This is a genomic window from Aquirufa aurantiipilula, assembly GCF_019923745.1.
Lineage (GTDB): Bacteria > Bacteroidota > Bacteroidia > Cytophagales > Spirosomataceae > Aquirufa > Aquirufa aurantiipilula.
This window is the reverse complement of record NZ_JAANOG010000003.1, coordinates 57,474-172,816: the sequence shown is the minus strand read 5'-3', so window position 1 is coordinate 172,816 and position 115,343 is coordinate 57,474. Positions and strand designations below refer to the sequence as shown.

At 38.7% G+C, this 115,343-nt stretch carries 82 protein-coding genes and 1 riboswitch (2 of these 83 cut by a window edge); of the genes, 50 read left to right on the top strand and 32 right to left on the bottom strand.

Annotation, left to right across the window (positions count from 1 at the left end; genetic code table 11):
- Nucleotides 1-86 carry the 3' end of a sialate O-acetylesterase gene (locus G9H60_RS04345; RefSeq protein WP_223142884.1) on the top strand. Its footprint begins 2,047 nt before the window's first position, so 86 of the gene's 2,133 nt are visible here — the last part of the coding sequence; its start codon lies off the left edge, out of view; its stop codon occupies nucleotides 84-86.
- 70 nt (nucleotides 87-156) lie between these two features.
- Here G9H60_RS04345 and G9H60_RS04340 read toward each other — a convergent pair whose 3' ends face one another.
- Complete coding sequence (locus G9H60_RS04340) at nucleotides 157-1,389, bottom strand: isocitrate dehydrogenase (NADP(+)) (RefSeq protein WP_130924559.1); 1,233 nt, start codon at nucleotides 1,387-1,389, stop codon at nucleotides 157-159.
- 137 nt (nucleotides 1,390-1,526) lie between these two features.
- Here G9H60_RS04340 and purU point away from each other — a divergent pair, with 137 nt between their 5' ends.
- Together purU and ffh are read left to right on the top strand one after the other, a co-directional pair.
- Nucleotides 1,527-2,360, top strand: a complete 834-nt coding sequence (gene purU / locus G9H60_RS04335) for a formyltetrahydrofolate deformylase (RefSeq protein ID WP_223142883.1) — start codon at nucleotides 1,527-1,529, stop codon at nucleotides 2,358-2,360.
- Nucleotides 2,361-2,414: 54 nt separating this feature from the next.
- Complete coding sequence (gene ffh / locus G9H60_RS04330; protein WP_109322127.1) at nucleotides 2,415-3,749, top strand: signal recognition particle protein; 1,335 nt, start codon at nucleotides 2,415-2,417, stop codon at nucleotides 3,747-3,749.
- Nucleotides 3,750-3,802: 53 nt separating this feature from the next.
- Here the strand turns inward: ffh and G9H60_RS04325 are convergent, their stop codons facing one another.
- From G9H60_RS04325 to def, 3 genes are all read right to left on the bottom strand, one after another.
- Nucleotides 3,803-4,213, bottom strand: a complete 411-nt coding sequence (locus G9H60_RS04325) for a hypothetical protein (protein ID WP_223142882.1) — start codon at nucleotides 4,211-4,213, stop codon at nucleotides 3,803-3,805.
- 171 nt (nucleotides 4,214-4,384) lie between these two features.
- The gene (gene pheT, locus G9H60_RS04320; RefSeq protein WP_223142881.1) at nucleotides 4,385-6,820 is read right to left on the bottom strand and encodes a phenylalanine--tRNA ligase subunit beta; all 2,436 of its coding nucleotides are present in this window, start codon (nucleotides 6,818-6,820) and stop codon (nucleotides 4,385-4,387) included.
- 6 nt (nucleotides 6,821-6,826) lie between these two features.
- Nucleotides 6,827-7,399, bottom strand: a complete 573-nt coding sequence (gene def / locus G9H60_RS04315) for a peptide deformylase (RefSeq protein ID WP_223142880.1) — start codon at nucleotides 7,397-7,399, stop codon at nucleotides 6,827-6,829.
- Nucleotides 7,400-7,555: 156 nt separating this feature from the next.
- Here def and G9H60_RS04310 point away from each other — a divergent pair, with 156 nt between their 5' ends.
- The 3 genes from G9H60_RS04310 (at nucleotide 7,556) to bioB (ending at nucleotide 11,112) form a co-directional block, all read left to right on the top strand.
- Nucleotides 7,556-8,173, top strand: a complete 618-nt coding sequence (locus G9H60_RS04310; RefSeq protein WP_223142879.1) for an inorganic pyrophosphatase — start codon at nucleotides 7,556-7,558, stop codon at nucleotides 8,171-8,173.
- A gap of 94 nt (nucleotides 8,174-8,267) precedes the next feature.
- A complete protein-coding gene (gene sppA / locus G9H60_RS04305) occupies nucleotides 8,268-10,043 on the top strand; it encodes a signal peptide peptidase SppA (RefSeq protein ID WP_223142878.1) in 1,776 nt (591 codons plus the stop codon).
- Between the two features lie 49 nt (nucleotides 10,044-10,092).
- Entirely contained in the window at nucleotides 10,093-11,112 is a 1,020-nt protein-coding gene (gene bioB / locus G9H60_RS04300; protein WP_223142877.1) for a biotin synthase BioB, read from the top strand.
- Between the two features lie 49 nt (nucleotides 11,113-11,161).
- Here the strand turns inward: bioB and tnpA are convergent, their stop codons facing one another.
- From tnpA to G9H60_RS04260, 8 genes are all read right to left on the bottom strand, one after another.
- On the bottom strand, nucleotides 11,162-11,557 hold the full coding sequence (gene tnpA, locus G9H60_RS13620; RefSeq protein ID WP_223142876.1) for an IS200/IS605 family transposase: 396 nt from the start codon (nucleotides 11,555-11,557) through the stop codon (nucleotides 11,162-11,164).
- A 200-nt stretch (nucleotides 11,558-11,757) separates the two neighbouring features.
- Entirely contained in the window at nucleotides 11,758-12,186 is a 429-nt protein-coding gene (locus tag G9H60_RS04290; RefSeq protein ID WP_223142875.1) for a GNAT family N-acetyltransferase, read from the bottom strand.
- A gap of 135 nt (nucleotides 12,187-12,321) precedes the next feature.
- Nucleotides 12,322-13,899 (bottom strand): ribonuclease Y, encoded by a 1,578-nt coding sequence (gene rny / locus G9H60_RS04285; protein WP_223142874.1) that lies wholly within the window; start codon nucleotides 13,897-13,899, stop codon nucleotides 12,322-12,324.
- Nucleotides 13,900-13,960: 61 nt separating this feature from the next.
- Complete coding sequence (locus tag G9H60_RS04280) at nucleotides 13,961-14,251, bottom strand: cell division protein ZapA (RefSeq protein WP_223142873.1); 291 nt, start codon at nucleotides 14,249-14,251, stop codon at nucleotides 13,961-13,963.
- On the bottom strand, nucleotides 14,248-14,577 hold the full coding sequence (locus tag G9H60_RS04275; protein WP_223142872.1) for a hypothetical protein: 330 nt from the start codon (nucleotides 14,575-14,577) through the stop codon (nucleotides 14,248-14,250). The genes G9H60_RS04280 and G9H60_RS04275 overlap by 4 nt, the downstream gene beginning before the upstream one ends.
- Nucleotides 14,578-14,590: 13 nt before the next feature.
- Nucleotides 14,591-16,093, bottom strand: coding sequence for a lipopolysaccharide biosynthesis protein (locus tag G9H60_RS04270; RefSeq protein WP_223142871.1), 1,503 nt, complete (start codon nucleotides 16,091-16,093; stop codon nucleotides 14,591-14,593).
- A gap of 87 nt (nucleotides 16,094-16,180) precedes the next feature.
- Nucleotides 16,181-16,948, bottom strand: a complete 768-nt coding sequence (locus G9H60_RS04265; RefSeq protein WP_223142870.1) for a LytR/AlgR family response regulator transcription factor — start codon at nucleotides 16,946-16,948, stop codon at nucleotides 16,181-16,183.
- 2 nt (nucleotides 16,949-16,950) lie between these two features.
- Nucleotides 16,951-18,003: a sensor histidine kinase gene (locus tag G9H60_RS04260; protein ID WP_223142869.1), complete on the bottom strand. Its 1,053-nt coding sequence runs from the start codon at nucleotides 18,001-18,003 to the stop codon at nucleotides 16,951-16,953.
- Between the two features lie 157 nt (nucleotides 18,004-18,160).
- On the opposite strand from G9H60_RS04260, the gene G9H60_RS04255 reads away from it, so the two are divergent.
- Both G9H60_RS04255 and G9H60_RS04250 read left to right on the top strand, forming a co-directional pair.
- Entirely contained in the window at nucleotides 18,161-19,963 is a 1,803-nt protein-coding gene (locus tag G9H60_RS04255; RefSeq protein ID WP_223142868.1) for a family 16 glycoside hydrolase, read from the top strand.
- Nucleotides 19,964-19,976: 13 nt separating this feature from the next.
- Nucleotides 19,977-21,842, top strand: a complete 1,866-nt coding sequence (locus G9H60_RS04250; RefSeq protein ID WP_223142867.1) for a hypothetical protein — start codon at nucleotides 19,977-19,979, stop codon at nucleotides 21,840-21,842.
- A 57-nt stretch (nucleotides 21,843-21,899) separates the two neighbouring features.
- Here the strand turns inward: G9H60_RS04250 and G9H60_RS04245 are convergent, their stop codons facing one another.
- Nucleotides 21,900-22,277 (bottom strand): DUF1573 domain-containing protein, encoded by a 378-nt coding sequence (locus tag G9H60_RS04245; RefSeq protein WP_109322144.1) that lies wholly within the window; start codon nucleotides 22,275-22,277, stop codon nucleotides 21,900-21,902.
- Nucleotides 22,278-22,441: 164 nt separating this feature from the next.
- On the opposite strand from G9H60_RS04245, the gene G9H60_RS04240 reads away from it, so the two are divergent.
- From G9H60_RS04240 to nuoK, 4 genes are read left to right on the top strand one after another with little or no spacing between them, the layout of a single operon-like run.
- Complete coding sequence (locus G9H60_RS04240; RefSeq protein WP_262899943.1) at nucleotides 22,442-24,862, top strand: alpha-ketoacid dehydrogenase subunit alpha/beta; 2,421 nt, start codon at nucleotides 22,442-22,444, stop codon at nucleotides 24,860-24,862.
- Nucleotides 24,862-26,106 carry a 4Fe-4S binding protein gene (locus tag G9H60_RS04235; RefSeq protein ID WP_223142866.1) on the top strand — a complete coding sequence of 415 codons (1,245 nt, stop codon included), beginning with the start codon at nucleotides 24,862-24,864 and terminating at the stop codon, nucleotides 26,104-26,106. Before G9H60_RS04240 ends, G9H60_RS04235 begins: the two co-directional genes overlap by 1 nt.
- Nucleotides 26,103-26,624: an NADH-quinone oxidoreductase subunit J family protein gene (locus tag G9H60_RS04230; protein WP_223142865.1), complete on the top strand. Its 522-nt coding sequence runs from the start codon at nucleotides 26,103-26,105 to the stop codon at nucleotides 26,622-26,624. Before G9H60_RS04235 ends, G9H60_RS04230 begins: the two co-directional genes overlap by 4 nt.
- A complete protein-coding gene (nuoK, locus tag G9H60_RS04225) occupies nucleotides 26,617-26,922 on the top strand; it encodes an NADH-quinone oxidoreductase subunit NuoK (protein ID WP_262899942.1) in 306 nt (101 codons plus the stop codon). Before G9H60_RS04230 ends, nuoK begins: the two co-directional genes overlap by 8 nt.
- Here the strand turns inward: nuoK and uvrC are convergent.
- Nucleotides 26,919-28,727 (bottom strand): excinuclease ABC subunit UvrC, encoded by a 1,809-nt coding sequence (uvrC, locus tag G9H60_RS04220; protein ID WP_223142864.1) that lies wholly within the window; start codon nucleotides 28,725-28,727, stop codon nucleotides 26,919-26,921. The two genes, nuoK and uvrC, sit on opposite strands and share 4 nt — an antisense overlap.
- Nucleotides 28,728-29,247: 520 nt before the next feature.
- Here uvrC and G9H60_RS04215 point away from each other — a divergent pair.
- The 3 genes from G9H60_RS04215 (at nucleotide 29,248) to G9H60_RS04205 (ending at nucleotide 37,843) form a co-directional block, all read left to right on the top strand.
- Nucleotides 29,248-32,487 carry a SusC/RagA family TonB-linked outer membrane protein gene (locus G9H60_RS04215; protein ID WP_223142863.1) on the top strand — a complete coding sequence of 1,080 codons (3,240 nt, stop codon included), beginning with the start codon at nucleotides 29,248-29,250 and terminating at the stop codon, nucleotides 32,485-32,487.
- Nucleotides 32,488-32,517: 30 nt separating this feature from the next.
- Nucleotides 32,518-34,275 (top strand): RagB/SusD family nutrient uptake outer membrane protein, encoded by a 1,758-nt coding sequence (locus G9H60_RS04210; RefSeq protein ID WP_223142862.1) that lies wholly within the window; start codon nucleotides 32,518-32,520, stop codon nucleotides 34,273-34,275.
- Nucleotides 34,276-34,348: 73 nt separating this feature from the next.
- Nucleotides 34,349-37,843 carry a VCBS repeat-containing protein gene (locus G9H60_RS04205; protein WP_223142861.1) on the top strand — a complete coding sequence of 1,165 codons (3,495 nt, stop codon included), beginning with the start codon at nucleotides 34,349-34,351 and terminating at the stop codon, nucleotides 37,841-37,843.
- Here the strand turns inward: G9H60_RS04205 and G9H60_RS04200 are convergent.
- The 3 genes from G9H60_RS04200 to porW are packed head-to-tail and all read right to left on the bottom strand — an operon-like array spanning nucleotide 37,832 to nucleotide 43,740.
- Nucleotides 37,832-39,310: an FG-GAP repeat domain-containing protein gene (locus tag G9H60_RS04200; protein WP_223142860.1), complete on the bottom strand. Its 1,479-nt coding sequence runs from the start codon at nucleotides 39,308-39,310 to the stop codon at nucleotides 37,832-37,834. The two genes, G9H60_RS04205 and G9H60_RS04200, sit on opposite strands and share 12 nt — an antisense overlap.
- Before the next feature lies 1 nt (nucleotide 39,311).
- Complete coding sequence (locus G9H60_RS04195; protein WP_223142859.1) at nucleotides 39,312-41,624, bottom strand: penicillin-binding protein 1A; 2,313 nt, start codon at nucleotides 41,622-41,624, stop codon at nucleotides 39,312-39,314.
- Between the two features lies 1 nt (nucleotide 41,625).
- The gene (gene porW, locus G9H60_RS04190) at nucleotides 41,626-43,740 is read right to left on the bottom strand and encodes a type IX secretion system periplasmic lipoprotein PorW/SprE (RefSeq protein WP_223142858.1); all 2,115 of its coding nucleotides are present in this window, start codon (nucleotides 43,738-43,740) and stop codon (nucleotides 41,626-41,628) included.
- Nucleotides 43,741-43,831: 91 nt separating this feature from the next.
- Between porW and G9H60_RS04185 the strand changes: the two genes are divergently transcribed.
- The 5 genes from G9H60_RS04185 (at nucleotide 43,832) to G9H60_RS04165 (ending at nucleotide 49,518) form a co-directional block, all read left to right on the top strand.
- Entirely contained in the window at nucleotides 43,832-44,017 is a 186-nt protein-coding gene (locus G9H60_RS04185) for an AtpZ/AtpI family protein (protein ID WP_166230224.1), read from the top strand.
- 76 nt (nucleotides 44,018-44,093) lie between these two features.
- A complete protein-coding gene (locus tag G9H60_RS04180; protein WP_223142857.1) occupies nucleotides 44,094-45,929 on the top strand; it encodes a penicillin-binding transpeptidase domain-containing protein in 1,836 nt (611 codons plus the stop codon).
- A gap of 29 nt (nucleotides 45,930-45,958) precedes the next feature.
- Nucleotides 45,959-47,248: a rod shape-determining protein RodA gene (gene rodA, locus G9H60_RS04175; RefSeq protein ID WP_223142856.1), complete on the top strand. Its 1,290-nt coding sequence runs from the start codon at nucleotides 45,959-45,961 to the stop codon at nucleotides 47,246-47,248.
- A gap of 12 nt (nucleotides 47,249-47,260) precedes the next feature.
- A complete protein-coding gene (locus G9H60_RS04170; RefSeq protein WP_223142855.1) occupies nucleotides 47,261-48,496 on the top strand; it encodes an MFS transporter in 1,236 nt (411 codons plus the stop codon).
- Nucleotides 48,496-49,518, top strand: coding sequence for a hypothetical protein (locus G9H60_RS04165; RefSeq protein WP_223142854.1), 1,023 nt, complete (start codon nucleotides 48,496-48,498; stop codon nucleotides 49,516-49,518). The genes G9H60_RS04170 and G9H60_RS04165 overlap by 1 nt, the downstream gene beginning before the upstream one ends.
- Here the strand turns inward: G9H60_RS04165 and G9H60_RS04160 are convergent.
- The 6 genes from G9H60_RS04160 to G9H60_RS04135 form a co-directional block, all read right to left on the bottom strand.
- Complete coding sequence (locus G9H60_RS04160; protein ID WP_223142853.1) at nucleotides 49,515-49,889, bottom strand: DUF423 domain-containing protein; 375 nt, start codon at nucleotides 49,887-49,889, stop codon at nucleotides 49,515-49,517. The genes G9H60_RS04165 and G9H60_RS04160 overlap by 4 nt on opposite strands.
- A gap of 42 nt (nucleotides 49,890-49,931) precedes the next feature.
- Complete coding sequence (atpH, locus tag G9H60_RS04155; RefSeq protein ID WP_223142852.1) at nucleotides 49,932-50,468, bottom strand: ATP synthase F1 subunit delta; 537 nt, start codon at nucleotides 50,466-50,468, stop codon at nucleotides 49,932-49,934.
- Nucleotides 50,469-50,493: 25 nt separating this feature from the next.
- A complete protein-coding gene (gene atpF / locus G9H60_RS04150; RefSeq protein WP_223142851.1) occupies nucleotides 50,494-50,988 on the bottom strand; it encodes a F0F1 ATP synthase subunit B in 495 nt (164 codons plus the stop codon).
- Nucleotides 50,989-51,113: 125 nt separating this feature from the next.
- Complete coding sequence (atpE, locus tag G9H60_RS04145; protein WP_109322163.1) at nucleotides 51,114-51,359, bottom strand: ATP synthase F0 subunit C; 246 nt, start codon at nucleotides 51,357-51,359, stop codon at nucleotides 51,114-51,116.
- Between the two features lie 39 nt (nucleotides 51,360-51,398).
- Complete coding sequence (gene atpB, locus G9H60_RS04140; RefSeq protein ID WP_223142850.1) at nucleotides 51,399-52,460, bottom strand: F0F1 ATP synthase subunit A; 1,062 nt, start codon at nucleotides 52,458-52,460, stop codon at nucleotides 51,399-51,401.
- 102 nt (nucleotides 52,461-52,562) lie between these two features.
- Nucleotides 52,563-52,922 carry a hypothetical protein gene (locus G9H60_RS04135; RefSeq protein ID WP_223142849.1) on the bottom strand — a complete coding sequence of 120 codons (360 nt, stop codon included), beginning with the start codon at nucleotides 52,920-52,922 and terminating at the stop codon, nucleotides 52,563-52,565.
- A gap of 296 nt (nucleotides 52,923-53,218) precedes the next feature.
- A riboswitch (SAM riboswitch) is annotated at nucleotides 53,219-53,331 on the top strand.
- A gap of 9 nt (nucleotides 53,332-53,340) precedes the next feature.
- Here G9H60_RS04135 and G9H60_RS04130 point away from each other — a divergent pair.
- Both G9H60_RS04130 and G9H60_RS04125 read left to right on the top strand, forming a co-directional pair.
- Nucleotides 53,341-54,435: a homoserine O-acetyltransferase family protein gene (locus G9H60_RS04130; protein WP_223142848.1), complete on the top strand. Its 1,095-nt coding sequence runs from the start codon at nucleotides 53,341-53,343 to the stop codon at nucleotides 54,433-54,435.
- Between the two features lie 2 nt (nucleotides 54,436-54,437).
- Nucleotides 54,438-55,235 carry an SDR family oxidoreductase gene (locus G9H60_RS04125; RefSeq protein ID WP_262899941.1) on the top strand — a complete coding sequence of 266 codons (798 nt, stop codon included), beginning with the start codon at nucleotides 54,438-54,440 and terminating at the stop codon, nucleotides 55,233-55,235.
- Here the strand turns inward: G9H60_RS04125 and G9H60_RS04120 are convergent.
- Nucleotides 55,232-56,425, bottom strand: a complete 1,194-nt coding sequence (locus tag G9H60_RS04120) for a nucleoside permease (protein ID WP_223142847.1) — start codon at nucleotides 56,423-56,425, stop codon at nucleotides 55,232-55,234. The two genes, G9H60_RS04125 and G9H60_RS04120, sit on opposite strands and share 4 nt — an antisense overlap.
- Before the next feature lie 306 nt (nucleotides 56,426-56,731).
- Here G9H60_RS04120 and G9H60_RS04115 point away from each other — a divergent pair, with 306 nt between their 5' ends.
- Together G9H60_RS04115 and G9H60_RS04110 are read left to right on the top strand one after the other, a co-directional pair.
- The gene (locus G9H60_RS04115; RefSeq protein ID WP_223142846.1) at nucleotides 56,732-57,202 is read left to right on the top strand and encodes a DUF3592 domain-containing protein; all 471 of its coding nucleotides are present in this window, start codon (nucleotides 56,732-56,734) and stop codon (nucleotides 57,200-57,202) included.
- A gap of 55 nt (nucleotides 57,203-57,257) precedes the next feature.
- A complete protein-coding gene (locus G9H60_RS04110) occupies nucleotides 57,258-58,088 on the top strand; it encodes an inositol oxygenase (RefSeq protein ID WP_223142845.1) in 831 nt (276 codons plus the stop codon).
- Between the two features lie 70 nt (nucleotides 58,089-58,158).
- Here the strand turns inward: G9H60_RS04110 and G9H60_RS04105 are convergent, their stop codons facing one another.
- Together G9H60_RS04105 and G9H60_RS04100 are read right to left on the bottom strand one after the other, a co-directional pair.
- Nucleotides 58,159-58,668: a nuclear transport factor 2 family protein gene (locus G9H60_RS04105; protein WP_223142844.1), complete on the bottom strand. Its 510-nt coding sequence runs from the start codon at nucleotides 58,666-58,668 to the stop codon at nucleotides 58,159-58,161.
- Between the two features lie 17 nt (nucleotides 58,669-58,685).
- Nucleotides 58,686-59,915, bottom strand: coding sequence for a serine hydrolase domain-containing protein (locus G9H60_RS04100; RefSeq protein ID WP_223142843.1), 1,230 nt, complete (start codon nucleotides 59,913-59,915; stop codon nucleotides 58,686-58,688).
- A gap of 154 nt (nucleotides 59,916-60,069) precedes the next feature.
- On the opposite strand from G9H60_RS04100, the gene yidD reads away from it, so the two are divergent.
- From yidD to G9H60_RS04050, 10 genes are all read left to right on the top strand, one after another.
- Nucleotides 60,070-60,273 carry a membrane protein insertion efficiency factor YidD gene (gene yidD, locus G9H60_RS04095; RefSeq protein ID WP_317197219.1) on the top strand — a complete coding sequence of 68 codons (204 nt, stop codon included), beginning with the start codon at nucleotides 60,070-60,072 and terminating at the stop codon, nucleotides 60,271-60,273.
- 445 nt (nucleotides 60,274-60,718) lie between these two features.
- Nucleotides 60,719-63,718: a SusC/RagA family TonB-linked outer membrane protein gene (locus G9H60_RS04090; protein ID WP_223142841.1), complete on the top strand. Its 3,000-nt coding sequence runs from the start codon at nucleotides 60,719-60,721 to the stop codon at nucleotides 63,716-63,718.
- Between the two features lie 46 nt (nucleotides 63,719-63,764).
- Nucleotides 63,765-65,234: a RagB/SusD family nutrient uptake outer membrane protein gene (locus G9H60_RS04085; RefSeq protein ID WP_223142840.1), complete on the top strand. Its 1,470-nt coding sequence runs from the start codon at nucleotides 63,765-63,767 to the stop codon at nucleotides 65,232-65,234.
- 103 nt (nucleotides 65,235-65,337) lie between these two features.
- Nucleotides 65,338-68,640: a VCBS repeat-containing protein gene (locus G9H60_RS04080; RefSeq protein WP_223142839.1), complete on the top strand. Its 3,303-nt coding sequence runs from the start codon at nucleotides 65,338-65,340 to the stop codon at nucleotides 68,638-68,640.
- Between the two features lie 14 nt (nucleotides 68,641-68,654).
- Nucleotides 68,655-71,966 (top strand): VCBS repeat-containing protein, encoded by a 3,312-nt coding sequence (locus G9H60_RS04075; protein WP_223142838.1) that lies wholly within the window; start codon nucleotides 68,655-68,657, stop codon nucleotides 71,964-71,966.
- 3 nt (nucleotides 71,967-71,969) lie between these two features.
- Nucleotides 71,970-73,523 (top strand): FG-GAP-like repeat-containing protein, encoded by a 1,554-nt coding sequence (locus tag G9H60_RS04070; RefSeq protein ID WP_223142837.1) that lies wholly within the window; start codon nucleotides 71,970-71,972, stop codon nucleotides 73,521-73,523.
- On the top strand, nucleotides 73,520-76,009 hold the full coding sequence (locus G9H60_RS04065; protein WP_223142836.1) for a TonB-dependent receptor: 2,490 nt from the start codon (nucleotides 73,520-73,522) through the stop codon (nucleotides 76,007-76,009). Before G9H60_RS04070 ends, G9H60_RS04065 begins: the two co-directional genes overlap by 4 nt.
- Nucleotides 76,009-77,067, top strand: coding sequence for a DUF4249 domain-containing protein (locus G9H60_RS04060; RefSeq protein ID WP_223142835.1), 1,059 nt, complete (start codon nucleotides 76,009-76,011; stop codon nucleotides 77,065-77,067). The genes G9H60_RS04065 and G9H60_RS04060 overlap by 1 nt, the downstream gene beginning before the upstream one ends.
- Before the next feature lie 140 nt (nucleotides 77,068-77,207).
- Nucleotides 77,208-78,989 (top strand): acyl-CoA dehydrogenase, encoded by a 1,782-nt coding sequence (locus G9H60_RS04055; RefSeq protein WP_223142834.1) that lies wholly within the window; start codon nucleotides 77,208-77,210, stop codon nucleotides 78,987-78,989.
- 14 nt (nucleotides 78,990-79,003) lie between these two features.
- Nucleotides 79,004-80,962: a M1 family metallopeptidase gene (locus G9H60_RS04050; protein WP_223142833.1), complete on the top strand. Its 1,959-nt coding sequence runs from the start codon at nucleotides 79,004-79,006 to the stop codon at nucleotides 80,960-80,962.
- Between the two features lie 109 nt (nucleotides 80,963-81,071).
- Here G9H60_RS04050 and G9H60_RS04045 read toward each other — a convergent pair whose 3' ends face one another.
- Together G9H60_RS04045 and G9H60_RS04040 are read right to left on the bottom strand one after the other, a co-directional pair.
- The gene (locus G9H60_RS04045) at nucleotides 81,072-81,935 is read right to left on the bottom strand and encodes a prephenate dehydrogenase (protein WP_223142832.1); all 864 of its coding nucleotides are present in this window, start codon (nucleotides 81,933-81,935) and stop codon (nucleotides 81,072-81,074) included.
- Entirely contained in the window at nucleotides 81,925-83,100 is a 1,176-nt protein-coding gene (locus G9H60_RS04040) for a pyridoxal phosphate-dependent aminotransferase (protein ID WP_223142831.1), read from the bottom strand. The genes G9H60_RS04045 and G9H60_RS04040 overlap by 11 nt, the downstream gene beginning before the upstream one ends.
- Nucleotides 83,101-83,737: 637 nt before the next feature.
- On the opposite strand from G9H60_RS04040, the gene G9H60_RS04035 reads away from it, so the two are divergent.
- Entirely contained in the window at nucleotides 83,738-93,328 is a 9,591-nt protein-coding gene (locus G9H60_RS04035) for a T9SS type B sorting domain-containing protein (RefSeq protein WP_223142830.1), read from the top strand.
- A 16-nt stretch (nucleotides 93,329-93,344) separates the two neighbouring features.
- Here the strand turns inward: G9H60_RS04035 and G9H60_RS04030 are convergent, their stop codons facing one another.
- Together G9H60_RS04030 and hemA are read right to left on the bottom strand one after the other, a co-directional pair.
- Nucleotides 93,345-93,794 carry a regulatory protein RecX gene (locus G9H60_RS04030; RefSeq protein WP_223142829.1) on the bottom strand — a complete coding sequence of 150 codons (450 nt, stop codon included), beginning with the start codon at nucleotides 93,792-93,794 and terminating at the stop codon, nucleotides 93,345-93,347.
- 6 nt (nucleotides 93,795-93,800) lie between these two features.
- The gene (hemA, locus tag G9H60_RS04025) at nucleotides 93,801-95,087 is read right to left on the bottom strand and encodes a glutamyl-tRNA reductase (RefSeq protein ID WP_223142828.1); all 1,287 of its coding nucleotides are present in this window, start codon (nucleotides 95,085-95,087) and stop codon (nucleotides 93,801-93,803) included.
- 104 nt (nucleotides 95,088-95,191) lie between these two features.
- Between hemA and G9H60_RS04020 the strand changes: the two genes are divergently transcribed.
- The 7 genes from G9H60_RS04020 to G9H60_RS03990 are packed head-to-tail and all read left to right on the top strand — an operon-like array spanning nucleotide 95,192 to nucleotide 102,426.
- The gene (locus G9H60_RS04020) at nucleotides 95,192-96,016 is read left to right on the top strand and encodes an SDR family oxidoreductase (RefSeq protein ID WP_223142827.1); all 825 of its coding nucleotides are present in this window, start codon (nucleotides 95,192-95,194) and stop codon (nucleotides 96,014-96,016) included.
- Nucleotides 96,017-96,020: 4 nt separating this feature from the next.
- Entirely contained in the window at nucleotides 96,021-97,016 is a 996-nt protein-coding gene (locus G9H60_RS04015) for a YheT family hydrolase (protein WP_223142826.1), read from the top strand.
- Nucleotides 97,006-98,916: a phosphoglycerate dehydrogenase gene (serA, locus tag G9H60_RS04010; protein ID WP_223142825.1), complete on the top strand. Its 1,911-nt coding sequence runs from the start codon at nucleotides 97,006-97,008 to the stop codon at nucleotides 98,914-98,916. Before G9H60_RS04015 ends, serA begins: the two co-directional genes overlap by 11 nt.
- Nucleotides 98,917-98,924: 8 nt before the next feature.
- Nucleotides 98,925-100,007 (top strand): aminotransferase class V-fold PLP-dependent enzyme, encoded by a 1,083-nt coding sequence (locus tag G9H60_RS04005; protein WP_223143044.1) that lies wholly within the window; start codon nucleotides 98,925-98,927, stop codon nucleotides 100,005-100,007.
- A 9-nt stretch (nucleotides 100,008-100,016) separates the two neighbouring features.
- On the top strand, nucleotides 100,017-101,009 hold the full coding sequence (locus G9H60_RS04000) for a Gfo/Idh/MocA family protein (RefSeq protein WP_223142824.1): 993 nt from the start codon (nucleotides 100,017-100,019) through the stop codon (nucleotides 101,007-101,009).
- Between the two features lie 2 nt (nucleotides 101,010-101,011).
- Entirely contained in the window at nucleotides 101,012-101,668 is a 657-nt protein-coding gene (locus G9H60_RS03995) for a GDSL-type esterase/lipase family protein (protein WP_223142823.1), read from the top strand.
- An 11-nt stretch (nucleotides 101,669-101,679) separates the two neighbouring features.
- Nucleotides 101,680-102,426, top strand: coding sequence for an NUDIX hydrolase (locus G9H60_RS03990; protein ID WP_223142822.1), 747 nt, complete (start codon nucleotides 101,680-101,682; stop codon nucleotides 102,424-102,426).
- A gap of 17 nt (nucleotides 102,427-102,443) precedes the next feature.
- On the opposite strand, the gene G9H60_RS03985 is transcribed toward G9H60_RS03990, so the two are convergent.
- Together G9H60_RS03985 and G9H60_RS03980 are read right to left on the bottom strand one after the other, a co-directional pair.
- On the bottom strand, nucleotides 102,444-103,385 hold the full coding sequence (locus G9H60_RS03985; protein ID WP_223142821.1) for a hypothetical protein: 942 nt from the start codon (nucleotides 103,383-103,385) through the stop codon (nucleotides 102,444-102,446).
- Nucleotides 103,363-104,079 carry a YebC/PmpR family DNA-binding transcriptional regulator gene (locus tag G9H60_RS03980; RefSeq protein ID WP_223142820.1) on the bottom strand — a complete coding sequence of 239 codons (717 nt, stop codon included), beginning with the start codon at nucleotides 104,077-104,079 and terminating at the stop codon, nucleotides 103,363-103,365. Before G9H60_RS03980 ends, G9H60_RS03985 begins: the two co-directional genes overlap by 23 nt.
- 180 nt (nucleotides 104,080-104,259) lie before the next feature.
- Between G9H60_RS03980 and G9H60_RS03975 the strand changes: the two genes are divergently transcribed.
- The 8 genes from G9H60_RS03975 to G9H60_RS03940 form a co-directional block, all read left to right on the top strand.
- Nucleotides 104,260-106,503, top strand: a complete 2,244-nt coding sequence (locus G9H60_RS03975) for a DUF5916 domain-containing protein (RefSeq protein WP_223142819.1) — start codon at nucleotides 104,260-104,262, stop codon at nucleotides 106,501-106,503.
- Between the two features lie 24 nt (nucleotides 106,504-106,527).
- Nucleotides 106,528-107,034 (top strand): DUF2911 domain-containing protein, encoded by a 507-nt coding sequence (locus G9H60_RS03970; protein ID WP_223142818.1) that lies wholly within the window; start codon nucleotides 106,528-106,530, stop codon nucleotides 107,032-107,034.
- A gap of 139 nt (nucleotides 107,035-107,173) precedes the next feature.
- Nucleotides 107,174-107,542, top strand: a complete 369-nt coding sequence (locus G9H60_RS03965) for a response regulator (protein WP_223142817.1) — start codon at nucleotides 107,174-107,176, stop codon at nucleotides 107,540-107,542.
- A 13-nt stretch (nucleotides 107,543-107,555) separates the two neighbouring features.
- Nucleotides 107,556-108,317 carry an MBL fold metallo-hydrolase gene (locus tag G9H60_RS03960; RefSeq protein WP_223143043.1) on the top strand — a complete coding sequence of 254 codons (762 nt, stop codon included), beginning with the start codon at nucleotides 107,556-107,558 and terminating at the stop codon, nucleotides 108,315-108,317.
- A 2-nt stretch (nucleotides 108,318-108,319) separates the two neighbouring features.
- Nucleotides 108,320-108,970, top strand: coding sequence for an HAD family hydrolase (locus G9H60_RS03955; protein WP_223142816.1), 651 nt, complete (start codon nucleotides 108,320-108,322; stop codon nucleotides 108,968-108,970).
- A gap of 138 nt (nucleotides 108,971-109,108) precedes the next feature.
- Nucleotides 109,109-112,141: a SusC/RagA family TonB-linked outer membrane protein gene (locus G9H60_RS03950; RefSeq protein ID WP_223142815.1), complete on the top strand. Its 3,033-nt coding sequence runs from the start codon at nucleotides 109,109-109,111 to the stop codon at nucleotides 112,139-112,141.
- Nucleotides 112,142-112,152: 11 nt separating this feature from the next.
- Complete coding sequence (locus G9H60_RS03945) at nucleotides 112,153-113,577, top strand: RagB/SusD family nutrient uptake outer membrane protein (protein WP_223142814.1); 1,425 nt, start codon at nucleotides 112,153-112,155, stop codon at nucleotides 113,575-113,577.
- A gap of 101 nt (nucleotides 113,578-113,678) precedes the next feature.
- A protein-coding gene (locus tag G9H60_RS03940; protein ID WP_223142813.1) for a T9SS type A sorting domain-containing protein crosses the window boundary here: on the top strand, nucleotides 113,679-115,343 show its 5' portion. Its footprint extends 963 nt past the window's final position; the window shows 1,665 of its 2,628 coding nt (coding positions 1-1,665); its start codon is at nucleotides 113,679-113,681; the stop codon falls past the right edge of the window.

The window sequence follows — 115,343 nt, the reverse complement described above, 5'->3', positions numbered from 1 at the left end:
TGACGGGCATTCATTCAGGTAAATATCAATTGGTCTTAAAATCAGAAGGGCTGGTATTTACCAAAGGCCTGATTGTGGTTAAGTAATTTAATTGCTTCATAAAAAAAAGCCCCTCGAAATATCGAAGGGCTTTTGATTTGTCTTAAGCTAGCAGAATTATTTTCCTAAAGCCGCTTTTAAATTTTCATCTAAAGCAGTTAAGAATTCTTCTGTGTATAAGTAGTGTTCGCCATGTTGAACTTTGTTTCCATGGATACAAACCGCTAAATCTTTCGTCATTTTTCCAGACTCAACTGTTTCAACGCACACTTTTTCTAAAGTTTGGCAGAAATTAATCAAGGCTTGATTGTTATCCAATTTACCGCGGAATTCTAAACCACGAGTCCAAGCAAAGATCGATGCGATTGGGTTAGTAGAAGTTGGTTTTCCAGCTTGGTGATCACGATAGTGACGAGTCACTGTTCCGTGAGCAGCTTCTGCTTCCATGACTTTACCATCTGGAGTAATCAAAACAGAGGTCATTAATCCTAATGAACCAAAACCTTGAGCAACTGTGTCCGACTGAACGTCGCCATCGTAGTTTTTACATGCCCAAACAAAATTACCATTCCATTTTAAAGCAGAAGCTACCATGTCATCAATAAGACGGTGCTCGTATACGATACCTTTGGCATCGAATTGTGCTTTGTAATCTGCTTGGAAGATTTCTTCGAAGATATCTTTGAAACGGCCATCGTATTTTTTCAAAATGGTGTTTTTCGTAGATAAATATAGAGGCCATCCTTTGCTCAAAGCCATATTAAAGCATGAGTGTGCAAATCCACGGATAGACTCATCTGTATTGTACATAGTTAATGCTACACCATCACCTTTAAAGTTGTATACTTCAAAAGTCTGTGCATCACCGCCATCTTCTGGAGTGAATGTTACTGTTAATTTACCTTTTCCTTTGGTTACAAAGTCAGTTGCACGGTATTGATCTCCAAAAGCGTGACGACCAATCATGATAGGAGCAGTCCAGTTAGGTACTAAACGAGGTACGTTAGCACAAACGATAGGCTCTCTAAATACAGTTCCATCCAAGATATTGCGGATAGTACCATTTGGCGACTTCCACATTTGTTTTAAATCAAATTCCGTTACACGAGCTTCATCTGGAGTGATGGTCGCACATTTGATACCTACACCATATTTCTTGATTGCCTCAGCAGCCTCAATCGTTACTTGGTCATTGGTTTCATCACGGTATTCTACACCTAAGTCATAGTATTTAATATCTACATCTAAATAAGGTAAGATCAATTTATCCTTGATGAATTTCCAAATGATTCGGGTCATTTCATCGCCGTCCAATTCTACGACAGGGTTAGCTACTTTAATTTTTTCCATTGTTTAATACAAGTAAATGATGAGTACTTTCACAAAATTACCAGACCACGTCTTGATAATCCTGCAAAGGTAAAGACTAAATCTTTTTTACTCCATTATTTCAGCCTAAATTTGAAGAATTTACGAATAAATTTTTCATGGAGACGATTATTAAAATTGCGTGTAAGGATGAGAAGGGTTTGGTCCATAAAATCACGGGCATCTTATTCGAACAATTGGTCAATGTAACTCAAACCAATGAGTTTGTAGATGAGGAGTCGGATCGTTTTTTCATGCGTATTTCTTTTACGGGACCTTGTGATTTAAACTTGGTTCAAAACCAATTGCTTGCTTTGTTACCTGAACAAGCTGAAGTTGAAATAATTCCGCCCAAGCAAAAGCGGGTGCTTATTTTAGTGACCAAAGAACACCATTGTTTAGGGGAATTATTGATCAAGTATCAATACCAAGATCTGAATTTTAAAGTGGAAGCCGTCATTGGAAATCATGATGATTTAGGTTCATTATGCCAACAATTTCATGTACCATTTCATTGTATATCAGCCGAAGGTTTGGATAGGGAGGCACATGAAGTATTGTTGAATCAGCAAATTGCTCATTACCAACCTGATTTGATAGTTTTGGCCAAATACATGCGCATTTTAACTCCTCAGTTTTCGTTGAAGTATATCGGGAAACTGATTAACATTCATCATTCCTTTTTACCCGCTTTTATTGGGGCTCGACCATACCAACAGGCATTTAATCGAGGTGTGAAGATCATTGGAGCAACTGCCCATTTTGTGACGGATGATTTAGATGAGGGCCCAATTATTTGCCAGGAAATTGTCCCTGTAAATCATACTTATTCGGCCAAGGATATGTCCAAGGCAGGGAAAGATGTAGAAAAAATTGTCTTAGCCAAGGCTTTGCGTTTAGTTTTGGAAGACAGAGTGTTTATTCATCAAAACAAGACTATACTTTTTGAATAATTTTTGCTTGAAAAAGCGTAAATTGCATTCCCTTTTTTTAATCGATTCAAAATTATGTTTGAGAATTTAAGTTCGAAGTTAAACTCTGCCATGCGTACCCTAAAGGGGAATGGTCGAATTACGGATGTTAATGTAGCGGCAACAGTTAAGGAAATTAGAAGAGCCTTGATGGATGCCGACGTGAACTATAAAGTTGCCAAGGAAATTACTGATCGAATTAAAGAGCAGGCTTTGGGGCAAAAGATTTTGATTTCGGTAGAACCGGGTCAATTGTTGGTGAAGATTGTGCACGAGGAGTTGACTCAATTGATGGGTGGGCAAAAACAAGAAATCAATCTAAAGGGTGATCCTTCAGTAGTATTGATTGCTGGTCTTCAAGGTTCAGGAAAAACGACTTTCTCTGGAAAATTAGCACAATACATTAAAAAAGGAGGTCGTCAAGTTTTATTAGTTGCCTGTGATATTTACCGTCCTGCGGCGATTGATCAATTGAAAGTGTTGGGTGAGCAGGTTGGGGTTGAGGTATATGCAGAACCTGAGAATAAAAATGCTGTTAGCATCGCAGAGAATGCTTTGTCATATGCCCGTAAGATGGGTAAGAAAGTCGTGATAGTAGATACCGCCGGTCGTTTGGCCGTGGATGAAGCCATGATGAATGAAATTGCAGCGGTAAAAGCAGCGATTAAGCCAACGGAGATTTTGTTTGTGGTAGATTCCATGACGGGTCAAGATGCGGTCAATACAGCTAAAACCTTCAATGATCGTTTGGATTTTGATGGGGTAGTGTTGACCAAATTGGATGGTGATTCCCGAGGTGGTGCGGCCTTGTCTATTCGTCAAGTCGTAGAAAAGCCAATCAAGTTTATCTCTACCGGAGAAAAGATGGAAGCCTTGGATCAGTTTTATCCTGATCGTATGGCTAACCGTATTTTGGGTATGGGTGACGTACTTTCCTTGGTAGAAAGAGCACAGCAGGCATTTGATGAGGATGAAGCTGCTCGATTGAACAAGAAGATTCGTCAAAATAATTTCTCGTTTGAAGATTTTTATGCGCAGTTGCAACAAATCAAGAAGATGGGAAATATCAAGGATTTGATGGGCATGGTACCGGGCATGGGACAAGCAGTGAAGGATGTCGATATTTCCAATGATTCATTCAAGCCTATTGAAGCTATTATTCAATCCATGACTTTGAAAGAGCGTCAAAACCCAGATATTTTGAACCCTTCACGTAAAAATCGTATTGCGGTGGGTTCAGGAACTTCGATTCAACAAGTGAATAATCTGTTGAAGCAATTTGAAGATATGCGTAAGATGATGCGTATGATGAACAAGGTGCAGGATGGCAAGATGAAAATGCCGAATATGGCTAATATGATGAAGCGTTAAGCTTTACTATGATGATATAGAGAAAGGGAGCTTAGGCTCCCTTTTTTGTTGGTTTATCTTGAAGGTGGATTAGTTTCTTTGATTTCGACAAGATGTGTTAATGCATCCAACATGTAGGTAATAGGTGAAATAATTAGAAAAGCGTAGGCCATGACTTTGGAATTGATTTTATAAACTAATGGAAAACATACGGCCATCATACTTAATGTAAAACGAGGAATTTTATACCGAATTAATACCACTTTCAAGTGTATGAAAGGTTTATTTGCTGATATAATTAAAGCTTTTGATTTAATTAGTCCAAAGAAAACCAATCGAAATTTGTAGTGGCCATAGCCTTTGGATATGCTCCACAAGGAAATCTCATCTCTTAGCGGAAAAATAACACCGTCAACTTCCAATTTGGTTGGAATGATATGGGTAAAGTAGGCAGGTACTTTGTGTAAATAAAGAATCGTATTCAAAGTATTAATGGTTTTTGTCAGCATGAGAGAATACCCTAGCAAAAAGGGACATTCATACATACTGCCAAAATATGGATTTTATTATTGGAAGAACAGGGGATATCATAATTATAAGTTTACTGATAAATTTTTATCAGTAAACTTATAATCTAATACAAACTAAATTTAGAATTACTTCCGAATGATGGCTCCTAATTCCTTTTCAAAACGCTGAATGAATCGCTCCATGGTGGAGTCAATCACTTTGTCGGTCAAGGTTTGGTTATCATCTTGCAAGATGAAACTTATGGAATAGGATTTCTTGCCTTCGCCTAGATTTTTGCCCTCATAGACATCAAATAAGGCGACTTGTTTCAAGATATTTTTTTCCGTTTGCTCGGCTACTCGTTGGATCGCTTGAAAACTCACCTCTTTGTTAATCACCAAAGAAAGATCACGGCGAACTTCTGGGAACTTAGCAATTTCTTGGTAGACAAAATCTGTCTTCTCTTGTTTTACCCAATAATCCCAATCAAAATCTGCCATGAAAACATCTTGTTTGACGTCAAATTTCTCGGCTAAATTCGGATGAATCATACCCAATTCTAGGCAAGCTTTCTTTTGAACGGAGATGCGTAATCCATAGGCAAAAACGGATGATCCTTCAATGACTTCAGTATCAAATGGTTTGTTGCCTAAGTGTTGCATCACAGCCTTACACACTTGAAATAAATGATATAACTGTGTTTTTTGAGGAGCTTGATCCCATGTTTCTCCTTGCCATAAACCTGTGGTATAAAGTGCAGCATGTCGCTTTTCAATGTATTTGGTTCCTTTTTTATGGTAGGTTTTGCCAAACTCTACTAATTTCAAATCCTTCTGGCGGCGGTTGATATTATGTGCCAGGGCTTCTAATCCATGGAATACCATGTGCTGGCGCATTACACCTAAATCCTCAGAAAGTTTATTTAATATCTCTACAGACTCAAAACTTAAATCTTTTTCAATCCAAGTGTGAAACTCTGCTTTGGTTAAGGAATTGCTTATGATCTCTTGGAATCCTTTGGCAGCCAATTGATGTCCAATGGTTTGCTGGACTTTCTCTTTATCCAGTGCTGGAAATTCGGATATGAAATGAGCACTCAAATGCTCTGACAATGGAATATTGTCTAAGCCGTGAATTCTCAAAATCTCTTCAATAACATCCGCTTCTCTCGTTACATCTACTCGATAAGCAGGAGCTATTGCGGTGAAACCAGTGGAACTGATATTTTTTAATTCAAAATCCAAAGCAACCAAAATCTCTTGGATACGTTCAGGCGCTAATTCAATCCCCATAATGGAATGAATACGCTCATAAGTCATCTCGATATGGGCTAAATCTGGTTTGTTGGGATAGTAATCCAGCAACTGAGAAGCAACTTCCCCGCCGGCCAATTCTTGAATCAAGATAGCGGCATATTGTAAAGCCAATAATTTAGCTTCAATGTCGGTCCCACGTTCAAAACGGAATGAGGCATCTGTTTTTAAGCCATGAACTTGGGAGGATTTACGGATGCGCTCGGGTCTAAAATGTGCTACTTCCAAAAACACACGAGTGGTGCTATCTTGTATGCTGGAGTTAGCTCCACCCATGATTCCGGCTAAGCCAATTGGTCCAGAAGCATCACAAATCATGATTTCTTCTCCATCTAGTTTACGCTCAATACCATCTAAAGTAGTGAAGGACGTTCCTGCCGCTAAAGACTTTACAATTAATTGTTGACCTTTAATTTGTTCCCAATCATAGGCATGCATAGGTTGTCCTAAGCCATGACAAATGAAATTGGTGATGTCGACAATGTTATTGATAGGGCGCAAACCGATTGCCAACAAGCGATCTTTCAACCATTCTGGAGATGGACCAACCTTGACTTGATCCAAACTAATACCACAAAAACGGGTACAACCTTCGTCTTCAATTTGAACATGAATAGGAAAAGTATTTGCCCCTTCCTTAAATTTGCTAACATCGGGTAATTGGATGTCAAGTCCACTGACGGCACGAATATCTCTGGCTACACCCCAGTGCGAAGCGGCATCTGCACGGTTAGGAGTAAGTCCAATTTCTAACACTAAATCTGATTGAATATTGAAATAGGTAGTAGCAGGTGTACCATTGGCTAGTTGAGTTTCTAAAACCAAAATACCATCATGCGAATCGCCAATACCGATTTCATCTTCGGCACAAATCATCCCCTCGGAAACTTGTCCGTATACTTTTCTTTTTTCAATGGTAAAAACAGGCTTACCTTCTTTATCAAACAAAGTAGTACCAGGTGTAGCAACAATTACTTTTTGGCCTTGGGCCACGTTGGCAGCACCGCAAACAATTTGAAGTAATTCAACTTGACCTACATCTACGGTAGTAGCACTTAATGTTTTTTCTTTGACTTGGAATTTTTCACAGCTGATTACTTCACCCACTACAAAGCCTTTTAGTCCACCAGGGATTTGATCATGCGCTTCAATGCCTTCAACTTCTAATCCTGTATTGGTCAATAGAACATCCAATTCTTCTGGACTACCTTGCTGAGGAAGTTTAGTTAAGTCTATAAAATCGTTAAGCCAAGTTGTTGAAATCTTCATATTTAATTACCTAGGGAATTTCATTTTATAATCCACAGAAACTTTTCCGCGGGTGATATCCGTTAATTTATTTTTGATAAGGCGCTTTTTGACCACATTTAAATGGTCTGTAAAAAGTATGCCTTCGATATGGTCATATTCATGTTGAATGATTCGGGCGGCTAAGCCTTCAAATACTTCCTCTTTTTCCTCCCAATGTTCGGTGTAATAATGAATTTTGACATATTCTGGTCGCCATACTTCTCCTCGAATGCCTGGAATAGAAAGGCAACCTTCTTCGAAACCCCATTCCTCCCCAGTTTCATCGATGATTGTTGGATTGACAAATACTTTTTTGAAATCAATTAATGAGGTATCAATATCCTCCTCCTCTTCGCCTTCATTCATAGGGCGACCATCCACCACAAATAAGCGGATATCTTTGCCAATTTGAGGAGCAGCTAATCCTACGCCACTAGCTGCATACATGGTTTCAAACATGTCTTCGGCTAGAGTGATTAAATCAATACTGCTTGGTTCAATGTCTTTGGCTATCTTCCTTAAGACAGGGTCACCGTAAGGTATGATGGGGTATATCATGGTCAATGGAATTCAAACTACGAATTTAACTAAATTAAATGGAATGCCCGCTAAACCTTTGTGCTTTGGAATGTCTAAACAAGACTGATTTCAGCATATTTTTTGTAATTTTGCAGGAATAAAACCTGAGTAGCAATTTAACCCAGAAAAAATACCATGAATAGAAACTTCTTTAAAGCACACCCTTGGCACGGAATTCAAATTGGTGATCAAATGCCTGAATTGGTGACGGCTTTTATTGAAATCGTGCCGACGGACACCGTTAAATATGAAATTGACAAGCAAACAGGCTATTTGAAGATTGATCGTCCTCAAAAGTTTTCTAATATAGTGCCAGCCTTATATGGCTTTTTACCTCAAACTTATTGTGCAGAAGGAATTGCGGAGTTGGCCCGAAAATACTCTGGAAAAGAAATTTTACAAGGAGACGGTGATCCATTAGATATATGTGTGTTATCTGAAAGAGCTATCACCCACGGTGATATTTTATGTCAAGCAATTCCCATTGGAGGAATTCGGATGATTGATAAAGGAGAGGCAGATGATAAAATCATTGCCGTTTTAAAGGACGACCCTATTTATGGTAAATGGAGGGATATTTCTGATGCACCCAAAGATATCGTTCAGCGTTTGAGACATTATTTTTGGACCTATAAAATGTTACCAGGTGAGACGAGTTCTTTAGCGGTTGACATTGATGATGTATATGGTAGAGAGGTAGCACATGAGGTGATTCGTCAATCAAGAGAAGATTATCGAAAAAACTTCGGATAGTCATTTCTCCGTTGTTTGTTTGATTTTTCCTTTGAACATATTTTGTGATGGATTGTTATGTATTGACATCAAATTCGCAAAAAAATAAATAGATATGTGGCAATTTGTTAAATACACACTGGCGACTATAGTAGGAATGTTTTTGTTTCTACTGGTAAGTATTATTCTAGTGGCAGGGATTGGTTCGGCCATGAGTTCATCCGACTCAGAATATGAGCTAAAGGAAAACTCCATATTGAAATTGGACTTAAATCGTCCGATGGGGGAGAATGCTTCGAATGAGGATAATCCATTTTCTGATTTTCCCAATCCATTTTTTTCTAGTACAGAAAAAATTGGGCTTATTCAGATTATTTCTGCTTTAGAAAGAGCTCGTGTCGATGATAAAATCAAAGGAGTCTACTTAGATGTTAGTTTTCCAATAGCGGGATATGCTCAGTTGTCGGAAATACGTGATGCCCTAGAAAAATTCAAGAAGTCGGGCAAATTTGTTTATGCTTATTCAAATTCCTACTCTGAAAAGGCCTATTATTTAGCTTCTGTATCCAACCAATTGTATTTAAATCCAGCCGGTTTATTGGATTTTAATGGAATTTCGGTTCAATATATGTTCTACAAAAAGGCTTTCGATAAGTTGGAAATAGAACCGATGGTATTTCGAGTTGGAACCTATAAATCAGCCGTTGAGCCATTTATTCGGGAAGATATGAGTCCAGAAAATAAGGAGCAAAGCTTGTCGTTTATACGTTCCATCAATCAAGTAATTTTCAATAAGATTTCTCAAAGTAAAGGTATTTCTGTACCTCGTTTGGATCGAATTGCGGATAGTTTGCAAGCCATGAATCCTCACAATGCAGAGAAGTTGGGTATGTTGAAGTTGAGCTATTGGGACCAATTTGAGTCACTTTTAAAGAAAGCAGTAAAAATTGGGGAAAAAGATAAGTTGACCATGGTGAAATTGTCGGACTATTTGCATGCTAAAAACCCAATTCCAGAAGTAGAAGGCACGAAGAAAATAGCCATATTAGTGGCAGAGGGGGAGATAGTAGGAACCCGTGGTGGTGAAGGTTCCATTGGGTCAGATGATTTTGTCAAGGAGCTTCGCAAATTGAGAGATAATTCATCGGTGAAAGCCATCGTTTTACGCATTGACTCTCCCGGAGGATCTTCATTAGCTTCCGATATCATGTGGAGGGAAATTTTGTTGGCTAAAAAGGTAAAACCTGTGATTGCGTCTATGTCGAATTATGCCGCATCTGGTGGATATTATATGGCCATGGGTGCAGATGCGATTGTGGCTCAACCAACAACCATAACTGGATCTATCGGAATATTTGCACAATGGTTGAATTTGGACAATTTCTTTAAGAATAAGTTGGGAATAACTCAAGATCATGTGAATACCCATGAACATTCTCATTTCTTAAATTCTGCTGGTAGATTAACTGATTTTGAAAAATCCATTATTCAAAATATGGTGAATGAAGGATATGAAAGCTTTACGAGCAAAGCTGCTGCAGGTAGAAAAATGTCTTTGGAAAAATTGAAATCTATTGCAGGTGGTCGTGTTTGGACAGGAGAACAGGCCAAGAAAATAGGTTTAGTGGACGAGTTGGGTGGATTGGATAAGGCGATTGAATTAGCTGCCCAAAAATCAAAATTAAAGTCAGGAGAATATAAGGTGGCAGTTTATCCCAAAGCGAAATCGTTTTTTGATACTTTGTTAGAGTCAGCAACTTCAGCGGAGACAATGGAAATGCGTTGGGCAAAATCCAATTTACCTTGGGCAAAATCGGTATTTGAATTAGATCGATTGAAGAAGCGTGAAGGATTTTTGGCGATGATGCCTTATATGATGGAATTGGAATAGAGTTTCGTGTTAAAAGATTTTCAAAGTATCTTTGAGTAAAATTTGAATTATGATTCGTAATAATTGGACCCGTGCCGAAGTGGAGGCCATTTTTAATCAGCCATTTTTAGACTTGGTATATCAAGCGGCAACGGTGCATCGTCAATTTCATGACCCGAATGAAGTACAAATAAGTACTTTGTTATCCATTAAAACAGGTGGTTGCCCGGAAGATTGTTCCTATTGTTCACAGGCAGCTCGTTACCATACCAATGTCAAAGTACATAAGTTGTTGCCTTATAATGAGGTGATTGAAGCTGCTTTACGTGCCAAAGAAAATGGAAGTTCACGTTTTTGTATGGGTGCAGCATGGAGAGAAGTGAGAGATAATTCTGATTTTGATAAAGTGATAGACATGGTGAAGGGAGTAAATTCCCTGGGAATGGAAGTTTGTTGCACCTTAGGCATGTTGAGCGAACAACAAGCTGAGCGATTGAAAGAGGCTGGTTTATATGCTTATAACCATAATATAGATACGAGTGAGGAGTATTATGATGATGTGATTTCTACAAGAACTTATGATGATCGTTTAGAAACCTTAGGAAATGTTCGTAAAGCGAAAATATCAGTTTGTTCAGGGGGAATTATTGGTATGGGTGAAAGTGTTGATGATCGTATTGGTATGTTGTTGACCTTAGCGAATTTGCCAGAGCATCCTGAATCTGTCCCTGTAAATAATTTAGTACCTGTAGAAGGTACTCCATTTGAAAACCAAAAGACAGCATCGGTTTGGGAATTAGTTCGCGTTATTGCGACCGCTAGAATCATGATGCCTCGTTCGGCAGTTCGTTTATCTGCTGGTCGATTGGAATTGAATTATGAAGGTCAGGCATTTTGTTTCATGGCTGGGGCGAATTCTATATTTTCAGGAGATGTATTATTGACTACCCCTAATCCTGATGCAAAGTCAGATGCTGAATTATTCCAGATATTGAATATTAAACCAAAGGAGGCCTTTAAGGATGCGAAGAAACAGGGTATTGAATTTAATCAGATACCAAGTGCTCAAGGTTTGGAACATTCTCATTGAGACTAGGAAATTGTTTTTGGAGGGCCGGGATTTAAATCCCGGCCTTTTTTTATGAGTCTACCATGGATTTAAATCCATGGTTTTCATGTATAAACTTGATATAATTATAGACCTTTTTTAAAGCCAATTTTGAGACTGAAAATGCAGCATATCCAATTTGCCATTCAAGTTTATTGGGAAGAGAATGCGCTAAATTTATATACCTTGAACTGCTCCCTTTAATCTGTTTGATAATGAATGATATCGATTTTGTCGAACAAATTGAAATTAAACAATGAATGCGATCTGGCATGGAATTGATGATGATAAGTCGACAATCCATTTTTTCCAACTCTTGTTCTATGTGTTTAAAAAGAGGGGCTTTTATCTCGGGTGAAATGAATGGTTTCCTATTTCTAGTTGTCCATATTACATGTAAATTTATTTGTACCAATGAGTGTGCCATATTCTAGAAATTGAAGGAATTCAAATTCTAGAATTTCCGGAAGTGATACAATCTACTTTTTGATAAAGTGATATAGTAAAGAAATTATACTACCAAATTATCAACTTGCTGAAGTGGTTAACCGATGTTGATCTTGGTAAAAAGGAGAGAAAATATAATGGATTAATTCAATGCAAATGAGTTAGATAAAGTAACTTATTTTACAAGATCTTCTTCATGGTATAGTGCTGAATTTCCCCAAATAAGAGATATGATTCTTTTTCTATAATATAACCTAAATTGGTGTAGAAGGGAACAGCATTCTCTCTAGCCTCCAGTATAATTTCGTGCCAATGATTTTCTTTTCCTACCTTTTCAAGGTATTCCATAATAAGTTTACCTATTCCTTTTCCTTGATGAGCATGATCTACTGCCACGCATCTAACTTGTCCTTGTAGGGGATTAGATTCATGCATTCTAGCTACTCCTATTACTTGATTGTTTTCAATGGCAAAAACATGGATGGCAGCTTGATCATCTGGAAGATGTTCGGATCCAGGAGATTGATTCCAAGGTTCACGTAAAACCTTGAAGCGAAGCTGAAAATAAGCTTCCCATTCTTCCGGATTTTGTGGACTTCGAATTTCCATGTTCAAAAATGGGATAAAAATTGAACGCTGTCAAGGTTTTAAACCTTGACAGCGTTGGGTAAAACTACTCGAATCCAGTTAATAAATCAATCACCAAATTGATATTATAATGAAATAATCAATCCTTTGATATTATTACTTTGCAAAATTGACGGCACGCATTTCACGTATAACCGTTACCTTTATTTGTCCTGGATATTGCATTTCCTTTTCTATTTTTTGAGAGATATCAAAAGATAAATTAGATGCTTTCTCATCACTTACATTTTCTGAGTCTACCATAATACGTAATTCACGTCCGGCTTGAATGGCATAGCATTTCTGAACCCCATCAAAGGAAGTGGCCAATGCCTCTAAGTCACGTAAACGCTTCATGTAAGACTCCATCATTTCCCGACGAGCTCCTGGTCTAGAACCTGATATGGCGTCGCAAACTTGTATGATAGGCGATATCATCGAAGTCATTTCAATCTCATCGTGGTGGGCACCTATGGCATTGCAAACTTCTGGATGCTCCTTGTATTTCTGAGCTAACTCCATACCCAACAAGGCGTGAGGCAATTCAGGTTCTTCATGCCAAACTTTACCAATATCGTGCAGTAAACCTGCGCGCTTAGCCAACTTCGCATTTAAGCCTAATTCAGCAGCCATAGTAGCACATAATTTGGCTACTTCACGAGAGTGTTGCAATAGGTTTTGACCATAAGAGGAACGGAAACGCATACGACCAATCATTTTGATTAACTCTGGATGCAATCCATGTATTCCCAAATCAATCACTGTTTTTTCTCCAATCTCAATGATTTCATCTTCAATATTCTTTTTGGTCTTATTGACTACTTCTTCAATACGTGCAGGGTGAATACGACCATCTTGTACCAAACGGTGTAAAGATAAACGCGCAATCTCTCTACGTACAGGATCAAAGCCCGAAATGATAATCGCCTCAGGGGTATCATCAACAATGAACTCCACTCCAGTGGCTGCTTCTAAAGCTCGGATATTTCTACCCTCACGACCAATGATTTTTCCTTTTACATCATCCGACTCAATATTGAAAACAGAGACACAGTTTTCAATGGCATTTTCAGCTGCTGTACGTTGAATGGTTTCAATTACAACCTTTTTGGCTTCTTTCGTAGCAGTTAGTTTAGCTTCTTCAATGGCTTGTTTTACTAAAGAACTTGCCTTGCTTTCTGCCTCCGCTTTTAAAGCATCCATGATTTGTTGACGCGCCTCATCTGCTGATAAACCAGCAATTTTTTCCAATTGACTAATCTGATTCGCCAACATAGCCTCCGCTTCAACCCGCTTTCTTTCTACATCTTCTAATTTCTTGCGGTAATTTTCTTCTTTTGATTGCAAGCTCTGTTTCTGAGATTGTAACTCCTGATCAGCCTGTCTTTGTTGTTCTTGTTGCTGAGCTAATTGACGCTCTTTCTCGCGTAATTTTTGATCGTTTTCAACCAAAATACCTTTTTTGTTTTGAGTGTCTTCTTCAAATTCAGCACGCAAGCGAAGGAAGTTTTCCTTAGCTTCTAACATACGGTCTTTCTTGAGGTTTTCAGCAGAGATTTCTGCATTTTTAAGGATATCGTCTGCCTTTCTTTTAGCATCCTCCTCTATGTTTTTATTTACCTTGGAAAAGAAAAATTTTCCAGTAAATACACCACCTGCTAAACAAACGATGGCTATTACTATTTCTATTATCATGGAACCTGTGGGTTTATTTACGTTGGTTCCGGCTTTACTGAATCAAGAAAAAGGGGATTAATTATATGGCGTAAATTTCAGTCAATTCTAACAATTGCTTGTTTTCATTCAGTATGTTGGATTCTAATGAACGATGCTGTTCATCAAATTTAATGCCACACATGGCTAAATCCAATGCGACCAATGCCATCACAGCACTTGGATCTGAACTATTTGTCTGTTGTTCATAGTATTTAACCAATTTGTTAACCAAATTAGCGGCATTCCTAACACATGCTTCCTCTTGTGGATCAACCTTCATTGCGATGGTCTGAATGCCCAATATTAGGTTACATGGTAGGTTTTGGCTCATGGTTGACGCAATTGCTCAATACACTGATCTATTTTTACGATATATTCGTCTAACTTTTCCTTCAGTTCAGCAGTCGGTACCGCTGTGTTATCTGTATTAACTACAATTTTAACAATTTTATCTGATTTTTTAAAGTTTTTCTCCAATTCTTTTAAACGCCTCTGCGACTTGTTCAGCTCTTCTATTTTGAGTTCTAACTTGTCCTGAGCGAATTGTAATTGCTCGCTCAATTCACGAATCGTGCCTTCATTTTCTTGCAAACGAGTAACCATCTGACTAAGTTTTAGTCGTAGGCTCAAGTATTGCATTTTAATGTCTTGCTTCATGAATCAAAGAAAATTAGCTCTGTTTTATCTTAGGTTTCCCGCCTTTCCACTGAAACTCTTTTACCAAGAGAAATACTAAAAGTACAAATAATCCTGCATTTTGGGTAAAGAACTTGGGTAGTGGGATTTGGCTTAAATAATTGCCTGAATAAATAGCCAATATCCCCAATCCAAGGTAGATTAAAGCCTCTTTCCATCGGTACGGTGTCGGGTCAAAATATTGTCCCCCTACATAACACATCAATGTCATCACTACACTGGAAAGTAAAAAGGACCAAGCACATGCCATATAGCCATAGCTCGGTATCCAATAAATATTGCCAGCAATTGTAACCGCTAAACCTACCAAAGTAATAATCGTTCCCATGTAAGTTTTATTCGTCTGCTTGAACCAAACCGATTGGGTATAATAGATTCCCAAAAATAGATTGGCTAACAATAAAATAGGAACCACTCCAATACCTTCCCAATAAATGGCCTTTTTCAAAAATAGCTGCTGTATCCAAAAGAGGTTAGAAGACACCCCCACCCACAAAAAAGTACAAACTATTACAAACCAATGGGTTACTAATGCTAAATTCTCTTTGTTGTTGGCATTATTTTTCTTTCCTAAGAAAAAGGGTTCAGCAGAATATTTAAACGCTTGAATAGCTAAACTCATAAAAACCGAAAGCTTATAGCAATTGCCATAAATACCCAAGGCCTCTTGCGACGTTTGTCCTGGATAAAAACCTTCGGGTAAATATTCTTCCAATAATAATCGGTCAAACATCACATTAAACATTGCCGCTAAACTCATGAACATGATCGGGTAAGAATAGATCCACAATGAGGTGAATTCTTTCCAATCCCACTCCCAACGATACGCCTTGAATTCATCTCCCAACCAATAAAACAAACTAGCATTTGCTATTAAATTGGCCATGAATATATATCCTGCTCCAATAGATGGATCATATAAATCGCGTAAAAAATGTGGCCCCATATCTCCCCAAATTCCTTCATGCAGTGGTTTTAATCCTACTAAGAAAATCAGGTTTAAGCCTACATTAATTAAAATTGAAATGATTTTGGCTAGGACAAATTTCTTGATCTTTTGTTCTAATCGTAATTTGGCAAATGGTATTGCTGTAATGGCATCAATGGCCAATATTAAAGCCAACCACTTTAAAAATACCCCTTTCCCTGCATAGCCTAATTGGGCCATCAATGGATCAGAAAATAAAAATAGAACCAGCGTAAATAATCCCGAAGTGACAATAATCGCCGATAAAATGAGGTTGTAATATTTTTGAGGAGCTTCTTTGGCAAAACGGAAATAAGCCGTTTCCATGCCATACATGTAGACAATGTTGGCTATGGCCATGTATCCATACAGCTTGACGTTAATCCCTAATTCAGCGGGTAGAAATGCCCAAGTATGTACAAATACGAGCAAAAAATTAAGTGAACGACCTAGAATGGTACTGAATCCGTAAGAAAGGGTTTCGCCAGCTAATTTTTTGAGTATAGACATAGGTTGATGTTACCAAAAACCAAAGTTACATTTTTTGCTGAGGAATGCAGGATGCCTACTAGAGAATTAAGCGCTAATGTATCCCACTTATTGTTTTTGATATCCAATGGTTTGGTAGAAATGTTCCGCATAATTTTCACTAAGCGGAATGTGATTTTCTCCAATCTTAATTTTTTGGTTTCGAATGGATTCTACTTTTTTCAAAGAGACAATAAACGATTTATGAATCCGAAGAAAATCGGAAGAAGGAAGTTTCTCTTCGATTGACTTCATGGTCATTCGGCAAACCACTGGAAATTTCTGAGTTTTTAAATGAATCTTGATATAGTCTTTCAAGCCTTCAATATATAAAATATCATCCAGCATGATTTTCATTAATGAATAATCAGCATGGATAAAGATGTATTCTAATTTGGTGGTTTCATTTGCCTGGAGACCCGTTGATTTCTTACTCTTGTAGAAATCCAAAGCTTTGTTGGTTGCTTTTAAAAAGCGTTCAAATGAAATGGGTTTCAAAACGTAATCCACCACATCCAAATTAAAGCCTTCAATGGCATACTGTTGGTATGCCGTAACAAAGATGACCATGGGCTTTTGCGTCAAACCTTCCAAAAATTGTACGCCCGTAAGTCCTGGCATTTGAATATCCAAAAAGATCAAATCTACGGGAGATTTTTGCAGGTATTCCATAGCCTCAAAGGCATTTCGGCAACGAGCCTCTAATTTCAGAAATGGAATTTTAGCGATATTGTCTTCCAATAAATCCAATGCCAAACTCTCATCATCTACCGCAATACAACGCAAAACGGTGGAAGAAACTTCCGTAAATTTTTCGTTTGATTCCTCTTCTGACATATTTAAACGTGTTGAATTTCTAATTCAATTTGGTAGTATTCTCCGTCCTCTGTAATTTTTAATTGATGTTCGTTTGGATAAAGTAATTCCAATCTACGTTTTACATTCGTTAATCCAATACCCGAGCTGTCATCTTTTTTCTCACTAATTTGAGAACTCACTTTATTTTTAACGCCAAAATACAATTTTTCACGGTCATCTAATAAGGTAATCTCAATGATGGGATCCATGACCATTCCTACCCCATGTTTGAAAGCGTTTTCTACAAAGGGAATTAATAACATTGGTTCAATGGAATTAGGCGTATCAGCTAATTTATGATTGAATGTAATCTCGATGTCATTGCCAAAACGGATTTTTTGCAATTCAATGTAGTTTTCCAAATAAACCATTTCTTTGCTTATCGCCACCTTAGCATCCGTAGTTTCATAAATCATATACCGCATTAACTCCGATAATTTGATCACGACGGACTCCACCATTTCTGGTTTTCTTCTTGACAATGAAACTATACTATTCAATACATTGAACATGAAATGAGGGCTAATCTGTGATCTTAAAAAAGATAATTCAGATTTTAAACGCTCGTTTTCTTCTTCTTTTTGAATTTCTTTTTCTTTTAAATTGTCCGACAAGAATCGATAAGAAACGCCAATAGCAATGATGAATAATAATTGGAAAATGGTACCCATGAACGGTCCACGTCTAAATCCACCTCCTCGTCCTTTGACATGATCTGAAATAATAATGAACTCTTGCAATTCATAATAAACCCAGATCATACCCGGTATGGCAATCGAAAGTAAAATCAAGTAAAGGACAATTCCCTTTTTCTTTAAAATTTTTGGAATTAAAATTTCAGTATTTAAATAGAAAAATGGGATATTACTGAATGCAAAGGCAACAAAAAAGTAAGTCCAAGAATTATAACGTTGTAATGCCTGAGGATCAGTGGTATTAGGACTCGGCCGCATCCAATAAGGCAAGGCCAAGAAACATGCCCAGAATATGACATGCAGTAAAATGGGTTTAAATCTAAAAATTTTATTTGGCATCGTTTTTAGGGTACATGGAATCCAAATTAACTTAATAATTCTTATATTTCTCATAAATTTTCTACCATATTCCCAATTGTGCCGATGAAGTTGGCAATTGATTTTTCGGTAGAATGAAAAATTAAACCAAAGATTACCCAAACCTACATTTAAAAAAATGAAAAAACTTTTCCTCCTACTGTTAATGCCTTGTGTATCATGGGCTCAACAGGAGATTCCTCTCAATGACCTACGGGCATTTGATCAACCAAGTACCAATTGGACCATCGAGCAAGCGGTAAAGGCGAATTATACCGATACATCCTTTCAAGTTAGTTCGGGTAAAGGGATCTTAGTTAATACCTTAAGAAATGGCAAATACAAACGTTCAGATGACTTAAAGTTTAAGTTAAACCATGGAGATATTCGCTTGATTCTCGATTTTATGTTGCCCAAAGGTGCCAATTCAGGTATTTACTTACAGGGTCGATATGAAGTTCAATTGTTGGATTCTTATGGAAAAAAACAACGCATGAAATTTGGCGATTGTGGAGGTATTTATGAAAGATGGGATGATGCTAGAGGGAAAGGAAACGAAGGCTATGAAGGTTATGCTCCGCGACAAAATGCTTGTAAAGCGCCCGGACTTTGGCAAACCATTGAAATCGATTTTCAAGCTCCTCGCTTTGATGCCAGTGGCAAAAAAATCAAAAATGCCATTTTTAAGAAAGTAATTTTGAATGGCATTTTAGTGCAAGAAAACATTGAAGTATCCGGAATGACTCGTGGAGCTCTGTTTGACAAAGAAGCAGCTATGGGCCCAATCACCATCCAAGGAGACCATGGTCCTATCGCCTTTAAAAACTTACGGTATGAAACATACGAAAAGCCAACCATTAGTTTGGGCGACATGAATTATACCTATTATGAAGGAGCATTCACCAATTTGCAAGCAAATAATGCAAGTCCTTTGTTAAAGGGTAAAGCCACAGAAATTAACGGAAAGACCATCAAAGTTCAAAAGGACTTTTTGTTAGTGTATGAAGGAGAATTGAATGTTCCAGAATCTGATTCTTATGAATTTATTACTCATTGGACAGGAAAAGGTCGATTGGAAGTAGATGGTCAAGTACTTAATCAAGGCGATTATTGGTATTCAGATCGCGTCACTCATTCCAAAGAATTAAGTGCAGGAAAGCACCAATTTAAGTTAAGTTTTAGTAAAGATTTCTCTTGGGGAAATAGAGCTTTGGGCTTATTTGTAAAACGAATTGGTTCTCACCTAGTGGCATTGCACGCTCGCACCTCCTTACCTGACCCAGAAGCCGTTGGTCTAATTGAAGTTAAGGCCGATGCTGAACCTGTTTATCAGCGTTCTTTTGCATTCCATCAAGGTGTAAAAAAGACCCATGTTATTCATGTAGGAGATCCTTCTGGAGTACATTATTCTTATGATTTAAATCAAGGTGCTGTCCTGCAAATGTGGCGAGGGAAATTCCTTAATGCTACCCAAATGTGGGAGAACAGAGGAGAGCCTCAAACATCCGAGCCATTGGGCTTAAATCAGGTGATGGACGGTAAATTCCCATTGGTAGTAAGTGGTCAAGCTCAGCCAGATTCTGTCAATTCTGGTCAATGGATGTATAAAGGATACCGAATTCAACATGGTCGCCCCGTTTATATGTACCAATGGAATAATGTTATGTTAGAAGATCATTTGGTCCCTAATTCAGCTGGAACAGGATGGACAAGAACTCTCAATTGGAAAACCGCTCAGGGAGCGAATCCATCCATTGATTTGGTCTTAGGAACTAGTTCATCTGTAGTGAAAGTACAATCGGGTTTGATTAGTCTTGATGGAAACCAATATTTCGTTCAATGGAATGGAGGACCTGAGTCTATTCAAAGTCTCGCTAATGGGAAACAACAAGTTCGTATTCCGGTAACAGGAAACAGTATTTCATATCAAGTGATTTGGTAAACCTTAATTTAACATGAAACATACAGTTAGCATCTTATTTTTATTCATTTCGTGTTTTGCTTGGGCTCAAAATCCTACAGCAAAAACAGAAAAGGATTTTTATGAAATTAAAACCTTACCCATTCCTCAAGATATTTACTTAGAAATTGGAGGTATAGCGACCATGCCAGATGGTCGATTAGGAGTAAGTACCCGTCGTGGTGAAATTTGGATCATCGAGAACCCATATCAAAAAGAAAGCCATCAAACCTATTACAGGCGATTTGCCAGTGGAATGCATGAAATATTGGGTTTGGCTTATAAAGATGGGGCATTTTATTGTTCTCAACGAGGAGAATTAACTAAAGTAACCGATACAGATCGAGATGGAGTAGCAGATCGCTATGAACCCATTTATCAATTCCAACTTTCAGGAAACTACCACGAATACACGTATGGGCCGGTTTTCGATAAAAATGGGGATATGTTGGTAACGCTGAATTTAGCCTGGGTTGGATTTGGAGAAGGGAAGTTTGCCAAATGGAGAGGTTGGTTGGTGAAGATTAGTCCAGATGGGAAATTAGAGCCTTTGGCAGCAGGATTACGCTCTCCAGCAGGCTATAGTATCAACCAAGATGGAGATATTTTTTATGGAGAGAATCAGGGCGACTGGGTAGGGTCAGGTCGAGTAACTCATTTAGCCAAAGGAGATTTTGCAGGAAATCCAGGCGGTTTAAAATGGGCTAAAGAACCCAATAGTCCTTTTAAATTGACTTTAGAGGAAATCCCAGATAATGGTTCCCCTATGTTTGAAGCGGCTAAAAAAGTAAAAAACCTAAAGCTTCCGGCAGTTTGGTTTCCGCATGCTATCATGGGTATTTCAACTTCGGATATATTACAAGATACCACTAGTGGGAAATTTAGCCCATTTCCAGGGCAATATTTTGTGGCTGACCAAGGACAATCCAAAGTAATGCGTATGGGTTTAGAAAAAGTAAATGGAGTTTATCAAGGTTTTTGTATCAATTACCGGGAAGGATTTCAGTCTGGTATTTTAAGAGAACGTTTTGGATTGGATGGAAGTATGTTTGTTGGAATGACTTCCAGAGGTTGGGGCTCAACAGGAAAAGATAATTTTGGCTTGCAGCGTTTGGTTTGGAATGGATTAACTCCTTTTGAAATTAACATGATAGAAGCTCGTCCAGATGGTTTTGAAATTAGCTTTACACAAGCGGTAGATGTGAATTCGGTAAAGAAAGCAGCATCTTATGCCCTACGATCTTATATCTACAAATACCATCACCAATATGGTAGTCCTATCATCGATGTGAAAGATTTAACGATAAAAGGTATTGTTGTTTCTTCCGACAAAAAGAAAGTTCGTATCGTATTGGATCAAGTGCGTCAATATTTCATCCACGAGTTTAAACTAGCAGGTATCAAAAATGAGGCAGGGGATTTATTATTGCATGAAACAGCCTATTATACCCTAAACCAAATTCCATCAGGTGAAAAAGTAGCATTAAATGCAAACACAAGTCCTATTATAGAAAAAGTGCTTGTTGAGAAAAAAGTAGCCAAAGTAGAAAATGCCAAGGCGACTACTGTTATTTCCGACAATGAGGCTATGGCCTTGTTGAAGAAACATACTTGCGTAGCTTGCCATGCCAGAGAAGAGAAATTAATTGGACCTTCCTTTACCGATATTTCCAAACGTAAGTATAGTGATAAGCAGATTTTGGCATTAGTCTACAAGCCTAATCCTAAAAACTGGCCAGACTTTGCTACGGAAATGGCGCCAATGTCGCATGTTCCAGCCAAAGATGTACTCAAAATAGCGTCTTGGATTAATGGCCTAACGCAGAAGAAAGCCAACGATGCCCTGATTAATAGAGATTAAAGCATAAAAAAAGTCTCCTTGAAAAAGGAGACTTTTTTGTTTGAGATAAAACAAGCTTTAAGCTTTTGGTTTCACTGAACCTGAAATCATTAAAATGATTTGGGAAGTAGAGCCATTGTTTATCACAGTAATCGTTTTACTAAAGTTTCCTGGTCTTCCTGTTGAATTGTAAGACGCAGTTACTTTTCCCGTTTTGCCAGGCATAATAGGTTCTCTTGTCCAATCTGGAGTTGTACATCCACAAGAAGGCTGAACATTTGAAATGACTACAGGGGCATTACCCGTGTTTGTGAATTCAAAGCTATAAGTTGCTTGAACTCCTTCGGCAATAGTACCGAAATCGTGCTTTTCTTTTTTGAATTTAAGAGCTCCTTGGGCGTTGGATTGAAATGCAAAACCTACTAGCAAAGCCAAAATACCAATTAATTTTTTCATGCTTTTTCGTTTGAAATTTTTCAATGTATGTAGAGCAAAGCTATAACAAAGCAAAGATTCAGCAAAAGAATTCCCTTATTTTTTATCGAAGAATTGAATGACATCTTATTTGGCTCACGATTATTTTATCGTATTTTTACCTCGTAAATTTTAACAAATCTCCTTTGATTCTACCAAAGCCAACCCAGTTTTCACGTGTTGAGATTGAATTCAATCCAGACAAAGTGTTGGAAGATTACCGTTTGGCAGTCATCAGCAGGCAATGTAGCCTACTCGTTCGAAAAGAAGTTTTTTCTGGTCGCGCTAAATTTGGTATCTATGGAGATGGTAAAGAATTATGTCAAATTGCCCTAGCGCGTTCCATGCGACTAGGTGATTATATTTCAGGTTATTATCGGGATCAAACCATTGGTGTGGCGATTGGGGATTTAACATGGCCTCAATATTTTGCTCAGCTTTATGGTCATCCTGATCGTCAATTTGATCCGCATTCGGCTGGTCGTCAGATGAATAATCACCATGCTACACGTTGGTTGGATGAGAAAGGAGAATGGCTAGATCAAACGAATCAATACAATTCTGTTGCTGGAGTTTCATCTACGGCTATGCAAATCCCTCGTTCTTTAGGAATCGCATATGCCTCTAAAATGTACCAGTTTAGAGAGGATTTAGCGGAATTGAAAGAGAATTTTTCCAAAGATGGTAAGGAAGTTTGTTATACGACCATCGGAGATGCCTCTACTTCAGAAGGGATGTTTTTTGAATGTATTAATGCGGCAGGTGTATTGCAAATTCCTATCGTGTTTTCTGTTTGGGATGATGGATACGGTATATCTGTACCTATTGAATATCAAACGACGAAATCGTCTATATCTAAAGTTTTAGCTGGTTTTCAGCGGAATGAACAAGAAAAGGGACTGGAGATTATCCAAGTGAAAGCATGGGATTATCCTGGTTTGATACAAGCATATCAAAAAGCGGCCCGTTTAGCCCGTGAAGAATTTGTGCCTTGCCTGGTACATGTAATTGAATGTACTCAGCCTCAAGGTCACTCTGCTTCAGGTTCACATGAACGTTATAAGTCAGCTGAACGATTAGCCTGGGAGCATGAAGTGGACTGTAATGTATTGTTTCGCCAATGGGTTCTGGATCAAGGTTTTGCTAGTGAAGAAACCTTAAAATCAATAGAAGAAGCCGCGGTTTTAGAAGCTAGAAAGTATCAGAAAGAAGCTTTTGCGGCCTACATGGCTTCTATAGAGCCAGATAAAAAAGCCTTTTTACGAGTAGCTCAAAATTTGATGGAATCCACCAATGAAGGGAGTTTATTATCCCCGATTTTGGATGAATTAAAACAGCTGCCTTATCCTATTTTCAGTGATTTAGTCCGTGCTGGAAGAAAAACCTTGAGAGCATTTCGTGTCTACCAAGGACCAGCCGTTAAATTGTTAAGGAAATGGCTAAGTGAATTGGAAGAAAGAAATCGTAGGAGATTTAGTTCTCACCAGATTAGTGAATCGGCACATTCTCCCTTGCTTGTCAATGCTGTGAAACCCATTTATAAAAAAGAGGCGACATTCGTTGATGGCCGTGAGATTTTAAACAAAAGTTTCGCCCATTTTTTAGAAGACCCTCGTGTTTTTATTTTAGGTGAAGACGTAGGTAAAATAGGAGATGTTAATCAAACCCTAGCGGGGTTGCAAGAAGTCTTTGGCGATTTAAAAATTACGGATACTGGAATTCGCGAAATTAGCATTGTGGGGCAAGGAATAGGTGCTTCCATGAGAGGATTGAGGCCAATTGTTGAAATACAATATTTGGACTATATATTTTATCCATTCCCGATCTTATCGGATGATTTAGCTTGTTTACATTATCGCACAGCTGGAGGCCAAAAGGCCCCTATGATTTTACGTACTCGAGGTCATCGATTGGAAGGAATATGGCATTCTGGCAGCCCGATGGCTGTACTAATCAATGGATTGAGAGGCATACATTTTTGTGTACCTAGAAACATGACCCAAGCAGCGGGAATGTATAGAACACTTTTACAAGGGGATGATCCAGGTATTGTGGTAGAGTGCCTCAATGGGTATCGATTGAAGGAAGCCTTACCAGAAAATTTAGATGAAATTACTGTCCCATTGGGTATCCCAGAAGTATTACGCGAGGGGAATGATATTACGATTGTGACCTATGGTTCGATGTGTCGAATTGTGATGGAAGCTTCAGAAACCTTATCTACCATGGGTATTTCGGTCGAAGTGATTGACGTTCAAACCCTACTGCCCTTTGATCGAACACAAAGTATTGCCGCTTCGATTCAAAAGACACATCGGGTACTTTTTGCTGATGAAGATATGCCAGGAGGAACTACGGCTTACATGATGCAGGAAGTGTTGGATAAACAAGGGGCTTTTGCCTGGTTGGACACACCAGCTCGTTGTTTAGCTGCTCCACCACATCGCCCAGCTTACAGTTCAGATGGCGATTATTTCTCAAAACCCAATGTGGAGAATGTGGTAGATACGATATATGAAATGATGCGAGAGTCTGATCCAGGGCTTTTCCCAGCAATTTATTTCTAATGAAATCATCCCTAGCCCTTTATTTCCAAAACATTAAATCCGCTATTTCAAGTACGCGGAAGGGCTTGGCATTAACCTGGAAACATGCTTGGAATGCCAGAAAACAAAGAACGATTCAAAATGTCCAAAATCCGGATTATTTTAAATCGAATGACGGCGTTTTTACTTTACAATATCCCCACCAAGAAATACCAGCGCCCGTTAATGGACGATATCAATTGCACAATGAAATGGACGATTGTATTGTCTGTGATAAATGTGTCAAAGTTTGTCCTGTGGATTGCATTGAAATAGAACCCATCAAAGCCACTGGATTGGTTGGCTATACTTCCGACGGCTCCCCCATTCGTTTGTATGCAGCTAAATTCGATATTGATATGTCGAAGTGCTGTTTTTGTGGACTTTGTACCACGGTTTGTCCAACCGAATGTTTAACCATGACATCGGAATATGATTTCTCCGTATTTGATGTAAAGGAGCACAATTTTTCTTTTGCCAATTTAAGTCCTGAACAGGCGGCTGAAAAGAAACAGTTGTATGAGCAGTTTGTTGCAGAAAAAGAAGCAATGAAACAAGCAGCTAGTCAGGTAGAATCAAAGATTGAAGAAGTTAAACCTGTAGCTAAACCAGCCTTCAAACCTAGCTTTAAACCTAAAGCAGAAACGCAAAAGGAGGAGGCTCCTGAGGAAGTGAAACCTGTAGCTAAACCCGCTTTCAAGCCTAGCTTTAAGCCAAAAGCAGAAGTGCAAAAGGAGGAAGCTTCAGAGGAAGTGATATCTGTAGCTAAACCAGCCTTCAAACCTAGCTTTAAACCTAAAGCAGATACGCAAAAGGAGGAGGCTCCTGAGGAAGTTAAACCTGTATCTAAACCTGCTTTCAAGCCTAGCTTTAAACCCAAGGCAGAAACCCAAAAGGAGGAAGCTCCAGAGGAAGTTAAACCTGTAGCTAAACCTGCTTTCAAGCCTAGCTTTAAACCCAAGCCAGAAACCCAAAAGGAAGAAGCTTCAGATGAAGTAAAACCTGTAGCTAAACCAGCCTTCAAGCCTAGCTTTAAACCCAAGGCAGAAGCGCAAAAGGAGGAAGCTCCAGAGGAAGTCAAACCAGTAGCCAAACCCGCTTTCAAGCCTAGCTTTAAACCCAAAGCGGATACTCCAAAAGTAGATAATCCTTCTGAAGAGCCAAAGCCAGCAAAACCAGTGTTTAAACCAAGTTTCAAACCTAAGCCACCCACTTCAGAATCATGAATCCAATGATTGCAGCATTTTTGGTATTGGCTGGATTAACGTGTGCAAGTGCTTTGGCTATGGCATGGACTAAAAATCTGCTACATGCTGCTTTAGCTATGTTTTTGTGCATGTTGGGATTGGCAGGATTATATGTCATGGCCTACGCTGATGTCATGGCGGTGGCTCATTTACTGATTTATGTCGGTGGGGTGTTAATATTGATTCTTTTTGGAATCATGCTAACTCAAAATTCTAGGGCAGATCAATATGAAACTCACAATGATTTGTGGACCAAGCAATCAGGTCGTTTTTGGGCATTGTCCATCAGTCTTTCTGTATTTTTAGGAATCTTGTTCATTCTTAATCGATCCATGTCTTCTTTTGGTATGGTTTCCAACGAGATACAGCGATCTACCAAATTGACACATGTAGGTTTGGCATTGTTGACGGAATATTCCTTTGCATTTGAATTGGCCGGAGTTTTTCTTTTAATTGCCTTGGTTGGAGCCACTTATATTGCGAAACATCATGAATGATATTCCTTTAAGCTATTTTTTGATAGTCAGTGCCTTATTGTTTTCCATAGGTTTGAGTATAATGTTACTCAAACGTAATATGATATTTGTGTTGATGGGAATCGAGTTGATGCTGAATGCCGCCAACTTAAATTTAATTGCTTTTTCTCGTCAAGATGATCAAATACAAGGGCTGGTATTTTCCGTTTTTGTACTCGTCATCGGCGTTTGTGAAATGTCCGTCGCATTGGCCATTATTTTGCAAATTTATCGTCATTTCAAAAATATTGACTTGGGAGCGGAGAAATCGAGATTTTAATCCACCCAATTTTTGATTTGATTCTTGAGGCTTAGGGCTTTCATTTTACCTAGGACTTTTTCCAACTCCTCCATCGGAGCTTCATTGATTTGTTTAACGGTACCAAATTTTTTCAACAATTTTTGAGCCGTTAATTTTCCAATACCATCTAGCTCTTCCAATTGACTTACGATAAAATGCTTACTTCGTTTATTACGGTGGGCAGTTATGCCAAAACGGTGAGCCTCATCACGTAGTTGCTGAATGAGTTTCAGTGATTCCGATTTTTTATCAATGTACAAGGGAAGACTATCTTCTGGGAAATAAATTTCTTCCAACCTTTTAGCAATACCTATGATGGGAATTTGACCATATATTCCAATGGCTTTTAAGGCGTCACAAGCAGCACTTAACTGACCCTTTCCTCCATCGATGATTATGAGATCAGGAAGTTCCGCTTCTTCCTCTAATAAGCGTGAATATCTTCGACCGACTACTTCGGTCATAGTCGCAAAGTCATTGGGTCCTTCAACGGTTTTAGGAGTAAATAAGCGGTACTCTTTTTTAGCAGGTACGCCATGTAAAAAGCAGACCATGGCAGAGACTGGGTTGGTCCCTTGTAAGTTAGAGTTATCAAAGCATTCAATCCTTTGAGGTAATTTACTTAAATGCAAATCATTTTTAAGCGTTAATAAGATGCGCATTTTTCGATCCCCTCCACTTTCTTCGGCAGCTTTTCGGTCCGCTTTCTCTTTTCTGAAATACAAGACATTTTTCAAGGACATGTCGAGTAGTTTTCTTTTATCCCCCATCTGAGGTATCGTATTTTTAACACCTTGGAATTCAATAGCCATGGGGATATTGGATATGATTTCCTTGGCACTACTGTGGAATTCGTCTCTTTTTTCCCAGATCAGCATGGTCAAGACATCGGCTTCCTCTTCATTCAATTTTTTCTTCACTTCCCAAGTCTGGGATTGAGTAATCGTTCCATTGATAACTTTCATGAAATTGATGTAGGAAAGATGCTCATCTGAAACAATGGAAAATACATCCACATCATGAATGGCGGGATTGACCACAGTTGACTTTGCTTGAAAGTTTTCCAAGAGTTGCCACTTCTCTTTCCATTCTTGGGCTTGTTCGAAAGCAAGCTTTTCTGATGCAGCTTGCATTTTCTCCACAAAAAACTGTTTTGGTTTTTGGTAATGACCTTTGAGAATTTGAGTTATTTGCTCAATGTATTGCAAATAATCTTCTTCGCTTTGTAAATTCTCACAAGGACCTTTGCAGTTACCAATGTGGTATTCCAAACATACTTTAAACTTTCCATCATCGATGGAACTTTGTTTTAGTGCCAATGAGCAAGTTCTGATAGGAAATAGCTGATGCAACATTTCCAACAAGGCATTCATGGATTTGGGATTGGCAAAGGGGCCATAATAAGTTCCTGCCTTGTGATCAATTCTTCTAGCCGTCAATAGCCTAGGGAAACGTTCATTACTTACACAAATGAAAGGGTAGGTTTTGTCGTCCCGTAAGAGGATATTGTATTTAGGCTGAAACTGTTTAATGAGAGTATTTTCCAATAAAAGAGCATCAAATTCAGAGTGCACAATGGTGAATTCTAATTTGTTGATTTGTTGGACTAGCCTTCGTGTTTTGGTATCGTGGTTTTTGGGATTGACGAAATAGCTACTAATTCTATTTTTCAGGTTTTTAGCTTTTCCAATATAAATGATCGTATCGTTCGCATCAAAATACCGATACACACCGGGTTCTTCTGGAAGAGATGGCATTATACTTTTGGGGTCAAAGCTATTCATAGCTCAAATTTAATAAATTCATTTCGAATATCGTTTTTAGGATTTTTCTAAGAAAGTTTATTTTGATGCATATTTTTATTTGCTTTTTTAGTTTATTTTTTTGCTACAAAAGTTAAGGTAGGGGAGACTTTAAGTCATAATCATTAAATAATGTAAACTTAATACAGTCCTATTGTATCATTATAATATAATATATAGCCATTTTGGGCCATATATTGGCAAATGATATTTTACCGTTAAAAATTTGCATTTATTATTTGCAGATAAGTATTGAATTACACATATTTGGGAGTGCCCTACCTAGTAGGACAGTGTAGGACAGTTGAGTTCTTAGAAGAATTATATCTTAAGTAATAGTAAAAGTCGACAAGAGACGCGCTTACTTATGGTATTTTTTAAAGAATGAGTCCTAGTTCTAAAATTGTTTAAATACGAAAAAATGAAAGGAGGTCTGATGGTTTAAAAAATGGCGATTATCTAAACGCATAATTTTAAATAAATAATTAATCAACTATTACTTATGAAACACAATTATTATCAAATTTTCAAAAGCTTCTTATTGCTAGCCATTATGGTGCTAGGGAGCTTTGCGTCATTTGCTCAAGACCGCAAGGTTTCGGGTAAAGTGGTTGGTACTGATTCACAAGGTATCCCAGGCGTTAGTATATTGGTAAAAGGAACCAATACAGGAACAACTACTGACATTAATGGTGCATTTTCGGTTTCAGTTAAATCTGGAAGCGCTGTATTATCCATTTCTGCGGTAGGTTACAAAACCAAAGATGTTACTGTAGGTTCACAAACCTCTATTTCGGTTACATTAGAAGAAGATGTTAGCCAATTGAGCGAGGTTATCGTAACAGGTTACTCTGTAACCAACAAAAAAGAGTCTACTGCTGCAGCATCAATTGTTAAAGCAAAAGATTTACAAATTGCCCCTTCAGGAAACGTTGAGCAACAATTACAAGGTCGTGTAGCCGGTGTTACATTGATCACTAACGGTCAGCCAGGAACTAACAGTATCATTCGTGTACGTGGTTTTGGTGCTTTCGGTGGTAACGAGCCATTGTACATTGTTGATGGAGTACCAGTAGGTTCTACTGATTTCTTATCACCAGATGATATTGAAAGTACTACTGTATTGAAAGATGCGGCTGCAGCTTCTATCTATGGAGCGCGTGCTGCTAACGGTGTAATCGTTTATACTACTAAGCGTGGTACAAAAGGAAAAAAACCTTTACAAATTACTTATGATGGATTGTACGGTGGTACAGACCCTAACGTTGGAGGAGCTCCAAAAATGTTGACTCCACAAGAGCAAGCAGATTGGACTCACGTAGCATACCGTAACAACGCGGCAGCTAACGGAACGGCTGTTTCTTATTCTCACCCACAATACGGTACATCTGCACAAGCTACTTTACCGACATATTTGCATTTTAACGGTGCAAATGGAGTTAGAGGTGCTGTAGACATGGCTGCTGCTCAAGCTGCTTATGCTGCTAGTCCATTAACTACTTTTGCTATTCGTCCAAACTTAGCTGGTACTAACTGGTATGATGAGATTACTCGTTTTGGTAATACTCAACGTCACTCTTTAGGATTCAGTGGTGGAACAGACAATGGTCGTTTCTACATTGGTTTATCAGCTCAAGAGCAACAAGGTATCTTATTAGAAAACGATTTCCGTCGTTATTCAGCTCGTTTTAACTCTGAATTTGATTTAGGAAAGCACGTTAGAATTGGTGAGAACTTACAGTTTACTTACCGTTCAGTTAGAGGTCAATCAGGTGGTAACGGTGGTTTAGGTATTGCTGGTGATGAGTCAGTTATCTTATCAGCTTATCGTATGCCAACAGTTATTCCTGTATACGATGATTTTGGAAGTTTTGCATCTACAAGAGCTGCAGGTTTCAACAACCCTCGTAACCCAGTACGTTCATTAATGACTAACCAAATCAACGACCAAAACTACAATGCTAACGCAGTAGGTAACGTGTACGTTGAGTATGAGCCAATCAAAGATTTGATCATCAAATCAAGCATTGGAGGTCAATACAATAACTCTTACTTTGTAAATTATAACTATAAGTACTTAGGAGACTCAGAGCCAGAAGCTTCTGATAGTTTCTCTGAAGGTTCAGGTTATTCTTTTGCTTGGGTATTCTCAAATACAGCTTCTTACAAATATCAGTGGAGAAAGCACGGTATCAAAGCATTAGCAGGTATCGAATCATTGAACACGGGTCGTGGTCGTAGTATCTCAGGATCGGGTATCAACCCATTCTCGATGGACTTAGACTTCGTTACTTTGAACGCTGTTCAGTCGCCAGTAGTTAACTCTAACTTATTCAGTGGTGTTAATTTCTACTCATTATTCGGTAAAGCTGATTATAACTTCAACGAGAAGTATTACTTAACAGCAGTTGTTCGTCGTGACGGTTCATCTCGTTTCGGTTCTCAAAATCGTTACGGTATTTTCCCTGCATTCTCTGCAGCTTGGCGTGTGACTTCTGAGGAGTTCATGAAAGACCTTCCAGGAATCACGGATTTGAAAATTCGTGGAGGTTGGGGAGAAATGGGTAACTCAAACAACGTAGACCCAGCTAACCAGTATTCATTGTACGCTGCAAGACGTGATGTTTCTTTCTATCCAATCGATGGTCAGAGCTCAGGAGCTAACGAAGGTTATATCCGTTCACGTATTGGTAACCCTGCTGCTAAGTGGGAGACTTCAGAAACAACAAACATCGGTTTCGATGCTACTTTCTTAAACGGTAAGTGGGAAGTTGTATTTGATTTATGGAGAAAAGATACGCGTGATTTGTTATTCAACGTACCACTTCCTGCGGTTGTTGGACCAAACGCATCGGCTCCTTCAGTTAACGTAGCAAAAATGCGTAACGAAGGTATCGACTTCCAAGTAATTAACCGAGGTAATATTACCAACGAGTTGAAATACGAATTGACTTTCAATAATTCATTCTTGAAAAACGAAATCATCGCATTCGCTCCAGGTATCACAAACTTAACTGGTGGTGGTTTCCGTGGTATTACTCCTGTTCGTATGGAGATCGGACGTTCATTGTCTTCATTCTATGGTTACAAAGTAATTGGATATTTCAATACAGCTGCTGAGGTGACAAGTGCACCAGCTCAATCAGGTGCAGGTGTTGGTCGTTTCCGTTATGCTGACATGAATGGTGATGGTAAAATCACTCCAGATGACCGTACTTATTTAGGTTCTCCAGTACCAACTTACACAGGAGGTATCAACGTAGGTTTAACTTACAGAGCGTTTGATTTAAATATGTATGTATATGCTTCTGCTGGTAACAAAATCTGGAACCAGTCTAAGTGGTTTACTGATTTCCACGGATCATTCGAAGGTTCTGGTAAAGGAGAGCGTGCTAAGCAATCTTGGACTCCAGCATTAGGAAATAGTGCAGAGGCTCCAATTTGGGAATCAGCATCTAACATCTCTACCAATGGTGCAGAGAACTCATGGTATGTAGAAGACGGAGATTATATCCGTTTCCAGAATATCTCTTTAGGATATAACATTCCTTCGAAATTCTCTTCTAAACTTGGTATCAAACGTGCGAAGTTGACTCTTTCTGCAAACAACTTGTTGACCTTTACTAAATACAAAGGTTTAGATCCAGGTGTTGGTGGTGCAGCCGATACTAGTTTTGGTATTGACGTAGGTAACTACCCAGTTACTCGTTCATTCAACGCTGCTATCAACTTGTCATTTTAATCCGCGAAAGCCAATTTAAATTAAAATAAAATGAAAAAATATCATATTTTAAAACGATTAGCCTTAGTAAGTGCATCTGCATTTACCTTGACATTCGCTTGTAAAGATCAGTTTTTAGAGGTTTTGCCTACTGGTTCATTAGCCCAGGCACAATTAACTTCTAAGGCTGGTGTTGAGGGTACTTTGATTGGAGCTTATTCTGCTTTGGCAGCAAAAAACTTTACTCAAGTAGCTGCTTCTAACAACTGGCTTTGGGGTTCAATCCTTGGTGGAGAGAACAACAAAGGAACAGATGCTGGAGACTTTTCTGCCATTAACCCGATGCAACGCTATGAAACTTCACCTGTACAAGGAGAGGTTAATGGTACTTGGCAAGCAAAATACGAAGGTATCGCGCGTGCTAATGCAACGATTAATTTAGCCAATGAGTCTAAAGCTCTTTCTGCTGCAGAAAAAACTCGTATCATTGCTGAAGCTCGTTTCTTACGTGCTCACTTTTACTTTGAGTTGAAGCGTTTATTCAACTCTGTTCCATATGTTGATGAGACAATGGATTATGGTAAAGGCATTGAGAAAGTAGCTAACACACCAGATATCTGGGGTAAAATCGATGCAGATTTCAAATTTGCGTACGACAACTTGCCTGAAACTCAGTCTTCAGCAGGTCGTGCTAACAAATGGGCAGCTGGTGCTTACTTAGGTAAGTCTTTGTTGTACCAAGGAAAATTTGCAGAAGCTAAAGCTATCTTCACAACAGTGATTGCTAGTGGTAAAACTACCAATGGTAAGAAATACGGCTTGGTACCAAGATTCCAAGATGTATTCAACGCAGCGAATGATAACAACGAAGAAGCAGTATTTGCTATTCAGTCATCTATGAATACAGGTAACGTTAATAACTCGAATGCATTCGACGTATTGAACTACCCATACAACACAGGTACTGATGGTCCAGGTAACTGCTGCGGATTCTTCCAACCTTCATTCTCTCTAGCAAATGCTTACCGTACTAAAGACGGTTTACCATTATTGACTGAAGTAAACGGTGGTCCAGCTTATAACGCACCTGAAAATGCGGTTAAGCATGACTATAAATTAGCTTCTAGCGATGCATTTACAGAAGATAACGGTCCATTGGATCCACGTATTGACCACACGATCGGTCGTCGTGGTATTCAGTACTTAGACTGGATCGAGCACCCTGGTAAAAACTGGATTCGTGATCAAACTTATGCAGGTCCATATTCTCCTAAGAAATATGTGTATTACAAAACTCAGGAAAATACTTTGACTGATGGTTCTGGTTGGACACGTGGTTATGCCACTCTTAACTACAACATCATTCGTTTTGCTGATGTATTGTTAATGGCTGCTGAGGCTGAAATCAAAGGTGGTGGAAGTTTAGCTACTGCTTTAGGTTATATCAACCAAGTACGTTCACGTGCGGCTAATCCTTCTAGCTTTGTTAGAAATGCCAAGACTGGTGAATTAGAAGCAAACTATGTCATCGCTCCTTATGCTGCATTTGCAAGCGCAGACGAGGCATTGAAAGCACTTAAAATGGAGCGTATGTTGGAATTAGCTACAGAAGGTCACCGTTTCTTCGACTTAGTTCGTTGGGGTGATGCACCAAAAGTGTTACAAGCTTACCTAGATTATGAAGGTAAAATCTTAGTAACGATGTTTGGTGGTGCTAAATTCACTACTGGTAAGGAATATCTTCCTATCCCACAAGCTCAAATTGATATCCAAGGAACTTCTATCCTGAAGCAAAATCCTAGTTATTAATTGATTGCATTTTATTCTAAAAAAGGTGGGAACTTGTTCCCACCTTTTTTAATTTTAGCCTAGTAATTTTAATATGATGAATTCTCGACAACTACTTTATTTTAGTCTACTTTTCATAGGCATTATTTCATGTAAAAGTAAGACCACTTTCGAACTTCTGCCAAGTGATCAAACAGGCATTCATTTTTCCAATCAAATTGTCGAAAGCGACACCTTGAATATTTTGAAGTATGAATACCTCTACAATGGTAGCGGGGTTGGAATGGGTGATTTTAATAATGATGGTTTATTGGATTTGTTCTTTTCAGGCAATCAAGCTAATGGAACTTTGTACCTCAACAAAGGTGAAATGAAGTTTGAAGATGTCTCAAAAAAGGCAGGGATTGATACAAAGAACCGTTGGTGTGCAGGCGTTAGTGTGGTGGATATCAATGGGGATGGATTGCTTGATGTCTATGTATCGGTAACATTAAAAAATGGAGACAAAGACCGGGAGAATTTATTGTTTGTCAATCAAGGCATCAAAGAGGGTATTCCTACCTTCAAAGAAATGGCCGTGGAATATGGTATTAATGATTCAGGGCATAGTCAACATGCTGCATTTTTTGATTATGATAAAGATGGCGATCTAGATTTATATGTTTTAACGGATAAAATCACTGAATTCCCTTCTCTTTTTCGTCCTAAAGTAAATGACGGTTCTTATCCTAATACCGATCGTTTGTACCGAAATGAATGGTCTGAAACATTGAAACATCCTGTATTCACCAATGTGTCCAAAGAAGCAGGAATAACTTTGGAGGGATTTGGTTTAGGAATCAATATCTGTGATATCAATCAAGATAATTGGCCAGATATTTATGTGACCAATGATTATGTATCGGATGATATATTATACATCAATAATCAAAATGGGACATTTACTGACCAATCTAAAGCTTATTTTAAGCATACGAGTTTGAGCGCCATGGGTAATGATGTGGCAGACATCAATAATGATGGTTTGGCGGATATTGTTGCCTTGGATATGCTTCCCAAAAGTAATGATCGAAAAAAGCAATTAGCCCCAGGTAATCATTACCAAACGTATGTCAACAGTGATACTTATGGGTACACGTACCAATATATGCGTAATTCCTTGCAATTGAATGCGGGTAAACAAGCTAATGGTCAACCCTATCCTTTCCAAGAAATAGGATTGATGGCCGGAGTAGCGGAAACGGAATGGAGCTGGTGTCCATCTTTAGCTGATTTTGATAACGATGGTTACCGTGATTTATTGATTACCAATGGTTTTCCTAAAGATGTTACAGATCGAGATTTTATGTCGTATCAGGCGGAATCCAAACGTTTGACTTCTGAAGCTATCATGTTGGAAAAATTGCCTGTCATCAAAATCAATAATTATGCCTATAAAAATATGGGTGGTTTGAAGTTTGAGGATGTGAGTGCCAACTGGGGAATCAATATTGCTTCTTTTTCCAATGGTGCGGTTTATGGCGATTTGGATAATGATGGAGATTTGGACTATGTAGTCAATAACATCAATGATGAAGCTTTTGTCTATAAGAACAACACCATTGACCAAGAAAAGGAGAAGTCGCAGTTTTTGCGGGTTAAATTTGAAGGGAAAGGTAAAAATCTATTAGGTATTGGGGCAAAAATTGAAGGTGTTTTTGCAGATGGTTCTCGCTTTTATTATGAAAATACACCCTATAGAGGATACTTATCTAGCGTAGAAACCGTTGCGCATATTGGTTTGGGATCTAAATTAGCCATTAAAGAAATGCGTATTTTTTGGCCGAATGATTCCATGCAAGTGATTAAAAATCCGGGCAAAAATAAAGTGTTGACGGTGAAAATAGGTGATGCTAAATTGCCTATTAATGCTATGTTTGACCAAGAGAAACCTCTTTTGGAAGAAATAAGTAGCAATTTGGCATTAACTGATGTGCACAAAGAATACGATTTTGTGGATTTTAATTTTCAAATTTTAACTCCGTTTAAATTATCTCAATTAGGTCCTGGTTGTTCGGTGGGGGACGTTAATGGAGATGGATTGGAAGACTTTTTTGTCGGAGGTGCTAAGTTCTATTCTGGGCTTTTCTATCTGCAACAAGCCAATGGCAAATTTGTATCAAAACCTCTCGAAGGAGTTATTGAGCAGCCCAAAAAGATGGGAGAGGATTTAGGCTCTTTGTTGGCTGATTTTGACAAAGATGGGGATTTGGATTTATACATTACCCGTGGTGGAACAGAGGATAAAGCCAATTCTCCAAGCTTTCAAGACGTGTTATATAAGAACGACGGCAAAGGTAATTTCACTTTAGATGTGGCAGCTTTGCCTGTATTTTTAGAGAGTAATTCCGCTGTAAGGTCCATTGATTTTGATCGCGATGGAGATTTGGATTTATTTGTTAGTGGAAGAAACGTGCCATTTGAATATCCTAAAGGCACAGTATCTCGCTTATTACGTAACGATTCCAAGGCGGGTCAAATTAAATTTACAGATCAAACAGCTCAATGGGCCCCTGAACTTTTACAAGCATCTTTGATATGTGATGCTATTTGGACAGATGTTAATCAAGACGGTTGGGTAGATTTGGTTTTAGCCGGAGAATATTTGCCGATTCAAGTTTTTGAAAATCAAAAGGCTAAATTGAAAAAACTCAATGAAACAGGATTAGAGAAATATACTGGCCTGTGGGCTTCTATTACAAGTGCGGATTTTGACCAAGATGGGGATATGGATTTTATTGCCGGTAACATGGGTAAAAACACTATTTTACGTGCCAATAGCAAACAACCCGTGGAAATTGTACATGGAGATTTAGATGGAAATGGATTATATGATCTTATCCCTTTCGTGTATTTCCAAAGCCCTAAAGGATTGTATGAATCTTATCCTTTGTTTGGTAAAGATGATACACATAAGCAATTGAATGCCACACGTGCTCGCTATGTGTACTATAAAGACTTTGGTAAAGCCAAGCAAGAAGACTTATTTACGGATGCTGAAAAAAAGAAATCTTCGAAAGTATCTTTTACAGAAAATGCTTCCGTCTACATTGAAAATCTAGGAAAAGGCAAATTTGTGGTACATGAATTACCTGCTATGGCCCAGGTTTCAGCTATGAATGGAATGCAAGTTATCGACATCAACCAAGATGGCTTTTTAGATGTGCTGTTTGTTGGAAACAATTATGGCAATGAGGTTTCTACAGGAAGATACGATGCTTCTAATGGCGGGGTCTTATTAGGTGATGGAAAAGGTAAATTTAGATACCAGCAAAATTCTGGGCTTTTTGTTCCCAATGATGCTAAATCTTTAGTCAGTATTCAGCTAGGTAAAGATCAGTTAGGATTCATTGCTTTACAAAATAGAGGAGCCATGCACGTCTTTAAGCCTGTTAAAAGTTTTGTCCCATTAGCGAAAGCTGGGAAAGATTTTACTTACCAGTTCTTAGGTAAGAAACAAAAAGTTAACTGGAACTATGGTTCTTCTTACTTGAGCCAAAGTGCTTCTGCTCAGGGTTTTGTGCCAAGGGGAGCTAGTTTAGCGAATTAAGTTTTTGAAATAAGTCAGTTGAAGTCCAGGAGTCAATTTGGTTCCTGGTTTCACTGCACCGAATTGATAATTACCTAAAATGATATCGATATCACCATCTTTATCCACGTCTCCTGCATCCATGCAGATATAATGACCACCTGCTCCAATATTTAAATTACTAACTTGGAAGGTCATATTTCCTTGGTTCTGAAAATAGAGAAAGTTTTCATTGCGTCCTTTATCGTTTTCTGCAAAAAAGGCAATCATGGCCAAATCTAAATCTCCGTCTTGGTCGAAGTCCCTAGCTACTGTTTTAGATGCTCCATAAGATGGGTAAAAATAGCCTTCCTTAAAGTTATTTCTTCCGTCATTCAGGTATACATGAACTCCATGAAAGGCCTTTTTCGATCTAGAGTAATCTGCATTATCCCCGTTGGAAACAATGATGTCGTCGTGCCCATCTTTATTCATATCAGCCACTTCCATATAGCTACTACCAAATACCGAATCAAATTGTAGTAATGGTTTTTCCACAAAAATACCTTGGCCTTTATTGATGAATAAGGACACACCTTCACGAGACTGTGCCATCAAAACCAATAAATCGGGTTTTCCATCACCTGTGTAATCTTTAATCACAACATTTCTTGCTCCTGCTTGGGCTTTTAATACATGTCGACTTTTATTTTTTCCATCAATCCAGGTTAATTGACCTCGCTCAAAGCCATACTCGCAGATGACAAAGTCTTGAACGCCATCGCTATTAAAATCACTGATTTGGATATCTACAGGTCTTTTGAGAGAATCAATCATTGCTTCCATTTTCCCTTGAGCATTGATGCCATACATGTTCCCAATTTTTTCATCATTGGGGTACATTTTACCAATGGCCAATAAATAGGGTTTGCCTTCTAAAATTTGGGTTAATGCTACCGGACTATTGGTTTCAATCGACTTTTTAACTTGCTTATTTGCATCCAATACCCATAAGGTACGATTTCTTGTTCCTGCCCAAACTTCAGGTTTGTCGGGATGAATTCGAAGTGAAATAACGACACCCAATTGGTCTTTTTTTGAAATAAATGATTCTTCCTTGAAATGCAATGTAGCCGTGCTGATTGGACTTCTTTGCTTTTGTGGCATTGGTTTTTCTGGGGCATTTTTGACATAATAATCCACGATGGATTGCCAATCTTCTTCACTGATTTTAGGATCCAGTGGGTAGATGTCCATGGCCATGGCACTTTGGTATTGCTCCTCCGAGATGCGAGTCATCAACTGAAATCGATCACCTATTCCTAAACGATAGCCCATTTCGGGTAAGACGCCATCTTTCCATGTCTTTTTATCGAGTAATGAAGGGTCAGGGAATTTGTGGCAAGAAGAACAGGTCTCCTTGGCTAGAGCTTCACTTTTTTCTTCAGCACTTTGTTGACAAGCAGTAAATAATATGGAAATAATGAATAGAGAGGCAATTAATCGCATGTTATTGAACATTGGTATTTTGAACAGCCGTAGAATCGATGCCTACTTTTCCACTACACGTGAAATCAAACACAAATTTTTCTGGTTTTAAGAAAGGCATTTTTCTGTACCCTTCTATGGCTAATGATTGGTCGGAATAAACTTTTTCCATGAATTTGGCATAGGCAGGCATAGCCATTTTGGCTCCTTGGCCCAAGGCTAAAGATCTAAAGTGTATGCTTCGATCATCTCCACCAACCCAAACCCCTGCTACTAGTTTCTGGGTGACTCCCATGAACCAACCATCAGAGTAATTGGAAGTGGTACCTGTTTTGGCACCAATTTCATTGCCCGCTACTATGGATGTTCTCTTTAATCCTTCCGCTGTACCTCCAGGTTCCTGAACAGCACCTTGCAACATGTAGGTCATCAAGTAAGCAGTTTCTGGTTTAATCGCGGCTTTGGCGGTTGGAGAAAATTCGCGTAAAACATTTCCAACTTTGTCGGTTATTTTCAATATCAAAATAGGCTCAATTCGTTCGCCTGCGTTGGCGAAAGTACTGTAGGCAGATACTTGCTCAAATACAGATACTTCAGAAGCTCCTAAGCAAAGAGAAGGGCCTTCATATAAAGGGCTGCTAATACCTGCCTTATGGGCAAATTCAGCAATTTTCTGTGGCCCCATTTCTTTCATTAATTTAGCGGAAATGGTATTGATAGATAAGGCCATGGCCCTTCTTAATTTAAGCTTTTCATAGCTATATTTTCCATCCGAGTTTTGTGGTGTCCATGTACCATTGGTTAAGCCATCTTCCTCGCCAAAGGTCACTGGTTCGTCAATCAATTCATCACATGGAGTGGCAATCTCATTTTCTATTGCTGCACCGTAGACAAAAGGTTTGAAGGTTGATCCAGGCTGTCTTTTACTTTGGGTAATGTGATCAAACTTAAAGTACTTATAATTGATTCCGCCTATCCAAGCTTTCACGTGGCCGTTGGTGGGATCCATGGCCATAAAACCACAATTCAAAATTCGCTTGTAATAGTTAAGTGAATCCATGGAACTCATAGTAGTATCGATATCTCCTTGGTAGGAAAATACTGTCATTTTTACTTTTCTATTCAATTCTTCCCACACTTTGAATTCATCATTATTGTATGCCGCCATTAATTCACGATAACGATCTGTGCGTTTCATGGCATCTTTCAAGAAGCCTTTGATTTCTTTCATTTCTTCATTGACCCAGGGATTTCTTCCTTTCCAATGAGAATAAAACAAGCTTTGCTCTGCCTTCATATGCTCCTGTATGGACTCTTCGGCATATTTTTGCATGCGGGAATCTATGCTAGTATATATGCGTAATCCAGAAGTGTAGAGATTGATTTGTTGGTCTTCTGGGCGATCCGCATTGATTTCCTTGATGACTGACAAAATCTGTTTACGAATACTTTCTCTGAAATATGGCGCAGCGCCTGTATTTTGATTTTCTACTTTAAATTTTAGGTTCAATGGACTTTCCATCATGCTACGTGCTTCATCTTCCAATACGTAGTCGTATTTTGCCAATTGACCTAAGACCACATTGCGTCTTTCCAACGTTTTTTCCGGTCTGATCCTCGGGTCATACAGGGATGGATTTTGTAGTAAACCTATCAAAGTGGCAGCTTCTGGTAAAGAAACTGTTTTTACATCTTTTTGGAAATAAGTCCGACACGCCACTTGTATACCGTAAGCATTATTACCAAAACTGACCTCATTGAGATACATGGCCATAATTTCTTGTTTGGTATATCGGCGCTCCAATTTGATGGCTAATATCCATTCCTTGACTTTAGCAATGGCCGTTTTTAATCCACCTATTTTCATGAGTAGACCCATGTAAAGGGGATCGTCTTCCCCGAACTCCACCGAGCGGGTATGAAATAGATTTTTGGCCAATTGTTGTGAAATGGTGCTACCACCTCCTGAAGTTCCAAAACTTAATACTACACGCATCATGGAACGCATATCGATACCTGAGTGTGTGGTGAATCGGGCATCTTCCGTGGCCATCAAGGTGTTGATAATGGTGGGAGAAAGGTCTTCAAATTCTACTGGGTTTCTGTTTTCTCGAAAGTATTTACCAATTTCTTGACCATCCTCGGAAATCAAAAGAGAGGCTTCCTGACTTTTGGGATTTTCTAATTCATACAAACTAGGCATTCCGCCAAACAGCCATAGAAAGTTGAAGTTAACGGCCGTGATGAATAGAACTGCAAACAGCGTGGAGCCCAAAAGAAATTTATACGTAAATCGAATCAGTTTTAGATATTTTCCCTCTTCAAATTCGAACATGTTAGTTTTTATTTTTAGTATAGGCTTTCAATAAAGCTTCAGCCTCTGTTGTTAAAGGGCTTTTTGGGAAAGCCTGAATGAAGTTTTTCAAATTATCTTGGTAGCTGGTGAATTCTTTTAGTCCACCATAGCAAAGCGCTTTTAAAAATACGACTTTATCTTCTAAGTTACTACCTGGAAATTGCTGTAAGATTTGTTGGCATTGCCGAGAAGCTTCTGTATAATTATTGGCCTTGAATTGCCCATAGGCTAATTCGTATGCCTTTTGTGCCGCCAACTCATTGCTTTCAGTTAAGCTACCATTCTCTATTTTTAAAATAAGTTGTTTGAAATAGGCAGTTGGAAAACGATCAAACAAATTACTGCGGTAATTCTTTTGCTCAGGGGAGTCTTTGTCGCTACTTAAATACAATAAGTAAAGCGCCTCAGCTTCATGACTAGTACCTGGGTAATTTGTCAATAATTTTTTCAGTAATTGAGTGGCTTGTTCCTTTTCTCCTAGTTCCAAACGAACAAATTTCCCTAATTCAAACAAGGCATCTTCTTCCCTTTTTTTCACTTGAGCAATTTGAGCTGGACTTTTTGGTATCGAGTTTAGCCAAATTTGTAGGGAATCATTCACAACAGGATTATTGCTGTTTGTCTTCGTATTTTCCGAAGTGGCTCCTGCATTATTTTGTGTTAAATCTACAATCCGATTGGTCAGGTTATTGTTTTTATTTTTACGATTCCAAAAGTCCTCCAAGGTCCTAACCCCCCATTTATTACTAAATTCTTGCTGACCTTGTATTCTCGCTTGATCGTTGTTGAAATAAAAACTTTGTTGCTCTGGACTAGCGGGTCTACGTGTAAAAACGACATTATTTTGTAGGGCTGCTGTTTTACTCAATAATGAATCTGTTTTTCTTTGCTGCTTTTTTTGAGTCTTTTGGTACATGTCTGTCAATTCTGCTAAAGACATGTTACTTAATTTTAATAGGGAGTCTTCCTGACTTAATGCTTTGCTTAATTGCAGGTAATTAGACCAGGTTGATTTTAGTTTTTGTGTGGAAGCAAAAGCCGGATGATTGGGATTAATGGAGGTAGCGGCACTATCATAGTATTTGGCTGCCTCATCGAATCGTTTCAATTGTTTGGCAAAAAGATTTCCCAATTGTAAATAAAGCTCTCCACGGTCGCTTCCGCTTTTTCCACCTTTAGTCCAATAGTCCTTTGCCTTATCAAATTCTTTATTTTTGAAATATATTTCTCCTAAAGCTGCATATAAGGCAGGTACATGGTCCTCATTCTTAGGTTCCCGAATCATTTTTTCTAATTCTTCTGGGGCATTGTTTAACTGATGGACGGATAAAGTGGCATGGAATTGTAAATCATAGCTGGCCTTGGATTTTTTTACGGCAGCATAATTTTCCAGAGCTAAATTATTTTTCCCTTGTGACTCGAATAACTGACCCAAAATATAACGCAGTCGGGCTTTTTCCTCACCAGATGAAAGGGAAGGTATGATTTCTTCCAATAGTGCAATGGTTGGAATTATCTCGTTTTTGCTTTGGTGAAAATAGGCTCTGGATAATAAATAGCTGTTTTTTTGCGACGGATTAAGGTCTAAGCTTTGAATGAATTCACCTACTTTTTCTGCGGAAGTGAAATCATGCTGATGGGTATAAATTTGGTGTAAATGAATCAGCGAAGTACTTTGAGATCGAGAATCATTATCAATGGAATTAACAAATTTGAAAGTCTCTAGAGCATTTTTGAAGTCTTTTTTGATGTAGCGACCCCAACCAATCAAGGTATAGGCATCATCTACAAAATGAGAATTTTGATGGCGGTCAATCACCAAAGAAGCTTTTTTAATCACTAAATCTATGTCCGCAGCATGTTGCTGGCCGAAAGTCGAATCTATCGCCGGAATGATGGGTAAAATGGATTTATAATCCTCTTTATGTTCTTCCCAAAACTTCTTTTGTATGGTCTTTTTTAAGCGATCAGCTTGCCAAATGGCATTGTATTTGGCATTTAAATTATGAAATGCGACGGCAGCAGGCTTTGTGCTCTGTTGAGAACAGGCACTCACAAGAGCTAATAATCCGAGAAGCCAGAAACGTCTAATCATGTAGAAAACCAAAATTGTTCAAATTTACAATTTATCTCAACGAAAAAAGGATAAATTTAGCGTGGCTTTACGATTAATTTAATTCAAACTGATGAACTCATACCAAAAATACATTGGAGCAGCATTTCAAATGTTGGTAACCATCTTATTGGGAGTTTGGTTGGGTCGATATTTGGATGGATATTTTCATATGGAAAAGCCTTGGTTGACCATCGTTTTCTCTTTGGGTTCTATTGCCATTTCCATGGTAGGTTTGATTCGAAGTTTGCCAAAATAATTGCGAATTAGCTCGATTTATAAGCCGATATATTTCTGTAAATTGCTGAGATTTTCCATATTAACTCAAATTTTCCGTGTTCGAGGGTCGCAGACAAATACTTTTGTTGTTCTTTATCATCATTGGATTGGTGTTTTTAGGGAAGTTGTTTTTCCTTCAAGTGATTGATGATAGTTACGAAAAGGCGGCCGATAACAATGCGATTCGAAAAATTATTCAAATTCCATTTCGTGGAGAAGTATATGACCGCCATAATAAGCTGATTGTATACAATACGCCAGTGTATGATTTATACATTACGCCGCGTAAAGCTCATGTGCGAGATACTTTGCAGTTTTGCCAACTTTTTGGAATTACAAGAGCCTATTTTGATTCTACTTGTAAACAAGCCAAAATTTATTCTCGAGTGAAGCCCTATTTGTTTTTGAAACATTTATCCAAGGAAGATTTTGCTCGAGTTCAGGATGCTATGGTAGATTTCCCTGGGTTTACTTTTACGACTACTGCGTTTAGAACATATCAATCCAAGGCCTTTTCGAATGCATTGGGTTATGTGGCTGAGATTAATTCGAATTCCCTTCAAACACAAAAAGATGATTATTACCGACAAGGGGATTATGTAGGAGTATCCGGAATTGAAAGCTTTTACGAAGAAGATTTACGCGGCCAAAGGGGAGTGAAATACCGAATGGTGAATAGCAATGGGGTAGAGAAGGGGGATTTCAAAGAAGGCCGTTTGGACATTCAACCCATAGCCGGAAAGAATTTATATACGGGAGTTGATATTCGATTGCAGGAATATGCCGACAGTTTAATGCAACATAAAGTAGGTTCTGTGGTGGCTATTGAGCCAGCTACGGGTGAAATACTGACTATGGTATCTGCGCCTTCATATGACCCAAGTTTATTAGCGGGGCGTAATTTTTCCAAGTATTACCAAGATTTAGCTTTGGATCCCATGAAGCCCTTGCTGAACCGACCACCCTCAGCTTATTACCGTCCTGGATCAACTTTTAAATTGATTCAAGCATTGGTTGGATTGCAGTTGGGAATCATTACACCGGGAAGTGTATTTACTCACGCTGGGGCCCCTGTCAAATGCCACTCGCACAATACCTCGCATAACGATTTACATAATGCCATTCAATGGTCTTGTAACCCATATTTTTATCATGCATTTCGAAAGATTTTATATGAGGATACGCAGGGGAATACCTATGAGCGATCAGCTCAAGGTTTGCAACGATGGTCAGAATTAGTGGCCAATTTTGGTTTTGGAAGGAAGTTAGGGGTTGATTTAGGTAATGAGAAAAAGGGAATTTTACCGAATGTAGAATATTACAATAAGGTTTACAAAGGAGAAAATACTTGGAAGTTTTCCAATATTTATTCCTTGAGTATAGGTGAAGGTGAATTGGTAGTCAATCCATTGAAAATGGCCAATGTGGCTGCCATTATTGCCAATCGAGGCTGGTATATTCCTCCTCATTTGGTCAAGGCCATTGGGGATAATAAAGTGGTGGATCCTTTTTATAAAACCCCAGTTTCTGTAGGAATTGACTCAAAGCATTTTGGTGTGGTGATTGAAGGTATGAAAGATGCTGTTTTACATGGAACTGTAGGAGGGGACGGTAAAATTCCAGATATCGTGATGTGTGGGAAAACAGGAACTTCACAAAATGCCAAAGGAGAAGATCACTCTGTGTTTATTGCCTTTGCACCTAAAGACAATCCAAAGATTGCTATTGCTGTTTTTGTGGAAAATGCAGGTTTTGGAGGTTTTGCGGCAGCCCCAATTGCGTCTTTAATCATTGAAAAATATTTGAAAGGTAAAGTTGACAGGAAGGCTGTGGAGGAGAAATTTATGAATAAAAGCTATCTTCCTAATGTGTTATCTGTGACAGGACCTTGACCTTCAAAAACTAAAAAAGATACCTTAAAATGAGTAATCAAAACCAATTGGTGAGTAAGGTTGATTGGATTACCGTATCCCTGTATGCCCTATTTGTGTTGGCAGGTTGGATGAATATTTATTCGGCGGTGTACAATCCAGAGACTCATTTATGGATATTTGATGCTAAGTTTTATGATTCCAATGCCGGGAAACAATTGATTTGGATGGGGACTAGTTTAATACTCATCATTTGCATTTTTGCTATTGACTTTCGGTTTTTTGAAGCCTTTGCCCCCATCATTTATGCTAGTTTTATAGGTTTGTTGGTATTGGTGCCATTTTTGGGTGTTACTATAAACGGTTCACATTCCTGGTTTAAGTTTGGCACTATAACGATTCAACCTGCTGAATTTGCAAAAACCGCTACTGCCTTATTGTTAGCTAAATACATCAATGAACCACAGGTGAATTTATCCAAATGGAAAAACCAATGGATTGCAGCAGCCATTATTGGATTACCCATGATATTGATCATAGCTTCCAATGAAACAGGCTCAGCCTTGGTCTTTGCCTCTTTTTTGATTTTGCTTTATCGAGAAGGTTTACCCGGTGAATATCCTGGTTTATTCATTGGTTCAGTGACCATTTTTGTTTCAGCATTGTTATTGAGTCCATGGACTATTTTAGCTACACTCATCGTCATAGCAGGAATTATCATAGCACTTTCTCCGATTTACGTTCAACGCTTAAAACAAACCTATACGAAAGCTGCCTTTTTCATTGTGGGAATTATGTTCATGGTTTTTTTGGTCGATTTAGCGGTCAATAAAGTATTAAAAGAGCATCAGCGAAATCGCATCAAGGTATTGATTGACCCCTCTTTTGATCCAAGAGGTTTAGGTTATCAAGTGACGCAATCCAAAATTGCCATTGGATCGGGAGGTTTTTGGGGTAAAGGCTACCTACAGGGGACTCAAACGAAATTTGATTTTGTACCGGAGCAAAGTACCGACTTTATTTTTTGTACCATTGGGGAAGAGCATGGCTTTTTTGGGGTGATGGTAGTGATACTTTTATTTGTGGCATTTTTATGGCGGCTCATGTATTTGGCAGACCAGCAGCGATCTCGGTTTGCTCGAGCTTATGGATATGGAGTGGTGGGGATTTTATTTTTTCACTTTTTGGTGAATATTGGAATGACGATAGGCTTAATGCCAATCATGGGGATTCCTCTACCATTTTTTAGTTATGGAGGTTCATCTCTTTGGTCATTTACCATACTATTGTTTATATTTCTGAAATTAGATTCGCATCGTTCGGATATGCTTTCTCGATAATTACCTAAACCTATGATAGAAGAAAAACTAAGTTCTAAAGCCAAGCTCTTAATTGCCGTAGCCGCCTTGGGCTATTTTGTGGATGTCTATGATTTAATTTTATTTTCGGTTGTTCGGAATCCTAGCCTTAAAAGTTTAGGTCTTGTGGGGCCTGAACTTTTGAACCAAGGTCTTAACCTGATGAATGTTCAGATGGGAGGGATGTTGTTGGGAGGAATTTTGTGGGGAATTTACGGTGATAAAAAAGGGAGGAAGTCGGTTTTATTTGGTTCAATTTTATTGTATTCCGTGGCCAATGCACTAAATGGCATGGTTCATGATTTAGATACCTATGCTTGGTTAAGATTTTTGGCGGGAATAGGATTGGCAGGAGAATTAGGTGCTGGAATTACCTTAGTCAATGAAACTTTACCTCCATCTAAACGAGGGATTGGTACATTGATTATTGCAGGTGTCGGGGCTTCTGGGGCTATTTTTGCTCCTATTGTTTCCAACTTTAGCTCAGACCCTGAATGGTGGAGAACATGTTATTACATTGGTGGAGGCATGGGATTAGCTTTGTTGTTATTACGTTTGGGAACATTTGAATCAGGCATGTTTTTGGAATTGGAAAAGGATGTCAAACGAGGTAATTTTTTCCAATTGTTTTCTCATGGGAATATTTTCAAGAAATACCTCTATTGTATCTTAATGGGCCTACCAATTTGGTACATCATAGGTATCTTGGTCTTTTCTTCGCCGGAATTATTACAAGGTATGGGCTTGAAAGGTGTGATTACGGGAGGAGATGCCATTATGTATTGCTACTTGGGATTGTCCGTAGGGGATTTTGCTAGTGGCTATTTAAGTCAGTTTCTAAAAAGTAGAAATAAAGCCGTTATGAGCTATTTAATCATTGCCTGGGCCTTAACTATTTATTTCTTATATGCCATGTCCGACATTTCTGTAATCTATGGAAACATCATGATTACGCTTTTAGGATTCTTTGGAGGATATTGGGCGGTATTTCTGACTAGTTCATCAGAACAGTTTGGAACGAATTTGCGTATGACAGTGACGACCACTGTGCCTAATTTTGTGCGTGGTGCTTTGATTCCAATTAGCTTATTGTTCAAGTTTTTAATACCCAGTATGGGGATGGTCAATTCGGCAGCTATCGTAGGGGCATTATGTTTTGGCTTATCGATTTGGTCTGTTAGTCAATTGAAAGAGACCTTTGGGAAATCATTGGATTTTATAGAAAAATAATGGCATTAATATCTAGGAAGAAAAACCTGTATCGGATTAATAATCAGCTGAGACGTTACCTACATAAGTATGGTCGTGAGCATGCCATGAATATTAGTTACCAGGATTTACTTCGCTATGATAATGCCATCACTTTGTATGATAAAAATGGTCATGATACGTTGTGGGAAACGGTTTTTTATTCTCCAGCCGATCAGGAAGAAGTGCATGAATCTTTGAAAAACATTTATGCGGATTTAAAGACGGATGGTAATGAAGGCGTTATCAAGCACTTGGTCATTGATCGGGTAGATTATTGCACCTATGGAAATACGCATCCATTTCGTATTCGGATTGTCAATAAGGTCAATGATATTTTTGATTATTTCTACATCAAGGTAGCGGATGCTTCCCGTGTGTATGGTTTGGAATTAGAGCATATACTTTCTCCTAACCGCATCAATTATGTGACTTACGACAATACCTTGGTGGAAGAACATATTGCCGGAGTTCCTGGGGATGTTTTTTTGAAGCAAGATTTAGAGAATGATTTGGAATCGCCTATTCGCTTAGCGAAAGAGTTTGTGAAATTCAATGAGCGTTGTTTGGTTCAGCTATTGGGTGATATGCATAGTACCAACTATGTCGTTATAACCACACCAGACTTTGATGATATTTATTATCGAATTAGGCCTATTGACTTTGATCAACAATGCTATGAGGGAAAGCGGTCCGTTTATTTACCTCAGTATTTCAAACAAAATAATCCTTTAGTTGAATTGGGTATGAAGTTCATGACACCTGAATCTGTTTGGCAGTACCAAATAGAAGAAAGGTCGATGATCGCAAGTCGATTGAAATCGGAGAGCCAGCGGGTTTATGATTTGATGACGGTGATGGCTAAGGATGATATAGCACCGGTGGAGAACATGGAGCAATTGCGCTTAGAACTAGCTCGCCATTACAATGATGATCGCTTTTTGAACTGTAAAACGATGGGCGAAATTGTTTGGAGTAGTTTAGAGCTGGTGATGCGGCACTAAGCTTTTTGGTAGGCTGCCATGGCCATACATGAAAATCCTAAAATTAATGATAGACCACCGATAGGAGCAACAGCACCCCAAATATTTTGTTGGGTGATGCAAATTAAATACAGGGCTCCTGGGAAAATGATACTTCCGGCCAACATAAGATAAGAAGCTAATTTCAAAAAGCGATTTCCAGAATTGATTTGCCAAATACCTAAAAGCAATAAAGCTAAGGCTCCATACATTTGATATTTAGAAGCCGTTTCAAAAGTGTCTAGTCGTTGGGTTGACACCAAATAAGCTTTCCAAGCATGAGCCCCAAAAGCGCCAATAGCCACGGAAAGGCTAGCTAAGATGGATCCAGACAATAAGCAAAATCGTTTCATGAGAAAGGGATAAAAAAAGCCTTGATGAACAAGGCTTTTAGATTATGAGGCGAAAGAAACTTTTAAATCGTTAAGTTTCCGTCGGATGGAATCATCGACTTGTTTGTCTCCTACACGTAGGATAAATCCACCGATTAATGATTCGTCAATGGATTCAAGTAATTGAACATCTTTACCAGAATATTCTTTGACAATGGCAATGACTTTTTTGCGTTGCTCTTCTGTTAATGGAGAAGAAGTAACGACATCGGCTTTTTGAATTCCTTTGTAAGAGGTATATAATTCAATGAATTGTTTGGCAATAGCAGGTAAGAATTCTTCTCTGTTTTTACGTGTAATAATTTCAAAGATAGAATAAGACACTGCATGAAATTTATCTTTGAATAATTTACTCAAGATGGTCATTTTGGTGCCATGTTTGATAATAGGGCTTTTAAACGCTAGAACCAATTCTTTGCTGCTTTGACAAGTTTCTTGGAAGCTCACCATATCTTGGTAAACATCTTCCACCACCTTTTTTTCAATGGCTAAATCAAGCAAAGATTTAGCATAACGGTGGGCAACAATTAACTCAGACATTTGATCAAATTTAAGGTGTTGCTTCTTATTTTAATGTGACATCAGCAATCCACTCAGAAACTAATTTTTCTTGAGCTGCTTTGTCTTTCAATTGGCTTTTTAATACTTTCTCAGCTAAATCAAGAGAAAGGCTAGCTGCTTCTTTACGAATGGAAGCTACAGCGGCTACTTTTTCTTGTTCAAATGCTATGCGTGCTTTTTCAATTTCTTGATTAGCGGCAGTTTGAGCATCTAATTTTGCTTGAGAAATCATGGCATCAGCTGCTTCTTTCGCTTGTTTGATTAAAGCATCACGTTCTGCACGTGCAGAAACCAACAATTGCTCGTTTCCAGCTTTAAGTTCTGCCATTTCTTTCTTTGTTTCCTCAGAAAGTTTGATCGCTTGGTCGATAGATTCTTCGCGCTCATGTAATGATTGAATGATAGGCTTCCAAGCAAATTTTGCTAGAAGAAAAAACAAAATTCCGAAAACGAGAATTTGCCAAAAGATAAGTCCAAAATCTGGGGTAATTAACTCCATACTTGTGTATAATTAAGATGTTAGAATCTTCTTAAAAACGCAATTTGGTGCCTATTGCGACCAAATTGCGTTTGAAATTTTTGTTCATTTGCCAAGGCTAACCCGAGGCATGACCGTGTGTTGAATTACTTTAAAGTAACCAACAAACAAATTACAGCAGCGAAAAGAGCAACCGCCTCAACGAAAGCAGCTACGATCAACATCGCACCTTGGATTTTTCCAGAAGCTTCTGGCTGACGAGCGATAGATTCCATAGCAGAACCACCGATGTTACCGATACCTAAACCAGCACCAACTGCAGCTAAACCAGCTCCAACACCTGCAAGACCAGTTCCTACAGAAACTTCCAATAAAATTGATAAAAGAGACATACTAATTGGGTTTATGAATAAAAATTAAAATACAAAATTCTAGTGATGGTGTTCTTCGATAGCCGCACCGATGTAAGTAGAAACCAACATGGTGAAAATAAAGGCTTGAATGAAGGCCACAATCAATTCAATCACGTTCATGAATAAAGAGAACGGTACTACCGCAATACCTAAAGCGGCATTTTCAAATATGAAAATTAGGGAAACTAAACTCAATAAAATGATGTGACCAGCTGTCATGTTGGCAAACAAACGAACCATTAATGAGAATGGCTTCATAAATACACCCACAATTTCTACAGGAGTCATTATGAATAACATCCATTTTGGCACGCCTGGCATAGCAAATACGTGTGTCCAATAAGTTGCTTTACCGTTTAAGTTCGTTACAAAAAAGGCAATGATGGCCATAACAGCTGTCACCGCGATATTTCCTGTTACGTTGGCTCCACCAGGAATCAAACCTAACATATTGTTGAACCAAATGAAGAAAAATACAGTCAACAAATACGGCATAAAACGACGGTAGTGTTTTTCGCCAATGTTGTTTTTAGCTATTTCGTCACGTACGAAAATGATGATAGGCTCAAACAAAGATTGAATTCCTTTCGGTGCACGGTGAGGGTTTTCCTTGTATGTTTTACCTATACCAATGAAAATACTTAGCAATAAAACAGCTGAAAGTAATAAGGAAGCTACGTTTTTGGTGATGGAAATATCATATACCGTTTCTCCATTTTCAGCATGGATTTTTCCATGTTCTAATTTCAATCCTTGATAAGGGACTTCTTCGTGATGTTCGTTTTTGAAGTTGGAAGAAGAAAATATCTGCAAGCCTGCTGATTCTGTGTATACGATGCAAGGCAGAGGTACAGTGGCATGGAAGTGCCCAATAGTAAAGAAATGCCACTCATGCTCATCGGCAATGTGGTGTAAAATCATTTTTCCCGCATCGAATTTCTCTTCTTGCTGAGGAGCATGTTCGGCGGCTTCAGCGGCAGCAGGCTCATTGGCCCATGCGGAGAAACTGAAAAGGGAAATGAATAATCCGAGGATTATATTTGAAAAATACACTTTTTTGAAAATGGACTTACCCGACATCTTAATGCTCGCTTTTACTTTAATTTCTTTGATTAATGTGGCTAATTCGTTGATTAGCTGGATGTAGAAAAGGATTTTTACGACTTTTGGCCTTAGCCTTTTCTAAAAACGTCGCAAGTTACGAAGCAAACCAATTATTTCAAAATTTGTACTACATAAATAGAGTACAAAAAAATTCCCTACAAATAAGATCATTTCTGGAGTCTCGATATAGCCGAAAACACCGATAAAAATGAGACTAGCAATGAAGCGGATGGCTAAAGATGCCATGTGAAATGGAATGAATTTTTCGCGATCATTTTTCCAGCCTATTTGATGTAAGGCATGACTTAAATAGGCTAAAAAGAAAAAGAAGGCCCAAATGAATTTAACATCTTGATGTAACCAGCTGGCCAAGCTACTTTGATGAAGTCCCCAAAGTACTAATCCCAATCCCCCGTAAAAGCTAACTAATTTAAGCATGGTGCAAATATCAGAATTAAGTCTAATAATGTAATTCCATTTAGATTGAAATAATTAATTATCAATTTCTAGATCATGTTTATCAAGTGTTTGATTATGTGGACGCTATTTTGATGTTAGCTTTGTCCCTGTAGTTTTGTAAATTTATAGATTTGTCAACTTTTCAAAAGTTGACAAATCTAACCTAACCCAACCTGCACGTACCTTTCCCAACCTATCCAATCCGTTGAAATTTTTGGAATTCTTCCATTTCATCCTTTACTTTGCAGTCCCAAGTCAATCGCACAAGCAGCATTGATTTATAAAGAAGAAGGGAGAGACTAGGCTCAATGAACTTCTGGCAACCAGTTGAAAAACTAAGGTGCTAATTCCTACCCCAGGCAAATGCCTGTTTAGGGAAATATAAACGAATTGTTACATGCAAGCTGAGTTTAATCATTTTCATTCTTCCTCTTCTTTTGCCCTGGAAATGGGTGGCGTTCTTCCTTCCATTCAATTGGCTTATGAAACCATGGGTAAACTAAATGCCCAAAAAGATAATGTCGTTTGGATCTGTCATGCCTTCACAGGCAGCCATGAAGTATCAGATTGGTGGCAAGGACTCGTAGGTTCAGGTAAATTGTTTAATCCAGAAACCCATTTTATTGTCTGTTGTAATATCCTCGGTTCCCACTATGGTTCTACAGGTCCACTTTCTACCAATCCATTGACTGGAGAGCCTTATTACCATACCTTTCCAACTGTCACTATCAGAGATGTAGTCAATAGTTTTGAATTGCTCAGAAAAGATTTGGGTATAGACCGCATCAAGACTTGTATAGGTGGCTCATTGGGTGGTCAACAGGCCTTGGAATGGGCCATCATCCAACCTGATTTAATTGAAAATCTTATCTTAATAGCTACTAATGCCGTTCACTCGCCATGGGGTATCGCATTCAATGAATCTCAAAGGATGTCCATTGAAGTAGATCCTACTTGGAAGGAGTCTCAACCTAGAGCAGGAATTGAAGGAATGAAGGCTGCGCGTGCAACCGCATTAATTTCCTACCGTAATTACGAAACTTATCAAATTACGCAGGCTCGACAAGAAAATACCACAGGAGAATCCTTGCGGGCGATATCCTATCAACGTTACCAAGGAGAAAAATTGGCCGGAAGGTTTAATGCTTATTCCTATTATATTTTGTCGAAAATGATGGACTCACAAGATGTGGGTAGAAATCGTGGTGGGGTAATGAAAGCTTTGAAATCAGTTAAAGCCAAAACTCTTGTGATAGGGATCAAATCGGATGCTTTGTTTCCTATAGTAGAACAAGAATATTTAGCCAAACATATTCCCGGGGCATCTTTTCAAGTAATCGATTCCCTATACGGTCACGATGGTTTTTTAATTGAAAGTGGTTTGATGACCAAAGCAATTCGCCTATGGCAAAAGCTACTTCGTTTGGAAGTTAATCCCATGGCCGATTTTTTCAAAGAATTGGAAATTAGACATATTTCTTTCGCTTCTTAATTATGAAATTTACCGATCAAATTGTTTGGATCACCGGCGCCTCTTCGGGTATTGGTGAAGCTTTAGCGCAGGCTTTTGCTCAGGAAGGAGCTCATCTAGTTTTATCAGCTCGAAGGGAAGAAGAATTACAGCGGGTAGCAAGTCTTTGTCAAGTCTTTGGTCATTCTGTATTGGTCTTGCCTTTTGATATGACGCAATTGGATCAGCATGATTTGATGCTGGAAAAGGTCTTAGCTACCTATGGCCGCATCGATGTCATGGTGTTAAATGCTGGAGTAAGCCAAAGGTCTTGGGTGGAGGATACACAGTTGGAGGTTTATCGAAAATTGTTTGAAATCAATTTCTTTTCTATCGTAGCATTGACTCAAAAAATACTGCCTATTTTTAAAAAACAAGGCTCTGGGACTTTTGTCCCGATTGCTTCAGTAGCAGGAAGAATCTCAACCCCTCGAAGAGGAGCTTACGGGGCTTCCAAACATGCTCTAATCGGATTTTTTGATTCGGTACGGGCAGAAGTTCACGACAAAGGAATTAAGGTTTGTACCATTTTACCAGGGTATATCAAAACGAATATTTCCATACATGCCATGAACGAACATGGGCAAGCCTATGGCAAAATGGATCCCAATCAAGCAAAAGGCTTGGATCCCAACATCACCGCTCAAGGTATTGTTCAGGCAGTTTTTGCCCAAAAGAAAGAATACTTTATTGGAGGTAAACTAGAGGCGCTAGGTTTACTAGTCAAGCGCCTCAGTCCATCTCTATTATTCTGGATGATCAGAAAGATCAAAAATACTTAAGCTTTTACTGTTTCTTTTTTATCGCTAAAGAAAAGGATAAACAAGACCAATACCAATCCTGCAATTGCTGCTGGAACCATCCAAACAGCTTTCCAATCATGTATGCCGTTGCTGGTATAATGGTCTAATACGATTCCAGATAATTTGGAGCCAATACCCATGCCTACTCCATAAGTAGCCAAAGTAATTAATCCTTGAGCCGCATTTTTTACTTTTTCTCCCGCTTTTTGATCCGTATAAATTTGTCCAGTCACAAAGAAAAAGTCATAGCAAACACCATGTAAGATGATACCTATGAATAAAATCCATTCTGAACTGATTCCATCCCCGTAACCAAAGCAAAGGAAGCGAATTACCCAAGCGACCAAACCCACTATTAACATTTTTTTAACTCCTAAGCGGCTAAATGCCATTGGAATCAATAACATGAATACGACTTCAGAAGCCTGGCCAAAGGACATTTTATTTTCTACATTTTGCATGTGAGAATCAGTCAAGGAAGGATTCGCCATGGCATAATAGAAGGATAAAGGAATACAGATCAATATGGATGAGACAAAGAAGATTAAGAAAGAGCGATCTTTAAATAATTTCAAGGCATCTAATCCAATGATTTGAGCAATGGATGAGTTTTTATCTGCCTTTGGTGGCGTATCTGGAAGGAAAAAGGCGTAAATGCCTAAAATAAATGAACTAATCATGGAAATTTGGAAAATGGCCACTTGGTCTCCCAAAGCTAAAAATCCAATGATATTGGTTACTACAATCCAAGCCACTGTTCCTGTAACTCGAATACTCGGAAATTCTTTTTCCGGATTATTCATTTGGTTCATGGCGATGGAATTCGACAAGGCCAAGTTGGGTGCGAAGCAAAGCGTATAAGCCAGGATATACCAAAAGAATGTTTCTGGGTCTTTGTTTTGACTTAAGAAAAATAAAATGATACCTCCCAAAATATTCAAAACCCCCATTACTTTTTGAGCTGAAAAAAAACGATCAGCGATTAATCCCACAAAAAATGGAGCCGCAATACAGGCTATCGAAAAAGTGGTATAAGCATTACCAACCTGATCGCCAGTGGCATGTAAGGTGGTTAATAGGTATTTACTCATTTGACCATACCATGATCCCCAAGAAAAGAACATTAGGAACATCATGGTCATCAATTGAATTCGAGTGCTGTTTTTCATTTTAGCGTATTTTGAGTGAACCAAAAATACAAATTTGAATGAATTTTACTTCTTTTAGAAAATATTTTTTAGACTCATTCGGAGATAAATTTGAACGATATTATTACCGTTTTTACTTTTTTTTGATTTCATCGCCAAAATTTTAAACCTGAAAAATTGAATTGCGACAAAATTTGTTCAAAAATGTACCAAATAATGATTCTACACCTTTTGTTGGCATTATCTTAAGTATTTGATTTTCAGTGATATTTGTTGTTAGTTTGACCAAAATTAAGGGTCACCAATCCCTATTGGATTCATTTTCACATGGAATTAAATTTCATTTTTTTGATTTCAGCTAGGCCAACGGGCAATTTTCAAGGTTCAACTGCCTTGTTCATGGCCTTGTTTGCAATCATTGCCTTGGTGCTTTTAGGAGTAGGAGGAAGATTATATCAAAAACGTAAAGCTTGGATTGAACATAGTAAATTAACTTACGGTAAGGTGGTGGAGATTTCTCGCCGTTATGCACGTGGAGACCATGCAGGTCGTTTTCCTATTTATTTTCCTATCGTATCATACCAAGTGAATGGCCTCGAATTTCGTCGAGAAGCAGAGAGAGGTTTGATGAAAAATTATGAGATTGGTCAGGAAATTCCAGTTCGTTATTTATCAGATAAACCCTATGAAGCCTCTTTAAATGAGCAATCTGTGCCTGTTTTGAGCCCAAATGTGTTTTTTATCCTTGGTTTACTGATGCTAATCAGTGCGATTATTTTATCAGTTATACATCCCTAATTTTTATTTTTAAAATCTAAGTGAGTAATTTGTGAACCAAATTATGTAAAGCACCATGGAAACTACTATTGCCAAGGAAAAAAGTGAATTTAGAAATTACGAGCAGGGTGATATTACTGCTGCTGTAAAAGAGCATTATAAAAAGATGCGTTCACGTCAAACCTATGATTATGTTCAAAGGATGAAGAAAAAGTATTTGACTTTTGAACGCCCTATGGACTTATGGGATATGATGGAGCGTTTAAATGCTCTAGTGGATGTCAGCGATCCAGATTTAAATCTTCCCAACGTAATCCATTTATTGCAAACTGCCGAAGGTCTTCGTGCAGAAGGTCGTCCAGATTGGATGCAATTAGTAGGATTGATTCACGATCTTGGTAAAGCGATGTATCTATTTGGAAGTGATGAAGATGGTACTTCTCAGGCAGAGCAGTGGGGATTAGTAGGTGATGTTTTTGCTGTGGGTTGTAAATTCCCAGATTCTTGCGTTTACCCAGAATTCAATGCCTTAAATCCCGATTCTTTAGTGGATTTATACAATACAGATTTAGGTGTTTACGCGCCGGGCTGTGGATTGGATAATTTGGAATTAGCTTGGGGACATGATGAATATCTATACCAAGTATTAAAGAACCATAAAGACAATAAAATCCCTCATGCAGGTATGGTGATGATTCGTTATCACTCATTCTATCCATGGCATACAGGTGGTGCTTACAAGCAGTTTATGACTGCGGAAGATGCGCAATATTTAGACTGGATTAAGGATTTCAATAAATATGATTTGTATACCAAATCTCCTAAAGTGCCTGATTATAATGAGTTGAAGCCTTATTATGAGCCAATTGTGGAGAAGTATTTAGGAAAAGGACCTATCTATTGGTAGTTTCTTCCTTGATATACATAAAAAAAGGTCTGAATTTTTTCAGACCTTTTTTTATAGAGTAAAACAAATTTTACCACCCATCATCTTTTTTGGGTTTAACCACTTTCTTGCTCGTACTGGCAGGTGTTTTTGCAGCTACTCCAGCAGAGCCCTTAATTTGAACGTCGTTATCTACCCGACTAAATACCCGACAAACGATTTTCCATTCGTCGTTGACTTTTAATAGACTTAATAAGTCAATGTATTTGAAATCTTGAAACTCTAACTCAACCGTTGCTGTGGCTGAAACACCTGCATAGGAATAGCCTACTAATTTGGTCGTAGCTTTGGCTCCACCTGCTGGCGTATTGCGTATAAAGTTTTTCACAGGAAAATCTTGAATTTTACCAGTGCTTGCATTAAAGGTTCTTAAGATTGCCGTTGGATGGAAGGCTTTGCCTAGTAAAGCGGTATCTCCTTTAGTAATGCCATCTAAATAGGCATTGACGGTGCTTTTGATGGCATCATCATCTTGAGCCAAAGCCAATGTACTGAAACAAAGGCAGGCTAGTAAAGTGATTAAAGTAGTTTTGATTTTCATGATTTTGTCGAATTAAATTATATTCCTCCTGTAAATTCCATAGGAAGTGCTTCTCCTTTCATAAATAAAGCTGTTTTTTCAGGATATAGAATCGATTGAACGATATTAACTCTTCCCAAAGAATGGTTAGCCATGTTTCCTAAAATGATGATGGCCGAATTGTCTTTGGCATTGTGTAAATAGTAATTTTTAAAGCCATGCCACCAACCTGTGTGGTAAGTTAGCCATTCTCCATTATCCAATTGAGTTAATCTCCATCCGAAACCGTAGTTTTTGGGTAAGACATTGGGAGTACGGTGTTGTGGAGAAAAAGCTTCTTCCAAGGTATTCAGTTTAACGATGGACTCGTCGTTTAAAGCCATATCCCAGTGATGCATATCATCCACAGTTGAATAAATTCCTTTATCTCCTACCACGCCATCCAAGTGATCAAAACCGACCACGGCAGGTTGGCCTCTTCTTGGAGAATAGCCAGTTGCGGCTGTTTTTAACATTTCTGGATGCATGGGGTCATACACAAATGTGTTGTGCATTCCAGCCGGTTCAAAAATATGTTTCTTTAGATAAGAACGGAAATCCTCTCCACTTAAACGTTCTACAATATAGGCTAATAGCAAGTAATTGGTGTTGTTGTAACTAAACTTAGCATTGGGTCTATAGTCGATTCTTGGTTTTAAACGAATCATCATGTCCACGACCATTTTATTGGTAAGCGGGCTTTTCTTATCGTAAAATTTATCTAGGCAATAGGCATAATTTGGTAAACCTGAACGGTGAGTCAATAAACTACGAACAGTTAAGCTTGAATCATAAGGAAAACCAGGGATATGCTTATAAATTGGGTCGTCGTAATTCAGTTGATTTTTCTCTTTCAATTGCATGATGGCCACAGCGGTAAACTGTTTGGATACCGAGGCTAATTGAAAATGCGTTTGTGTGGTTAAAGGGTTTTTGGTGAAGTAATTAGCAAAGCCAAATGCTTTTTTATAAATGATTTTACCGTATTGTGAAACCAGAACTACTCCATTAAATCCTGTTTTGGAATGCAGTTTTTGGAAAAAAGTATCCAATTTAACCGCCTTCTGTTTGGCTATGGAAGGGTTATATAAGGAGGCAATGCTATCATTTCTTTTTTCCGTGGCAGAACTGAATTCAAAAAGGTGTCCTGGCTGGTGTGAGCAAGACAGAATCCCGATAAATGCACTTAGGGAGAATAAAAAGATGGATTTTGGGAGATTCAATTTCATGAACAGGGGGTCTTTTTATGCTTCACAATATAGTAGAAATGTGTAGTTAATTCAACTCAATTGCTGTAAAAACCAATAAAATTGACCGAAAAAGACTTATTTTGGGAAATCTTTGATCAAAATGAGAATTTTTTCAAACCTCATACGGCATTTCATGTTATTGCTACTTCGTTTGTATCAAGGAATGATTTCCCCTTTTTTACCCAATGCATGTCGTTACAATCCTACCTGTTCTGAATATGCCAAACAAGCTTTAGTCAAGCATGGAATTTGGAAAGGGAGCAAATTAGCAGCTAAACGCATTGCCCGTTGTCATCCTTGGGGCGGTAGTGGTTATGATCCAGTTCCGGAAGACTAAAATCAAGTTGAGGGATAGTATTGTTGCCATTATTTTAACCTGAAATAGGTCTATTCAGATCTACTTTTTAGTCATTTTTTCAAAAATGAGTATAAAAAAATCACTTTTGACTTTTAAGGGATTTTACTTTTTCAATTAATCTTAAAAAGTAGCAATAGCCATTATATAGGCTGTTTTTGTATGTGAATGAAAGAATAATTCATTTTAGCAATCAAAAGGAAACTACTTTTATTGTCCTATTTTTTTGTTGAATTATTCTACCTTTTACCGTTTAATCATTTTATTTCTCATTTATTCTTAGTTTTTTTGCATTAATTTAGAAACAACGCGAACCATTATTGCAAGCATACTCTGGTGTTCAATCATTCCGAAACAATCCCAATAATTTTTTGGTTGTTCTATGTTACAGAATCATTTATCATTTTAAACCCTTAATTTTTCACCTATGATGCATTCTTACAAAAGAGTGGGTCGCCTAGTGCGATCAGGTGCATGCAAGCTTGGCCTTTTACAGGTTTTTGGTTTTGCATTTGCACTATTAATGTCCTTGAGTTCTTACGCTCAGGATGCAGTTTCAGGGAAAGTGACCGACGCAAGTGATGGCTCGGGTATTCCTGGCGTGTCTGTTTTAATTAAAGGTACCACCAAAGGTGCTCAAACAGATGTTAATGGTAACTTCAAAATTAATGCTGGGTCCAATGCGACTTTGGTATTTTCTTTTGTGGGTTATTCTTCAAAAGAAGTTCCTGTAGCAGGAAAATCAGTATTAGAGGTAAAGCTTTCTCAAGAAGCTAGATCTTTAGAGGAAGTAGTAGTCGTAGGTTACGGTACTCAAAAGAGAAAAGAAATTTCTGGAACTGTAACAAGTTTAGGTGCTAGAGATTTTAATGCTGGGGTAGTAACAAACCCATTAGCAGCTGCTCAAGGTAAAGTGGCAGGTTTAGTTATCACACAATCAAGTGGTGATCCAAATGCTCGTCCAACAGTACGTTTGAGAGGAACAGGTTCATTGAACGCAGGTTCTGAGCCATTATATGTAATTGATGGTGTAATTGGTGCACCTATTGAAAACATTGCTCCAGAAGATATCGCTTCTATGGACGTGTTACGTGATGCATCTGCAGCCGCTATTTACGGTTCTCGTGGTGCTAACGGTGTTATCTTGATCAACACAAAACGTGGTAAGACAGGAATTCCAACAGTAGATTACTCTACATATGTAGGTAGTGAGTCAATTTCTCAACGTCCACAATTGTTGAACGGTGCTGAATTCCGTGCTGCTGCTAAGAAATACAATCAGAATTTTGATGATCGTGGAGCTAACACAGATTGGTTAGAAGTAATTACGCGCAATGCTGTTTCTCAAAACCACAACTTAGGTGTTTCTGGTGGATCAGAAAATTTAGCATACCGTGCTTCAGTAGGTTATTTAGATCAAATCGGTACCTTAATTGGTTCTGGTAAAAAGCGTTTAACAGGTCGTTTGAACTTAGATGCGAAAGCTATTGATGGTAAATTGAACATGAAGTTCAATATGTCAGCTTCTCAAACGGATGGTCAATTTACTGACAACCGTGCGATTGGTTTCGCGATGAACATGCGTCCAACAGATCCAGTATACAATGCAGATGGTTCTTATTTTCAGATTCCTGGAACATTTGCCAACTTTAACCCATTGGCTACTTTGGAAAACCGTTCTAACAAGCAACGTTTGCATGACTTTTTATTCAATGCACAAGCTGGTTATACAATCACTCCAGGTTTAGTATTCAACGTTTCAGGTACTTTACGTACTCAAACAGCTGATAACTCAGCTTTTGCTCGTTCAACTCCAGGTAACTTGTTGTTGACAGTAGGTGGTAACTCAGCTCAAAGATTCTTGAATTCTGTAACAGATCAGCAATTAGAAGCTACTTTGAACTACACTAAAAAATTGAATGATGTATCTAACTTAGTAGTTTTAGCGGGTTATACATACCAAGATGTAGTAAATGATGGCTTTGGCGCTTCAAACAATAACTTCTTAACAGATGCTTTTGAAGCAAACAATTTAGGAGCTGGTTTAGGTATCCGTTCTAACCCGAACTTATTAGGTTCTTACAAGAATGAGTACAAATTGGTTTCTTTCTTAGCTCGTGCTCAGTATAGCTTAATGAATAAGTATTTTGCAACTGTGAACGTTCGTCGTGACGGTTCTACTAAATTCGGAGATAACAATAAATGGGGTCTATTCCCATCTGTTTCTGTGGGTTGGGCTATCAGCGAAGAAGATTTCTTGAAGGGGTCGTCTACTTTGGATAACATGAAAATTCGTGCTAGCTGGGGTAGAACTGGTAACTCAGAGGGTATCCGTCCATTGCTTTCTAAATCATTCTACGGAGCTAATGGTTCTTACTATGATGGTGCAGCTGATGACTTCTTACCAGCATATGCAATTCAATCTAACCCAAATCCAAACTTGAAATGGGAAGTGAACGAAAACTACGGTGCAGGTATTGACTTCTCTATCTACAAAGGAAAGTTAACCGGTTCATTAGACTGGTATACTCGTCAAACGAAAGATATGTTGTATACAGTAAACGTACCACAAGAGCAAGGTTACGTTTATCCATCTATGTTAGCTAACATTGGAACCATGCAAAACCGTGGGGTTGAGTTAACTTTAACTTACCAATGGATTGACAAAGGAGATTGGTCTATCTACTCTACTTTGGCTGGATCATTCAATCAAAATGAGATTGTTAGCTTAAGAAATGATCAGTTTGCTGCGCCAGACCAAGTATTCTTATCTACTTCATTAGGTAGCTTTATCCGTGGTACATCAGCTGTTAACTTCTCCGTATTACAAGCTGGTCACCCAGTAGGAGAGTTCTACGGAGCTAAGATCGCTAAAATCGAAAATGGTAAATACGTATTCCAAGACCTTAATGGTGACGGAGTGGTTGATCCAAACGCTAAAGATAGAACTTATTTAGGAAATCCAAACCCAACTTTCGTGGGTGGTATTACTACAAACGTTCGTTACAAAGCATTTGACTTCCAATTCCAAGTAACTAGCCAATTAGGTGCGAAAATTGTTAATACTAACGCATTATTGTTAGGTCGTCAAGACGGACGTATCGCTGAATCAGGAGCTTTGAAATCGGCTCTTACTTCAATCATCAACGATGAGCGTACTATTCCAATGGACTACTACGTAGAGTCAGGTGATTTCTTCCGTATTAACAATGCTTCTTTAGGTTATACTTTACCAGTTAAAGGAGTATTTAAGAGAGCACGTATTTATGTAGCAGGTAATAATTTAGCTGTATTCACTAGTTACACTGGTGTAGATCCTGAGGTTAGCCAAGCATTAGCCATTGGCTCTGCAGCTCCAGGAATTGATGTTCGTGAGACGTATTACAAAACTCGTGCATTAACTGCGGGTATCAATCTTACGTTCTAGACATACAAATAGATTAGTTATAGACATTAATTAATATTATTGAAATATGAAAAAATACATATATAAAGTACTTTCAGTAGGTGTAATTTCATCGTTAGCCCTATCGTCTTGTACAGATTTAACTGAGCCAGTGTATGATGCTATTCCGGCAGATCAATTCTTGAAAACGGATGCACAGATTGCGGCGGCACTTGGACCTGCTTATGGAGGTTTGAGAGGTATTACTTGGGATTGGTTCAATCCTAGTGAAGCGTCTTCAGATGAGTTAATTGTACCAACCCGTGGTGGTGACTGGTACGATGGTGGAGATTGGTTAGCTTATTCTCGTCATACTTGGACTCCACAACACGGTCCTATCAATGGTATGTGGGGATTCATTTTTGGTAACATTTCTCAAGTAAATCAATTGATTCCAGTTGTAAAGACAAATCAGAAAGCCGTTGATGAGCTTCGTGCTATCCGTGCATTCTATTACTTCATGGCAATTGATGCATTTGGTAATGTGCCTATTATCACTGATCCTACATCAAAAAGTGATACTAAGCCACGTGCTGAAGTATATGCTTTCATCAAATCTGAGTTAGAATCTGCGATTCCTAACTTAGTAACAGGAAAGGCATATTCTCGTATGACGAAAGATGCGGCTACCATGTTGCTAGCTAAGTTAAAATTGAATGCAGCTGTTTACTCTGGAACTGCTGACTGGCAAGGTGCTTACAATGCAGCTGATGCAGTAATCAAATCTGCTAACAACTATAGCTTATCTTCTTCTACGGTTTCTAACTTCATCGTTCAGAACCAAGGTTCAGGAGAGAATATTTGGACTATTCCTTTCGATAGCTTCAAAGCAGGTGGTATGAACTTCCAAATGAGAACCCTACACTATGCTAATCAGCAAACTTACGGTTTAGGAAACTCACCATGGAATGGTTTCTGTACTTTAGCTGATTTTTATAACTCATTTGAATCGAAAGATTTACGTCAAGCAATGTGGATCAAAGGTCAGCAATTTGCTGCTTCTGGTGCTCCTTTAACAGATGCTAAAGGAAATCCATTGTCTTTCGTAGCTGATTTCCAAAAAGATCAAATGACTGATGCGGATCCTGAATTCCAAATTGCAGGTATCCGTTCTCAGAAATATGAGATCCAACGCAATAACCCGAATGGTGACCAGTCAAATGACTACGTAGTTTTCCGTTTGGCAGATGCCATCATGATGCGTGCTGAAGCAGCTTTCCGTTTAGGAAATACAGCTCAAGCATTAGCGGATGTGAATACAATCAGAACACGTTCTGGTGTGGATCCATTGAAAACTATCACTGCAGCTGATATTTTAGCTGAGCGTGGACGTGAGTTTGCTTGGGAAGGATGGAGACGTAACGATATGATTCGTTTCGGAACTTTCTCTCAAGTTCGTAAATTCATGAAAGTGACTGATAAATCGCGTGAATTATTCCCAATACCTCAACCACGTATTGACGCGAACCCATTGTTGAAACAAAACCCTGGGTATTAATTGTTAATTTGATGATAGAAAGGCAGAGCCCCTGGTTCTGCCTTTTTGTTTTATTCTGTCTATTCCCTTTGTAATTTGCAGCCCTAATTTGAAAACCTTAAGCATGAAGCAGTTTTTCCTGTTTTTTTCTTTATCCATGTTTCTGTTTTCTTGTTCAACCAAAGAAGACACGCTTTTTGAAGAACTACCTGCTTCCGAAACGGGAATAGATTTTGTGAACCGAAGTTTAGATCGAAAAGACTTCAATATCTTCAATTATCGGAATTTTTATAATGGTGGAGGCGTTGCCATTGGCGATGTTAATAATGATGGGTTGTCAGATTTATTCGTGACTTCCAATTTTGAGGATAATAAATTATACCTCAATAAAGGCAATATGCATTTTGAGGATATTTCCCAGAAAGCAGGTATTAGCGGTAAAAAGTTTTGGTCCACGGGAGTAACCTTTGCCGATATCAATGGCGACGGTCTGATGGATATTTATGTATGTAATTCTGGTTCCAGAGATCAACGAGGGAACCAATTGTATCTAAACCAGGGAATTAAGTCAGGGATTCCTCAGTACAAAGAAATAGCCAAAGAGGCTGGATTGGAAGATGGAGGTTTTTCTACCCATGCTGCATTTTTTGATTATGACCGTGATGGGGATTTAGATATGTATTTGCTTAACAATAGTTTTACCCCTATTGGGAAATTAGGCTATATGAATTTGCGTGAACAACGCGATAAATTAGGAGGAGATAAACTATTCAGAAATGATAGTGAAGGTCAGATCAAATTCACCGATGTTTCAGAAGAAGCCGGAATTTATGGAAGTTTGATTGGTTTTGGATTAGGAATCACAATCGGCGATGTCAATAACGACAATTGGCCAGATATTTATATATCCAATGATTTTTATGAAAGGGATTACCTGTACATCAATCAACATGATGGTACTTTCAAAGAGGAATTGGAAAAGGCAATGCCACACATCAGTCTAAGCTCTATGGGAGCTGATATCGCGGATATCAATGACGATGGTAACCTAGATATTTTTGTAACCGATATGTTGCCGGGCGACGATCGACGCTTAAAAACCACCAGTATTTTTGAAGGCTATAACCTCATGGAATTGAAACTAAAACAAGGTTTCTGGCATCAATACATGAGAAATAACCTGCACCTGAATAATGGTGATGGAACCTTCAGTGAAATCGGACAATTATCTGGAATTCATGCTACCGATTGGAGCTGGGGAGCCTTGATTTTTGATATGGACAATGATGGTAAAAAAGACATATTTGTAGCCAATGGAATTGCCAAGGATTTAACGGATCAGGATTTTGTGGACTTCCTAGGAGACCGGAATACTATGCAGCAGATGCTGAATGGGAAGAAATTTGACTATAAAGAATTTACAGATAAAATTTCTTCTGTACCCATTCCAAATTATGCCTACCAAAATCAAGGTGATTTGAAATTCACCAATCAAGTTAAATCTTGGGGACTGGAAGGACCTGGTTTTTCAAATGGTTCTGCCTATGGAGATTTAGACAATGATGGAGATTTAGATTTGGTGGTGAATAACGTCAATGCCCCTTTGTCTGTTTATAAAAATAAATCAACGGAAAAGTTCAAGCACCATTTTCTTCGTGTGGCTCTCAAAGGCAAAGCAAAAAACTTAAATGGAATTGGCTCTACCGTGACGGTGTATCAACAAGGGCAAGCCAAAATTTTGCAGCAAATGCCAAACCGGGGCTTTCAGTCATCTTGTGACCATCAAATGGTTTTTGGTTTAGGAGATAAGTCAACAATTGATTCGTTGAAAGTAGTTTGGCCTGATGATTCATATCAAATGATTAAGTCAGTGAAAGTGGATCAACTAATTGTGTTGGATCAATCCGTTGCCAAGGATAAATGGTCCAAGAAGGAAGCCAATAGCCATCTGCTTTTTGCTGATGTAACAAACGGAAAATTGAATTATGTACATCAAGAAAGTGTATTCAACGATTATGACCGCGATGTTTTATTGAAACAAAAGTTTTCTACCATGGGACCAGCCATGGCCGTGGGTGATGTGAATGGCGACGGATTAGATGATATTTATTTAGGAGGAGCAGCCGGTCAAGATAAAAAACTGTTTGTCCAACAAGCATCAGGCACATTTAAAGAATCCCTTCAAGCTGATTTCGCTTTTGATAGAACAACAGAAAATACTGATGCACTATTTTTTGATGCGGATAAGGATGGCGACTTAGACTTGTTTGTCGTTACAGGTAGTAATGAGTTTGAAATCAATGCCCCTGAATTGCATGATTTATTGTATTTGAATGATGGCAAAGGCCAATTTAAACGCGATACACGCTTTCCTTCCATTTATGAAAATGGTTCATCGGTGACAGCAGGAGATTTTGATCAAGATGGTGACCTCGATTTATTTGTAGGTTCCCGTATGCTGTCTGCTAAATATGGCATAAATCCAGTGAGTAATTTGTATATCAACGACGGCACAGGTGGTTTTAAAAATCAAAGCAAACGTTTTATGCCTCAATTATCGGAGTTGGGTATGGTGACTGATGCTGAATGGGTGGATGTGAATGGAGATAAATATTTGGACTTAGTAGTAGCCCAGGATTGGGGAGCTATCAAAGTATTTAAGAATGAACGAGGTAGACAACTTACCTTGATGGAAGAGGTGAAGGGATCTGAAGGTTTATGGAGTTCAATGAAAGCAGCCGATATAGATGGCGATGGAGATACCGATTTAATTCTAGGTAATTTAGGATTGAACTCTAAAATTAGAGCCACAGTAGATAAGCCTGCTTTTTTACATGTGAACGATTTTGACAAAAACGGTAGCTATGAGCAAATTATTTCATGTATCACGGAAGATGGAAACACCTATCCTATGGTGCTGAAAGGAGAAATTCAGCGAGCCTTACCCATGATTAAAAAGAAGTTTATCAAGTACAAGGATTACGCCAATAAGACCATTGAGGAATTGTTTGATGAAGATCAGCGACAAGATATGGTGACCAAACAAATTACCAATACGCTTTCCTCTTTTATGATTAATGATGGTAAAGGCAACTTTACATTGGTTGAAATGCCTGTGGAAGCTCAGTTTTCTCCCATTAAAGCCATTGAAACTGGCGACTTTAATCAAGATGGGAAAATGGACATTCTCTTGGCTGGTAATTTCTTCGATACCTTACCCGAATGGGGAAGATTTGATGCCAATTACGGACTTCTCCTAGTTGGGAAAGGTCAAGGCAAGTTCGATGTGATGAAATCCAAAGATTCTGGATTTATAACATTAGGTCAGGTTCGAAATATAGCCAAAATTAAATCAGCAAAACAAGGAATCTTACTTGTTTTAGCCAAAAACAATGAAGCCGCTCAGTTGTTTCAATGGAATAAATGAACTGTTTTTTTTACATGAAAGTAGTGAATAAAGCCCTAGTAGCCCTTTTTTTATCTGTTATCTTGTTTGCTTGTCAGACGAATGATTCTGACGTGGTGTTATTTGAGAAATTGGATGCCAAACAAACCAATATCGATTTCATCAATCAAATTACAGAAACCAAAGATTTTAATATTTTGGATTACCTCTATTTTTACAATGGCGGTGGAGTGTCATCAGGTGACATTAACAATGATGGTCTGGTTGATTTGTTTTTTGTTTCCAATCAAGGAAAGAATAAACTCTATTTAAACAAAGGCAATATGCAGTTTGAGGATATCTCTCAAAAGGCGGGTATCGAAGGATTTTCTGATTGGAAAACAGGTGTTACCATGGCTGATGTCAATGGAGATGGCTTATTGGATATATATGTTTGTGCAGTAGGTAACTTCAAAGGAATGGAAGGGTCCAATGAATTGTATATCAATAATGGAGACCTAACATTTACGGAGAAGGCAAGTCAGTTTGGTTTGGATTTTACGGGTTTTTCTACTCAGGCTGCCTTTTTTGACTATGATAAAGACGGTGATCTGGATTGTTATTTGTTGAATCATGCCGTACATAATACACGATCCTATGACCGTGTGAATACTCGGATGTTGAAAGACAATGAAGCAGGAGATTATTTATACCGAAACGATGGTAGACGATTTGTGGATGTGTCCAAAGAAGCAGGAATTTACCAAGCAGCTATGGGCTATGGTTTGGGAATATCCGTGGCGGACTTGAACAATGATGGCTGGATGGATATCTACGTAAGTAATGATTTTCATGAGGATGATTATTACTACATCAACCAGAAAAATGGCACATTTCATGAGGGCATTAAAGAGCACTTTAAGCACTTGAGTCGCTTTTCTATGGGATCAGATGTGGCCGATATCAATAACGATGGATACCAAGATATCATGACCTTGGATATGTATCCAGAAGATGAAAAGGTAGAAAAATCATCAGTAGGCGAAGATCCTCTGGATATTTATTTATACAAATTGCAGTTTGGCTATTTTAACCAGTATAGCCGCAATTGCTTGCAGCTAAACATGGGCGGGGAGAAGTTTAGTGATGTAGCTGTTTCTTCTGGGGTAGCCGCTACCGACTGGTCTTGGAGCACTTTGATGGCCGATTATGATGGAGATGGTATCAAAGACATTTTTGTTTCAAATGGTATTTTACGTAGACCGAATGATTTGGATTACCTGAAATTTGTCATTGGGGATTCTTTGCATTATGGTTTACCTACCTCGCATCAATTGGATCAAAAAGCCATTGATTTAATGCCGAGCGGAAAATGGCATAATTACCTTTTCCAGGGGTCCAAAGATTTACGCTTTAAGGATAAATCTCAAGCTTGGGGCTTTGAAGCGGCGGGGATTTCCAATGGTAGTTCCTATGCGGATTTAGATAATGATGGGGATTTGGACTTAATCACCAATAACTTAAATGAAGCGGCAGGAATCTATCAAAATAATGCAAGACAATTATTGAAGAATAATTACCTCAAAATCAAGTTCAAAGGATCGGATAAAAACACTTTTGGCGTTGGAGCTAAAGTCATTCTTAAAACCAAGGATGGGCAGCAATTGCAACAATTAGTGCCTACTCGTGGATTCATGAGTTCAGTGGAGCCTAGTTTGTTGTTTGGAATAGGAAAACTAAGCCAGATAGACTCGGTCTTGGTGATATGGGAGAATGAAAAGATGCAAATCTTGACCAAGCCAAGTATCAATACCACTTTGACAGTAGATCAAAAAAATGCCTCTATCCTGGTCAAAGATTTTACATTTGTTGCCAAGCCCAAGCCATTATTTGAAGAAGTAAGTAAAGCGACGAATATTCCCTTCAAGCATCAAGAAAATACGTATTTCGACTTTAACCGTGAGTTATTAATTCCATTTAAAGTGTCCATAGAGGGCCCTAAATTAGCCATTGGGGATGTCAATGGAGATGGATTAGAAGACTTTTATGTAGGTGGGGCTAAATACCAAGGAGGGCAATTGTACCTGCAAAAAAGCACCGGTTTTGTCCTGTCAAAACAAACGGCATTTTTAGCGGATTCCTTGCAGGAAGATGTAGATGCATTGTTTTTTGATGCGGATGGCGACAAAGACCAAGATTTATATGTTGTCAGCGGGGGAAATGAGTTTTATGATAATATGCCCGAGCAATATGACCGCCTGTACCTCAATGACGGGAAAGGGAACTTCACGCGTAATTCTGTGGCTTTACCTCCTATGTTTGACAATAAATCGGTAGTTCGCCCTATCGACTTTGACCGCGATGGGGATATAGATTTGTTTGTAGGCGGAAGAGTTTTAGCCTATCAATACGGACTTTCGCCTAAATCATACTTATTGATCAATGATGGTAAAGGTAAATTTACCGACAAAACACAGCAGCTGGCCCCTGAACTAAGAGAAGCGGGAATGATTAGTGATGCGATTTGGGTGGACTTAGACAAGGATAAAGATCAAGATTTGGTGGTCATAGGAGATTGGATGCCAATCAAAATGTTCTACTATAACCAAGGTAAATTGACTTTACAAGAAAATGAATTGTCTGATTTGACAGGATTTTGGGGAGGTTTAAGTGCAGGAGATTTTGACAAAGATGGAGATATGGATTTGGTAGTGGGCAATTTAGGAACCAATACCAAGCTTAGAAGAGATCCAGGCGGAGAATTAAAAATGTTGATTAAGGATATTGATCATAACGATACCAAAGAACATATTGTGGCCTATAATCGAGCAGGTAAGGATACTTGGTACCCTATCAACAGTAAGGATGAAATGGGAAAACAAATACCTAGCATCATCAATAAGCGCTTTACGGATTACAAGAAGTTTGCTGGTTTGAGTATTGATGAATTATTTGAAAAGGAGGAATTGGAGGGAGCCATAGAAAAACGAATCAATACATTTGAATCCATTTACGTGGAAAACCTGGGTGGAGGTAAATTTAAAAGAAAAGATTTACCAAGCTTGGCCCAGGTATCCAAAATCATGGTCATCAAGACCGAAGACGTAAATCAGGATGGGAATTTAGATGTGATTGTTGGAGGTAATTTTAATGGGGCTTCTATGTATCAAGCACGATATGATGCTTTCTTTGGACTAATTTTGGCAGGAAATGGGCGAGGCGATTTTAAAGCATTGGTCCCAACAGATACAGGTTTGCTCTTAGAAGGAGACATACGCGATATCAAGTATATCAAAACAGCTAAGGGGATATTGTATTTAGTTAGTCGAAATAATGACCAGTTACAGGTATTTAAAAAGTTGAAATAAGGGATGGGGCTACAACAAGATAAGCTTCCCGTATTACGAATTTTGCCTTTTGGGTTGAAATTCTTGCTTGGGCTATCTGTTCTGTATATTTCACTATTTACTTGGGCTTGCCAAGATACCCAAGTGGCCGAAGGAAAAGCTCTAGCACAGCAGCATTGTGCTAGCTGTCATGCTTTACCAAGCCCAGATATGTTGCCCAACAACGTTTGGAAATACAGTACTTTGCCTTACATGGGAACGCTCATGGGGGTTCAGAAAGAAATAGATCAATTGCAGAAACCCTTATCGGATTATGCCATTTTAAAATCTCCCCAAGCACTTATTTCCGATGAAGATTGGGACAAGATTAAAGCTTATTATCTAGCTGAATCTCCCGCTAATTTCCCTGAAACAAAGGCCAAACCGATTGCTCCATTAGAAAATTTGTTTCGTGTAGAAGATTTGCCTGTAAAATTGGAAGGAGCAACATTCCCTAATTTCACGGCTATAAAAATGGATGCAGCAAGTCATCAGATCATTGCTGGAGATCAGTCGAATCGTGTTATTTGGTTATTGGATAAACAAGGGAAATCCATTCAGCAATGGAAAGATCAAAATGCATTAACCCATGTGGAAGGTAGTCATGGAAAATACCGGTTTACTTTCATAGGTACCACCACCCAAGCAAATCCCGAGGTGAATGGACTAAGTCAATCGGTGACATTTAACAACCAAAAAATGCAGGTCGATCAGCAGGAGTTAAAAAACCTAAATCGGCCATTGCAAGTGATTTCAGCTAATTTGGATGAAGATGCTGGAGAGGAATTGGTCTCTTGTGAATTTGGCTTTAAAATAGGAGGATTATCCATTTGGAAAAAAGGGAAATCAGGTAATTGGACGCAGCAAGTAGTGGAGGCTCAAACAGGGGCAACTCGGGTAATAGTAAAGGATTTTAACCAAGATGGAAAACAGGATATGTTGGCTTTGTTTGCACAAGGTGATGAGCGGATTATCCTGTATTTGAACCAAGGTAAACTCCAGTTTAGCTCTAAAATTCTATTGCGTTTTCCTCCCATTTATGGTACAAGCTCCTTTGATATAGCCGATTTGGATCAAGATGGAGATTGGGATATTGTCTGTACGGCAGGAGACAATGCCGATTTTTCGACCGTTTTGAAGCCCTATCATGGTATATATGTATTCAACAATGAAGGGAACTTCACGTTTAAACAGCGTGCATTTTTCCCGCAAAACGGTGCTACCAAAGTATTAGCAGCTGATTTTGATCTGGATGGGGATCAGGACTTGGTTTCCATTGCACTTTTTCCAGATGTCCAAAAACGCGGTTCTGAGGGATTTTTGTATTTGGAAAATACGGGTACTTCTTTTCAGACCAAGAGTTTACCGATTCAACATCTTGGCCGCTGGTCCGTTATGGATGTAGGGGATCTCGATGGTGATGGTGATGTGGATATCGCATTGGGAAGTCATGCCGTAGCTAAATTTCCTGAAGGCAGTTTTGATCCTGCTTGGAAGCAGGCGAATGGAATGTTGATTTTACGCAATCAGAAACGATGAAACAGGTTTTAATCGTATGCTGTTTCTTATTGTCCTTCGCAAGCTTAGGTCAAAAAAAAGGAAATTATATTTTCTCAGGTACCATCCAGGATATCGAAACGAAGACCCCTATCGAAGGGGCTTCGATCTTTTTTTCGGGTCTATCCATTGGGGCAAGAACGGATTCTTCTGGTTATTTTTCACTTTCACTTCCTGCTCGTTCTTACGGAGCTGTTTTTCGCAGCCTTGGGTATAAATTTAAAACAGCTAAAATTGACTTAAAAGAAAATGTACGGATATCGATTTATTTAGAGAAGTCGGAGCAAATTTTAGATGAAGTGGTTATCTCAGAGGAAAAGTCTGATGCCAACGTGAGCCGAACCATCATGGGGGTAGAAAAAATGGCGGGTAGCACGCTTAAAAAATTGCCCAATTTGATGGGTGAGGCAGATGTGATTCGAAGTATCATGTTACTTCCCGGTGTTTCAACCGTAGGTGAGGGAGCTTCTGGTTTTAATGTACGGGGTGGTAATGTGGACCAAAATTTGGTCTTGTTAGATGGTGTCCCCCTGTTTAATACATCCCATTTGTTCGGATTCTTTACGAGTTTCAATGCCGATATGGTACAAGATTTGAGTTTGTACAAAGGAGGAATTCCAAGTAATTATGGAGGTCGCGCTTCATCGGTGTTGGATGTACGCATGAAAGAAGGGAATTTTGAAAAGTGGCAAATCCAAGGTGGCCTTAGTCCCATATCCAGTCGACTGTTGGTTGATGGGCCTTTGAATAAAGGGAAAACATCTTTGATTTTGGGTGTAAGAGGTTCTTTATCGGATTTTTATTTGGGCTACTTCCCCAATCCAGCACTTCAAAAAAGTAAGGCCAATTTTTACGATATGAACGTCAAATTGACACACCGTATCGGTAAAAATCAGCGTATTTCATTATCGGCTTATACCAGTTTTGACGGTTTTAAATTTGCTGCAGATACCATGTATACTTGGCAAACCAAGACTATTAGCTTTCAACATTTTGCCTTATGGCGTAATTGGTCACATCATTTTAATGCCTTTGCAAGTGATTATTCTTATGGTATAGATGGATTGAAATCTGGTTATGAGTTTACTTGGCGACCATCAATAGTCCAAAAAACACTTCGAGAAGACCTAAGTTTAGATCTAAAACAATGGGGCCGAAGTGATTTTGGAGTAGAATTCACTACTTACCGGAATGATGCTGGGACATTTCAGCCAAGTACAGTCAATTCTGTGGTGAATACCTTTCCCATGCAAGCGGAATATTCACGTGAAATGGCTGTATATGTAGGACATAGCTTGCCAATTTATAAGCGGATGAGTCTGGATTTAGGTTTACGTTATGCCTATTATCAATTACAAGGACCCCAAGTATTTTATCGATATAAATCCGGTTTACCCCGCGCAATCAATACTATCACAGATACTTTACGATTTCAATCCGGCAATGTGATTCAGTCTTATGGGGGCTTTGAACCACGTTTGTCTTTGGCAGTAAAATTGGATACCAATACGTCCATTAAAATTGGTTATAACCGTATGCAGCAGTTTATGCATTTGTTGTCCAATACTATGGCGGTATCACCTGTGGATATTTGGAAGAATTCAAATCCTTATTTACCCCAACAAGTAGTGGATCAATATTCCATCGGTTTTTTTCGAAATTTTAGCAATGCAAAAAATGCTGTTTTTGAGGCATCTGCAGAATTTTATTATAAACGATTATCTCATGTAATTGATTACATGGATGGAGCAGCTATTTATTTGAACCCAACTGTTGAGACTGAATTATTAGTAGGAGAAGGACGTGCCTATGGTGCCGAGTTTTTCTTGAAAAAGGCAAGGGGAAAACGATTGACAGGTTGGGTTTCTTATACCTATGCGCGTTCATTCCGTTTGATTGAAGCCAATGCAAATCAAGTGGCCGCAAATTTCGGGAAAGAGTTTCCGGCCAACTTTGACATGCCACATAATTTTAAGTTTGTTTTGAATAATCGCTTATCCAAACGCATCTCATTTAATGCGAATTTTACGTATACTTCTGGTCGGCCGATTACTTATCCGAATGCCCGATATAAGGTATATGCTTTCAACGATTTATTTGATTATGGGTATGCCAACGGGATTTTTCCACGGCCAGGCTTGACAACCGCGGGAGGTTCCAATACTTATTTGACCGGTACAACGATACAGCCATTATTGGACGGATATTCAAGTCCCAGTTTCACCTTGCGTAATCAAGAACGTATACCTTATTACATGCGCTTGGATGTTGGATTCACCATCGAAGCAAAGGAAGGTAAACGCTGGCAGGGTAGTTGGAATTTTTCCATCTACAATCTTTTTGCTCGAGAAAACGCCTATTCCATCTTTTTTAGGTCATCAACCGGTTTGATTAATCAAGCGCGCACGTATCAATTATCCGTTTTGGGAGCAGCCATTCCGTCCTTGACCTATAATTTTAAATTCTGATGAAGAGATTGTTGATATTGGCTGTGTTATTGGGATTGTTCTCTTGTGAGACGGAAATAATGGATTTCAAGACAGAAAACCTAAGCAATGCACTTGTGGTGTATGGAGAGATGTCTAATTTGGCAGGACCTTATACCGTTCGATTAAATTATACTTCTGCCTACTCGCCATTTGACCCCACCGAATTCCAGGGGCAGCCGATTCCTGGTGCTGTGGTTCGAATTGTGGATGAAACGGGTGCTGTTACAGCTTTAATGGAAATTAAAAAAGGAATGTATCAATCTCCTGCTTCATTTCAAGGTCAGGTTGGGAAAAAATACCGTTTGGAAATTAGGACGGCTGACGGACTAGACATTGCATCGGATTGGCAGCAACTATCTATGCCCATTGGATTAAAGTCTTTTACTTCTAGCTATAAGAACGCAGAAAAGGTGGAGAATATGCATTTTAAATTGCAGGCCAGTTTACAAGATTCCCGTGGAAGTGAGGATTACTATTTTGTGAAGCGACAAGATTTTATGCAGTTTTTGACTACTTGCCCTGCCCCTCCACCTCCACCGGCTCCAGTACCTATTTGTTACAATAAGTGCTGGCAGGCAATCCAAAATACGCAGCCAATTTTAGCTGATGATTTCTATTTGGATGGAAGGGAAATTGATTTAGCTCTAGAATCTATACCTTATGATGATTTTACAGAATGGTATGTGCAATTGGAGGTCTATCATGTAGATAAAGCAACATATCAGTTTTGGAAACGCCAAGAAGATCAGCGTATCTTGGATGGTGGGATTTTTGATAAGGTACCTGCCCAAATCATTGGAAATTTGACTTGCTTGAACAAGCCTGATCGTCAAGTTTTAGGGTATTTTATGGTCGCAGGAAAATCGAAAGAACGCAAGTTGGTAGATAGGTATCAGGGGATTCCCGCTGAATCGTATCAAAAGCTAGTCAGTTATATTGAATTTAATAAATTGAGATATCAAAATACCCCTTTGTGGGATTGTCGTTTAGCTGCTTGGATTCCTTATAATGTGGGATTAAGCTTGCCTATTTACTAATTATCAATCTTTTTATCGTCATTTTTCCACTGATTTCAGCAATCCTTAGTGGTCAGCCGATTCTGCTCGATAAAACGCAAACTAGTATGCTTGCATAATATATTTTTTTTCTGCATTTTTGGATTCCTAATTTGTTTTATATGGCAAAAGAATACGATCGTCGGAATCTCGACTTTATTTTAAAAGAGGTAATGGACTACGGTTCATTATGTTCACATCCATATTTTGCGGATTATACGCCTGATATGTTCGACATGGTACTAGACTCTGCAGAATCCATTGCTGAGAAGTACCTACGTCCTCATTTTGTAGATACCGATAGACATCCTGCTGAATTGATTGATGGAACTGTACATGTTCATCCATCCACCGAGGCATATGTCAAAGAAATGGGAGAGTCAGGCATGATTGGGGCCACTTTTTCCTATGAGAAAGGAGGGCAACAATTGCCTAGTACGGTCGGAGGGGCTCACGAGTTTATCCGTGGTGCAGCGAGTAATTCCATTGTCATGTTTACGGGATTAACCAATGGTGCCGCTCACTTAATTGCTTCTTTTGGATCTGAAGCATTGAAGGCAGAATATGTGCCAAATATGTTGAATGGACGCTGGACAGGAACCATGTGTTTAACTGAACCACAAGCTGGTAGTTCTTTAAATGATGTGTCAACTCAAGCAAAGGATTTGGGTAACGGTACTTATTCCATTAAAGGTCAAAAGATTTTTATTTCAGGAGGAGATAATCAATTCTCAGAAAATATCATTCACTTGGTGTTAGCCCGTTTGGAAGGAGCTCCCAAAGGAACCAAAGGGATTTCGTTATTTGTAGTTCCAAAGCGCAGAAAAGAAAATGGGCAATGGGTTTCCAATGAAGTGACCTCCTTAGGACTTTACCATAAAATGGGTCAGAAAGGAACGCCAGCATTACACTTATCTTTTGGGGATAAAGGTGATTCCATTGGTTATTTGGTTGGTGAACCCCATAAAGGACTTTCCTACATGTTTCAAATGATGAATGAAGCACGTTTGGGAGTAGGAATGGGCGGTGCTTACATCGCATCTGCGGCTTATCATTTTTCGAAGCAATATGCTAACGAGCGTTCTCAGGGACGTAAATTGAGCAATAAAGATCCAGAAACACCTCCAACCTTGATTAAAAACCACCCGGATGTGCAGCGTATGTTGTATTTCCAGAAGGCCATTGTAGAGGGTACTATGGGATTGCTATTCCAAAGTTTTATGTGGGAAGATTATTCCAAATGTTTAACTGGAGAAGAAGCAGATAACTACCATACTTTATTGAATTTGATGACTCCGGTGGCTAAGACCTATCCTGCCGAAATGGGATTGCAAGCGGTCAATCAAGGAGTTCAAGTTTTAGGAGGTTATGGTTATACTGAAGACTTTCCCTTGGAGCAAATGGCCCGTGATGTACGGATTATGTCCATTTATGAAGGAACCACAGGTATTCACGGTTTAACCTTGTTAGGTAGAGAAATTCCAGCGAATCAAGGTAAGGCTTTAAAGTTATTGGTCAACTTGATTCAAAAGGATATTGAAGAAGCTAAAAATCAAACAGCCATTCAAGCTTATGCCGAAGAATTGGAGAAAGAAGTAGCCAAATTAGGTCAAGTAACGATGCATAAATTGAAAATTGCGGCGGAAGGGAAACCTGAATTATTCTTAGCTGATTCTACTTTATACATGGAATTGTTTGGTCTGATTGTGGTGGCTTGGCAATGGTTAAAACAAGGAACCGTTGCTAGTAAAGCTTTGGCAGGAAGTCCTTCTGCACTGGATAAAGAATTTTATCAGGATAAAATACATACCATGAAATTCTTCTACCACTATGAAGTGCCGAAGGCCTTGGGATTAAATAAACGATTAATGGATACGGAAAACTTAACCGTATTTGAATCATAAAAAGTATGAATTATATGAAAAGAATAGTAGCTTTCACTTGCCTTTTATTGACTTGTATCTTGTCTGCTAATGCACAGACGAAGTCGGCATATAGCGCATACGAGTTATTTCATCCCTTGTGGAACTATCAATCCAATTCGCCTTATCGCTCAGGATCTGGGATTCCAGGGCCTCAATATTGGCAGAACTCCGCTGATTATAAAATTCAAGTGAGTTTGGATGAGGAGGCTAGAAAAATCTCAGGTGATGTGGAGATTACTTATAAAAACAATTCTCCTGATAAATTGAATTTCTTGTGGTTACAACTGGATCAAAATTCTTTTAATACACAATCTAGGGGAGGAAAAACGACTCCCATCTCAGGTGGTCGATTTGGTAATGTTGGCTTTGACGGAGGTTATAAAATTGAAAGTGTATTAGTCGATGGAAAGGCAACGCCATTTATCGTAGAAGATACTCGTATGCAAATTCGACTGGCACAACCTTTGGCAGAAAAACTAGGACAAGCTAAAATCAAAATTGTTTATTCTTTTACTTCTCCACAAAATGCGTCGGACCGCATGGGTTTGCAAGAGACTAAAAATGGGATGATTTTTCAAGTGGCTCAATGGTTTCCTCGTATGTGTGTATACGATGATATCGAAGGTTGGAATGTACTTCCTTATTTAGGAGCTGGAGAATTTTATTTGGAATATGGCAACTTTGAATATGCTATCAATGTACCTGCTTCTCATTTAGTAGTGGGTTCGGGTGAACTGCTCAATCCATCGGAAGTATTTACTGCAGAGCAATTAAAACGTTGGAATACTGCAGCCAATTCTGAAACTACGGTTATTATTCGTAGTGAAGATGAAGTGAAAAATCCAGCATCTCGTCCTGCCAAAGACCGTTTAACATGGAAATTTAAATGCTTGAACGCTCGTGATGTGGCTTTTGCGACATCGAAATCGTTCATCATGGATGCAGCTAGAATCAATTTGCCCAGTGGAAAAAAATCCATGGCGATTTCGGTTTATCCAGAAGAATCCAATGGGAAAAATGCTTGGGGTAGATCTACAGAATATGTGAAAGCTTCCATAGAATATTATTCTAAATGGTTGTACGAGTACACGTACCCTACCGCGACTAACGTAGCGGGTATTGTGTCTGGAATGGAATATCCGGGAATTATTTTCTGTGGATTCCGTGATCAAACTGCAGCTTTATGGGGTGTAACAGACCATGAATTTGGTCACAACTGGTTCCCTATGATTGTAGGTACCAATGAACGTAAATTTCCTTGGATGGATGAAGGTTTCAATACTTTCATTAATTTTTATTCCACGGATGCGTTCAACGACGGGGAATACAAGAACCGAAAATTTGATATGCATCAAATCGCTAAACCCATGTTTAGAGAAAATGCGGATCCTATCATGTCGATACCCGATGTGGTTCAACCAAGAAATTTAGGATGGGAAGCCTATAACAAACCGGGTTTTGGTTTAAAGATTTTGCGTGAGCAAATCTTAGGAGCTGACCGTTTTGATTTTGCATTCAAGAATTACATTAAAAACTGGGCCTTCAAACACCCTACACCTTATGACTTTTTCCATGCTATGGAAGATGGTGCTGGAGAAGATTTAACTTGGTTCTGGAGACAATGGTTTTTTGAATTGTGGAAGTTAGATCAAACTGTTAGTGATGTGGTGTATGTGGATCAAAACCCAGCGAACGGCGCTATTGTAACAATCAAGAATTTAGATAAAATGATTATGCCGGGGATTGTTGAGGTAGAATTATCTGATGGAAAAAAAGAGCGTTACACGTTCCCTGTGGAGATCTGGCAGCGTGGAGGCAGTTGGGATTTTAAGACCAATACCACCTTACCCATTAAATCAGTTACTATAGATCCAGATCATGTATTTCCTGATTTGAATCCTCAAAATAATACTTGGAAACCTTATTCATACCGAGCACCCAAGGCCAATTAACAGGATTTTGACATTTTCAAATACTGTGTTCTTTTCATACCATTGATTTATGCTTTCATCAGCACAACTAACATGCTCCAGACATCGCAAGAAGTCTGGAGCTTATATTTTATTTTCGGTTTAGAATCCTTCCGATATCATTGGCTTTGGCTAATTCTTCCTTCAGCTTTTCATAACTTCCAGACAACATCAGTCCTTTGTATTTCAGCAGCGTATTGATATATTCATCCAATACATCCATCAAGTTTTCTTGATTTTGATGAAAAATTTGAATCCAAGTTTCTGGCGATGATTTCGCTAAACGTACCGTGGATTCAAATCCCGTTGAAGCTAATTCGAAAATGCGTTTTTCATCTTTTTCTTTTTCCAAAACAGTATTGGCTAAAGCAAAAGAACAGATATGAGAAATGTGGGAAATGTAGGCGGTGTGGACATCATGGCTGATGGAATCCATATAAATTAGATTCATGTGCAAACCATCTTGATATAAACTTTCTATCGTTTTTTCCGCATCGGGATCACTTAATTCCTGATCACAAATGACGCAACGTTTTCCTTCGAAGAGTCCGTCTATCGCAGCTTCTGGGCCAGAAAATTCAGTACCAGCCATGGGATGGGTAGAGACAAATTGCTTTCTTCTGGGATGGTTTTTTAGCGCTTCGTAAATGGGACTTTTGGTTGATCCCACTTCAATCACGATTTGCTTTTCATTGAATTGATCCAAAATTTTGGGTAGTTGTTCCACCAAATTATCTACTGGAGTAGCAATAATCAGCACATCAATCACCTGCAATGCTTCTTCCAAAGGTAGTAGTCGATCGATCAATCCCAATTCCAAAGCTCTTTTTTGGTTTGGACGATGGGTATCAATACCGATACATTCTTTGGCCCATCCGCTTTTACGTAAACCTAGCGCCATGGAACCTCCAATTAACCCTATACCCAAAATACCTACAACTTTATTAAATTCCATTTGACTGAGTTTTTATGCGGTTAATGGCGGTTTCAAAAAGTGAAATGGGAGCACATAAGGATATGCGTATGTAGTGATTGCCTTGACTACCAAATATGCCTCCGGGGGTAATAAAAACGGCGTTTTCAGTAAGAATTTTATCGGAAAGCTCATACCCATTGGCATATTCAGAAGGTATTTTAGCCCAAACAAACATGCCACTCTGTTGTGGGTCATAGCTACAATTCAACAAATCCATTAACTGAAATACGACCTTCTGACGAGCAGAATAAATCTCATTTTGTTGTTTAAACCACGAAGCATCTGCTTTTAATGCTTCTGTTGCGGCTTCTTGCAGAGGTAAAAACATACCCGAATCCATGTTGGATTTAAAAGTTAGGATGGGAGCTAAGAATTCTTGTTTTCCCATTACAGCACCAATTCTCCATCCAGCCATATTATGGGATTTAGAAAGAGAATTCAATTCCAAAGCCACTTCTTTCATCCCGGGAATACTTAACATACTAATAGGCTCATCATTTAAGATGAAACTGTAGGGATTGTCATTGACCAGTAAAATAGAATGGGTCAAGGCAAAATCACGTAGTTTTTCAAAAAAAGCTTTATCGGCCTTCGCACCAGTTGGCATATGCGGATAATTTACCCACATGATTTTCACTTGGGATAAATCACGCTTGGCTAATGCATCCAAATCAGGCAACCAGCCATTGGCTTCCGATAACTCATAACTTTGTACTTCAGCACCTGTTAAGGCACAAGCAGCCTGGTAAGTTGGGTAACCTGGATTGGGGATTAAGGTGATATCTCCTTTTTCCAAATAGGCCATTGCAATATGCATGATGCCTTCTTTGGAACCCATCAAAGGCAATATTTCCGAATTCGGGTTAAGGTCTACTTGGTATTGTTTTTGGTAAAATTGAGCAAAAGCTTCACGCAATGCCGGAATGCCTTGGTAACCTTGATAGGCATGGTTTTCTTTTTTCTGGGCACTAGTTATCAATGCCTGAATGGTGGCATCAGAAGGTGCTAGGTCCGGACTACCTATACCAAGATTTAGCACCGGAATACCCGAGGCTTTCAAGGCTGCAATCTGTTTTAGCTTGGTAGAAAAGTAGTATTCTTGTACGACTTGTAACCGAGAAGCTGGCGAAATGGTGAAGCTCATAAAACAAAAAAACCGACTTGGGGCCGGCTCATAATAAGTTTAAATTAAATCTATACCTACAATAGCCTATTGGCAGGATGTGAATCCTGCGTAATAATAAGCGCGATAATAAGTAGTTGAATGCATAATCATGTGCCAAAGGTATAAAAAAAATGTTTTTATGCAAACCAATGTATCCAAGATGGAAAAAAGCACCCTTCGAAATTGAGAACAAATCTTCTGGAAATAAAATTGGAATACTAGGACTGATTGTATAGTTTAGCATCGCCTAATGGCAATCTAACCACTAAAATTTATACCATGCGTTCTATTATTAGCCAAGAATTGGCGCCTCCTCCTGTATTTTTTTTGAAGTTTTCAACCAAAGCTTTTCCAAGCTTTCTTCACCATTCTTTTTGTTTGAGTGAGTTTCAAGCAAATGGCTTGATACTTCACGTGGACTATTCATTCTCTGAATTTGCTGTGCTGACTAGGGCAATTGTCTGAAATAGACAAGCTCCCTTGTGATTCATTGACCTACTAGAAAAATCTTCATTTTTCTAACGTCTATCATTTCGTTACATAGGTCAAAATCGAAGGAATTTCAATTTGACAGGAAGCCTCTACTAGCATCCCAATGATTTTTCCCATGTACATCATGATTCAAAGAAAGTGTAATTCCACCATTGATTTATTCATTAAATCCTTGGTTTCATACCTTCTTAAAGGTATTATTTTCTCCATTCTTTTATGGGGTAGTCCCATTGTTTTTGCCCATTCGGATGTAAGCTTGTCAAATCCAATGGCGGGTCCGGCGGTTAAATATAAAATTACCATTTCAAGCTCCACCGAATTTTTGGCTGGAGAAGTTAAAACTATGGTGGTAAGGGCTGTTGACTCGCAAGGGAATACTATAACCTCTTATGAAGGGCCCAAATCACTGGTTTTTTCAGGGGCAAACGTGGCTAGATTAGGTCAAATTCCTAAAGTAAATGGAGTGAAATTTGGGGATAAACTACAAGTGAATTTTACTAAGGGATTATTCGCCTTTGGCCTCCAGCTTTTTAAACAAGAATTGGCGGCCATATCAGTTAAGGGGGAGGAATTGTCAAGTCTTGAAAATGAAAAATTACTGGTTCAAGTAAAACCCAATAAAAACATTCGCCTTTGGGCCGATTTACTTAGTCAGCAATCGCGATTGTCAACCATTCAGGGGATATTGGCCATGACTGATAACTATGGAAATAACTTGTCGGATTTTGATCCATCCCAAGATCCGATAAAAGTAACGACTTCTACTGGAGGGGTAATAAGCGGATTGGGCTCTGCAAAAAATAACCTCATCAATCAAGCGAGTGATGCACAGGCCGGCATTGTTGATTTGGCTACTTTGGGGATGAAATATACAGGGAAAGCGGGTAAAGTCATCTTTCAATTTAGCAATAGTAAATACAATACAAGTGATACTGTAGGATTTGATGTAGGTCAAGAGCATTCTTTTTTATTAAAATCGATCAATCCTAAACAAGTGGTTGGCTCTCAAATGCCCTTAAGCATCTTTATCCAAGACCGCTATGGTAATTTAGATAAGTCCTTTACGGGGATAAAAAATGTATTGTTCTTTGGTGCTAATTCCTCCTTGAAACAAGGGATTCAACCAAATATCAATGGCGTGCCTTTTGGAAGTAAAGTAAGTATTAACTTCAATCAAGGAGTGGCTAATGTAGGTATTTCTTTATTCAAAGCTGAAAAGGCATTGATTTCAATGAAAGATGATCAATTTTCATCCAATGAAGAGGAGAAATTGGAAATAGAAGTCCTGCCATTGTCGGGTAATGAACTAAAACTTAAAATAGCGGAAACCCAGAAAGTAGGGGAGCCTATTTCTGGTACTATTCAAATAACGGATAGCTATGGCAATGAGGTTAGTCATTTTGATGCTTCCCAAAATCCCATTACTGTCAGTAATAGTTTGGGTGGAATCATTCATGGTTTGGGTTCAGAAAAGAATAATATCATCAATCAGAGTTCGGACTTAATCAATGGTAAGGCCGACTTGAGTGTTTTGAAAATGATTTACACGGGAAAAATTGGGGAAGCCGATTTGATTTTTTCTTTAAAATCGGGCTACACGGAAAAAGCCGAAAACATAGTTTTTTATCCTGGAGCCTCATATTATAATCGAATACAAGTAGAAGGGGCAAGCAATCAAATAGCCGGAGTGCCTCAAACCATAACGCTCAAGTTGTTAGACTCTTCAAATAATACACTCACTAATTTTAATGGAGTAAAGGAATTACTTTTTCATGGAGCTTCAGTGGCAGCCTCTGTTGACAAAGCACCTACAGCATTAAATAGTTTATCCGTACCTACCAATTTTGGTACTCTTACCTCCATTCAATTTAAGAATGGGATTGCAAGCACTCAGGTGATATTGTATCAGGCAGAAAATGTGTCTTTGGGAGTCTCTGAGTTTTTAGGAGCTGTAAGTCGGGTTGAAAATCATTTATCCGTGAATGTGAAGGCCTCAAGTTTTCATCATTTTGATATTAGTTTAACAAGTCCACAGGTAAATGGACAAGTTTTTCAAGGGATTAATTCGCTAAAAGCAATGGATGAATATGGAAATGTGTGCATCGATTTTGATGCTCAGCAAAACCCAATTCATGTACAAGCTCAAAATACGGGAGCATGGGGATTTAAAAGTCTTGGGAATACTTATACCTTAAATCGAACTTCAGATTTTGTTCGAGGGGAACTTGATTTGACAGAAAAGGGCTTTTTTTATCAAGGAGCTACTGGTACTTCATTTAGATTTGTGGCACAAAATGGAATTGAAACTACGAGTCATTCCATTCAATTTGTCAATTCCAATCAGTCGACTAAGTTGTATATCTCAGCTAACTCGACTCAATTGGCAGGGGAGTCACAAACTTTGACTATAAGTGCTTTGACTTCGTTAGGTGAAACGGATTTTACCTACCATGGAAATAAAGTGCTAGTTTTCACAGGAGCAAGAAATATTCCCAATACAAGCTATCAAGCTAAAGTTCAAAATAATAGCACAGCTATAGAATCACCATTTGGGAAAGCTATTTCTATATCCTTCATTAATGGAAAAGCTCAGGTCCCGGTTTATTTATATTTAGCAGAAACCGCTTCGATTTCAGTACGAGAGACAAGTGTTTCGGGGGCCATGTCAGGAAATGATTTTTTGATTCAAGTCAAGGCCAATAGCCCCAAGCAATTAGTGGCCAATATCAGTAGCCCTCAAACGCGAGGAAAGCCCTTTGTTGGGAATAATACGCTAACGGTAAAAGATGCCTTTGGTAATATTTGTCTTGATTTTAATGCCAGTTTACAACCTATTAGTATTCAGGTAAGTTCAGGCATGGGTCAAGTGCTGGGTCTTGGCAGTGCCCAAAATAATGTATTAAATCAAGTATCAGATTTTAAAAATGGAGTGGCTAATCTTACAGCATTAGGTTTCATATTTCAACCAGCTGTTGCCACCTTAAACCGTAAAACTTTATTATCCAAAAAAACCACTTTCTCTTCTGAAGTAAATTCATTGGAGGTATTTTCTTCCAATTTCGTCTTTTCCCTTTCGAATGAATCAAGTTTGATCAGTACTCAGTCGAGTGGAATTGTGATATCAGATAAAGAGGAACGCTTAGTCATAACGGGCTCATCCATTCAGTTTTCAGGGAAAAGTCAATATATCAAATTGGAGGCAAAAGATGCGAACGGTGTTTTGGTTCGCACCTATTCAGGAATTAAAAATTTGGTATTTTCAGAATCCGCCAATCCTAGTAACTTTCAAAATACAGCTACAGCTTTGGGTATTCCATTCGGCCAATCTACTGCTGTGGAATTTTTTGAGGGTTCAGCCACCTTGGAATTAATTCTTAAAACGGTCAGCAATGAAGATGTCATTCAAGTAAGTGACGGTGTTTTGAATAGCCACTTAGCTGGGGACAATCTTGTCGTAAAAGTTGTTTTGGGCAACGTGACAAGTCCTTCTGGTCTTCAATATGGCTTGACGGATGATTTGTATTTTTCATTTGATCGTCGACAAATTCCTGTTTGGTCCATTCAAGGAAGAAATACCGTATTAAGGATAGACAAATCAATCATTAGTAATGATCAATTAACCGATGCAGCTACGCTGGCAAAATTGGTGGAAAGAACAGATGCCTTATATGATTTTTATAAAAATTCATTGGGCTATGAACCTCCTGGAGGAAACCCGGATTTTGGCTATAAAACAAGTGTGTTTTTTGGTATTCCATCTTGTGGATCGGGTTGTGGTTTGGTAGGAGCCAAAGGTATCGAAGTGAGTGGATTTGACAATATCTATTTTAACCTTAAAAACAATACCAATGTCAATAGAGATGTTATTTTAGCCTATGAGTTTGGTCGAAATTTCTTTGATTTTAGCTCCAAAGTTCTTTTTCCCTATAACCCCAATAGTCAAGAAAAAAATGGCGGAATGGCCGAGGCATTTGCGAGTTTATTTACCGCTTATGCCTTCAATGATTTATTGACAGATCCCCAGCAAAGGAAGTTTAATGAGAGCTTATTGAATATCTCTTGGTTTAAAGAAAATTTTATTGGGTATATCAATGATTTGGACGCGAATCCTTATAATGTTTGGGCCAAATGGGACCGAATAGGCTATAATGATTATAACCGAGGTACGGGGACGAATACCGACGATGAACCAGCATGGAAGCCAGTAGGGCTCTTGGAAGGATTGATTAGCACCTTTGGGAAATCCACCATTTTTCCTAAATTTTTTCAAGAATTACGGAAGATGCCAAAAGTCAATACCATAGAAGATGCATTAAGTAATATCGCCCAAGCGACAGCTAATTGTACCCAGACGAACCTGGTTCCATTTTTTAAGTATGTCGCAAAGTTTAACTTAAATCCAGCTACTGAAGCGGCCATTAGTTCATTTTCTCCACATCCAGATAAATTGATTCGCTATGAAAATTTACTTTGGTTTATCTCCCCATTTCATACAGTACGCATCAATATTCGCAGTATAAATTATTTGAGCAATCAAAATTGGTATGTAATAAAAAAGGGGAATAAAGTGATTTCCTCCAGTCAGCACGGTAATAATGAAATCCCTTACAGTATTCTCGGAAATCAACAAGAGGTTGACTTGACCATTGAAATGCAAGATGCCAATCATCAGGTGCTTGACTCGTATACCATTCAATTGAAAAAACGACATAACATTAATTTGTTTGATTATTCCGATGATTGGTACGCTTACTATTTGGCTAATAGATCTACTAAAATTTATCAGGAATCGGGGAACGTGGTTATTGAAAATGTAAGTCCAACATTGTTTGACCACGGTCTCTTGCGTAAATCTTTCCGAATTGCAAAAGATAGGACCATGCGTTTGAGCAGTGTTGTAAGGAGAATAGGTCCTAATTTTCAGGCAAATGTGGTGAATAATTACGCAGATATTGCGACAGGAGGTACATTTTATGGATCAGGGTCTTTGCGATTAGGGTATGATATAGGTCAAAATAATACCTCAAATTATTTTACTTTAAACCAGTTCATCTATGCTAAAAAACTATTAAAACCAGAAGCAAATTTAAGTGTGGTGACCATCGGTCTTGAATCAGTGGGAAATCAACAAAAATCCTATTTTTCCAATTTGATTTTCCGAGATGAAACTGATACAGATGGAGATGGGGTGGTTGACTTTGAAGATAATTGCCCTTCAAGCTATAATCCAAATCAACTAGATACAGATAAGGATGGTATGGGAGATGCTTGTGATGATGATTATGATGATGACGGAAATGTAAATGCATCAGATCCCAATCCCAAGGTTCCTGTTGCACAAAATGATGTAATTCAGCAGGCTTTTAGTCAGGGACCAATTAGCCTTCAAGTATTGAAAAACGATGATTTTTTACCTGGACCTAGTACCAGTTTACGTCGGGTTTCAGGAACAGAAAAAGGCATGGTCAATTTTAATTCCATGACGGGATTAATGACTTATACTGCTACTGCATGGGAAGAAGATTCCGTGTCCATAGTATATGAAGTTTGTAATTCCCTGACAGGTGTTTGTGCTAGAGCCCAAATAAAAATAATAGATATAAATCAAGCTTCTAAATTCATCATTAGCGGAAGTTCCAATCAGATAGCAGGATCAAGTCAAACCATCAGAATAGTTGCTGCGAATCGTAGAGGAATACTTATTAGCACATATACGGGCACTAAAATACTTCAGTTTTCAGGCACAAATTCTTCTTTGGCCACTAACTTCAAATCCCAAGCCAATGGCATTGATTTTGGAATTAATACCCCCGTCAATTTTACTAATGGAGAGGCACAAGTTCAAATCATTGTATATAAATCAGGTATCGATTCCCTCAGTGCCACGGAAGGTTTTATCAATACGACAGGTTTGGACAAATTAGCCATTCGTGTTTCAGAGAAATCATTTCAAAAATTAAGTGTTCGATTGCAAAATCCACAAGTCAATCAAAAGCCATTTTATGGAACTAATTTGTTGATAGCTCAAGATGAGTATGGAAATCCCGTAAGCACATTTAATGCAGCATTAAACCCAATTGCAATCAGTACTAGTCAGGGTGGAACAATCTCCGGATTATCTGGTGGTTTTCGACTGGTTAGTTCAAGCGACTTTAGTCAAGGTGTCGCCAATTTGACACAGCTTGGAATGATTTATTCTGGGCTAGTTGGTCAGGATATGTTGACATTTAGCCCTAGCACCGGATTGAGTATCCAGAGTGAAATCCACATTCAATCGGATTTAATTAAACCAACTCAGCTTCAAATTTCGGGGGATTCAACCCAAATAGCAGGAATTGAAAATATAATTACGATAAAGGTCATGAATGAAGTCGGAGACTTGGTAGATACCTATTCCGGGACTAAGACAGTCTTATTTAGTGGGGCCAAGAATTCGACTAATCCGGTAGTTTTTCCTCAGGCGATAGATCGGGAATCGCAAATTAGAAATTTTGGATCTACCACGAGTATCGATTTTGTAGGTGGAATTGCCCAAGTGTCGATGAAGTTGTTTCATGCTACTTTGGCTCAAATTCAAGTTCAATTATTGGAAGATACACTCACTTCCAATTATTTGCCGGTCTCAGTAAAAGCTGGCCCTTTGGCCAAGTTTCATTTACAAATGACTAGTCCTCAAACCACTGAAACTCCTTTTGCAGGCCTGAATACATTGAGTACTTTGGACGCATATGGCAATATCCTCCTTGATTTTGATGCAAGTTTAAATCCCATACAGGTATCCAGTACCTTGCCAGGCTATATTGCTGGTCTTTCTGGCGGGAATCAATTAAACAAATCCAGTGATTTTGTTCATGGAATGGCAGATTTGAGCCAATTGGGGATGATGTATTTAGGTCAGGAAGGAAGAGGTTTCTTTACTTTTTCGCATAGCTCAGGAATAAAAATTACTAGTAATTTGATGGAAATTCTAATGGCAGATTTTGATAGTGATGGTATTCCCAATTCTATGGAATGTTATCAAACCTTTACTCTTCAAGGTAACTGCCAAGATTTTGATAGTGATGGATTAGTGAATTCCATGGATATGGATTCTGATGGGGATGGAATACCAGATGAACGAGAGAAAAATCGAGATACAGATGGTGACCGACACGCTAATTATCTCGACCTAGATTCAGATAATGATGGCATATTGGATTCAACCGAAGGGGAAGTTGACACAGATGGGGATGGTATACCCAATTACCTAGATTTGGATTCAGACAATGATGGTATTATGGATGTTTGGGAAGCCAGTAATATTGCAAGAGGAAATCTGGACGATAATTATGATGGTCGAGTGGATAAGAAAGGCTTTTTGCTAGATACGAATGGCAATGGGTTGGCTGATTTTCTAGAAATAGGTTTGGGCGGTAGTCCAGCTCCTATTCCAGATACAGATCATGATGGGAAGCCAGATTATGTAGATTTAGATGCTGACAATGATGAAATATCAGATGCGATAGAAGGAACAAAGGATGAAGATGGAGAAGGATTTCCCAATTACCGCGACTTGGATTCTGATGGGGATTGGCTTGGAGATCAAGATGAAAGGAATGTGGACAATGATTTGGATGGAGTACCTAATTACTTGGATTTGGATTCAGATCAAGATGGTATCCCAGATGCTTGGGAGGGAAAAAATAAATGTGCTTCTTGTTCACAAAGGAAGGATGATTTGGATGATGGTTGGGATGATCGAGGTCAATATGTAAAAGTTATTGATACCGATTCAGATGGTAGCTCTGATTTTTTGGATTTGGATTCAGACAATGATTGCATTCCAGATAGCAAGGAATGGGGAGCTGATGGAGATGGGGATGGAATTGCGAATTTTAGGGATTTGGATTCTGATAACGATGGGATGCTGGATAGTCAAGAGGCTGGAGATTGCCAACAACCAAGAGATAGTGATGGAGATGGTTTGCACGATTTTGAGGACTATGATTCGGATAATGATCTAATTCCAGATGCAATAGAAATTGGCTCGAATCCGAATAACCCTCTTGATACAGATTTAGATGGGAAACCAGATTACTTGGATTTGGATGCAGATGATGATGGAATACCTGATTCTGTGGAGGCAGGTTCAAATCCTGACAAACCAATTGATTCGGATGGAGATGGTAAAGCAGATTATCAAGATGTAGATTCTGACAATGATTCAATACCTGATTTTGTAGAATCGGGAATACCTTCGGCAGAGCCAATAGATTCTGATTTAGATGGAAAGCCGGATTATGTGGATTTGGATTCCGATAATGATGGCATTTTGGATGCTTTAGAAGCGGGTTTAAATCCGATTAAACCCCTAGATTCTGATTCAGACGGTCAGGCCGATTTTCGAGATATAGATTCAGATAATGACCATATTCCAGATGCAATAGAGGCGGGGAATTTTCAACATGTATTTGACACAGATTTAGATGGGAGACCCGACTATCGTGATGTAGATGCTGACAATGACGGAATAGGGGATGAGATGGAGGCGGGACCAGATGTCAATAATCCATGGGATACGGATGAGGATGGCCAGGCTGATTTTCGAGATATAGATTCCGACATGGATGGCATGTTGGATGGATTAGAAGCTGGGCTAGACCTAACAAAGCCCGTGGATAGTGATGCAGATGGATTGCCTGATTATCGAGATAAAGATTCTGATAATGATGGTATTAGCGATATTGTGGAGGCTGGATCAAATCCATCGAAGCCTTTGGATTCGGATAAAGATGGTTTGGGAGATTTTAGAGATTTGGATTCGGATAATGACACGATTTCCGATGCTGTAGAGGCAGGAAATGAACCTTTAATTCCCGTTGATACAGATCAAGATGGATGGCCAAATTATCGAGATGAAGATTCAGATAATGATACGATTCCCGATTCAGTGGAAGTGGGGTCAATTCCTTTGAAACCCATTGATACGGATGATGATACCCAACCGGATTATTTGGATCGTGATTCGGATAATGATACAATTCCTGACGAGATAGAAGTAGGTCCAGATGTAATTCACCCTTTGGATACTGACTTAGATGGGAAAGTGGATTTCCGAGATGTAGATTCGGATAATGATGGTATACCCGATACAATAGAAGTTGGTCCGAATGTTCAAGTACCGATAGATTCAGATGAAGACGAACTAGCTGATTACCGAGATGTGGATTCTGATAACAATGGATTAAGCGATACAGAGGAAGCAGGGCCTAATCCGCTACGACCCTTGGATACAGATTTGGATATGACCCTAGATTACCGGGATAGCGATGATGATAATGATGGCATGCTTGATACCCTTGAAAATGATATCAATTTTGGAGGAATGACTGATTGTGACAAGGATGGAATAGACAATCGTATAGATGCGGATATTTGTGAAATTTTTGCCCCACAAGCTATTTCTCCCAACCAAGATGGAATCAATGATGTACTCGTGATACCCGGTATCTTTCGTAGGCAACCGAATCGATTTGTTATTGTGAACCGATGGGGTGAAGTGGTTTATGAAACCAATAATTATCAAAATAATTGGGGTGGCTTAAGCGATAAAACTATTGGTTTGATGACAAGTGATGGAAAATTGCCCGATGGTACGTATTACTATTATGTGGATTTTTTCGGAAAGTATCCCAACATCAGCACATTTGTGTACATCAATCGGTTAGCAAAATAGAGGGATTCTGGAGTTTTTATTTAAGCTGTTGCATGTACATGGAAATTAAATCGGCTTCAAAGCCTTTTCTCATGGCATATTGGTAACATTTTTGTTTTTTACTCCACTCATTAGGATCTTTTACTTGTTGGAATTTATCCTTCAACATGGATTCCAAAGTAGCCTCATAAGGTAAGTCTAGGAGTTCTTCTAAGGCCTTTTGAATAAGGGAGTCTTTAACTTGTAATCGCTTAAGCTCAAATTTGATTTTATTTCTACCCCAAGATTTTTGGTTGAATTTGGATCGAACAAAAAGCTTAGCAAATCGTTCTTGATTAAGGTAGTTATTTTCCTCTAGCCATTCCAGGTAGGGCTTTTGATCTTCAGGTAAAACGGCCAAGGATTCCATTTTGACTTGTATTTCCCAAACACAACGCTCCTGATAGGCACAGTAGCGAGCCAGTTTCTGTAAAACCTCGGATTTCATGGGAAATTATGGATTTGGAGTGCTAGAATCCACCTCCTCATAAGCTTCTAGATTGAACAAATCGTTCAAAGCATCCACCATACTATCTGACTCACCACGTTTGCAGGCGGCTTTTAAATGAATAATAGGTTGTTTGATGATTTTTTGTACCAGGCTAGCCGTGATTTTTTCCAATTTCTCTGCCTCTTGAGGGTTAAGACCTTTCAAATGGCGGTTGATTTCTTCTTTACGGATTTGCTCTAGCGCATTTTTCAATTTGTGGATGGTCGGTGAAACTTCCATTTCTTTGGACCAATCATTGAAACTAATCACGGATTCATCAATGATTCTACGCACATCTGGTACGGAAGCCATACGAATGCGCAAGGCTTCGTCGGCCCGTTCTTTCAATGAATCAATGTTATATAGTAAAACGCCTGATATTTTTTCAATGCCTTCTTCAATACTTCTTGGAACCGAAAGGTCAATGAAATATTTAAAAGTCAATATCGATAATTTTTTTAATTCGGCTTGGGTGATGATTGGGTCTTGATTTCGTACCGAAGAGATAATGATATCTGCCTGCGCAATTTCCTTCCACAAATCTTCAATTGGAGCCACACGGAATGGTTTATCGTGGGCAATTTTTTCCGCCTTTTCTAAGGTACGGTTCATGATGGTGATTTCAGCGAAATCTTTATCCTCCATGTTTTTACATACATCCAAACCAATTTCCCCTAATCCTAGAATCAAAACTTTAGGTTGAGCGATGGCTTGGGATAATTCTTCAGCCAAAGCTACCGTGGCATAAGAAACGGATGCCGCTCCATCACGGAACGAAGTTTCTTGAGCTACACGCTTATTGGCATAAAAGATGGTATGCATCAATCGATGCAAATATGGACCAGCTAAATTTAAATCAGCCGATTGTTGGTATGCTTTTTTGATTTGATTCGGAATCTGTAAATCCCCTACCACTTTGGATTGCAAACCTGTAGCCACTTCAAATAAGTGCCTTAAAGAGGCCTCAGCGTCAGATTCATGATGAAAATAGGGCGTGTATTCTTGTGTTTGATGCAATCCTTTTTCAATCAATAAACTCTTAACTAAATCGTGGGATATATCTTCCGGGGTATTATAATACACCTCTGTACGATTGCAGGTAGATACAATCAACATTTCTTGTAATCCAAAAAGGTCTTTACATTTAATAGCAAAGGCTCTACTTTCTTCCTCATTTAACGCCACTTGCTCACGAATCGTGAGAGGAGCAGAGCGATGAGATATACTTATAGACTTAAACGGAATTGACATTCGGTGGTTTTGAAAAATAATTAACAAAAGTACAAACCAAAATTTATTTTATGTACTGTCTTGACAAGAAAATAGTAAATTAGACAAAGTTTAAATAACACAAGATGGACTTCAGCAACAAGACAGTTTTTATTACCGGTGCTTCTCGAGGTATCGGATTTGAGATTGCTAAAAAAATGGCTTCTGTGGGCGCAAACGTAGTTATTGCAGCCAAAACAGCTACGCCTCATCCTAAATTACCGGGCACTGTTTTTTCCGCAGCCGAGGAAATAGAGGCCTTAGGTGGCCGAGCCTTACCTTTAGTCTTGGATATTCGTGATGAAAATCATGTTTTTGAAGCCGTAGAAAAAGCGGTGGAGACCTTTGGAGGCATTGATATCTTAGTGAATAATGCATCTGCCATTTCTTTGACGGGGACGCTATGGACGGATATGAAGAAATACGACTTAATGCATCAAGTAAATGCTCGAGGTACCTTTTTGACTTCCAAAGCCTGCTTGCCCCATTTGTTGAAGTCGAAAAACCCACATGTGTTAACCTTATCACCTCCTTTAAATATTGAAGCCCGCTGGTTTGAAAACCACGTGGCTTATTCCATGGCCAAATTTGGCATGTCGCTTTGTACTTTAGGTATGGCAGCGGAGTTCAAAAATAAAGTGGCATTTAATTCCCTTTGGCCTAAAACCATCATCGCAACGGCGGCCATAGAATTTGCAGTTGGGAACTCAGATATGTTAGATCGGGCAAGAAAGCCGAGCATCATGGCGGATGCTGCCTATGAGATTTTCAAACAAGATCATGTCAGCACCACTGGACAGTTTTTCATTGATGAAGAAGTATTGCGTGCGGCCAATTACACCGATTTTGAAATTTATAAGGTCAATCCAAGTTTGGGTGATCATGAATTAATTCCGGACTTTTTTATTTAATGCCTTGCCTTTAATTCATTCAGAACCCAGCTATCAGCCCCCTTTTTGGTTACCTGAGGGACATACCCAAAGTATCTATACGGCCTTGTTTCGTAAAATTACCAAGCTGATTCCTCAAAGAGAAAGATTGACATTGCGCGATCAGGACTTTGTGGATTTGGATTGGTATGTTGAAGGACCTTTGTCTGACAAACCTTTACTCATAGTTTCGCACGGTTTGGAGGGAAGTAGTCAGGCGCAATATGTCAGAGGATTGGTGAAAACCATGATCGCTCAGGGTTTCAACGCCTTGGCTTGGAACTTTCGGTCTTGCTCTGGAGAGATGAATAATAAGCTTCGATTTTACCATAGTGGTGCCACAGATGATCTGGATGATGTGATTCAAGCATGTGTAGACCGTGGGGCAAAACACATTTATTTAGCAGGTTTTAGTTTGGGAGGTAATCTAACCTTGAAATGGTTGGGAGAACAAGGGCAAAATCATCCAAATTTGATTCGAAAAGCTGTGGCATTTTCCGTACCTTTGCACCTTTCAAGTAGTAGCCGAAAGTTGGCACGACGAGAAAATGGACTCTACACTCATCGATTTTTACAAACTCTTCTATCTAAAGCAAAAGAAAAAGCCGTGCTATTTCCCACGGCTGTCGATGTAGCTATTCTGCAAAGAATCAAAACATTGAGGGAGTTTGATGATGTGATTACGGGTCCATTGCACGGTTTTAAAGATGCGGAAGACTATTATGAACAAAATAGTGCGCTGTATTTTTTAGATAAGATTCAGGTTCCTACCTTGGTAGTGAATGCCCAAAATGATCCATTTTTATCGCCCGAATGCCTCCCCGCATCTCTGGCTTCCCAATGGGAAAATGTCTTTTTGGAATTGCCCACTCAAGGAGGGCATTGTGGATTTTATCCCTCAGATTACCGAGGAACCTTGTGGTCGGAACAACGGGCAATGAATTGGTTTTTGAATAAAGAAACGATTAATTATGTCGAATAAACAGTTGGAGCCATTGCACATTGTGATTGATTTTGATAGTACTTTTACTAAAGTAGAAGGGCTAGATGAGTTGGCGAATATCGCCTTACAAGGAAACCCGAAACAAAAGGAGATTGTCTCCAAGATTCGGGAGATTACTGAAAAAGGGATGACCGGTTCCTATTCTTTTGCCGATTCATTGCGTGATCGTGTAGCCCTTTTGTCGGCCAACCGCAGCCATGTAGATCAATTGATCGCTTTCTTAAAAGGTAAAATTTCGGATTCATTCAATCGTAACAAAGAGTTTATCCTAGAAAATGCAGAGCAAATTCTCATTGTGTCTAGTGGTTTCAAGGATTTCATAGTACCCGTAGTTCAAGAATTAGGCATCCCAGCAGAGAATGTGTTTGCCAATACCTTTAATTATGATGCCGAAGGTAATATCACGGGTTATGATCACGATAATTTATTGTCGAAAGACCGCGGTAAAGTAAGCTTACTTCAATCCTTGCAATTGGAAGGTGAGGTATATGTTATCGGCGATGGTTACACAGATTACGAATTGCGTGAGGCTGGTTTAGCCAATAAGTTTTTTGCTTTTACAGAAAACGTGTCTCGTAAAGTGGTGGTGGAGAAAGCAGACCATGTGGTCCCATCCCTCGACGAGTTTTTATATATCAATGGATTGAGCCGTGCTCAGTCTTATCCTAAATCAAGGATCAAAGTTCTTCTTTTGGAAAACGTGCATCCTCATGCTGTTCAAGCATTTAAGAAAGAAGGATTTCAAGTAGAATTGTTAAAAGGAGCTTTAGATGAGGCTGAATTGATTGAAAAAATCAAAGATGTGTCCATTCTAGGTTTACGTTCCAAAACCAATTTGACGAAAAAAGTATTGGAACATCCCAATGCAGCCCGTTTAATGTGCGTAGGTGCTTTCTGCATTGGAACCAACCAAATTGATTTAGCAGAATGCGAAAATCGGGGTATTGCCGTTTTCAATGCACCCTATTCCAACACCCGTTCCGTCGTGGAATTATCCATCGGTTTAATGGTTATGCTCACGCGAAATATCTTCGAGAAATCAAGCCGCATGCATGCTGGTGTTTGGGATAAGTCGGCAACGAATTCCTATGAGATCCGTGGAAAAAAATTGGGTTTAGTGGGATATGGAAATATTGGAACCCAAATTTCCGTGATTGCGGAAGCTCTAGGAATGGAAGTGTATTTCTATGATACAGTAGATAAATTGGCTTTGGGTAATGCCAAAAAATGTTCAAGTTTGAAAGAGCTTTTGAACTTAGCTGATTTTGTGAGTTTGCATGTGGATGGTCGGAAAGTGAATACCAACATCATAGGGGAGCAAGAATTTTCTTGGATGAAAGACAATGTGATTTTCTTGAATTTATCCAGAGGCCATGTCGTAGAAATTCCTGCTTTAGTAGAAGCCATTAAATCGGGTAAAGTCTGGGGTGCAGCAATCGATGTATTTCCTTATGAGCCCAAGACCAACGATGAAGAATTCATCAATGAGTTAAGAGGTTTGCCGAATGTTATTTTGACTCCGCACATTGGAGGATCGACAGAAGAGGCTCAAGCTAATATTGGTGAGTTTGTTCCAGCAAAATTGTTGCAGTTTATGAACAATGGTAGCACTTATGGGTCGGTTAACTTCCCTGAATTACAATTACCTCCATTGGAAAATGCACACCGACTTTTGCATATTCACCATAATATGCCGGGAATTTTGGCACAAATAAACAATGTGTTTGCTAAGTATCAGGTAAACATCATTGGTCAATATTTGAAAACAACCGAGAAAACGGGTTACGTGATTACCGATGTGGCCAAAGAATATTCAGAAGAAATAGTCAATGAATTGAAATTGATTGAGAATACCATTAAGTTTAGAATGCTTTATTAAAATTTATGATGCAGCCCGTATTTTTTACCCCTGGCCCAGCGGCACTTTATCCTACTGTTCAAGGACATTATGAAGAGGCATTTCGCTTGTCCATCGGTTCCATTTCGCATCGTTCAGCTCAGTTTAGGAAAATATACCAACATGCCGATGAGCAATTGAGGCATTTGTTTAATTTACCCAAACAAAATAATGCCATACTTTTCACGGGATCTGCTACTGAAATTTGGGAACGTATCATCATGAATACGGTGGAGCATGAGTGTTTTCATTTGGTGAATGGTTCTTTCTCTAGGAAGTTTTTTGATTTTGCTCAAGAACTTCACAAATATGCACATGCTGCCCATAAGCCATTTGGTGAGGGTTTTGATGCTTCTGATGTACAAGTGCCCGAGTATGCCGAGTTGATTTGTGCTACTGCTAATGAGACAAGTTCAGGTGTCCAAATGCGTGCTCAGGAAATACACAAATTAAAGAAAGCGAATAAGGATAAGTTTTTAGCAGTAGATATGGTTTCTTCTGCGCCCTATACCAACTTAGACTTTAATATCGTTGATACTGCCTTTTTCTCCGTTCAAAAAGCTTTTGGTATGCCAGCGGGTTTAGGAGTTTGGATTGCTAATGAGGCGATGTTGGAGAAAGCAGAAAGAATGAAAAAGCACGAGGGCGTGATTGGAACTTACCATTCATTACCTAGTCTTTGGGAGAATTACAAGAAGTTTGAAACACCAGAGACCCCCAATGTGATGGGAATCTATGTTTTAGGTAAAGTAGCTGAGGATTTTAACCGAATAGGTGTTGATCAAATCCGCAAAGAAACCGACCGCAAGGCCAAGGCATTGTATGATTTTGCGAAAAAATCCGATCGCTTTGAAGCTTTTGTAGAGAATGAATCACATCGTTCTCAGACTGTTGTCGTATTGAATTGTCAAGAAGCAGCAGGTACTGTCATTCAAAAAGTAAAAGATGCCTCGGGTATGATTGTGGGTGCTGGATATGGCAAAATGAAGGAAACACAAATAAGAATTGCTAATTTCCCTGCCGTTTCAAGTGAACAGGTGGAGGCATTGATACAAACCTTGAACTCTATTTAATAGAAGAAAATGATTAATCCTGGAAATTCCATCCGTTGGGGAATACTCGCCTGCGGAAAAATCGCGCGTAAATTTGCCGATGATTTAGCATTTGTGCCAGATGCCCAACTAAGTGCTGTGGCCTCAAGAGATATCCACCGCGCAGAAGAATTCGCATCCCATTATCCTGGTTCAAAGGCATTTGGTTCCTATGAAGAAATGCTTTCGAGTGGATTGATCGATGTGGTGTATGTGGCCTCACCTCATGGTTTACATCATACCCATACATTATTGTGTCTAGAAGCTGGAATCCCCGTTTTGTGTGAAAAAGCATTTGCTGTGAATGGCCGCCAAGTGGCTGAAATGATTCAAAAAGCAAAGGAAAAGAACTTGTTTTTAATGGAGGCATTATGGACTAGATTTCATCCATCAGTAGCAAAAGTTTTGGAAATTATTGAATCCGGAAAAATTGGCCAAATCCGACATGTGGCCGCTGACTTTGGCTTCAAAGCAGAATACGATGTGGAGAGTCGTTTATTCAACCCCGTTTTAACAGGGGGGTCTTTGATGGACATCGGAATTTATCCATTATTTATATCTAAATTGCTTTTAGGCCAGCCCAAAACCTTGCTAGCGACGGGAACCATGGCTCCTACAGGAGTGGACATGAATTGTTCCATAGCCACAAGCTATGAAAGCGGAGCCACGGCTACCTTGTTTTCTACTTTAGCGGCTCAGACGGATACCACTTGTACTATTTATGGTAGTCAAGGTAAAATATTGATGCATTCTCGTTTCCATGAGACATTTGGTATTACTTTGACATTAGAGTCGGGTGAAGTAGAAGAATTTGAATGTGAACGCAAGGGCTGGGGGTATTCGTATGAAGCAGAAGCAGTTCAGGCTGATTTACGTGCGGGTCGACAAGAAAACAAATGGATGACGCATCAGTTTAGTCAAGAGTTAATGGCATTATTAGATGAAATTAGAAAACAGATAGGCTTAGTCTATCCTAACGAATAGGCATGAAAAAACACATATTGCTGGCTTGCTTGCTACTTATCAGCACCAGCATTTTTGCACAAATCAACAAATTTGAAAAAGAGATTAAGGCTTATGAATCCCAAGATTCATTGTCTATGCCTGCTAAAAATCTTCGCTTATTTTTCGGGAGCTCTAGTTTTAGACTTTGGAAAACATTTGACCGTGATATGGCAGCCTATCCTTCCATTAACCGTGGTTTTGGTGGATCTACCTTAGAAGAAGCTTTGTATTACTTTGATCGCATGGTATTGAAATACCAACCGGCCTGGGTTTTTATGTACGAGGGAGATAATGATTTGGCTAAAGGACAGAGTCCCGAGTTTATTGCTCAAGAATTCGTCGATTTTTCTAGAAGGTTGAGAGAAAAATTACCCAACACAAAACTGGTATTTATTGCAGCTAGACCTAGTTTAGCTCGTATTGCCATGTTGGATAAGCAAAAAGATTTAAATGCCCGAATTCAGCAAATTGTTTCCAAAGAAAAAGGACGTTTTTATATCGATATGCAAAGCCCCTTTTTTCGGGCAGATGGTAGTTTAATGGATGATGTGTTTGTGGAGGATCGTTTGCATTTAAATGAAAAAGGATACCAACTTTTCGTGAAGCAAATTCATGAGTTTATTCAAAAACATCCCTAAATTTTACGTTTATGGCCAAAGAATATTCAGTAGTGAATTGGTTGCCGCATATTTCAGTGGATTGTGTGATTTTTGGTTTTCATGAAAATCAACTGAAAGTGCTTCTTTTGAAATTTAAGAACACAGATGTTTGGTCAGTCTCAGGTGGATTTGTTAAATCCGATGAAGATATGGATCAGGCAGCAAGCCGTGTCTTGTTTGAAAGAACTGGCCTAAAAGATATTTATCTGGAGCAGTTTTATACTTTCGGTGATGTCAAAAGAAATCAAGGAGCCATCCAACAACATGCCCAAATTCAGGAGAAAATAGGCGAATCCGGTGTAGATACTTCGTTTCTTTCTGATCGATACATTTCCATTGGCTATTATGCCTTGGTCGACTTTTCTAAAGTCAAAGTCAATTTAGACCAAATGTCCGATGTGTTTTCTTGGAATGATATTTACGATATTCCTACCATGTTTTTGGATCATAGAGCTATAATTGATAAAGCTTTAGAACGACTTCGCTGGTCCTTAGATCAAAAACTCTTAGCCTTTAATCTTTTGGCAGAGACCTTTACCATGTCGGAATTGCAACAAGTCTATGAAACCATTTTGGGTAAAAAATTGGTAAGAACCAATTTCCAAAGGAAGATTTTAAGCATGGATATTTTGGTTCGTTTGGAGAAGCGTTACTTGGGAGGGGCACACAAGGCACCGTATTTGTATCGCTTTGATGTGAAGAAAGCCAAGGTCTATTTATCGCAAGTCGAATATTAATTTAGAAGATTATCTAATTATCTAAATTTATCATTCCATTTGATTTGTTCTGCCTCATATATACCATGCTGTGTGGCCTCATCGTACATCTTTTGTGTGCTATTCATCCAGCGGTAAGCATCTAAAAACCACCATTGTAACTCGCTTTCATACCAAAGCGGTCTTAATTTCTTTTGTTGGATTTGTGCCTTAAATTGTTGGGCTGCTTGTTGCGTAATCTTAAAATGGGTAGACTCATGATCTAAAGCTCGATCAGGAAGATTTTCTTTTTTCCATGAATGGGAGCGGAGCATGTATACTTTTACTTGAATTGGTAAATAAAGAATAGCCCCTTCAATTCTTGGAGTGGCATGGTATTCAAAATTGCTAAATATTTGTGCAGCAAAACGGGATCCAGGATAGGGTTTTGCAGTAAAGTCATTCCAGTCCAAGTTTTTTTGTCCAAAATACAAGGTGTCACGATCCATTGAATGAGGAACATAATCGGGTAAAAATGTTACCCGAATCTCTTGGATTAATTTAGGGTCTTTATCCCAATTATTCTTCCACCATTGATCAAATTGTGTTTGAAGGCTTTGAGAGCTTAATTTAGCCATGTCTTCCCAATGGTCCGATTTTGTTTTAAATCCCTGGGTATTAAATTGACTTTTGTAGGTATAAAGTAATTGAGGGCCCAAAATGGAATCGCGGACCACATACACTTCTGCCTGAAATTTGAATGCATCTTTTGACTCAAAGTCGAATGCTTTCAGTCGAACTTGCAGCATAAAATCCGCAGGATTTTTACGCTTGAAAAGGTATTTTTGAAAGTAAGTATGAGTTGCTGGATTAACTCCACTCAATGTCTGAAACTGATAGGTTGGGATTTGCCCCCAAACATAGGATTGGAATAAAAAACAAAAAGCACCTATTGCTAGGTGCTTTTTACTTATTGGTTTAGCCCATATTGTGGTAAACATTTTGAACATCATCATCTTCTTCCAATCGTTCAATTAATTTTTCAACGTCCGCCACTTGTTCATCTGTTAATTCTTTGGTCTCATTAGGGATACGTTCAAAATCAGCCCCTAACAATTCATATCCTTTTTCTTCCAGGTATTTTTGAATGGCCCCAAAAGCAGTAAATTCTCCGTAAATGTTGATTTGGTTGGTTTCGGTATCTAAAAACACCTCATCTCCTCCTAAATCAATTAATTCAAACTCCAATTCTTCCAAATCAATCTCCGGCTTGGGAGCAATTTTGAAAGCCGATTTGCGGGTAAAAATAAAATCCAACATGCCTTGAGTGCCTAAACTTCCTCCACATTTAGTGAATGAAGAGCGAATGTTGGCCACGGTGCGGTTGATGTTATCAGTAGTAGTTTCTACTAAAATAGCAATACCGTGCTGGGCATATCCTTCGTAAACAATTTCTTTGTAATCTTCCTGATCTTTTGAAACAGCTCTTTTAATGGCACGCTCCACATTGTCCTTTGGCATATTTACTGCCTTGGCATTCTGAATGATGGCTCTAAGTCGTGAGTTTCCTGTAGGGTCTGCTCCGCCAGCCTTCACTGCAATAACAATGTCCTTACCAATTTTTGTAAACGTTTTGGCCATTTGACCCCAGCGTTTAAACTTTCTTGCCTTTCTAAATTCAAAAGCTCTTCCCATAATTCGTTGCGATAATTAGTACTAGCTACAAAAATAAAACAAGCAAAAGGATTTTTGTCGATTGGATTAAAAAAACTCAAGAATTATTTCCACACTCTTGTGGCCTTTGCCCCACAAGACCTACCTAGGCTTCCGTTTAATTTGGCTAAATTGCAGTAGATTGATTTACAACAACCATATATGAAGCGACTTTTCCTCTTACTATTTACACTTACAACTTTTTCTTCTCTAGCTCAAACAGCCAAACGAAACGAAATATTCCAAATGCTCATCAAGCCGGCCAAAGGTCCGCTGAAAATGGATGGCAAGTTAGATGAAGCCGCCTGGTTTGAAGCGGCCAAAGTGAGTGATTTTGTGATGTGTAATCCTACCGATACCTTATGTTCCAATGTTCGCACTGATGTTCGAATGACTTATGATGATAAATACCTATATATATCAGCGGAATGTTTCTTGAAAGACCAATCTCGTTATGTAGTTGAATCACTGAAACGGGATTTTAGCTTTGGTATCAATGATAATTTTTTAGTTTTCATCGATACCTTTGATGATAAAACCACGGGTTTTTCTTTTGGAGCCAATGCCGCCGGTGCGCAATGGGACGGACAAATGTCCGAAGGAGCCAAAGTAAACTTAAACTGGGATAATAAATGGGAGTCTTCTACTTCTTATAATAAAGAGTCATGGATTTGGGAAGCCGCTATTCCTTTTAAATCCATTCGATACAAGAACAATAGTACTCGTTGGGGAATCAATTTCAGTCGACTGGATCTTCAAGCCAAAGAAAAATCAGCTTGGGCTCCTGTACCTCGACAGTTTCCTACGGCCTCTTTAGCTTATTCAGGTGTTTTGTTGTGGGAAACTCCTCCACCAGCACCTAAACAAAATATTTCTGTGATTCCTTATGTCTTATCCGGGGTGACCAGTAATTATGAGACGAAAGATCCTACTAGCTTTAGAAAGCAAATAGGAGGCGATATCAAAGTGGCATTAAGTTCGAGTATGAATATGGACTTAACCATTAATCCTGATTTTTCACAAGTTGATGTAGACCGCCAGCAAACTAATTTAGATCGATTTGAATTATTTTATCCGGAAAAACGTCAGTTTTTTATTGAAAACTCCGATTTGTTTGATGGTTTTGGTACGGAAACCATCCGTCCATTTTTCTCTCGCCGCATCGGTTTAGCTTTAAATACCCGAACCGGTATTTATGAGCAAACTCCCATTACATATGGGGCAAGGGTAAGTGGTAAATTGACCAACGATTGGAGAATAGGCTTATTGAATGTTCAATCACAACGAATCGATGATAAAGGCGTGCCAACCCAAAATTATTCCATGGTGGCTTTGCAAAGGAAATTATTTGCCCGCTCGAACGTAGGAATTTTTATGATCAATAAACAATCCTTCATTGATACCGATTTGCAGCGTCAAAATGGATTTGCCGAATTCAATAGAAACATAGGTGTGGAGTATAATTTGGCTTCTTCCAACAATTTCTGGACAGGAAAAGTCTTCTATTACCAGTCCATCAGTCCAGATGCAAAAGCGAATAATTTTGCCCACGCTGCCTCTTTAGCATACAAAGACAATCATTGGATTGTGAGTTGGAAGCACCAATGGGTAGGAGAAAGTTACAATCCAGAAGTTGGTTATGTGCCTCGCGTAAATTATACCAACATCAACCCGGAGGTAGGTAAAATCTTTTATCCAAAGAGCAAAACTAGCCAATTGTTTTATGCCCAAGTACGATTGAATAGCCTAAGCTTTTGGAATAATTCAGGAGGCTTGACGGATAATACCACTTATGTGGCTTTAGAAGGAAAAATGAAAGATCAGTCGAGCTTCTCTGCTTTCCATGGTTATGATTATGTACGTTTATTATATGATTTTGATCCTACCCGAATGGGTAATATTCCGGTACGAAAGGGTTCCGAGCATACTTGGAGATCTGTTGGTTTTGGATACATCTCATCACCCATCAAATTGTTTACTTATTCGGTGACTTCGCGAGTTGGTGGCTATTATGGTAATGGAAATAGAACGGGTATTACTGGAGAATTGGGTTATCGTTTCCAGCCTCATGTGGGTATTTCGGTAGCTTTGGATTACAATGATATTTGGGGAGTAGAAGTGCCTGTGATTCAAGCAGATGGGACAACTAAAAAAATCATCTCTGCTTCTGAGTTTTGGATTGTAAGACCTAAAGTAGATATCACATTTACCAATAAATTGTTTTTTACAACCTTCTTTCAACTGAACCAACAAACGAAGAATATGAACTTAAACGCGCGTTTACAATGGCGTTATAAACCAGCTTCCGACTTGTTTTTAGTATATACGGACAATTATTTGCCAGAGAATTTTCATATTCGAAATCGTTCCATAGTGTTAAAATTGAATTATTGGCTTAATTTGTAGGTCTAAAAATTAACAAACACAACCATGAAAAAACTTCTTGTTATTCTTTCTTGTATTTTAAGTTTTGGTGCTTTGGCTCAAAGCCCTGCATCTCCACCAGCCGTAGCTTCTCAGAAAGTGGGGAATACCCAAGTTTTGATTAAATACGCTAAGCCATCTGTAAAAGGGCGTTTGGTATTTGGTACCAAAGAACAAAAAGCCTTAGTTCCTTATGGAGAGGTTTGGAGAACAGGTGCTAATGAAGCTACAACCATCGAATTTTCTAAAGATGTACTAGTACAAGGTAAACCATTGGCCAAGGGAGTTTATTCTTTATTATCCATTCCTGGTCCTACCGAGTGGACGATTATCTTCAATAAAGAGTCCAAAATGTGGGGCGCTTATACCTACAAAGCTGATCAAGATGCTTTACGCGTAACAGCTAAACCAAGTGAGCATGCTAAGACAGAGCAGTTCAATATTGCTGTTTCTGAAACAGGTCAAGTAAGCTTGGAGTGGGATAAAACATCCGTTTCTTTCTATGTGAAATAGAGAAAATGATTTAAAATTAGAGCGAACCCAACAGGTTCGCTTTTTTTATGTCAAAAATTCATTTGAATTCCTCAATGCTTTGGTTATTTTTACCCCATTATGGGCATATGCCCCTAAGCCATTTTAACAAGATTGTGTTATGAAAAAAGTATTGATTGCAGAGGATAGTTCGGTCATTCAAAATTTAGCTAGAAAAATATTAGAGTTTCAAAACTTTGAAATTCATGCTGTTAAGAATGGACAACAAGTATTAGACGAATTAGCCAAAGCTGATTTTGATATCATTCTTTTGGATATTAACATGCCCGTAATGGATGGAATGGAATGTGCAAGAGCCGTTCGTTCTTTGGCAGATACCGCTAAATCCAACATCCCGATGATTGCTATCACGGGTAATGCTAGAAATTACAGCATGGAAGATTTCAAAGAAGCTGGATTTAACGACTTTTTAGCTAAACCTTTAAATTTTGATGCACTTGTATCTCAAGTTAAAGCATTAACAGAATAACGGCATGTCGCCGATCTCGGTAGAATTTCTAGGTACGGGTACCTCTCAAGGGATACCCATGATTGCATGTTCTTGTGAAGTTTGTACTTCCTCAGATCAGCATGACCAGCGTTTACGGGTTTCCATGCACATTCAAACCCAAGGAAAGAGTTTTATTATAGATACGGGTCCCGACTTTCGTCAACAAATGCTGCGTGCTCAAATAAAGCATGTAGATGCAGTAATTTATACCCATGAACACAAGGATCACACCGCAGGTATGGATGACTTACGTGGGTTTAATTATGTTCAAAAATCCAGTATTCCATTATACGCACAGGTAAATGTAATTGAGCAACTAAAGCGTGAATTTGCCTATGCTTTTGGAGAAAATAAGTATCCTGGAGTTCCAGAAATTGAAACCTTTCCCATTACCCATCAAGCTTTTGAAATCCAAGGAGTAAAAATTCAACCTATTTTGGTGCGCCATTATATGTTGGACGTACTTGGTTTTCGATTTGGTGATTTTACTTACATTACGGATGCCAATTTTATTTCGGAGGAGGAATTGGAGAAAGTGAAAGGATCCAAGGTTTTGGTCATTAATGCCCTAAAAAAGACTTCCCATATTTCACATTTTACTTTGGATGAAGCTTTGGAGGTGATTGAAAAAGTACAGCCTGAGCGGGCCTACATTACCCACATCAGTCATCAAATGGGTTTACATGCTGAAGTTCAACAAGAACTACCTCCTCATGTTTTTTTGGCTTATGATGGCCTACAATTAACTGTATAAAGATGCCTATTGAAGCGGTTTTATTGGATATGGATGGAGTAGTGGTGGATAATTTACCCTACCATGTTGATGCTTGGTTATTGTTTTGTGAACAACACGGTATTCCATTAACTCGAGAAGTCTTTTATCGAGAGCTGAATGGCATGAATTCCAAAGATACCTTTGAATGGTTCTATGGGCGCGAAATGTCTCGAGAGGAAATCGAGCACTTAGAAGAAAAGAAGGAAGCCATTTACCGGAATTTTTATGCAGATCATCGGGTAGCAGCACCAGGTTTAATTGTATTTTTAACGGAGTTACAAGAACAAGGAATAGCTTGTGCTTTGGCCACTTCTGCGGGTCAAGGAAACATTGATTTCATCGTGGATGGACTGGGCATCCGTCACTTTTTTCAGGCCATTGTAGGTGGTGCTGAAGTAAAGAAGGGAAAACCAGATCCTGAAATATATATGAAAGCCGCTGATTTATTAGGGGCAAATTACGCCCATTGCTGGGTGGTAGAAGATTCCTTACAAGGAATTCAAGCAGGCTTATCAGCAGGTATGCAGGTAGTAGGTATAACTACTTCCCATACCGCTTCCGAATTAGCCCATACGCAGATACAAGCCCCCAATTTCGAGGGATTACTAGGCTTGATTCAAACCAAATTATAAATGGATATTTTTAGATTAATCTAAATTTTCTTTGGTGTCATTAAGTTTTTTCCTAATTTTCAAAACCTTTACATGAGTAAATGGTTTAACTTACCTGTTCCCTTTTAACAAATTATTATTTCATCAAAAACGTTCCTTATGAAAAGAAAATTATTGTTCAGCCTTGGACTGATGCTGTTCTGGATAGTTCCAGTACTGGCCCAAGACCAAGTAATTTCTGGAAAAGTTAGCTCATCTGAAGATGGGTCAGGCCTTCCAGGTGTGAGTGTTGCCATTAAAGGAAGCTCACGAGGTATCACTACCGGCAGCGATGGTAGTTACCGTCTTTCCGTTCCAGGAAAGAATGCTGTTTTGTCCTTTAGTTTTGTTGGTTTTGCCAAGCAAGAAGTAGCTGTAGGAAATAAATCAGTTATCAATGTGTCTTTAGTGCCAGAATCATCTAGCTTAGACGAAGTAGTTGTTATCGGTTATGGTACCGCAAAAAAGCAAAATTTAACAGGTGCTCAGGTCAATGTGTCTTCCAAAGCATTGGAAAACAAACCGGTAACTAGTTTTGAAAACTTATTACAAGGTAAGGCCGCCGGTGTTCAAGTAACTGCTCAAAATGGTCGTCCGGGTGCTCCTGCATTTATCCGTATCCGTGGAGAGGGAACTCTAACTGCGGGTGCTCAACCATTGGTAGTTATCGATGGTGTACCCACTGCCAACAGTGAAGGTGCCATCGGAAGTGTGAACGTATTAAGTTCATTGAATCCTAATGACATCGAAGATATATCCATTTTAAAGGATGCGTCTTCTGCGGCTATTTACGGTTCTCGTGGAGCGAATGGTGTTATTTTAGTAACTACTAAAAAAGGTAAAAAAGGTAATGCTAAGGTGACTTTGTCAACTTCATATGGTCTTAATGAAAAAACTCCTGATAATTTCCAAATGATGAATATGCGTCAAAAATTGGAATATGAAAGAGATTTGGATTATGCCAATGAATACGTAGATGCTGCTGGAATTACGAGTCCAGCTAGTGCAACACAATCCGAATTGGATAAAGTATGGGCTACCTTGGATTCTAAAAAAACAGATTGGTTCAATACTTTATTACGTCGCGGTATGAACCAAGTTACTCGTTTAGGGGTCAGTGGTGCAAGTGATACTTTTACGTACAACTTATCTTTAGAAAATCAGATAAACGAAGGTATCTTCAAATTAGCATCGGATTTATGGAGAAAACAAGGTCGTGTTAATGTGGAGTTTAAACCAAACAATTGGGCTAAAATTGGAACGAACGTGAATTTCTCCAACATTAAAACCAATGAGGTTCGTGATCGTTACAATGCACAGAATCCAGCTTTTGCTATCTATGCCTACAACCCTTACGAGCCAGAGCGTTTAGCTGATGGTACATTTAACTTGACTCACCAAGGATTCCCAATTTCTGAGGCTTTGGAAAATAACCCTGAGATGCTAACAACCAATACGGGTATTTCTAGTGCTTATGTTTCTTTAACTCCAGTGAAAAACTTTGAGTTTAGATCTCAGGCAGGTGTTACTTGGGTAGATTATTACCGTGAGTCTTACATCAAGCCAAACTCCATCTTAGATCAATATGTGGGTGACCCAGCAGCTCGTGGTTCTAAAACAGATAATGGATACCAATCTTTCAATTATGTGTTTTCAAATACCATTAATTACAATAACACCATTGCCGATAAGCACAACATCCGTGCTTTAGTCGGTGTGGAATATACCAATGACAATTACCGTTCTTTCTCTTTTGGAACCAAAGGTTTCCCGAATGGAAAAGTAAATACTCAAGACAATGCCTCAACTCCAGTTTCAGCTACTTCAGCTAAAACAGATTGGTCATTATTCTCTTTGTTCGGTCGTGTTGGATATGATTTTAACCAACGTTATTTCTTAGATGCGTCTATTCGCCGTGATGGTTCTTCTCGTTTTGGAGTAGATAACCGTTATGGTTTGTTCGGTTCTGTGAGTGCGGGTTGGGAAATCAGCAAAGAAGCTTTCATGGAAGACTTAACTTTCGTTAATCAGTTGAAGTTACGTGCTAGTTATGGTACTTCAGGTAACGACCGTATTGGTAACTATACTTCACTAGGCTTGTACCGTTACTCTAGTTATGGTACTACTTCGGCTACTTTCCCTTCTCAATTGCCTAACTCTAGTTTAACTTGGGAAAAGTCGGCATCAGCTAACGTGGGACTAGACTTTGCTTTGTTGAATAACAAGTTAACAGGTTCGGTGGATTACTACCAAAAGAAAACGTCTAACTTATTGTTTGATCGTCCTGTTTCTTCTACAACTGGTTTTTCTAGTCGTACAGAAAACGTAGGAGCAGTAGAAAATAACGGTTTTGAGATAACATTAAATTACAAGGTTATCCAAACTAAAGATTTGTACTGGGATATCTCAGCCAACTTTACCAACAACAATAACAAGGTGGTGGAGTTAACAGAAGATAACCTAAACCGTTCAGGTGGAGTTTCTAAGTTGAAAATTGGTGAGCCTATTGACGTGTATTATTTAAACCGTTATGTAGGTGTAAACAAAGAAACTGGTAAGCCTATTTATTTAGATAAAAATGGCTCAAATACAGAAACTTGGAGCGCAGGAGATGCCGTAATTTTAAGTGGCAAATCTCGTCAAATCAAGTATTTCGGAGGTTTAGGAACTACTGTAAATTACAAAGGAGTGACTTTATCTGCTGATGCGGTTTATCAAGGAGGTCATTACATTTTGAACTACAGATGGCAAGATTTAACATCTGATGGAGAGAATGTATATCAAAATCAAGCAGTAGATGCATTGAATTATTGGAAAAAAGCAGGTGATGTAAATGTATTACCTGACCCACGTCAATTATATCAATCCTTTGCTTCTGATCGCTTCTTACAAAAAGGAGATTACATCCGTTTACGCAACGTAACCTTAGCATATAATTTGCCTAGCAACTGGGTAAAGAAAGCCAAGATGCAGTCGGTACGTGTGTATGCACAAGCGCAAAACTGGTTCTATTGGACTCCAGAGTTTAAAGGAGATCCAGAAGTTGGATTTGGCCAGGCAGAAAGTATAGGTGGTACTGTTCAGGGATTGTATGCGGCTTATTCATATCCGCAATCTAGAACAGTCAATGTAGGTTTAGATATCACATTTTAATTAGTAGAGACATGAAAATGAAAAAATTCATTCTAGCGATATGCAGTGTTTGCCTAGTGGGACTAGGCTCTTGTGAAAAAGGATTGGAACTGGGACCTTATAACTCAGCGACCATCGCACAAGCGTTTGAATCAGATTCTGATTTTGCTAATGCAGTCAGAGGTATGTATGGATCAGCTTTGGGAGGTTCCTACTATGGAGGTTCCATGATAAGCTTACCCGATATTTTGTCGGATAACGTATTAGTAGCACGTACAGGTCGTTTATCCAACCTTTCCTTCCACGAATGGCGTTATACGGCTGATGGAACTTGGGGATTGTTTGCAACAGCCTATACAGGTATTCGTCGTGCTAATGCCATTTTGGAAAACATAGACCGTTTACCAGCAGGAGCAGCGAAAGAAAATTACAAAGCAGAAGCTTTGGCTTTCCGTGCTATGGCTCATTTTGATTTGGTACGTTTGTATGGAAAAGCCTATACGCAGGCATCAGATACCGACTTAGGTGTACCATATGTAACGTCTACCGACGCTACTTTAAAGCCTAGTCGTGAATCAGTGAAAACCAATTTCAGCAAAATTGAAACTGACTTAAAAGCAGCAGAGGCAACTATTGGTACCGCTAATGGTATCTATCGTTTCAATAAAGCCGCTGTTGCAGCTCTTTTATCCCGTGTTTATTTATACGAAGGTAAATGGCAAGAATCAGCTGATGCAGCTACTCGTTCATTGGCATTAAGTTCTAACCCAGGTGGTTTGGCTGATTTCGCTAGAATTTGGACAGATGCTGTGAATACAGGTGTTTTGTTGAAATTGCAAATTGTAGATAAAGACCGTATTACTCCAGGTGTAGAATATAGTCAAAGTTCTGCTTCAGGTGTTCGTAATGAATACGTAGTGGATCATTTATTTTTACAATCTTTCAAAGCTAATGACGTGAGAACAGCGGCTTCGGTGCGTTTGACTACCTTCAATGGTCAGCCATATAATTCCATTGCAAAATGGTTTGGTAGAGCTACAGGTAATGCCAATGTAACAGATTCCAAAGTGATTCGTGTGGCTGAAGTTTGGTTAAACTTGGCAGAATCTTTGGCCAATTTAGGTAAAAATGCAGAGGCTCTTACAGCCTTAAATAACCTTCGTAAAAACCGTTATACTGATTTTGACGCTGGTAATTTTTCAGAAACAGGAAATGCATTAAAAACAGCCATCGACTTAGAGCGTCGTTTAGAATTTGCATTTGAAGGACATCGTTTGTTTGATTTGAAACGTAAAGGAGCTGGAATTTCTCGCTCATCTCGTGGAGATAAAGCGGACGGAACAGGTACTCCTGCTCGTTTCTTGTCTTTAGCTGCAACGGATTATCGCTTGCAATTGCCATTACCAAGTAATGAATTGCGCGTTAACTCTAATATTCAACAAAATCCGAATTATTAATCGACGTATTTGTTGTGTTAATCGAAAAAGTCCCTCTCGAAGGGACTTTTTTGATTTATATATTAACAGAACATCTTTATATTTATGGATAATTACCACTTATGAAGAAAATTGTATACATCCTACTAGGAGTACTGGCAAGCTGGCATTTGAGTTATTCTCAAAATCATAAAATGGACATGATTCCAGGAAAGATGATTGAGGAATACACGCCTGAGTTTACCAAAATAAAGCGTGAGCTTCCGGAAGGTTATACCCAAGAGATGCAGGATTGGGTAAGACAAAAGAATATAGAGAGCAAAAGTACGCAAAACAGAACTTCTGCCAGTGCGGCTAAATTCACATTAAGCTTTGAATCTCCACCTCCAACAGAAGTGAGGGCAATTTTCGAAAAAGCTGCCGAATCATGGGCTGCTGTTTTAAATTCAGATGTCGAAGTCAAGATACTTTGTCGCTGGAGAACCTTAGCTTCCAATGTATTAGGAAGTGCAGGTGCTACAGCCAATGTCCGTAATTTCCCTGGTGCCGCCAAAGTAAATACTTATTATCCCATTGCCTTGGCTGAAAAAATGGCCCATAAAAACTTGAATGGGACTGATTATGACATCGTAGCTAATTTTAATGCAGATTATGCTAACTGGTACAAAGGTTTGGATGGAGTACCTACCATCAATCAAATCGATTTATACTCAGTCGTTCTGCATGAGTTTGGGCATGGACTTGGATTTATTGGGCAAGTGTCAGTAGATAATTCTACAGCTTACTACATCTATCCCGGGATATTTGATCAGTTTATGGTGAATGGTGCTGGTACAAGTTTGACCGATACCTTGTCGTTTAAAAATGATTCACCAGAACTTAAAGCGCAATTGACTTCAGGAAATTTATTTTTAAGTACGGCAAAGTTGCTAGCCGCTAACAATAAAGAAAAAGCAAAATTATACGCACCTACTACCTATACACAAGGCTCATCCATCTACCACGTAGATGCCTCCAAATACCGTCCTAAGGACCCTAACGCTTTAATGACACCTAGCATAGCCAAAGGAGAAATTACTCGAGAATTGGGGACAATTGTACCCGCAGCTTTCAATGATTTTGGATGGTATTCTTCTAGTGTAATTCCTACTGTTGATTTATTTACAGATTCGGAGGATGTAACTAAGGATTATGTGTTTAGCGTTAAAGTATATTCTGATACTCTGGTGAAAGATAATTCATTGAAATTGATGCTTTCTACGGATGGGAAAATTGAAAATGTCACTTCTCGACCTTTAACTTTATCGGGAACTACCTATTCCTATACTTTACCTAAAGACACTAAATTAAGATCAATTGCCTATTATTGGGTAGCTGAAGAAGCCAGTGGGAAAAAATTCACAACGCCAGCACAAGCACCTATAATTTCAGGTACCACTACTTCCAGTTTTTATAAGTTCACGATTGGACAGGATACCGTTAAACCCGTAGCGATTTATTCAAATCCTCTCAAATATGTTTTTTCTAATCAAACCAAAATTACCTTACCTACCTTATTGGCGAACGATAATATTGGTATAGATACGGTTTATATGGAATACAGTATCGGTTCAGGAGCGCTGGTAAAATCAGGGTTTACCCATTCAAAAACTGATGCATTTAGTTATACTGGAGCATTTAACTTTGCGGCGGGCCAGATCAAAGCAGGTGATATTATTAAGTATCGCATCGTGGTTAAAGACAAAGCCAAAGTGGCGAATTATGTGTATTTCCCGAGTTCAGGAAAT

Bases quoted from the DNA above. Each gene is read 5' to 3' on its own strand.
- G9H60_RS03970 (WP_223142818.1), top strand. From the start codon at position 106,528: ATGAAAAAACTTCTTGTTATTCTTTCTTGTATTTTAAGTTTTGGTGCT.
- G9H60_RS04090 (WP_223142841.1), top strand. From the start codon at position 60,719: ATGATGCATTCTTACAAAAGAGTGGGTCGCCTAGTGCGATCAGGTGCA.
- G9H60_RS03955 (WP_223142816.1), top strand. From the start codon at position 108,320: ATGCCTATTGAAGCGGTTTTATTGGATATGGATGGAGTAGTGGTGGAT.
- G9H60_RS04260 (WP_223142869.1), bottom strand. From the start codon at position 18,003: ATGCCAAATAAAATTTTTAGATTTAAACCCATTTTACTGCATGTCATA.
- G9H60_RS04270 (WP_223142871.1), bottom strand. From the start codon at position 16,093: ATGTCTATACTCAAAAAATTAGCTGGCGAAACCCTTTCTTACGGATTC.
- G9H60_RS04120 (WP_223142847.1), bottom strand. From the start codon at position 56,425: ATGAAAAACAGCACTCGAATTCAATTGATGACCATGATGTTCCTAATG.
- nuoK (WP_262899942.1), top strand. From the start codon at position 26,617: ATGAATGATATTCCTTTAAGCTATTTTTTGATAGTCAGTGCCTTATTG.
- G9H60_RS04085 (WP_223142840.1), top strand. From the start codon at position 63,765: ATGAAAAAATACATATATAAAGTACTTTCAGTAGGTGTAATTTCATCG.
- G9H60_RS03980 (WP_223142820.1), bottom strand. From the start codon at position 104,079: ATGGGAAGAGCTTTTGAATTTAGAAAGGCAAGAAAGTTTAAACGCTGG.
- G9H60_RS03975 (WP_223142819.1), top strand. From the start codon at position 104,260: ATGAAGCGACTTTTCCTCTTACTATTTACACTTACAACTTTTTCTTCT.
- uvrC (WP_223142864.1), bottom strand. From the start codon at position 28,727: ATGAATAGCTTTGACCCCAAAAGTATAATGCCATCTCTTCCAGAAGAA.
- purU (WP_223142883.1), top strand. From the start codon at position 1,527: ATGGAGACGATTATTAAAATTGCGTGTAAGGATGAGAAGGGTTTGGTC.
- porW (WP_223142858.1), bottom strand. From the start codon at position 43,740: ATGATTAGACGTTTCTGGCTTCTCGGATTATTAGCTCTTGTGAGTGCC.
- G9H60_RS04060 (WP_223142835.1), top strand. From the start codon at position 76,009: ATGAAGAGATTGTTGATATTGGCTGTGTTATTGGGATTGTTCTCTTGT.
- G9H60_RS04275 (WP_223142872.1), bottom strand. From the start codon at position 14,577: ATGAAGCAAGACATTAAAATGCAATACTTGAGCCTACGACTAAAACTT.
- G9H60_RS04045 (WP_223142832.1), bottom strand. From the start codon at position 81,935: ATGGAATTTAATAAAGTTGTAGGTATTTTGGGTATAGGGTTAATTGGA.
- G9H60_RS04125 (WP_262899941.1), top strand. From the start codon at position 54,438: ATGAAATTTACCGATCAAATTGTTTGGATCACCGGCGCCTCTTCGGGT.
- hemA (WP_223142828.1), bottom strand. From the start codon at position 95,087: ATGTCAATTCCGTTTAAGTCTATAAGTATATCTCATCGCTCTGCTCCT.
- G9H60_RS03950 (WP_223142815.1), top strand. From the start codon at position 109,109: ATGAAAAGAAAATTATTGTTCAGCCTTGGACTGATGCTGTTCTGGATA.
- G9H60_RS04005 (WP_223143044.1), top strand. From the start codon at position 98,925: ATGCAGCCCGTATTTTTTACCCCTGGCCCAGCGGCACTTTATCCTACT.
- G9H60_RS04195 (WP_223142859.1), bottom strand. From the start codon at position 41,624: ATGTTCGAATTTGAAGAGGGAAAATATCTAAAACTGATTCGATTTACG.
- G9H60_RS04265 (WP_223142870.1), bottom strand. From the start codon at position 16,948: ATGTCAGAAGAGGAATCAAACGAAAAATTTACGGAAGTTTCTTCCACC.
- G9H60_RS04165 (WP_223142854.1), top strand. From the start codon at position 48,496: ATGGCATTAATATCTAGGAAGAAAAACCTGTATCGGATTAATAATCAG.
- G9H60_RS04235 (WP_223142866.1), top strand. From the start codon at position 24,862: ATGAAATCATCCCTAGCCCTTTATTTCCAAAACATTAAATCCGCTATT.
- G9H60_RS04065 (WP_223142836.1), top strand. From the start codon at position 73,520: ATGAAACAGGTTTTAATCGTATGCTGTTTCTTATTGTCCTTCGCAAGC.
- G9H60_RS04200 (WP_223142860.1), bottom strand. From the start codon at position 39,310: ATGCGATTAATTGCCTCTCTATTCATTATTTCCATATTATTTACTGCT.
- G9H60_RS04105 (WP_223142844.1), bottom strand. From the start codon at position 58,668: ATGAAAATCAAAACTACTTTAATCACTTTACTAGCCTGCCTTTGTTTC.
- G9H60_RS03990 (WP_223142822.1), top strand. From the start codon at position 101,680: ATGGCCAAAGAATATTCAGTAGTGAATTGGTTGCCGCATATTTCAGTG.
- G9H60_RS04135 (WP_223142849.1), bottom strand. From the start codon at position 52,922: ATGCTTAAATTAGTTAGCTTTTACGGGGGATTGGGATTAGTACTTTGG.
- ffh (WP_109322127.1), top strand. From the start codon at position 2,415: ATGTTTGAGAATTTAAGTTCGAAGTTAAACTCTGCCATGCGTACCCTA.
- G9H60_RS03945 (WP_223142814.1), top strand. From the start codon at position 112,153: ATGAAAATGAAAAAATTCATTCTAGCGATATGCAGTGTTTGCCTAGTG.
- rodA (WP_223142856.1), top strand. From the start codon at position 45,959: ATGAGTAATCAAAACCAATTGGTGAGTAAGGTTGATTGGATTACCGTA.
- pheT (WP_223142881.1), bottom strand. From the start codon at position 6,820: ATGAAGATTTCAACAACTTGGCTTAACGATTTTATAGACTTAACTAAA.
- G9H60_RS04110 (WP_223142845.1), top strand. From the start codon at position 57,258: ATGGAAACTACTATTGCCAAGGAAAAAAGTGAATTTAGAAATTACGAG.
- G9H60_RS04020 (WP_223142827.1), top strand. From the start codon at position 95,192: ATGGACTTCAGCAACAAGACAGTTTTTATTACCGGTGCTTCTCGAGGT.
- serA (WP_223142825.1), top strand. From the start codon at position 97,006: ATGTCGAATAAACAGTTGGAGCCATTGCACATTGTGATTGATTTTGAT.
- G9H60_RS04100 (WP_223142843.1), bottom strand. From the start codon at position 59,915: ATGAAATTGAATCTCCCAAAATCCATCTTTTTATTCTCCCTAAGTGCA.
- G9H60_RS03965 (WP_223142817.1), top strand. From the start codon at position 107,174: ATGAAAAAAGTATTGATTGCAGAGGATAGTTCGGTCATTCAAAATTTA.
- atpH (WP_223142852.1), bottom strand. From the start codon at position 50,468: ATGTCTGAGTTAATTGTTGCCCACCGTTATGCTAAATCTTTGCTTGAT.
- tnpA (WP_223142876.1), bottom strand. From the start codon at position 11,557: ATGGCACACTCATTGGTACAAATAAATTTACATGTAATATGGACAACT.
- G9H60_RS04080 (WP_223142839.1), top strand. From the start codon at position 65,338: ATGAAGCAGTTTTTCCTGTTTTTTTCTTTATCCATGTTTCTGTTTTCT.
- sppA (WP_223142878.1), top strand. From the start codon at position 8,268: ATGTGGCAATTTGTTAAATACACACTGGCGACTATAGTAGGAATGTTT.
- G9H60_RS04340 (WP_130924559.1), bottom strand. From the start codon at position 1,389: ATGGAAAAAATTAAAGTAGCTAACCCTGTCGTAGAATTGGACGGCGAT.
- G9H60_RS04210 (WP_223142862.1), top strand. From the start codon at position 32,518: ATGAAAAAATATCATATTTTAAAACGATTAGCCTTAGTAAGTGCATCT.
- G9H60_RS04000 (WP_223142824.1), top strand. From the start codon at position 100,017: ATGATTAATCCTGGAAATTCCATCCGTTGGGGAATACTCGCCTGCGGA.
- G9H60_RS04215 (WP_223142863.1), top strand. From the start codon at position 29,248: ATGAAACACAATTATTATCAAATTTTCAAAAGCTTCTTATTGCTAGCC.
- G9H60_RS04170 (WP_223142855.1), top strand. From the start codon at position 47,261: ATGATAGAAGAAAAACTAAGTTCTAAAGCCAAGCTCTTAATTGCCGTA.
- G9H60_RS04250 (WP_223142867.1), top strand. From the start codon at position 19,977: ATGAAACATACAGTTAGCATCTTATTTTTATTCATTTCGTGTTTTGCT.
- G9H60_RS04280 (WP_223142873.1), bottom strand. From the start codon at position 14,251: ATGAGCCAAAACCTACCATGTAACCTAATATTGGGCATTCAGACCATC.
- G9H60_RS04075 (WP_223142838.1), top strand. From the start codon at position 68,655: ATGAAAGTAGTGAATAAAGCCCTAGTAGCCCTTTTTTTATCTGTTATC.
- G9H60_RS04255 (WP_223142868.1), top strand. From the start codon at position 18,161: ATGAAAAAACTTTTCCTCCTACTGTTAATGCCTTGTGTATCATGGGCT.
- atpE (WP_109322163.1), bottom strand. From the start codon at position 51,359: ATGTCTCTTTTATCAATTTTATTGGAAGTTTCTGTAGGAACTGGTCTT.
- def (WP_223142880.1), bottom strand. From the start codon at position 7,399: ATGATATACCCCATCATACCTTACGGTGACCCTGTCTTAAGGAAGATA.
- bioB (WP_223142877.1), top strand. From the start codon at position 10,093: ATGATTCGTAATAATTGGACCCGTGCCGAAGTGGAGGCCATTTTTAAT.
- G9H60_RS04245 (WP_109322144.1), bottom strand. From the start codon at position 22,277: ATGAAAAAATTAATTGGTATTTTGGCTTTGCTAGTAGGTTTTGCATTT.
- G9H60_RS04055 (WP_223142834.1), top strand. From the start codon at position 77,208: ATGGCAAAAGAATACGATCGTCGGAATCTCGACTTTATTTTAAAAGAG.
- yidD (WP_317197219.1), top strand. From the start codon at position 60,070: ATGTTATTGCTACTTCGTTTGTATCAAGGAATGATTTCCCCTTTTTTA.
- G9H60_RS04035 (WP_223142830.1), top strand. From the start codon at position 83,738: ATGATTCAAAGAAAGTGTAATTCCACCATTGATTTATTCATTAAATCC.
- G9H60_RS04310 (WP_223142879.1), top strand. From the start codon at position 7,556: ATGAATAGAAACTTCTTTAAAGCACACCCTTGGCACGGAATTCAAATT.
- G9H60_RS04230 (WP_223142865.1), top strand. From the start codon at position 26,103: ATGAATCCAATGATTGCAGCATTTTTGGTATTGGCTGGATTAACGTGT.
- G9H60_RS04040 (WP_223142831.1), bottom strand. From the start codon at position 83,100: ATGAGCTTCACCATTTCGCCAGCTTCTCGGTTACAAGTCGTACAAGAA.
- G9H60_RS04115 (WP_223142846.1), top strand. From the start codon at position 56,732: ATGGAATTAAATTTCATTTTTTTGATTTCAGCTAGGCCAACGGGCAAT.
- G9H60_RS04050 (WP_223142833.1), top strand. From the start codon at position 79,004: ATGAAAAGAATAGTAGCTTTCACTTGCCTTTTATTGACTTGTATCTTG.
- rny (WP_223142874.1), bottom strand. From the start codon at position 13,899: ATGATAATAGAAATAGTAATAGCCATCGTTTGTTTAGCAGGTGGTGTA.
- G9H60_RS04070 (WP_223142837.1), top strand. From the start codon at position 71,970: ATGGGGCTACAACAAGATAAGCTTCCCGTATTACGAATTTTGCCTTTT.
- atpF (WP_223142851.1), bottom strand. From the start codon at position 50,988: ATGGAGTTAATTACCCCAGATTTTGGACTTATCTTTTGGCAAATTCTC.
- G9H60_RS04030 (WP_223142829.1), bottom strand. From the start codon at position 93,794: ATGAAATCCGAGGTTTTACAGAAACTGGCTCGCTACTGTGCCTATCAG.
- G9H60_RS04130 (WP_223142848.1), top strand. From the start codon at position 53,341: ATGCAAGCTGAGTTTAATCATTTTCATTCTTCCTCTTCTTTTGCCCTG.
- G9H60_RS03985 (WP_223142821.1), bottom strand. From the start codon at position 103,385: ATGTTTACCACAATATGGGCTAAACCAATAAGTAAAAAGCACCTAGCA.
- G9H60_RS04205 (WP_223142861.1), top strand. From the start codon at position 34,349: ATGATGAATTCTCGACAACTACTTTATTTTAGTCTACTTTTCATAGGC.
- atpB (WP_223142850.1), bottom strand. From the start codon at position 52,460: ATGTCGGGTAAGTCCATTTTCAAAAAAGTGTATTTTTCAAATATAATC.
- G9H60_RS04160 (WP_223142853.1), bottom strand. From the start codon at position 49,889: ATGAAACGATTTTGCTTATTGTCTGGATCCATCTTAGCTAGCCTTTCC.
- G9H60_RS04185 (WP_166230224.1), top strand. From the start codon at position 43,832: ATGAACTCATACCAAAAATACATTGGAGCAGCATTTCAAATGTTGGTA.
- G9H60_RS03995 (WP_223142823.1), top strand. From the start codon at position 101,012: ATGAAAAAACACATATTGCTGGCTTGCTTGCTACTTATCAGCACCAGC.
- G9H60_RS04290 (WP_223142875.1), bottom strand. From the start codon at position 12,186: ATGGAAATTCGAAGTCCACAAAATCCGGAAGAATGGGAAGCTTATTTT.